This window comes from Bacillus sp. XT-2 (assembly GCF_025696525.1).
Classification (GTDB): Bacteria; Bacillota; Bacilli; order Bacillales; family Bacillaceae; genus Bacillus; species Bacillus halotolerans.
Genome location: NZ_JAHVOC010000010.1, coordinates 1 through 115,343, shown reverse-complemented (window position 1 = coordinate 115,343; position 115,343 = coordinate 1). Strand labels below are relative to the sequence as shown.

General features: G+C 40.9%; 110 protein-coding genes, 9 tRNA genes, 15 pseudogenes and 1 riboswitch. Of the genes and pseudogenes, 100 read left to right on the top strand and 34 right to left on the bottom strand.

Annotated elements, in window-relative coordinates; genetic code table 11:
- Positions 1-75: 75 nt before the first annotated feature.
- The 5 genes from KXD37_RS21475 (at position 76) to KXD37_RS21455 (ending at position 6,651) form a co-directional block, all read left to right on the top strand.
- Entirely contained in the window at positions 76-1,161 is a 1,086-nt protein-coding gene (locus KXD37_RS21475) for a D-alanine--D-alanine ligase (RefSeq protein ID WP_095714122.1), read from the top strand.
- Positions 1,162-1,235: 74 nt separating this feature from the next.
- Positions 1,236-2,609 (top strand): UDP-N-acetylmuramoyl-tripeptide--D-alanyl-D-alanine ligase, encoded by a 1,374-nt coding sequence (locus KXD37_RS21470; protein WP_106020954.1) that lies wholly within the window; start codon positions 1,236-1,238, stop codon positions 2,607-2,609.
- A gap of 423 nt (positions 2,610-3,032) precedes the next feature.
- The gene (gene cshA, locus KXD37_RS21465) at positions 3,033-4,517 is read left to right on the top strand and encodes a degradosome RNA helicase CshA (RefSeq protein ID WP_044161742.1); all 1,485 of its coding nucleotides are present in this window, start codon (positions 3,033-3,035) and stop codon (positions 4,515-4,517) included.
- Between the two features lie 183 nt (positions 4,518-4,700).
- On the top strand, positions 4,701-5,180 hold the full coding sequence (locus tag KXD37_RS21460; RefSeq protein ID WP_106020952.1) for a PH domain-containing protein: 480 nt from the start codon (positions 4,701-4,703) through the stop codon (positions 5,178-5,180).
- Positions 5,170-6,651: a PH domain-containing protein gene (locus KXD37_RS21455; protein ID WP_263463730.1), complete on the top strand. Its 1,482-nt coding sequence runs from the start codon at positions 5,170-5,172 to the stop codon at positions 6,649-6,651. The genes KXD37_RS21460 and KXD37_RS21455 overlap by 11 nt, the downstream gene beginning before the upstream one ends.
- On the opposite strand, the gene KXD37_RS21450 is transcribed toward KXD37_RS21455, so the two are convergent.
- Entirely contained in the window at positions 6,648-7,247 is a 600-nt protein-coding gene (locus KXD37_RS21450; RefSeq protein ID WP_024120294.1) for a rhomboid family intramembrane serine protease, read from the bottom strand. The two genes, KXD37_RS21455 and KXD37_RS21450, sit on opposite strands and share 4 nt — an antisense overlap.
- Before the next feature lie 94 nt (positions 7,248-7,341).
- Between KXD37_RS21450 and acpS the strand changes: the two genes are divergently transcribed.
- From acpS to KXD37_RS21365, 17 genes and pseudogenes are all read left to right on the top strand, one after another.
- Positions 7,342-7,707 (top strand): holo-ACP synthase, encoded by a 366-nt coding sequence (acpS, locus tag KXD37_RS21445; protein WP_106020948.1) that lies wholly within the window; start codon positions 7,342-7,344, stop codon positions 7,705-7,707.
- Between the two features lie 165 nt (positions 7,708-7,872).
- Positions 7,873-8,889 carry a LolA family protein gene (locus KXD37_RS21440; RefSeq protein WP_081638241.1) on the top strand — a complete coding sequence of 339 codons (1,017 nt, stop codon included), beginning with the start codon at positions 7,873-7,875 and terminating at the stop codon, positions 8,887-8,889.
- Between the two features lie 116 nt (positions 8,890-9,005).
- Complete coding sequence (gene alr, locus KXD37_RS21435; RefSeq protein WP_024120297.1) at positions 9,006-10,175, top strand: alanine racemase; 1,170 nt, start codon at positions 9,006-9,008, stop codon at positions 10,173-10,175.
- Between the two features lie 117 nt (positions 10,176-10,292).
- Positions 10,293-10,574 carry a type II toxin-antitoxin system antitoxin EndoAI gene (gene endB, locus KXD37_RS21430; protein WP_003225183.1) on the top strand — a complete coding sequence of 94 codons (282 nt, stop codon included), beginning with the start codon at positions 10,293-10,295 and terminating at the stop codon, positions 10,572-10,574.
- A 4-nt stretch (positions 10,575-10,578) separates the two neighbouring features.
- Positions 10,579-10,929: a type II toxin-antitoxin system endoribonuclease NdoA gene (ndoA, locus tag KXD37_RS21425; protein WP_003156187.1), complete on the top strand. Its 351-nt coding sequence runs from the start codon at positions 10,579-10,581 to the stop codon at positions 10,927-10,929.
- A gap of 115 nt (positions 10,930-11,044) precedes the next feature.
- Positions 11,045-11,869 (top strand): RsbT co-antagonist protein RsbRA, encoded by an 825-nt coding sequence (gene rsbRA, locus KXD37_RS21420; protein ID WP_081638235.1) that lies wholly within the window; start codon positions 11,045-11,047, stop codon positions 11,867-11,869.
- A gap of 4 nt (positions 11,870-11,873) precedes the next feature.
- Positions 11,874-12,239, top strand: a complete 366-nt coding sequence (gene rsbS / locus KXD37_RS21415) for an RsbT antagonist protein RsbS (RefSeq protein WP_003225190.1) — start codon at positions 11,874-11,876, stop codon at positions 12,237-12,239.
- 2 nt (positions 12,240-12,241) lie between these two features.
- Positions 12,242-12,643, top strand: a complete 402-nt coding sequence (gene rsbT / locus KXD37_RS21410) for a serine/threonine-protein kinase RsbT (RefSeq protein WP_106020946.1) — start codon at positions 12,242-12,244, stop codon at positions 12,641-12,643.
- A gap of 11 nt (positions 12,644-12,654) precedes the next feature.
- On the top strand, positions 12,655-13,662 hold the full coding sequence (rsbU, locus tag KXD37_RS21405; RefSeq protein WP_024120300.1) for a phosphoserine phosphatase RsbU: 1,008 nt from the start codon (positions 12,655-12,657) through the stop codon (positions 13,660-13,662).
- Positions 13,663-13,722: 60 nt separating this feature from the next.
- Positions 13,723-14,052 (top strand): anti-sigma factor antagonist RsbV, encoded by a 330-nt coding sequence (gene rsbV, locus KXD37_RS21400; RefSeq protein ID WP_024120301.1) that lies wholly within the window; start codon positions 13,723-13,725, stop codon positions 14,050-14,052.
- Positions 14,049-14,531: an anti-sigma B factor RsbW gene (gene rsbW, locus KXD37_RS21395; RefSeq protein WP_024120302.1), complete on the top strand. Its 483-nt coding sequence runs from the start codon at positions 14,049-14,051 to the stop codon at positions 14,529-14,531. The genes rsbV and rsbW overlap by 4 nt, the downstream gene beginning before the upstream one ends.
- A complete protein-coding gene (gene sigB, locus KXD37_RS21390) occupies positions 14,497-15,285 on the top strand; it encodes an RNA polymerase sigma factor SigB (RefSeq protein WP_024120303.1) in 789 nt (262 codons plus the stop codon). Before rsbW ends, sigB begins: the two co-directional genes overlap by 35 nt.
- Positions 15,285-15,884 (top strand): phosphoserine phosphatase RsbX, encoded by a 600-nt coding sequence (rsbX, locus tag KXD37_RS21385; RefSeq protein WP_024120304.1) that lies wholly within the window; start codon positions 15,285-15,287, stop codon positions 15,882-15,884. The genes sigB and rsbX overlap by 1 nt, the downstream gene beginning before the upstream one ends.
- Positions 15,885-15,994: 110 nt before the next feature.
- On the top strand, positions 15,995-16,420 hold the full coding sequence (locus tag KXD37_RS21380) for a hypothetical protein (RefSeq protein WP_038954149.1): 426 nt from the start codon (positions 15,995-15,997) through the stop codon (positions 16,418-16,420).
- Positions 16,417-16,856, top strand: a pseudogene (locus tag KXD37_RS21375) (EVE domain-containing protein). The gene KXD37_RS21380 and the pseudogene KXD37_RS21375 overlap by 4 nt, the downstream one beginning before the upstream one ends.
- A complete protein-coding gene (locus tag KXD37_RS21370; RefSeq protein WP_087992953.1) occupies positions 16,840-17,283 on the top strand; it encodes a MarR family winged helix-turn-helix transcriptional regulator in 444 nt (147 codons plus the stop codon). Before KXD37_RS21375 ends, KXD37_RS21370 begins: the two are co-directional and overlap by 17 nt.
- A gap of 93 nt (positions 17,284-17,376) precedes the next feature.
- Entirely contained in the window at positions 17,377-19,536 is a 2,160-nt protein-coding gene (locus tag KXD37_RS21365) for a Tex family protein (RefSeq protein WP_127695935.1), read from the top strand.
- Positions 19,537-19,545: 9 nt separating this feature from the next.
- Here KXD37_RS21365 and cmpA read toward each other — a convergent pair whose 3' ends face one another.
- Positions 19,546-19,659, bottom strand: coding sequence for a cortex morphogenetic protein CmpA (gene cmpA / locus KXD37_RS21360; protein WP_003225207.1), 114 nt, complete (start codon positions 19,657-19,659; stop codon positions 19,546-19,548).
- A 103-nt stretch (positions 19,660-19,762) separates the two neighbouring features.
- Here cmpA and KXD37_RS21355 point away from each other — a divergent pair, with 103 nt between their 5' ends.
- The 8 genes from KXD37_RS21355 to KXD37_RS21320 all read left to right on the top strand — a co-directional run bounded on the left by KXD37_RS21355 (position 19,763) and on the right by KXD37_RS21320 (position 21,058).
- Positions 19,763-20,215: a SprT family protein gene (locus KXD37_RS21355; protein ID WP_024120307.1), complete on the top strand. Its 453-nt coding sequence runs from the start codon at positions 19,763-19,765 to the stop codon at positions 20,213-20,215.
- Positions 20,216-20,338: 123 nt separating this feature from the next.
- Positions 20,339-20,413, top strand: a tRNA-Asn gene (locus tag KXD37_RS21350).
- Positions 20,414-20,418: 5 nt separating this feature from the next.
- Positions 20,419-20,509, top strand: a tRNA-Ser gene (locus tag KXD37_RS21345).
- Positions 20,510-20,538: 29 nt separating this feature from the next.
- A tRNA-Glu gene (locus tag KXD37_RS21340) sits at positions 20,539-20,610 on the top strand.
- Positions 20,611-20,622: 12 nt separating this feature from the next.
- Positions 20,623-20,697 (top strand) — tRNA-Gln (locus KXD37_RS21335).
- Positions 20,698-20,724: 27 nt separating this feature from the next.
- Positions 20,725-20,800: transfer RNA gene (locus tag KXD37_RS21330), tRNA-Lys, on the top strand.
- Between the two features lie 11 nt (positions 20,801-20,811).
- Positions 20,812-20,893 (top strand) — tRNA-Leu (locus tag KXD37_RS21325).
- Positions 20,894-20,974: 81 nt separating this feature from the next.
- Positions 20,975-21,058, top strand: a tRNA-Leu gene (locus KXD37_RS21320).
- 85 nt (positions 21,059-21,143) lie between these two features.
- On the opposite strand, the pseudogene KXD37_RS21315 reads toward KXD37_RS21320, so the two are convergent.
- Together KXD37_RS21315 and KXD37_RS21310 are read right to left on the bottom strand one after the other, a co-directional pair.
- Positions 21,144-21,236: pseudogene (locus KXD37_RS21315) on the bottom strand (hypothetical protein); the annotation flags it as partial.
- Positions 21,237-21,423: 187 nt separating this feature from the next.
- Positions 21,424-21,987 (bottom strand): GNAT family N-acetyltransferase, encoded by a 564-nt coding sequence (locus KXD37_RS21310; RefSeq protein ID WP_106020940.1) that lies wholly within the window; start codon positions 21,985-21,987, stop codon positions 21,424-21,426.
- A gap of 131 nt (positions 21,988-22,118) precedes the next feature.
- On the opposite strand from KXD37_RS21310, the pseudogene KXD37_RS21305 reads away from it, so the two are divergent.
- The 4 genes and pseudogenes from KXD37_RS21305 to KXD37_RS24185 form a co-directional block, all read left to right on the top strand.
- Positions 22,119-22,256 (top strand): annotated as a pseudogene (locus KXD37_RS21305) (lipoprotein); the annotation flags it as partial.
- 354 nt (positions 22,257-22,610) lie between these two features.
- On the top strand, positions 22,611-23,075 hold the full coding sequence (locus KXD37_RS21300; RefSeq protein ID WP_188323559.1) for a DUF441 domain-containing protein: 465 nt from the start codon (positions 22,611-22,613) through the stop codon (positions 23,073-23,075).
- A 92-nt stretch (positions 23,076-23,167) separates the two neighbouring features.
- Positions 23,168-23,257, top strand: a pseudogene (locus KXD37_RS21295) (hypothetical protein); the annotation flags it as partial.
- Positions 23,258-23,292: 35 nt separating this feature from the next.
- Positions 23,293-23,640 (top strand): annotated as a pseudogene (locus KXD37_RS24185) (cystatin-like fold lipoprotein).
- Between the two features lie 37 nt (positions 23,641-23,677).
- Here KXD37_RS24185 and KXD37_RS21285 read toward each other — a convergent pair.
- On the bottom strand, positions 23,678-24,556 hold the full coding sequence (locus KXD37_RS21285; protein ID WP_151174765.1) for a DMT family transporter: 879 nt from the start codon (positions 24,554-24,556) through the stop codon (positions 23,678-23,680).
- Positions 24,557-24,909: 353 nt separating this feature from the next.
- Here KXD37_RS21285 and KXD37_RS21280 point away from each other — a divergent pair.
- Both KXD37_RS21280 and phrI read left to right on the top strand, forming a co-directional pair.
- Positions 24,910-25,659 (top strand): annotated as a pseudogene (locus KXD37_RS21280) (hypothetical protein).
- On the top strand, positions 25,616-25,735 hold the full coding sequence (gene phrI / locus KXD37_RS21275) for a phosphatase RapI inhibitor PhrI (protein WP_151174766.1): 120 nt from the start codon (positions 25,616-25,618) through the stop codon (positions 25,733-25,735). Before KXD37_RS21280 ends, phrI begins: the two are co-directional and overlap by 44 nt.
- A 183-nt stretch (positions 25,736-25,918) precedes the next feature.
- Here the strand turns inward: phrI and KXD37_RS21270 are convergent, their stop codons facing one another.
- On the bottom strand, positions 25,919-26,233 hold the full coding sequence (locus tag KXD37_RS21270; protein ID WP_151174767.1) for a YfzA family protein: 315 nt from the start codon (positions 26,231-26,233) through the stop codon (positions 25,919-25,921).
- 479 nt (positions 26,234-26,712) lie between these two features.
- Positions 26,713-27,023, bottom strand: a pseudogene (locus KXD37_RS21265) (SMI1/KNR4 family protein); the annotation flags it as partial.
- A 190-nt stretch (positions 27,024-27,213) separates the two neighbouring features.
- Here KXD37_RS21265 and KXD37_RS21260 point away from each other — a divergent pair.
- Together KXD37_RS21260 and KXD37_RS21255 are read left to right on the top strand one after the other, a co-directional pair.
- Positions 27,214-27,447: a helix-turn-helix transcriptional regulator gene (locus KXD37_RS21260; RefSeq protein ID WP_003240464.1), complete on the top strand. Its 234-nt coding sequence runs from the start codon at positions 27,214-27,216 to the stop codon at positions 27,445-27,447.
- A complete protein-coding gene (locus KXD37_RS21255; protein ID WP_024120326.1) occupies positions 27,444-27,797 on the top strand; it encodes a hypothetical protein in 354 nt (117 codons plus the stop codon). Before KXD37_RS21260 ends, KXD37_RS21255 begins: the two co-directional genes overlap by 4 nt.
- 444 nt (positions 27,798-28,241) lie before the next feature.
- Here KXD37_RS21255 and KXD37_RS21250 read toward each other — a convergent pair whose 3' ends face one another.
- Positions 28,242-29,270, bottom strand: a complete 1,029-nt coding sequence (locus tag KXD37_RS21250) for a fatty acid desaturase (RefSeq protein ID WP_188323561.1) — start codon at positions 29,268-29,270, stop codon at positions 28,242-28,244.
- Between the two features lie 935 nt (positions 29,271-30,205).
- Between KXD37_RS21250 and cspC (KXD37_RS21245) the strand changes: the two genes are divergently transcribed.
- Positions 30,206-30,409 carry a cold shock protein CspC gene (cspC, locus tag KXD37_RS21245; RefSeq protein WP_010333136.1) on the top strand — a complete coding sequence of 68 codons (204 nt, stop codon included), beginning with the start codon at positions 30,206-30,208 and terminating at the stop codon, positions 30,407-30,409.
- Positions 30,410-31,305: 896 nt separating this feature from the next.
- Positions 31,306-31,509, top strand: coding sequence for a cold shock protein CspC (gene cspC / locus KXD37_RS21240; protein WP_010333137.1), 204 nt, complete (start codon positions 31,306-31,308; stop codon positions 31,507-31,509).
- Positions 31,510-32,382: 873 nt separating this feature from the next.
- Here the strand turns inward: cspC (KXD37_RS21240) and KXD37_RS21235 are convergent.
- The 3 genes from KXD37_RS21235 to KXD37_RS21225 form a co-directional block, all read right to left on the bottom strand.
- On the bottom strand, positions 32,383-32,844 hold the full coding sequence (locus KXD37_RS21235; RefSeq protein ID WP_101864051.1) for a CarD family transcriptional regulator: 462 nt from the start codon (positions 32,842-32,844) through the stop codon (positions 32,383-32,385).
- A 229-nt stretch (positions 32,845-33,073) separates the two neighbouring features.
- On the bottom strand, positions 33,074-33,412 hold the full coding sequence (locus KXD37_RS21230; protein ID WP_024120329.1) for an MmcQ/YjbR family DNA-binding protein: 339 nt from the start codon (positions 33,410-33,412) through the stop codon (positions 33,074-33,076).
- 130 nt (positions 33,413-33,542) lie between these two features.
- A complete protein-coding gene (locus tag KXD37_RS21225; protein ID WP_024120330.1) occupies positions 33,543-33,926 on the bottom strand; it encodes a VOC family protein in 384 nt (127 codons plus the stop codon).
- 89 nt (positions 33,927-34,015) lie between these two features.
- Here KXD37_RS21225 and KXD37_RS21220 point away from each other — a divergent pair.
- Both KXD37_RS21220 and KXD37_RS21215 read left to right on the top strand, forming a co-directional pair.
- Positions 34,016-34,212: pseudogene (locus KXD37_RS21220) on the top strand (tetratricopeptide repeat protein); the annotation flags it as partial.
- A gap of 216 nt (positions 34,213-34,428) precedes the next feature.
- Complete coding sequence (locus tag KXD37_RS21215; RefSeq protein ID WP_106020935.1) at positions 34,429-34,806, top strand: hypothetical protein; 378 nt, start codon at positions 34,429-34,431, stop codon at positions 34,804-34,806.
- Between the two features lie 56 nt (positions 34,807-34,862).
- Here KXD37_RS21215 and KXD37_RS21210 read toward each other — a convergent pair.
- Positions 34,863-35,045 (bottom strand): annotated as a pseudogene (locus KXD37_RS21210) (T7SS effector LXG polymorphic toxin); the annotation flags it as partial.
- 109 nt (positions 35,046-35,154) lie between these two features.
- On the opposite strand from KXD37_RS21210, the gene KXD37_RS21205 reads away from it, so the two are divergent.
- On the top strand, positions 35,155-35,628 hold the full coding sequence (locus KXD37_RS21205; RefSeq protein WP_106020933.1) for a hypothetical protein: 474 nt from the start codon (positions 35,155-35,157) through the stop codon (positions 35,626-35,628).
- A 517-nt stretch (positions 35,629-36,145) separates the two neighbouring features.
- Complete coding sequence (locus KXD37_RS21200) at positions 36,146-36,739, top strand: YdeI/OmpD-associated family protein (protein WP_106020931.1); 594 nt, start codon at positions 36,146-36,148, stop codon at positions 36,737-36,739.
- Positions 36,740-36,950: 211 nt separating this feature from the next.
- Here the strand turns inward: KXD37_RS21200 and KXD37_RS21195 are convergent, their stop codons facing one another.
- The 3 genes and pseudogenes from KXD37_RS21195 to KXD37_RS21190 all read right to left on the bottom strand — a co-directional run bounded on the left by KXD37_RS21195 (position 36,951) and on the right by KXD37_RS21190 (position 38,626).
- Positions 36,951-37,652, bottom strand: a complete 702-nt coding sequence (locus tag KXD37_RS21195; protein WP_254518056.1) for a hypothetical protein — start codon at positions 37,650-37,652, stop codon at positions 36,951-36,953.
- 19 nt (positions 37,653-37,671) lie between these two features.
- Positions 37,672-37,770, bottom strand: a pseudogene (locus KXD37_RS24180) (hypothetical protein); the annotation flags it as partial.
- A 211-nt stretch (positions 37,771-37,981) separates the two neighbouring features.
- On the bottom strand, positions 37,982-38,626 hold the full coding sequence (locus KXD37_RS21190; protein ID WP_106020928.1) for a YczE/YyaS/YitT family protein: 645 nt from the start codon (positions 38,624-38,626) through the stop codon (positions 37,982-37,984).
- A 114-nt stretch (positions 38,627-38,740) separates the two neighbouring features.
- Here KXD37_RS21190 and KXD37_RS21185 point away from each other — a divergent pair, with 114 nt between their 5' ends.
- From KXD37_RS21185 to KXD37_RS21170, 4 genes are all read left to right on the top strand, one after another.
- The gene (locus KXD37_RS21185; protein WP_106020926.1) at positions 38,741-39,193 is read left to right on the top strand and encodes a MarR family winged helix-turn-helix transcriptional regulator; all 453 of its coding nucleotides are present in this window, start codon (positions 38,741-38,743) and stop codon (positions 39,191-39,193) included.
- A 23-nt stretch (positions 39,194-39,216) separates the two neighbouring features.
- On the top strand, positions 39,217-39,735 hold the full coding sequence (locus KXD37_RS21180; RefSeq protein ID WP_105955134.1) for a GNAT family N-acetyltransferase: 519 nt from the start codon (positions 39,217-39,219) through the stop codon (positions 39,733-39,735).
- A 23-nt stretch (positions 39,736-39,758) separates the two neighbouring features.
- Complete coding sequence (locus KXD37_RS21175; protein ID WP_106020924.1) at positions 39,759-40,376, top strand: FMN-binding negative transcriptional regulator; 618 nt, start codon at positions 39,759-39,761, stop codon at positions 40,374-40,376.
- A gap of 432 nt (positions 40,377-40,808) precedes the next feature.
- On the top strand, positions 40,809-41,225 hold the full coding sequence (locus KXD37_RS21170; RefSeq protein ID WP_106022335.1) for an NUDIX hydrolase: 417 nt from the start codon (positions 40,809-40,811) through the stop codon (positions 41,223-41,225).
- A 92-nt stretch (positions 41,226-41,317) separates the two neighbouring features.
- On the opposite strand, the gene KXD37_RS21165 is transcribed toward KXD37_RS21170, so the two are convergent.
- A complete protein-coding gene (locus KXD37_RS21165) occupies positions 41,318-42,208 on the bottom strand; it encodes a DMT family transporter (protein WP_254518057.1) in 891 nt (296 codons plus the stop codon).
- 538 nt (positions 42,209-42,746) lie between these two features.
- On the opposite strand from KXD37_RS21165, the gene KXD37_RS21160 reads away from it, so the two are divergent.
- The 3 genes from KXD37_RS21160 to KXD37_RS21150 all read left to right on the top strand — a co-directional run bounded on the left by KXD37_RS21160 (position 42,747) and on the right by KXD37_RS21150 (position 45,738).
- Entirely contained in the window at positions 42,747-43,379 is a 633-nt protein-coding gene (locus KXD37_RS21160; RefSeq protein WP_151174776.1) for a type 1 glutamine amidotransferase family protein, read from the top strand.
- 365 nt (positions 43,380-43,744) lie between these two features.
- Positions 43,745-44,590: a MerR family transcriptional regulator gene (locus KXD37_RS21155; protein ID WP_254518058.1), complete on the top strand. Its 846-nt coding sequence runs from the start codon at positions 43,745-43,747 to the stop codon at positions 44,588-44,590.
- A 578-nt stretch (positions 44,591-45,168) separates the two neighbouring features.
- The gene (locus tag KXD37_RS21150; protein WP_024120341.1) at positions 45,169-45,738 is read left to right on the top strand and encodes a flavin reductase family protein; all 570 of its coding nucleotides are present in this window, start codon (positions 45,169-45,171) and stop codon (positions 45,736-45,738) included.
- A 448-nt stretch (positions 45,739-46,186) separates the two neighbouring features.
- Here KXD37_RS21150 and KXD37_RS21145 read toward each other — a convergent pair whose 3' ends face one another.
- Positions 46,187-47,050 carry a DMT family transporter gene (locus tag KXD37_RS21145; protein ID WP_254518059.1) on the bottom strand — a complete coding sequence of 288 codons (864 nt, stop codon included), beginning with the start codon at positions 47,048-47,050 and terminating at the stop codon, positions 46,187-46,189.
- A gap of 155 nt (positions 47,051-47,205) precedes the next feature.
- Here KXD37_RS21145 and KXD37_RS21140 point away from each other — a divergent pair, with 155 nt between their 5' ends.
- From KXD37_RS21140 to KXD37_RS21110, 7 genes are all read left to right on the top strand, one after another.
- Positions 47,206-48,597, top strand: coding sequence for a PLP-dependent aminotransferase family protein (locus tag KXD37_RS21140; RefSeq protein ID WP_106020916.1), 1,392 nt, complete (start codon positions 47,206-47,208; stop codon positions 48,595-48,597).
- 212 nt (positions 48,598-48,809) lie between these two features.
- Entirely contained in the window at positions 48,810-49,127 is a 318-nt protein-coding gene (locus KXD37_RS21135; RefSeq protein WP_106021107.1) for an ArsR/SmtB family transcription factor, read from the top strand.
- A 54-nt stretch (positions 49,128-49,181) separates the two neighbouring features.
- Entirely contained in the window at positions 49,182-49,595 is a 414-nt protein-coding gene (locus KXD37_RS21130; protein ID WP_106022338.1) for an ArsI/CadI family heavy metal resistance metalloenzyme, read from the top strand.
- A 438-nt stretch (positions 49,596-50,033) separates the two neighbouring features.
- On the top strand, positions 50,034-54,734 hold the full coding sequence (locus tag KXD37_RS21125) for an isopeptide-forming domain-containing fimbrial protein (protein WP_263463729.1): 4,701 nt from the start codon (positions 50,034-50,036) through the stop codon (positions 54,732-54,734).
- A 9-nt stretch (positions 54,735-54,743) separates the two neighbouring features.
- Complete coding sequence (locus tag KXD37_RS21120; RefSeq protein WP_106021106.1) at positions 54,744-55,319, top strand: class D sortase; 576 nt, start codon at positions 54,744-54,746, stop codon at positions 55,317-55,319.
- Positions 55,320-55,629: 310 nt separating this feature from the next.
- A complete protein-coding gene (locus tag KXD37_RS21115) occupies positions 55,630-56,502 on the top strand; it encodes a YitT family protein (RefSeq protein ID WP_101864953.1) in 873 nt (290 codons plus the stop codon).
- 201 nt (positions 56,503-56,703) lie between these two features.
- Positions 56,704-57,618, top strand: coding sequence for a Virginiamycin B lyase (locus KXD37_RS21110; RefSeq protein WP_254518061.1), 915 nt, complete (start codon positions 56,704-56,706; stop codon positions 57,616-57,618).
- A gap of 102 nt (positions 57,619-57,720) precedes the next feature.
- Here the strand turns inward: KXD37_RS21110 and KXD37_RS21105 are convergent, their stop codons facing one another.
- Entirely contained in the window at positions 57,721-58,179 is a 459-nt protein-coding gene (locus KXD37_RS21105; RefSeq protein ID WP_106020907.1) for a GNAT family N-acetyltransferase, read from the bottom strand.
- Positions 58,180-58,302: 123 nt separating this feature from the next.
- Positions 58,303-59,124 carry a MerR family transcriptional regulator gene (locus KXD37_RS21100; RefSeq protein ID WP_106020905.1) on the bottom strand — a complete coding sequence of 274 codons (822 nt, stop codon included), beginning with the start codon at positions 59,122-59,124 and terminating at the stop codon, positions 58,303-58,305.
- Between the two features lie 142 nt (positions 59,125-59,266).
- On the opposite strand from KXD37_RS21100, the gene KXD37_RS21095 reads away from it, so the two are divergent.
- The 6 genes from KXD37_RS21095 to KXD37_RS21070 all read left to right on the top strand — a co-directional run bounded on the left by KXD37_RS21095 (position 59,267) and on the right by KXD37_RS21070 (position 66,766).
- A complete protein-coding gene (locus KXD37_RS21095; RefSeq protein ID WP_317988170.1) occupies positions 59,267-60,055 on the top strand; it encodes an SDR family oxidoreductase in 789 nt (262 codons plus the stop codon).
- A gap of 141 nt (positions 60,056-60,196) precedes the next feature.
- Complete coding sequence (locus KXD37_RS21090; protein ID WP_106020902.1) at positions 60,197-60,544, top strand: DMT family transporter; 348 nt, start codon at positions 60,197-60,199, stop codon at positions 60,542-60,544.
- A gap of 264 nt (positions 60,545-60,808) precedes the next feature.
- Entirely contained in the window at positions 60,809-62,761 is a 1,953-nt protein-coding gene (locus tag KXD37_RS21085) for a BglG family transcription antiterminator (protein ID WP_254518062.1), read from the top strand.
- A gap of 148 nt (positions 62,762-62,909) precedes the next feature.
- Complete coding sequence (locus tag KXD37_RS21080) at positions 62,910-64,850, top strand: PTS fructose transporter subunit IIABC (protein ID WP_127695893.1); 1,941 nt, start codon at positions 62,910-62,912, stop codon at positions 64,848-64,850.
- Between the two features lie 16 nt (positions 64,851-64,866).
- Positions 64,867-65,814, top strand: a complete 948-nt coding sequence (manA, locus tag KXD37_RS21075) for a mannose-6-phosphate isomerase, class I (protein ID WP_106020896.1) — start codon at positions 64,867-64,869, stop codon at positions 65,812-65,814.
- Positions 65,815-66,340: 526 nt separating this feature from the next.
- Positions 66,341-66,766: a MaoC family dehydratase gene (locus KXD37_RS21070; RefSeq protein ID WP_044161648.1), complete on the top strand. Its 426-nt coding sequence runs from the start codon at positions 66,341-66,343 to the stop codon at positions 66,764-66,766.
- 204 nt (positions 66,767-66,970) lie between these two features.
- Here the strand turns inward: KXD37_RS21070 and KXD37_RS21065 are convergent, their stop codons facing one another.
- The gene (locus tag KXD37_RS21065; RefSeq protein ID WP_254518063.1) at positions 66,971-67,870 is read right to left on the bottom strand and encodes a DMT family transporter; all 900 of its coding nucleotides are present in this window, start codon (positions 67,868-67,870) and stop codon (positions 66,971-66,973) included.
- Positions 67,871-68,003: 133 nt separating this feature from the next.
- Here KXD37_RS21065 and KXD37_RS21060 point away from each other — a divergent pair, with 133 nt between their 5' ends.
- Positions 68,004-69,452 (top strand): PLP-dependent aminotransferase family protein, encoded by a 1,449-nt coding sequence (locus KXD37_RS21060; RefSeq protein ID WP_254518064.1) that lies wholly within the window; start codon positions 68,004-68,006, stop codon positions 69,450-69,452.
- 83 nt (positions 69,453-69,535) lie between these two features.
- Here KXD37_RS21060 and KXD37_RS21055 read toward each other — a convergent pair whose 3' ends face one another.
- Positions 69,536-70,417, bottom strand: coding sequence for an alpha/beta fold hydrolase (locus KXD37_RS21055; protein ID WP_106020890.1), 882 nt, complete (start codon positions 70,415-70,417; stop codon positions 69,536-69,538).
- 368 nt (positions 70,418-70,785) lie between these two features.
- Between KXD37_RS21055 and KXD37_RS21050 the strand changes: the two genes are divergently transcribed.
- On the top strand, positions 70,786-71,559 hold the full coding sequence (locus KXD37_RS21050; protein ID WP_188323568.1) for a GNAT family N-acetyltransferase: 774 nt from the start codon (positions 70,786-70,788) through the stop codon (positions 71,557-71,559).
- Positions 71,560-71,645: 86 nt separating this feature from the next.
- On the opposite strand, the pseudogene KXD37_RS21045 reads toward KXD37_RS21050, so the two are convergent.
- A pseudogene (locus KXD37_RS21045) lies at positions 71,646-71,762 on the bottom strand (MBL fold metallo-hydrolase); the annotation flags it as partial.
- Between KXD37_RS21045 and KXD37_RS21040 the strand changes: the two are divergent.
- The 8 genes and pseudogenes from KXD37_RS21040 to KXD37_RS21005 form a co-directional block, all read left to right on the top strand.
- A pseudogene (locus KXD37_RS21040) lies at positions 71,758-71,942 on the top strand (PLP-dependent aminotransferase family protein); the annotation flags it as partial. The pseudogenes KXD37_RS21045 and KXD37_RS21040 sit on opposite strands and share 5 nt — an antisense overlap.
- Positions 71,943-72,246: 304 nt before the next feature.
- On the top strand, positions 72,247-72,867 hold the full coding sequence (locus KXD37_RS21035; RefSeq protein WP_106020886.1) for a nitroreductase family protein: 621 nt from the start codon (positions 72,247-72,249) through the stop codon (positions 72,865-72,867).
- 26 nt (positions 72,868-72,893) lie between these two features.
- Positions 72,894-73,838, top strand: a complete 945-nt coding sequence (locus KXD37_RS21030) for a ring-cleaving dioxygenase (RefSeq protein WP_106020884.1) — start codon at positions 72,894-72,896, stop codon at positions 73,836-73,838.
- A 126-nt stretch (positions 73,839-73,964) separates the two neighbouring features.
- Positions 73,965-74,354, top strand: coding sequence for a DoxX family protein (locus KXD37_RS21025; protein WP_106020882.1), 390 nt, complete (start codon positions 73,965-73,967; stop codon positions 74,352-74,354).
- Positions 74,355-74,538: 184 nt separating this feature from the next.
- Positions 74,539-74,874 carry a thioredoxin family protein gene (locus KXD37_RS21020; RefSeq protein WP_106020880.1) on the top strand — a complete coding sequence of 112 codons (336 nt, stop codon included), beginning with the start codon at positions 74,539-74,541 and terminating at the stop codon, positions 74,872-74,874.
- Between the two features lie 159 nt (positions 74,875-75,033).
- Positions 75,034-75,633, top strand: coding sequence for a TetR/AcrR family transcriptional regulator (locus KXD37_RS21015; RefSeq protein WP_106020879.1), 600 nt, complete (start codon positions 75,034-75,036; stop codon positions 75,631-75,633).
- On the top strand, positions 75,630-75,974 hold the full coding sequence (locus KXD37_RS21010; RefSeq protein ID WP_106020877.1) for a DoxX family protein: 345 nt from the start codon (positions 75,630-75,632) through the stop codon (positions 75,972-75,974). The genes KXD37_RS21015 and KXD37_RS21010 overlap by 4 nt, the downstream gene beginning before the upstream one ends.
- A gap of 128 nt (positions 75,975-76,102) precedes the next feature.
- Positions 76,103-76,576: a GNAT family N-acetyltransferase gene (locus KXD37_RS21005; protein ID WP_101864964.1), complete on the top strand. Its 474-nt coding sequence runs from the start codon at positions 76,103-76,105 to the stop codon at positions 76,574-76,576.
- A gap of 10 nt (positions 76,577-76,586) precedes the next feature.
- On the opposite strand, the pseudogene KXD37_RS24175 reads toward KXD37_RS21005, so the two are convergent.
- Positions 76,587-76,903, bottom strand: a pseudogene (locus KXD37_RS24175) (HIT domain-containing protein).
- A gap of 350 nt (positions 76,904-77,253) precedes the next feature.
- Between KXD37_RS24175 and KXD37_RS20995 the strand changes: the two are divergent.
- The 4 genes from KXD37_RS20995 to KXD37_RS20980 all read left to right on the top strand — a co-directional run bounded on the left by KXD37_RS20995 (position 77,254) and on the right by KXD37_RS20980 (position 81,639).
- Entirely contained in the window at positions 77,254-78,279 is a 1,026-nt protein-coding gene (locus KXD37_RS20995) for a Gfo/Idh/MocA family oxidoreductase (protein ID WP_254518065.1), read from the top strand.
- Between the two features lie 92 nt (positions 78,280-78,371).
- Complete coding sequence (locus KXD37_RS20990) at positions 78,372-79,376, top strand: LacI family DNA-binding transcriptional regulator (protein ID WP_103671992.1); 1,005 nt, start codon at positions 78,372-78,374, stop codon at positions 79,374-79,376.
- 82 nt (positions 79,377-79,458) lie between these two features.
- A complete protein-coding gene (locus KXD37_RS20985) occupies positions 79,459-80,802 on the top strand; it encodes a sugar porter family MFS transporter (RefSeq protein WP_216394951.1) in 1,344 nt (447 codons plus the stop codon).
- A gap of 15 nt (positions 80,803-80,817) precedes the next feature.
- Entirely contained in the window at positions 80,818-81,639 is an 822-nt protein-coding gene (locus KXD37_RS20980) for a sugar phosphate isomerase/epimerase family protein (RefSeq protein WP_263463728.1), read from the top strand.
- Between the two features lie 53 nt (positions 81,640-81,692).
- Here KXD37_RS20980 and abc-f read toward each other — a convergent pair whose 3' ends face one another.
- From abc-f to KXD37_RS20965, 3 genes are all read right to left on the bottom strand, one after another.
- Positions 81,693-83,342 carry a ribosomal protection-like ABC-F family protein gene (abc-f, locus tag KXD37_RS20975; protein ID WP_127695881.1) on the bottom strand — a complete coding sequence of 550 codons (1,650 nt, stop codon included), beginning with the start codon at positions 83,340-83,342 and terminating at the stop codon, positions 81,693-81,695.
- 318 nt (positions 83,343-83,660) lie between these two features.
- Entirely contained in the window at positions 83,661-85,040 is a 1,380-nt protein-coding gene (locus KXD37_RS20970; RefSeq protein ID WP_188323570.1) for an amino acid permease, read from the bottom strand.
- Between the two features lie 178 nt (positions 85,041-85,218).
- On the bottom strand, positions 85,219-85,728 hold the full coding sequence (locus tag KXD37_RS20965) for a DinB family protein (RefSeq protein ID WP_105955105.1): 510 nt from the start codon (positions 85,726-85,728) through the stop codon (positions 85,219-85,221).
- Positions 85,729-85,895: 167 nt separating this feature from the next.
- Between KXD37_RS20965 and KXD37_RS20960 the strand changes: the two genes are divergently transcribed.
- From KXD37_RS20960 to KXD37_RS20950, 3 genes and pseudogenes are all read left to right on the top strand, one after another.
- The gene (locus KXD37_RS20960; RefSeq protein ID WP_024120373.1) at positions 85,896-86,354 is read left to right on the top strand and encodes a MarR family transcriptional regulator; all 459 of its coding nucleotides are present in this window, start codon (positions 85,896-85,898) and stop codon (positions 86,352-86,354) included.
- Positions 86,351-89,008, top strand: a complete 2,658-nt coding sequence (locus tag KXD37_RS20955; protein WP_263463727.1) for an MMPL family transporter — start codon at positions 86,351-86,353, stop codon at positions 89,006-89,008. Before KXD37_RS20960 ends, KXD37_RS20955 begins: the two co-directional genes overlap by 4 nt.
- Positions 89,009-89,045: 37 nt before the next feature.
- A pseudogene (locus KXD37_RS20950) lies at positions 89,046-89,340 on the top strand (SDR family oxidoreductase); the annotation flags it as partial.
- A gap of 40 nt (positions 89,341-89,380) precedes the next feature.
- Here the strand turns inward: KXD37_RS20950 and KXD37_RS20945 are convergent.
- The 3 genes and pseudogenes from KXD37_RS20945 to KXD37_RS20935 all read right to left on the bottom strand — a co-directional run bounded on the left by KXD37_RS20945 (position 89,381) and on the right by KXD37_RS20935 (position 91,159).
- Positions 89,381-90,010 (bottom strand): nitroreductase family protein, encoded by a 630-nt coding sequence (locus KXD37_RS20945; protein ID WP_254518070.1) that lies wholly within the window; start codon positions 90,008-90,010, stop codon positions 89,381-89,383.
- A 15-nt stretch (positions 90,011-90,025) separates the two neighbouring features.
- Positions 90,026-90,519 (bottom strand): annotated as a pseudogene (locus KXD37_RS20940) (MarR family transcriptional regulator).
- Positions 90,520-90,601: 82 nt separating this feature from the next.
- The gene (locus KXD37_RS20935; RefSeq protein WP_044161601.1) at positions 90,602-91,159 is read right to left on the bottom strand and encodes a helix-turn-helix domain-containing protein; all 558 of its coding nucleotides are present in this window, start codon (positions 91,157-91,159) and stop codon (positions 90,602-90,604) included.
- Between the two features lie 118 nt (positions 91,160-91,277).
- On the opposite strand from KXD37_RS20935, the gene KXD37_RS20930 reads away from it, so the two are divergent.
- The 3 genes from KXD37_RS20930 (at position 91,278) to KXD37_RS20920 (ending at position 93,727) form a co-directional block, all read left to right on the top strand.
- On the top strand, positions 91,278-92,003 hold the full coding sequence (locus KXD37_RS20930; RefSeq protein ID WP_188323572.1) for an AzlC family ABC transporter permease: 726 nt from the start codon (positions 91,278-91,280) through the stop codon (positions 92,001-92,003).
- On the top strand, positions 92,000-92,323 hold the full coding sequence (locus tag KXD37_RS20925; RefSeq protein WP_024120379.1) for an AzlD domain-containing protein: 324 nt from the start codon (positions 92,000-92,002) through the stop codon (positions 92,321-92,323). Before KXD37_RS20930 ends, KXD37_RS20925 begins: the two co-directional genes overlap by 4 nt.
- Positions 92,324-92,521: 198 nt before the next feature.
- Positions 92,522-93,727 carry a Bcr/CflA family efflux MFS transporter gene (locus KXD37_RS20920; RefSeq protein ID WP_106020857.1) on the top strand — a complete coding sequence of 402 codons (1,206 nt, stop codon included), beginning with the start codon at positions 92,522-92,524 and terminating at the stop codon, positions 93,725-93,727.
- A gap of 40 nt (positions 93,728-93,767) precedes the next feature.
- On the opposite strand, the gene KXD37_RS20915 is transcribed toward KXD37_RS20920, so the two are convergent.
- Positions 93,768-94,505 carry a sulfite exporter TauE/SafE family protein gene (locus KXD37_RS20915; protein WP_106020855.1) on the bottom strand — a complete coding sequence of 246 codons (738 nt, stop codon included), beginning with the start codon at positions 94,503-94,505 and terminating at the stop codon, positions 93,768-93,770.
- Between the two features lie 252 nt (positions 94,506-94,757).
- Here KXD37_RS20915 and KXD37_RS20910 point away from each other — a divergent pair, with 252 nt between their 5' ends.
- From KXD37_RS20910 to KXD37_RS20895, 4 genes are all read left to right on the top strand, one after another.
- Positions 94,758-95,432 carry a GntR family transcriptional regulator gene (locus KXD37_RS20910; RefSeq protein ID WP_024120383.1) on the top strand — a complete coding sequence of 225 codons (675 nt, stop codon included), beginning with the start codon at positions 94,758-94,760 and terminating at the stop codon, positions 95,430-95,432.
- A gap of 138 nt (positions 95,433-95,570) precedes the next feature.
- Positions 95,571-96,833, top strand: coding sequence for a glycoside hydrolase family 18 protein (locus KXD37_RS20905; protein WP_255004780.1), 1,263 nt, complete (start codon positions 95,571-95,573; stop codon positions 96,831-96,833).
- A gap of 474 nt (positions 96,834-97,307) precedes the next feature.
- Entirely contained in the window at positions 97,308-98,492 is a 1,185-nt protein-coding gene (locus KXD37_RS20900; protein ID WP_188323575.1) for a macrolide family glycosyltransferase, read from the top strand.
- Between the two features lie 388 nt (positions 98,493-98,880).
- Entirely contained in the window at positions 98,881-100,281 is a 1,401-nt protein-coding gene (locus KXD37_RS20895) for a BclA C-terminal domain-containing protein (RefSeq protein ID WP_263463726.1), read from the top strand.
- Between the two features lie 517 nt (positions 100,282-100,798).
- On the opposite strand, the gene KXD37_RS20890 is transcribed toward KXD37_RS20895, so the two are convergent.
- On the bottom strand, positions 100,799-101,506 hold the full coding sequence (locus KXD37_RS20890) for a membrane lipoprotein lipid attachment site-containing protein (protein ID WP_127695867.1): 708 nt from the start codon (positions 101,504-101,506) through the stop codon (positions 100,799-100,801).
- 64 nt (positions 101,507-101,570) lie between these two features.
- On the bottom strand, positions 101,571-102,959 hold the full coding sequence (gene phoB, locus KXD37_RS20885) for an alkaline phosphatase PhoB (protein ID WP_127695865.1): 1,389 nt from the start codon (positions 102,957-102,959) through the stop codon (positions 101,571-101,573).
- Positions 102,960-103,281: 322 nt separating this feature from the next.
- On the opposite strand from phoB, the gene KXD37_RS20880 reads away from it, so the two are divergent.
- On the top strand, positions 103,282-104,259 hold the full coding sequence (locus KXD37_RS20880) for an HD domain-containing protein (protein ID WP_127695863.1): 978 nt from the start codon (positions 103,282-103,284) through the stop codon (positions 104,257-104,259).
- Between the two features lie 220 nt (positions 104,260-104,479).
- Positions 104,480-105,046, top strand: coding sequence for a YdhK family protein (locus tag KXD37_RS20875; protein WP_127695861.1), 567 nt, complete (start codon positions 104,480-104,482; stop codon positions 105,044-105,046).
- 15 nt (positions 105,047-105,061) lie between these two features.
- On the opposite strand, the gene pbuE is transcribed toward KXD37_RS20875, so the two are convergent.
- Positions 105,062-106,228 (bottom strand): purine transporter PbuE, encoded by a 1,167-nt coding sequence (pbuE, locus tag KXD37_RS20870; protein WP_106020843.1) that lies wholly within the window; start codon positions 106,226-106,228, stop codon positions 105,062-105,064.
- A 54-nt stretch (positions 106,229-106,282) separates the two neighbouring features.
- A riboswitch (purine riboswitch) is annotated at positions 106,283-106,382 on the bottom strand.
- Positions 106,383-106,561: 179 nt separating this feature from the next.
- Here pbuE and KXD37_RS20865 point away from each other — a divergent pair.
- The 8 genes from KXD37_RS20865 (at position 106,562) to KXD37_RS20830 (ending at position 113,814) form a co-directional block, all read left to right on the top strand.
- A complete protein-coding gene (locus KXD37_RS20865; protein ID WP_024120394.1) occupies positions 106,562-106,873 on the top strand; it encodes a PTS sugar transporter subunit IIB in 312 nt (103 codons plus the stop codon).
- The gene (locus KXD37_RS20860; RefSeq protein ID WP_024120395.1) at positions 106,873-107,205 is read left to right on the top strand and encodes a PTS lactose/cellobiose transporter subunit IIA; all 333 of its coding nucleotides are present in this window, start codon (positions 106,873-106,875) and stop codon (positions 107,203-107,205) included. The genes KXD37_RS20865 and KXD37_RS20860 overlap by 1 nt, the downstream gene beginning before the upstream one ends.
- 17 nt (positions 107,206-107,222) lie before the next feature.
- Entirely contained in the window at positions 107,223-108,548 is a 1,326-nt protein-coding gene (gene celB, locus KXD37_RS20855) for a PTS cellobiose transporter subunit IIC (protein WP_106020841.1), read from the top strand.
- Between the two features lie 18 nt (positions 108,549-108,566).
- Positions 108,567-109,964 (top strand): glycoside hydrolase family 1 protein, encoded by a 1,398-nt coding sequence (locus KXD37_RS20850; protein ID WP_106020839.1) that lies wholly within the window; start codon positions 108,567-108,569, stop codon positions 109,962-109,964.
- A 156-nt stretch (positions 109,965-110,120) separates the two neighbouring features.
- Positions 110,121-110,834, top strand: a complete 714-nt coding sequence (gene gmuR / locus KXD37_RS20845) for a transcriptional regulator GmuR (protein ID WP_127695859.1) — start codon at positions 110,121-110,123, stop codon at positions 110,832-110,834.
- A 28-nt stretch (positions 110,835-110,862) separates the two neighbouring features.
- Positions 110,863-111,762 carry an ROK family protein gene (locus KXD37_RS20840; RefSeq protein WP_151174785.1) on the top strand — a complete coding sequence of 300 codons (900 nt, stop codon included), beginning with the start codon at positions 110,863-110,865 and terminating at the stop codon, positions 111,760-111,762.
- The gene (manA, locus tag KXD37_RS20835; RefSeq protein ID WP_127695855.1) at positions 111,759-112,706 is read left to right on the top strand and encodes a mannose-6-phosphate isomerase, class I; all 948 of its coding nucleotides are present in this window, start codon (positions 111,759-111,761) and stop codon (positions 112,704-112,706) included. Before KXD37_RS20840 ends, manA (KXD37_RS20835) begins: the two co-directional genes overlap by 4 nt.
- Before the next feature lie 19 nt (positions 112,707-112,725).
- Positions 112,726-113,814 (top strand): glycoside hydrolase family 26 protein, encoded by a 1,089-nt coding sequence (locus KXD37_RS20830; RefSeq protein WP_151174786.1) that lies wholly within the window; start codon positions 112,726-112,728, stop codon positions 113,812-113,814.
- A gap of 57 nt (positions 113,815-113,871) precedes the next feature.
- Here KXD37_RS20830 and KXD37_RS20825 read toward each other — a convergent pair whose 3' ends face one another.
- On the bottom strand, positions 113,872-114,726 hold the full coding sequence (locus tag KXD37_RS20825; RefSeq protein ID WP_101861411.1) for a manganese catalase family protein: 855 nt from the start codon (positions 114,724-114,726) through the stop codon (positions 113,872-113,874).
- Positions 114,727-115,061: 335 nt separating this feature from the next.
- On the opposite strand from KXD37_RS20825, the gene KXD37_RS20820 reads away from it, so the two are divergent.
- Together KXD37_RS20820 and KXD37_RS20815 are read left to right on the top strand one after the other, a co-directional pair.
- Positions 115,062-115,138 (top strand) — tRNA-Arg (locus KXD37_RS20820).
- 13 nt (positions 115,139-115,151) lie between these two features.
- Positions 115,152-115,225: transfer RNA gene (locus KXD37_RS20815), tRNA-Gly, on the top strand.
- Positions 115,226-115,343 lie beyond the last annotated feature (118 nt).

Below are 115,343 nucleotides of genomic sequence, written 5' to 3'. Positions count from 1 at the left end.
CCCAAAAATAATTAGATCATTTTCTTGTGAAAGTGATAAGATAGTAAAGATGAATTGTAGTGGGGGGAGTATCCATTGAAAACAAGTCTAGGATTAGTGTACGGCGGTAAGTCAGCCGAACATAATGTTTCGCTTCAGACAGCTCTGGCTGTAACAAAAGCGCTAAATACTGAGAAGTTTGATATACATCCAATTTATATAACTGAAAAAGGCGAATGGATAAGAGGCGCACGTTTAACAGAGCCTGTTTCCAACGTAAAAATGCTTCAGCTTGAGCAGGGCGGAACTGCTTTTTCTCCATCTGCTCTCAACCAGGAGATGTTTCCGCAGGAAGTGTCACAACAAAATGAAGCAATTGATGTCGTCTTCCCGCTCCTGCACGGCCCGAACGGAGAGGACGGAACGATTCAGGGAATGCTTGAACTTTTAAATATTCCTTATGTCGGCAACGGTGTGCTCGCTTCCTCAGCTGGTATGGATAAAGTTGTCATGAAGCATTTGTTTGCGCAAGCCGGCCTTGCACAGGCGAAATACACAGCCTTCCTTAAAAAAGACTGGACTCGTTCTCCAGAAGAAAGCTGCGAGCAAGTAGAACAAGAATTGGGCTACCCTTGCTTCGTGAAGCCGGCCAACCTTGGCTCAAGCGTCGGAATCAGCAAATGCCGAAACCGTGAAGAACTGCAAAAAGCGTTTGAGCTGGCGTTCCAATATGACCGGAAAGTCGTAGTCGAAGAAGGCATCAACGGCCGCGAAATTGAAATCGGCGTTCTCGGAAATGATGATCCTAAATGCTCTGCAGTTGGAGAAATCGCACCTAAGACAGATTTCTACGATTACAAAGCGAAATACGAGGATGGAGACACTGACCTGATTATTCCTGCGGCTGTAACAGATGAGGAATACGCGAAAATCAGTGACATGGCGATCAGAGCGTTTAAATCAATTGACGGTTCAGGACTTGTCAGAGCCGACTTTTTCCTGACAGCTGACGGCGAAGTGCTGATCAATGAAGTAAACACGATGCCAGGTTTTACACCGTTCAGCATGTTCCCGCTTCTCTGGAAAGAAGCCGGAGTTGAATATGCTGACCTCATTGAACAGCTTGTAGAGCTGGCTAAAGAACGCCACGCTGAAAAACAATTGATTAAACATACATTCTAAATGAAGACGGACACTGCCGGTAAAAGGGCAGTGTCTTTTCCCGTATATCACCAAAAGAAAGAGAGGGACCTTACTTGATTAAGCGAACCGTAAAAAAAATTGCCGAAATGGTCAAAGGCACACTGACAAACCCGCAATATGAAAATACAGTCATTCATGGAGTTGCTACAGATACAAGAAAGCTGGAAAGCAATCAGCTTTTCATCCCGCTGAAAGGGGAACATTTTAACGGCCACACTTTTGTGCCGCAGGCTTTTGAAGCTGGTGTGTCTGCCGTTCTGTGGAACCGCTCGGAACCAAATCCGCCCGAGAATCAAGCTGTGATTCTGGTGGAAGATACATTGTCTGCACTCCAGCAGCTTGCAAAAGCTTATTTACAGGAGCTGGGCACACGTGTCATCGGGGTAACAGGAAGCAACGGCAAAACGACGACCAAAGACATGATTCACACTGTCCTGCAAACGCGGTACCGCGTCCATAAAACAGGAGGAAACTTCAACAACCATATCGGGCTGCCGCTTACAGTGTTAGCGATGCCTGAAGATACAGAAATTGCCGTACTGGAAATGGGAATGAGCGCAAAAGGAGAAATTGACCTCCTGAGCCGCCTGGCAAATCCGGATGCGGCTGTGATAACGAATATCGGCGAATCCCACATGCAGGATCTTGGTTCAAGAGAAGGCATTGCGGAAGCGAAACTGGAAATTATCAACGGCCTGAAAGAAGACGGTGTGCTGATTTATATCGGAGACGAACCGCTCTTGCAAAAGGACTACAGCTGCCAAACGAAAACGTATGGTACTGGGGCGCAAAACGATTATCAGCTGCAGGATGTCAGCCAGAGTGAAGCGGGAACCCATTTTACGATCAAAGGCATAGAAAAAACGTTTTTTATCCCTATACTGGGCAAACATAATGTGATGAACGCCATGGCGGCAATCGCTGCAGGGGCTTATTTCGGCATCACACCTGAGGATGCGGCAAAAGGATTAAGCGGCCTGAAGGTCACCGGCATGAGACTTGAATTGATGAAAACAGACAGCGGCATTTCTATTATTAATGACGCTTATAACGCGAGCCCGACGTCGATGAAGGCTGCAATCCAACTGACAGAAAGCCTTGAAGGATACGGGAAGAAAATGGTCGTGCTCGGAGACATGCTTGAACTCGGCGATCTTGAAGAAACGTTCCATAAAGAATGCGGCGCTGTGATCAGCCCGGACAAAATTGACCACGTCTTTACGTATGGAAAACTTGGGGCATTTATCGCGGAAGGTGCGATGGAACATTTTAGCGAAGAACGCATCAGCCACTTCAGCGACAAAAAAGATCTCACTCAGGCCCTGAAGAATAAAGCGGCAAAGGGAGATTTGATTTTATTCAAGGCGTCAAGAGGTATGAAGCTTGAAGAAATCGTTAAAGATTTAATGGAGAGCCCGTTTTCTTAAAAAATCCTGCGGAAAAAAGCAGATTGCAATCATAAAATAAAAATGATGTGCAGACACTAATGTATGCCGGCCCGAAATAATTTATGTATGACCGGCTGAGGCTATGGTACAATAATGACAGGTTTATTTCGCGATACGAAAATATGTGTACGGACCGCCACCCGCTGACCTTAGGTTTTCCGCGGACACAAGGAGCGGGATTGGGCATCGTCCGGCATATTTGGTTAGCAGGTCAGCGAGCGCATTCAAAATGCTGATCTGCTTACCGCGTTATTGAAAAACAAGTAGTGTAATGGTAAGATAAAACTTAAAGTAATTCGGGCTTTGTATACGTAAGGATCCTGTCCTTTTTCCATGGAGGGCAGTTTTTAAGTGGTAAATCACGACATTACTGAAACAGCAATTAGAAGGAGTTTGAATAATTTGACTATAACGTTTCAAGATTTTCAATTAAGTTCTGATCTCATGAAGGCAATTAACCGTATGGGATTTGAAGAAGCAACGCCGATTCAGGCACAAACGATTCCGCTCGGACTTTCAAATAAAGATGTCATTGGACAAGCGCAAACAGGTACAGGTAAAACAGCTGCGTTTGGTATACCCCTTGTTGAGAAAATTAACCCCGAGTCTCCTAATATTCAAGCAATCGTAATCGCACCAACCCGTGAACTAGCCATTCAAGTATCTGAAGAATTATATAAAATCGGACAAGATAAACGTGCGAAAGTTCTTCCTATTTACGGTGGGCAGGATATTGGACGACAAATCCGGGCGTTAAAGAAAAATCCGCATATCATTGTCGGAACACCGGGACGTCTTCTTGACCACATTAACCGCCGCACGATTCGTTTAAACAATGTAAATACTGTTGTAATGGATGAAGCGGATGAAATGCTGAATATGGGGTTCATCGACGACATCGAATCTATTCTTTCAAATGTGCCGAGCGAGCATCAGACGCTTCTGTTCTCAGCTACAATGCCAGCGCCGATCAAACGCATTGCAGAGCGTTTCATGACTGAGCCTGAACACGTAAAAGTAAAAGCAAAAGAAATGACTGTTTCTAACATTCAGCAGTTCTATTTGGAAGTACAGGAACGTAAAAAGTTCGACACACTGACTCGTCTTCTTGACATTCAGTCTCCTGAGCTTGCGATTGTATTCGGACGTACAAAACGCCGTGTTGATGAACTGGCAGAAGCCCTGAACCTTCGCGGATATGCAGCTGAAGGAATTCATGGTGATTTAACGCAGGCGAAACGTATGGTTGCGCTTCGCAAATTTAAAGAAGGTGCAATCGAAGTACTTGTTGCAACTGATGTTGCAGCTCGCGGACTCGATATCTCAGGTGTTACACACGTGTACAACTTCGACGTGCCTCAAGATCCTGAAAGCTATGTTCACCGTATCGGAAGAACAGGCCGCGCAGGTAAAACAGGTATGGCGATGACGTTTATCACACCGCGTGAGAAAAGCATGCTTCGCGCAATTGAACAAACAACGAAACGCAAAATGGACCGCATGAAAGAGCCGACACTTGATGAAGCGTTAGAAGGCCAGCAGCAGGTTACAGTTGATCGTCTTCGTACGACAATCAGCGAAAACAACTTGAACTTCTACATGACAGCGGCAGCTGAGCTGCTTGAAGATCATGATGCAGTGACAGTGGTTGCAGCGGCTATCAAAATGGCTACAAAAGAGCCGGATAGCACGCCTGTTCGCTTAACGGACGAAGCGCCGATGATCGGCAAACGCTACAAAAACCAACGCACTTCTAAACGCAGAGACGGACAAGGCGGCGGTTACCGGGGCGGTAAAGGGAAAAGCAACAACCGTTCTTCCTATGATAAAAAGCGTTCAAACGATCGCCGTTCTTCAGGTGACAGACGCCAGAAAAAATCATACTAATTCTGTAAAGAATATAAGAGCCTAAAACATGAGTTGTTTTGGGCTTTTTTTATGTTCAAAAATTCATGGACATTAAGCAAACTTTCAGCTGACGGCACCGTTTTTTCTATGTATGCTTAAAGATGAAACTTTTTCTGCATAAGTGCGTATAAGTAACGATGATAAAAACGGGAGGTAGGTATTTTGAGAAAGCAGCCAAAAAACCAAATCAGTCCAGACGGATTAAAGGTTTGGCGACTTCAAGAGATAATCATATCCGCTGTCTGCTTGCTTATTGTCATAGCAGTTGCAGTGTTCAGTTATTTTTTTCATTGGCCGTACTGGATCAGCGGCGTGCTCGGCGCAGTTTGGCTGCTGGGTTCGGTTGTGACGATTTATCTGATTCCAAAGATCCGGCACAAAGTGTGGCGTTATGAAGTTCATGAAAACGAAATAGATATTCAATCAGGTATCTTTGTTGTGACACGCGTGATCGTGCCGATGGTCAGGGTTCAGCACGTAGACACATCGCAAGGGCCGTTATTAAGAAAATACAATCTGGCAACAGTGAAAATCTCCACGGCAGCAACTGTGCATTCAATTCCTGCTTTAGAGATGGAGGAAGCGGATCAGCTGAGAGACTCCATTTCGCGCCTGGCAAGGGTGACTGACGATGATGTCTGAACCGAAACGCCTTCACCCGGCGGCAGTCATTTTGAATTTATCCCATACCATTATTCAAACGATAAAAAATATTATTCTGCCATTCTTTTTTGTGTATATCGTCAACTCTAATCATACTGTCCGTTTTTACGGAGCCATCGCGCTCGGCGTTTTGTTCATCTGGCTCGTGGCAGCAAGCATCATCAAATGGAGAAAGTTTTCCTATCGAATCGAAGATGATGAATTCAGAATCGAAGAAGGCTTGTTTGTGACGAAAAAGAGGTATATATCGATTGACCGGATTCAAACGATGAATACGAGTGCGGGTGTGGTCCAGCAAATTTTCAAGCTTGTCAAACTGCAAATTGAAACGGCTGGCGGCGGCAAAGAGGCGGAAGCGGTATTGTCGGCTATATCAGTTGAAGAAGCTGAAAGAATCAAAGAAGCCGTATTCAAGAAAAAAGCAGAAAGAAATTCAATCGATACCGATGAAGGCCTGTCAGGAGATAAAGAGGCGCTCCCGGATGCAGAGCCGCAGGTGAACTACAGCATGAATGCAAAAGAATTACTTATGGCCGCTTCAACTTCCGGAGGAATCGGCGTGATTATCTCTGCTGTATTTGCGCTCATTTCTCAGCTGGATGAGGTGCTGCCGATGGATTGGCTCTTTAAGAAATTCTCCTTTCTGCAGCACGCCAATATAGGCATATACGCCGTACTTATATTTATTGGTTTATTTATCACCTGGATTCTCAGCATAGCCGGCATGATGTTCAAATATGCTAACTTTCAAATCATGAAAAAAGAGCAGGAATTGGTGATTTCAAGGGGTATTATTGAAAAACACCAAGTCACCATACCGCTTCGCAAAATACAAGCCATCAAAATAAAAGAAAACATCATCCGCCAGCTTTTCGGTTTTGCGACGGTGTCAATCGTCAGCGCGGGCGGCGGAGGAGACCCGGAAAAAGCAGAGGGCGCTTCGACCATTCTGTTTCCGATGATCCACAAAAAAAAGCTTCCCGGCATGCTGCGTACTTTTACGCCGGAATACACGCTGGAAGAAAATCGCCGCCATCTGCCGCGGCGCGCATTGAAGCGGTACTTATTCCGCTCAACCATTTTCTCCATCTTTTTCATCATTCCGCTGTGTATTTTCTTTCAGCCATGGGGTTATCTCTCGATTGTCCTGCTGCCGATTGAATTGTTTTTCGGGTATCTTGCTTATAAAGATGCGGCCTGGGTGATCAGCGGAGACCGTCTCCAGCTGACATCGAGATTTATCGGCAGAACGACTGCAATTGTGTTGAGAAAGCGAATGCAGGTATGCAAAACGAGCCAATCTTATTTTCAAAAGAAGGGGAAGCTGTATACTATTTCCACCTCGGTAAAATCGTCAAGCCATATGGAAGAATTAACGGTGAGAGATGTGGGAGAAGAGGATGCAGATTTCATTTTAAATTGGTACTCATATGAAAAAGCGGACGGTTAATACCGCCGCTCTTTTTTTTGCACACATAAAAAAGACAGGAGAAACCCGCCGCAAAGTCCAAACAGGTGGGCCATCATGTTAATATTGGAGTTGATAAACGACATGAGAACGGCAAAGGCAAGCAATGTGATAATCATTTTGGAGTTGTCCTGCCCGATCAGCTCTTTACGATAAAGAACCATAAACAGATAAACGCCGAACAGCCCGAAAATCGCGCCGGAAGCCCCGACATGCACATAATCCAGCGGTTCTGTAAAATACGTGCCGATGTTTCCGATCATTCCGGAGCCTGCATACACAAGAAGGAAGCGCGCTTTTCCAAGCATTCGTTCCAGAGCCGGCGCAAATAAAAAGATGGACATTGAATTAAACAGCAAATGGGTAAACCCTGCGTGAAGAAAAATCGGCGTGACCAGCCGCCACCATTCACCGTTAGCGACGCCAAGGTTATAGCCTGTGACAGCGTCTCTCCACAACACGACTGAAGGAACAGGAAGTGAAAAGAAAAGCCAGAGAACGGCCTGAGCAGCCAATATAAAGGTGACAACGGGATAAAGCCTGATAAAGGTTTGAAAGTTTTCAGTCCGTATAAACATGCCGAGCCCCATTTCATCATTTTGGTATTTCTATAGTAACACGTTTATGAGACAAACCATTCAAATAGTACAAGCGCAAAGGAGGGTGTAAAACATGATTTACGGTATAGGATTAGACATCGTTGAGCTTAAGCGGATCGCTTCAATGGCCGATCGCCAGAAACGATTTGCCGAGCGTATTTTAACAGGCGGCGAACTTGCTCAGTATCATGAGCTTTCTGAGAAAAGAAAAATTGAATTTCTCGCAGGAAGATTTGCGGCAAAAGAAGCTTTTTCGAAAGCATACGGCACAGGAATAGGCAAGAAATTAAGTTTTCAAGATATTGAAGTGACAAAAAATTCGAATGGCAAGCCTTTTATTGTTTGCGCAAAGCTGAGCCAAGCCGCTGTTCATGTGTCAATCACTCATACGAAGGAATATGCGGCTGCACAGGTTGTTATTGAAAGGTTGTCAAGCTAGTCTGCATATTAGGGACACCCCTCTCATATATTTGATAATGCATTAAGGGAGACGAGTTGTTTGAGGCTTTTATGGTACGCCTCTGTTCTGTTTAACCGTGTACCGAGCGTACCGTTAAAGTCAAACAAGCGATTTCTTCCTTTTACATCAATTGAGAAAAAGGGGTTGAAAAAGGTGAGAAAAAGCTTTGTTTTGCTTTTAACGGGACTGCTGGCTGTCCTTATTCTTTCTGCCTGCGGACAAAAATCACAGGAAGATGTCGTTACCGGGCTGGACGAGAAGGCGAAAGAATATACCTCGTACAAAGCAAAAGCAAAAATGACCATTGAGACAGGGAGTGACCCGCAAGTATACAATGTGGAAATCTGGCACAAAAAACCGTCTCTGTACCGGGTCTATTTGGAAAATCCGAAAAAGGACCAAAACCAAGTCATTTTACGAAATGAAAACGGAGTATTTGTTCTCACACCGTCTTTAAATAAGAGCTTCAGGTTTCAAAGCGACTGGCCAAACAACAGCAGCCAAGTCTATTTGTTTGAATCGCTTGTAAAGGATGTTCAAAATGATTCGGATGCAGTCTTCACTTCAAAAGAATCAGAATACGTATTTGAAACAAAAACGAACTATCAGCATAACAAAATGCTTCCGACACAAGAAATCACATTTAACAAGAAGGACATGAGCCCGCTATCTGTCAAAGTCATGGATACCGACCGTAAAGTGATGGTGAAAGTAGAGTTCAGCAGCTTCCAATTCAATAAGCAATTTGACAAAGAGTCCTTTGATGAAAAGAAAAATATGACCCTTTCTCAAATGGATGTCGCCACTAGCGCGAAGCCTTCCGACTCTTTTGCCGTCAAAACGCCGCTTGAACTGCCGCTAGGCGTAAAACTGCTTGAAGAAAAAGATATTTCAACGGAAGATGGCAAGCGCGTCATCATGACTTACGGCGGAGAAAAATCGTTTACCTTAATTCAGGAAAAAGCCCAGGTTGCGAAAGCGTCCTCCTCAGTCACGCTGAACGCGGAACCGGTGAATCTCGGCTACACAATCGGCGCTTTGTCAGATGCTTCGCTAACATGGACTTACGAAGGCGTGGATTATCTTCTGTCATCAAAAGATCTTTCACAAGAGGAGATGGTGACAGTCGCCAAAAGCATGAAGGGACAATCATCCAAATAATCTCCTAAAGGCCGAATCAAATTTGGCCTTTTTTTCGTCAGGCAGAATTTCACTTTGCCCTATAATTTTAGTATGATATGTAAATGATATTGAATAAACGCTAGGAAGTGTCATAAATGAGCACAAAACCTTTTTACAGAGACACGTGGGCGGAAATTGATCTGTCCGCGATTAAAGAAAATGTCAGTAATATGAAAAAACACATCGGTGAACATGTCCACCTGATGGCGGTTGTGAAAGCAAATGCCTACGGACATGGGGATGCCGAAGTAGCGAAGGCGGCTCTTGAGTCAGGTGCTTCATGCTTAGCCGTGGCGATCTTGGATGAAGCGATTTCTCTTCGCCAGCGGGGCCTGAAAGCGCCTATATTGGTGCTCGGCGCGGTTCCTCCGGAGTATGTGAAAATCGCGGCGGAATACGATGTGACGTTAACGGGTTATTCTGTTGAATGGCTTCAGGAAGCTGCGCGCCACCTCAAGAAAGCTTCCCTTCATTTTCATCTGAAAGTCGATACGGGAATGAACAGGCTCGGCGTAAAAACAGAAGAAGAGATTCATCACGTGATGAAAATTCTGGAGCGCAACCCAGGCTTAAAATGCAAAGGGGTCTTCACTCATTTTGCGACTGCTGATGAAAAACAAAGAGACTACTTTCTGATGCAGTTTGAACGCTTTAAAGAATTGATTGCTCCTCTGCCTTTAAAGAAAATGATGGTTCACTGCGCCAACAGCGCCGCCGGCCTGCGTCTGAAAAAAGGCTTTTTTAACGCGGTCAGATTTGGCATCGGCATGTACGGCCTGCGTCCGTCAGCGGAAATTACCGATGAAATCCCGTTTAAACTGCGTCCCGCATTCACCCTGCATTCGACCCTGTCGCATGTCAAAAAGGTACATAAAGGGGAAAGTGTCAGCTACGGGGCGGAATACACGGCGGAAAAAGACACATGGATCGGAACGGTACCCGTTGGCTATGCGGACGGCTGGCTCCGCCAATTAAAGGGAACAGAGATACTCGTGAAAGGAAAACGGCTGAAAATCGCCGGCCGAATCTGCATGGACCAATTTATGGTGGAGCTGGATCAGGAATATCCGCCGGGCTCAAAAGTCACATTGATCGGCTGCCAGGGGGATGAATATATTTCCATGGATGAGGTCGCAGGCAGGCTCGAAACCATTAACTACGAGGTGGCTTGTACAATAAGTTCCCGCGTTCCCCGTATGTTTTTGGAAAATGGGAGTATAATGGAAGTAAGAAACCCTTTATTGCAGGGGAATGCAAGCGAATAGCTCATATCACGATAGAGAATTTTTAAAACAGCTTTGCTTGAAGAGTGAATAATGGTATCATTATCACTGGATGGATAAAAGAGTCGTATCCGTAAGTTTGGTGGAGGTGTATGTTTTTTGTCTGAATCCAGCGCAAGAACCGAAATGAAAATCAGCTTGCCCGAAAACCTAGTAGCTGAATTGGATGGTGTAGCGATGCGGGAGAAACGAAGCAGAAACGAACTGATATCACAAGCAGTGAGAGCCTATGTCAGCGAACGAACAACTCGTCACAACCGTGATTTGATGAGACGCGGCTATATGGAAATGGCGAAAATCAACCTGAACATTTCTTCCGAGGCTCACTTTGCGGAGTGCGAGGCTGAAACGACAGTTGAGCGCTTAGTCAGCGGAGGATAATCATTTGATTGTGAAACGCGGCGATGTTTATTTTGCTGATTTATCTCCTGTTGTTGGCTCAGAGCAAGGCGGGGTGCGCCCGGTTTTAGTGATCCAAAATGACATCGGAAATCGCTTCAGCCCAACTGCTATTGTTGCAGCCATAACAGCCCAAATACAGAAAGCGAAATTACCAACCCACGTCGAAATTGATGCAAAACGCTACGGTTTTGAAAGAGATTCCGTTATTTTGCTGGAGCAAATTCGGACGATTGACAAGCAAAGGTTAACGGATAAGATTACTCATCTGGATGATGAAATGATGGATAAGGTTGATGAAGCCTTACAGATCAGTTTGGCACTCATTGATTTTTAGTAATATTTACCTGGTTGCTCAAATAGAGCAACTTTTTTTGTTTTCAAAAAACATTAACGATATAATAGTGGAATAACGAAAAAATATGTTGTTTTTTATCGGGAGGTAAGCGAATTTGATGTCGAATCAGACTGTCTATCAGTTCATAGCCGAGAATCAAAATGAACTGCTTCAATTGTGGACTGACACACTAAAAGAATTAAGTGAACAAGAATCATATCAGCTGACTGACCAAGTTTATGAAAATATATCTAAAGAATATATCGACATTCTGCTTTCATCTGTTAATGATGAGAGCGCTGCTGAAAGCCAAATCAGCGAACTGGCGCTGAGAGCCGTTCAAATCGGACTTTCTTTGAAGTTTCTGGCTACGGCGCTTGCTGAATTCTGGAAGCGTCTCTACACGAAGATGAACGATAAGAGATTGCCAGATCAAGAGAGTACAGAATTAATCTGGCAGATTGACCGCTTCTTCAGTCCGATTAATACAGAAATTTTTAATCAGTACTCCATCTCATGGGAAAAAACAGTATCCCTGCAAAAAATCGCACTGCAGGAGCTTTCTGCGCCGCTGATCCCGGTTTTTGAAAATATAACGGTCATGCCGCTGGTCGGAACGATTGATACGGAACGCGCAAAACGAATTATGGAGAATCTGCTTAACGGCGTTGTCAAACACCGTTCCCAAGTCGTGCTGATCGATATTACCGGTGTGCCTGTCGTCGATACGATGGTTGCCCATCATATTATTCAGGCGTCTGAAGCGGTAAGGCTTGTCGGAGCGAAATGCCTGCTTGCCGGAATCCGTCCGGAAATCGCCCAGACGATCGTTAACCTTGGCATTGATTTATCCCAAGTTATTACTAAGAATACCCTGCAAAAAGGAATTCAAACAGCATTGGAAATGACGGATCGAAAAATCGTTTCATTGGGGGAATAATATTGTGAGACATCCGAAAATCCCGATCTTGAAACTGTATAATTGCTTATTAGTATCTATTCAATGGGAACTAGATGATCAAACCGCATTAACCTTTCAAGAAGACTTATTAAATAAAATATACGAAACAGGTGCAAACGGGGTCGTCATTGACCTGACATCTGTGGATATGATTGATTCATTTATCGCCAAAGTGCTGGGTGATGTCATCACAATGTCTAAGTTAATGGGCGCAAAAGTTGTCTTAACCGGCATTCAGCCCGCCGTTGCGGTGACGCTGATTGAACTTGGAATCGCGCTTGAGGAAATCGAAACGGCGCTCGACTTAGAGCAAGGGCTTGAGACATTGAAGCGGGAATTGGGGGAATAGCTATGAACGACCAATCCTGTGTAAAGATCATGACAGAATGGGATATCGTGGCAGCCAGACAGCTAGGGCGAAACGTTGCAAAAGAGCTGGGGTTCGGCACAGTAGACCAGGCAAGAATCACAACGGCTATATCAGAATTAGCCAGAAATATTTATTTATATGCCGGCAAGGGCCAGATTGGAATTGAACAGGTTGCAGACAGAGGAAAAATGGGCCTGAAAATTATAGCGGAAGACAAAGGGCCGGGAATTCCTGATATCCGAAAAGTCATGGAAGACGGGTTTTCAACGTCAGGCGGACTGGGAGCGGGACTTCCCGGCGTGAAAAGGCTGATGGATGAATTTAGCTTAAATTCCGTAACGGGGGAAGGAACAGAGATACAAGCCATAAAATGGCTTCGGTAGGAGGTTAGAAAGTGGATTTTAGGGAGGTTATTGAGCAGCGGTACCATCAGCTGCTTAACCGATATATAGCCGAATTAACAGAAACATCTTTATATCAAGCCCAAAAATTCAGCCGAAAAACAATCGAGCATCAAATTCCTCCGGAAGAAATCATCAGTATTCACCGAAAAGTGCTGAAGGAACTGTATCCGAGTCTCCCGGAAGATGTTTTTCATTCGCTGGATTTTTTAATAGAAGTCATGATTGGATATGGAATGGCTTATCAGGAGCATCAAACCCTCAGAGGGATACAGCAGGAAATTAAATCAGAAATTGAAATCGCAGCTAATGTACAGCAGACGCTTCTGGGAACAAAAATTCCGGAGGAAGAAGCGCTGGACATCGGCGCGATCAGTGTGCCCGCCAAACAGATGAGCGGTGATTATTACCATTTTGTTAAAGACAAAGAGTCCATTAATATTGCCATTGCTGACGTCATCGGCAAAGGAATTCCGGCAGCTTTATGTATGTCTATGATTAAATACGCGATGGATTCTTTGCCGGAAACGGGCATTCACCCTTCACAGGTGCTGAAAAACTTGAATCGTGTTGTTGAACAAAACGTTGATGCCAGTATGTTTATTACGATGTTTTATGCCAATTACAATACGGACAGTCATCGATTTACATATGCTTCAGCGGGACATGAACCGGGATTCTACTATTCTCAAAAAGACAATGCATTTTACGATTTAGAAGCTAAAGGGCTGGTTCTCGGGATCTCGCAGGATTATGACTACCGGCAATTTGACCAGTATCTCGAAAAGGGAGATATGATTGTTTTATTTTCTGACGGCGTTACAGAATGCAGGACAGAAAACGGTTTCTTGGAGCGTCTTGATATACAGAAGCTCATTGAGGAACATATGTGTTGCTCTGCGCAGGAAATGGTCAAAAACATATATGACAGCCTCCTCAAATTGCAGGATTTTCAGCTTCACGATGATTTTACGTTAATTGTTTTAAGAAGAAAGGTTTAGCGTTTGCCAGCCGAGGGTATACAACAACTATGATTTAAAGGATACTTTGAGGTGATATGAATGAATATAAATGTTGATGTGCGACAGAATGTGAATGATATACAAGTAAACATTGCAGGAGAAATTGATGTGTATTCAGCTCCGGTTCTCAGAGAAAAACTCGTTCCTCTGGCAGAACAAGGCGCTGACTTAAGGATTTGCCTGAAGGATGTCAGCTACATGGACAGTACCGGGCTTGGCGTCTTTGTAGGTGTATTTAAAACAGTGAAAAAACAAGGCGGTTCGCTCAAGCTTGAAAATCTGTCTGACCGCCTGATCCGTCTGTTTGAAATTACAGGTCTAAAGGACATCATTGATATTTCTGCAAAGTCAGAAGGTGGAGTGCAATGAAGAACAAAGCTGATTACATCGAAATGAAAGTGCCGGCCCAGCCTGAATACGTAGGGATTATACGGCTGACTCTGTCAGGCGTCGCTAGCAGAATGGGCTATACGTACGATGAGATTGAAGATTTGAAAATCGCAGTGAGTGAAGCGTGTACAAATGCGGTTCAGCACGCATATAAAGAAGACAAAAACGGGGAAGTGTCAATCCGATTCGGTGTGTTCGAGGATCGTTTAGAGGTCATTGTGGCGGATGAAGGCGACAGCTTTGATTTTGATGAAAAGCAGCAGGATCTTGGACCGTACACACCTTCACACACAGTCGATCAATTATCAGAAGGAGGGCTCGGTCTATATTTAATGGAAACGCTCATGGATGAAGTCAGAGTGCAAAACAACTCCGGCGTCACCGTAGCGATGACAAAGTATTTAAATGGGGAGCGAGTTGATCATGACACAACCATCAAAAACTACGAAACTAACTAAGGATGAAGTCGATCGGCTCATAAGCGATTACCAAACAAAACAAGATGAACAGGCACAGGAAACGCTTGTGCAGGTGTATACAAATCTGGTTGATATGCTTGCGAAGAAATACTCAAAAGGCAAAAGCTTCCACGAAGATCTCCGCCAGGTCGGCATGATCGGGCTTCTCGGCGCAATAAAACGCTACGATCCCGTGGTGGGCAAATCGTTTGAAGCTTTTGCGATTCCGACAATTATCGGGGAGATTAAACGTTTCCTTAGAGATAAGACGTGGAGCGTTCATGTTCCGAGACGAATCAAAGAACTGGGGCCGAGAATCAAAATGGCGGTCGATCAGCTGACGACAGAAACACAAAGGTCGCCGAAAGTGGAAGAGATTGCTGAATTCCTCGATGTATCAGAGGAAGAGGTTCTTGAAACCATGGAGATGGGGAAAAGCTATCAAGCCTTATCTGTAGATCACAGCATTGAAGCAGATGCGGACGGAAGCACAGTTACCATTCTCGATATCGTCGGATCACAGGAGGATGGATATGAACGGGTGAACCAGCAAATGATGCTGCAAAGCGTGCTTCATGTCCTTTCAGACCGTGAAAAACAAATCATAGACCTAACGTACATTCAAAACAAAAGCCAAAAAGAAACTGGGGACATTCTCGGTATATCTCAAATGCACGTCTCGCGTCTGCAGCGCAAAGCTGTGAAGAAGCTTAGAGAGGCCTTGATTGAAGATCCCTCCATGGAGTTAATGTAATGATCCAGGTTGAAGAAAACCAGCATATTCAAACCCTTGTATACCAACTGAATAAAGAAGGAAAATCCATTTGCGGCGACAGCTTTTTTATGAAAGCTGATGATAAAGAATTGATTTGTGCGGTAGCTGACGGTCTTGGAAGCGGATCGCTTGCCAACGAATCTTCTTCAGCAATCAAAGACTTAGTGGAAAACTATGCGAACGAAGACGTACAAAGCATTATCGAACGCTGTAATCAGGCGATGAGAAACAAAAGAGGGGCGACAGCTTCTATCTTAAAAATCAACTTTGAACAAAGGCAGTTTACGTACTGCTCCGTCGGAAATGTACGTTTTATCCTGCATTCCCCGTCTGGTGAAAGCTTTTATCCTCTGCCGATTTCAGGCTATTTATCAGGCAAGCCGCAAAAATACAAAACGCACACCGCTACCTATGAAAAGGGTTCTAAGTTCATTATACATACAGATGGACTCAACGTACCCGATATCCGCTCCCATTTGAAAAAAGGCCAATCGGTAGAAGACATATCGAATTCACTGAAAATGTACACGACATCAAGAAAAGACGATCTGACATATATTCTTGGGCAGCTGTCCTAGAAGAGTAGAAAAAAGAAGCTGGGAAAGCCGGCTTCTTTTTTTGTGATTGACTATTAGTAAGTGCACTTATTATAATTAATAAGTGTACTTATTATTTAGGGGGATTACAAATGTGGAAATATGAATACACTGCAATATCAGATGCGGCACCAGAAGAAATCTGGAAATATTATCAGCACCCAGAATCCTGGAAACAGTGGGATGCGGGCATCACATCAGCTTCTCTGAAAGGGCCGTTTCAAAATGAAACGGAAGGAGCATTGCTTTTGCGAGGAAATACAGTTCCATTTTGGCTTGAACATGTGGAGAAGCATCAATCATTTTCTGTCATATCCCACCTTCCGAATACAAATGTAAAAATGGAATTTTATCATGTACTGCAAAAGCGACAAGAGGGTCTAAACATCACGCATGGGGTTGTATTGGAAGGCGCAGAAGCAAAAAAATGGGGAGAAAAAATCGGGCAGGAACTGTCTAAAGACATCCCAGAGTCAGTCAACTGCCTTGTCCGTCTTTGCAAAGGAATGCTAAAATGAACACAAAATATTGGGTTGGCGTCGTGTCAGAGCAGCATGTTTTAAAAGGGACCGCCGGCGGATTTGCCCAAGTATGCCACGGTAAAAAAGCGCCTCTTGCCAGGATGAAAGAGAATGATTGGCTTATTTATTATTCTCCGCGAGATGCATATCCGGACGGCAGGCTGCTGCGATGTTTTACCGCTATCGGAAAAGTGAAGAGCGGAAACGTCTATCAATATCAAATGGCTCCGGACTTTATCCCATACCGGTTAGACATTGATTACTTTCCGTGTGAAAAAATAGGTTTTTACGATATTAAATCTCAGTTGGAATTTGTTCAGGAAACAAATCATCTCGGGCTTTTATTTCGAAGAGGGCACTTTGAAATCAGCAAAAATGATTTTTTGACAATATCACAAGCGATGGGAGTAATATAAGTGAAATGGCACTCTGAATTTAGCGGACCGAACACAAGTCCAGGTTTTTTATTATGGCAGGTCACACAAAGCTGGCAGCGGAAAATAGGGAAAGCATTGGCTGAGCATGACCTTACCCACGTTCAATTTGTTCTCCTGACCTCATGCAAGTATATGATTGCTCATGGAGAAACCGTCACGCAAAAAAAACTCGCAGGCTTCAGCCAGACCAATATCATGATGGTATCAGAGGTTGTGCGGACGCTTGAGAAAAAGGGATTTATCCAAAGAAGCAAAAATCCTCAGGATAAAAGGGAAGTTCTTCTGTCATTAACAGAAACAGGAGAGGAAAGAGTAACCTCTGCTCTGCCGATTGTCGAGCGGATTGACCAATCTTTTTTTGAAGCAGCCATGATAAAAGAGAACTTTCTAAGCGGCTTACAGGAACTCTTGAAAAATGAATAAAAATACGGGCAGCGGCAGCTGTCTTTTTTTATGTGTTTTTTTCTGTTTTTGATACACTAGAGTAAGAACGACAAAATTGGAGGCTATGGTTACATGGAAACGTCAGCCCTTTTGAAACAGCAAATTGCGAAAGAAATAGGTTTATCACAAAAACATGTTGAAAGCGTCATCCGCCTGCTTGAGGACGGCAACACAGTTCCGTTCATCGCCAGATATCGAAAAGAGCAGACGGGTTCAATGGACGAGGTTCAGATTCAGACCATTTCTGAACGATGGCAATACATACAAAACCTGAATCAGCGAAAAGAAGAAGTAATCAGGCTAATCGCCGAGCAGGATAAACTAACAGTTGAATTAAAACGCAAAATTGACCAATCCGTAAAACTTCAGGAAGTAGAAGACCTCTACCGTCCGTATAAACAAAAGCGCAAAACGAAAGCGACAGTCGCCAAAAGCAAAGGCCTTGAGCCGCTTGCCGACTATATTATGACCCTTCCGCAAGATGACCGCCTTGCAGAAACAGCAGACCAATATATCAGTGAAGAAAAAGAAGTGTTCACCAGAGAAGAAGCCATTGAAGGCGCCAAACACATTATTGCGGAACAAATCTCAGACGAACCGAATTTCAGAAAATGGATTCGCCAGGAAACCTTTAAAAAAGGAACGATCAAGTCAGCTGCCGGAAAATCAGCAGACACAGATGAAAAAAACGTGTACGAAATGTACTACGAGTATGAAGAGCCAATCGCAAAGGTCGTTCCGCACAGAGTGCTTGCCATGAACCGCGGCGAAAAAGAAGACATTTTAAAGGTGTCTATCGAACCGCCAGCAGATCACATTAAGGCTTACTTGGAAAAGCAAATCATCAAAAACCGTTCAACGTCTGTAAAAGAAATCTTGCAGGAAACGATTGAAGACAGCTACAAAAGACTGATTCAGCCTGCTATTGAACGTGAAATCAGAAAAGAGCTGTCGGAAAAAGCGGATGAACAGGCGATTCATATTTTCTCTGAGAACCTCAGAAAGCTTCTCCTTCAGCCGCCGATGAAAGGCAAGACGGTTCTCGGTGTAGATCCGGCTTTCCGAACAGGCTGTAAGCTGGCAGTGTCAGATGAAACCGGGAAAGTCTTAAAAATTGATGTGATTTACCCGCATGCACCTGTCAAAAAAACGAAGGAAGCTCATGAGAAAGTGAAAGCGATTCTTGAAGAGTATCAAGTGGAAATGGTGGCGATTGGAAACGGCACGGCCTCCAGGGAGACAGAGCAATTCATTGTGGATGTGCTGAAGGACACGCCGCGTGATATTTATTATGTGATTGTCAATGAAGCGGGGGCAAGCGTATACTCGGCATCTGAGCTTGCCAGAGAAGAATTTCCTGAGCTTCAGGTCGAGGAACGCAGTGCAGTATCCATCGCACGGAGACTTCAAGATCCGCTTGCGGAACTCGTCAAAATTGACCCGAAATCTGTAGGAGTGGGGCAGTATCAGCATGACGTCAGCCAAAAACGCTTAAATGAATCCCTGCGCTTTGTCGTTGAAACAGTCGTAAACCAGGTAGGAGTAAATGTCAACACAGCTTCCGCGGCGCTGCTTCAGTATGTAGCGGGATTATCAAAGTCCGTAGCGGGCAACATTGTCAAAAAGCGGGAAGAGCTCGGTAAATTTTCGAATCGAAAAGAACTGAAAGATATTCCAAGGCTCGGCGCGAAAACCTATGAACAATGTATCGGCTTTTTAAGAGTGCAGGAAGGGACAGAGCCTCTGGACAGAACAGGAATCCACCCGGAAAGCTATAAAGAAACAAAAACGCTTTTGAAAAAGTTCGGTCTTTCAACAGAGCAGATCGGTACGGCGGAATTGAAGGATAAAATCAACAAACTTGAGCTTTCTGAAACAGCAAAGGAACTGGGAATCGGTGAAATTACGCTGAAAGACATTTGTGAACAGCTGACAAGACCTGAACGTGATCCGCGTGATGAGGTGCCTAAGCCTCTGCTGAAAACAGACGTTCTTCAGCTGGAGGATCTGAAAGAAGGGATGGAGCTGCAGGGCACCGTGCGCAATGTAGTGGACTTCGGAGCGTTTGTTGATATCGGAGTCAAACAGGACGGGCTTGTGCACATTTCAAAACTCAGCAATCAATTCGTCAAGCATCCGCTTGATGTTGTATCCGTCGGTGACATCGTGACGGTTTGGGTTGACGGTGTCGATGTACAAAAAGGCAGAGTATCACTGTCTATGGTAAAATAAAAGCACTGCTTACGAGCAGTGTTTTTTCCTATAGAAATACCAGCATTGATTCAGCAGTTTAATTTGGTAATTATCTTTTTCAAGGAACGCTTTTTGCATCTGCTTTTTCAGCCAATTTGGCATAGGCTCATTCCTCCTCAGCTTTTATCATAAGAGGGGCGGTGATTACCATATTGTATGCGAACAGTGAATTGTCCCGTTCAATGTTTTTTTAGTGAGGTGCACCATGGATAACAAAGAGCTGCAAAAGCTTACAGAGGATATTTCTAACACATATTTCAAAAAGCCGTTTCGCCATCAGGCTGTTTTCAACGACAGACTTAAAACGACCGGCGGAAGATACCTGTTAACCTCTCATAACATTGAATTGAACAGAAAATATTTGATTGAACATGGGAGGGAGGAACTGATTGGCATTATTAAGCACGAGCTCTGCCATTATCATCTTCACCTTGAAGGAAAAGGATACAAGCACAGGGACAAAGATTTCAGAGCGCTTCTCCAGCAAGTCAATGCGCCCCGCTTCTGTACGCCTCTAAAGAAAAAAACAGAAAGCAACAAAACATATAGGTATATATGTACGGCTTGCGGCCAACAGTATATAAAGAGACGCGCCATGAATCCTGACAGATACAGATGCGGAAAATGCCGCGGGAAAATAAAAAGAATTTTTTCGTAAAAAAGGTTGACGAAACTAGCAAGCCTATGTTACATTATAAAAGTCGTCACGAGAGATAAATAAAAAATATTTACCTCTTGACTCTGAATGACAAGCCTGATATAATGAATATTGTCTCATTATTCCACAGTAGCTCAGTGGTAGAGCTATCGGCTGTTAACCGATCGGTCGCAGGTTCGAATCCTGCCTGTGGAGCCATATTTGGAGAAGTACTCAAGTGGCTGAAGAGGCGCCCCTGCTAAGGGTGTAGGTCGCGTAAGCGGCGCGAGGGTTCAAATCCCTCCTTCTCCGCCATAAGATTGCGATATAAGTTCTCAACCATCGGCCCGTTGGTCAAGCGGTTAAGACACCGCCCTTTCACGGCGGTAACACGGGTTCGAATCCCGTACGGGTCATTCCATTTTCGTTGGGCTATAGCCAAGCGGTAAGGCAACGGACTTTGACTCCGTCATGCGTTGGTTCGAATCCAGCTAGCCCAGCCATTTTTATTTTATGAAATTAAATAGTAAGAGCCATTAGCTCAGTTGGTAGAGCATCTGACTTTTAATCAGAGGGTCGAAGGTTCGAGTCCTTCATGGCTCACCATTTGTCTTTTTGCGGGTGTGGCGGAATTGGCAGACGCGCTAGACTTAGGATCTAGTGTCTTACGACGTGGGGGTTCGAGTCCCTTCACCCGCACTTTAATTACAAAGTGCACGCAAATAGGTTTTGCTAGGTTAAGAGCCTAATAAACCAGCACAAACACAATTTAATGATCACGCGGTCGTGGCGGAATGGCAGACGCGCTAGGTTGAGGGCCTAGTGGGTGAATAACCCGTGGAGGTTCAAGTCCTCTCGGCCGCATCAATGATACCAAGGGTTTTGACGACCTTGGTATTTTTTTGTGTTTATTTTTAAACGATCTACTGCCCACTAACTGCCCACTTACCTAAAGTAAGTCATCTAATTTATCAGCCATTTCCTTTTGTTTGTTTGGATATAGGTGTTCGTAAACGTCAATTGTCGTTTTTACAGAACCATGCTATGGATTCTCTTCTCGTTCAGATTAAAGGCACACAGTCAGCGTGCAAAAAAATTTTAGAGGAGTAGACTAACTTATCAAGACCAGAATAAAAAAGATAAATTTAAGAACATAACATATTAGTTATATAAAATATGTTATGTTCTTTCTTGTTGACTCGTTACTTTAAGTGTAAATATTCACCTTGTTACTTTATTAAAGAATAAAAACAAGTGTCAGTCAGCTTGCTGCCATCTGCGGATAAATCATCATTTTTTAAAGTGCCTTCAAATGAAAATCCAAGTTTTTCTGGGATAGCACGACTTTTAAGGTTTGTTGATTCACACCTTATTTCAATTCTTCTAAATTTGATATTATTTAATCCGAAGTTAGCTAATTTTTTTACTGCCTCTGTCATATATCCATTCCCGCTAAATTTAGTATTTACCCAGTACCCAATTTCACATTTAGGAATGGCCCAGTCAATCCTCTGAAGGCTAGTTATTCCAATTAAGTTATTGCTATCTTTATCAAAAATAAGAAAACGAAAACTTTCTCTCTTTAAAAAATTTATATGAGCATTTCTTAAGTTTATCTCTGTTTCTTCAACAGTAGGAAGTTCTTGAGCAAATGGCAACCACGCTTTTAATTCATTAAAAGAATCTCTAATTGCTTGGTTTACAATTTTTCCGTCTCCTGTTTGGTGTGGTGCTCGAAGAATTAGTCTTTCTGTTTCTAATTGTAAAGGAACATCTAACAACAAAGGATTCATTTGATTTCCCCTCTCGGTATTTTATATTAAAGAAGCAAAGCAAATGCAAAAAAACTTTATGACGGGACAAATATATTCAATTTGCATTTAATCTTCCAAGATTCTTTTTCTTAACTAACATCATATAAATCTATTATGAGAAAGTCGGCGATAAGTATCAAGAGATGGCTGGTATGCCAATGAACGGCGAAAATGATCGTCTGGGCTTATCGAAGAAAACACCAGACTATGAAGAAGTAAAAGATGAAGAGACAAAGTTAGAGGAGTAAACCATGTGTTTGCTCCTCTTTTTTTATCTTTAAAAGGACTGACGTGAGGTTGAGTTAAGTCTCAAAAGTAACGCAGTAATCTCAAAAAACGTGAAGGAGGAGAAATACAAATAGCAGCCATTCTAAGTCGACCGTCGACCTGATATATGGTAATATTATTCTGCATTTTAAAAAAAGTAAGGAGATGATAAAGGGTTCAAAATGGGATTGAAAACAGAAAAACATCTCATATACTTATTGAAATTAAAGATACAAACACTACATTTTACATTATTATATTTAATTGATTTTGTACTAGAATCTAGTATTTTTCTGCACTTATATCTTTTTTGTTAGTTTATTGGAGGGAGAATCTTGTTAAATACTTCATCATTGTTCTTAGTAATTATTTTTATCTTAGGAATCATAGGTAAGAACCAATCCATTACAATTGCTGCATACGTGCTGCTTGGCATTAAGGTTCTGCAGTTGGATGATAAAGTATTTCCTTTTCTAGCTTTCAAAGGATTGAGTATTGGGATTACCGTCCTCACCATTGCAGTACTTGTCCCTATTGCAAGTGGGGAGATCGGTTTCAATGAACTATATGCAAGCGTGAAATCTTATTATGCATGGGTAGCGTTAGTTGCAGGTATCCTGGTAGCAGTGATGGGTAAATATGGTGTTAATTTGATGTCATCAGACCCGCAGGTGACAGTAGCGCTTGTCGTTGGTACAATCCTTGCTGTTGTACTGTTAAATGGTGTAGCAGTAGGGCCGTTGATTGGAGCTGGTATTGCTTATATGGTATTTCAGATTATCGGCCTATTTACCAAATGAGTGTCACCTATTTATAAAAAATTAAAATTAAGTTTCCTATTTCATTTTTCGCGAATGGACAGCAAACGTATAAGATTGAAAAATTAAAGGATACGAAGCAAGTGTTAATTGTTCAAACGACTATGAAAAAAGAAAAAGATGGTTGGTTAGTTGATAATGTGCAGGTCAAGGGAAATAGATAAAAGGTGGAAAAGACAAAAATGAGGTAATGTTTATTTTGAAAAACCTTTTTATTTTCCTTTGTTTGGCAACAAGTATGATGATCGATTGATGAAGTAATTAGCCAATATAAAGAATAAAGAGAAGTAAATAATCCAAATTACGAAATAACAAGATATAATGCCTTGGTTAGAGTTTTTGATGGTGGTACATATATTCAAGTTGCTTTCTATACGCCTAAAGATTCTAAAGATGAATTATCTTCGTTTTCTTACTATGAAAAGCAAGGTGATGAATATACAAGGCTAGAAGGCATGTCAAGAACTGCGAAAATGATCGTCTTGATTTATCAAAGAAAACACCAGACTATGAAGAATCAAGAGGTAAAGAAACTAAAGTTAATTGAAAAGCAAACTATATAAAATAGTTTGCTTTTCTTTTTGTTATGACTTTACTTCTTTCTCTTTAATAACTAATAACACACCGCTAAGAATTAAAAACGAGCCTATCCAAAATGTCCCGCCTATTTGTTCTCCCAGCAGAAGCCATCCAAGTAAAGTTCCAACTAGAGGTTGGAAAAAGAAAAAGAGCCCTCCACTTGAAGCATTTAATAATTGTAATCCACGGTTCCACAATAAAAAGGCACAGGCTGTTGAAACAATTCCTAAATATAAAAGACCACCTAGAATTTTAGTGTCAAGTAGTTGTGACGTGAAAATCGTGCTAGGTTTTATAAAAGGAGTTAGTGCCACAATGGCAACAAAAGTTGAATATGTTGTAACAAGTATAGGTGAATAACGATTTGGAACACGTTTGATAAGCACGGACATAAGTGCCCATGTAAGTGCTGCAACAAGTAGAGAAATACCGCCAATTTGATTAGATGTATCAATATGCCCGTTTCCAACAATAAACAATACGCCTATTGTGGCTAAAATAATTGAAGCTCCTTTTTTTATATTAAGGGGCTCCTTGAGTAATAATCGGGCAAAAATAACCATAAACGCTGGTGTGGCAGACGTAATAATTGCTCCCATTTGTGCTGAAGACAACATCGTTCCATATTCTTGTGTAACAATCGAAATGGTGTTGCCAACAATTCCAATGACAACAATTAATAAAAGGTCGCGTTTATATACTTTCCAGGATTGTCTCTTTATTATTCCAACAATAAGAAGTGCAAGGATGGCGATTACGTACCTAATCCAAACCAATTCAAAAGGCGGAATTACTGCGACAACAACCTTAACCACAACATACATGCCGCCCCAGATACTAGCGGCTAATGCTAAATATATAGAACCTAACAGGGTATTTTTCATTTTTTGTTCCCTCCGTGTTTAAAATTAGGTCAATAAATGCCCTAACGGAGAGAAGTAGTAGTCACTTTACTCCATTAAGGGCGGAGAAGTGCTACTGGAACATCATTTTCAAATAGTGGAGCTAAATACATATATTTTCACCTCAATTTCATCATTGTCTCTCATTATACAATGGTTGTTTTCAAGCCGTAAACACCCCTATGTTTAATATTGGGTTTTAATTTCAAGGCGCAAAAGTATTGGTATAACCGCAAAAAAACCGCAAAGGAGTAGATATCATGTACCTTTTTCAATTCATCTTTGTGAAATAAAGGGTGTTCTGACATAATGCAATTAATGTAAATATTCCCCCAATTTATGTAAGGAGGGGGGTCTCGCGGGGTGTTTTCTTAGTTAAAGATAAAATTACGTACGACATAGTCACAAAAAGTTAAATGATTGGTATACATCAATAAAAAATGATCAAGTTGAGCAAGCAGAGATTATAAAAATAGAAGTAGAGAAGGAATTGCTAAACAAGGAAGAAAACCAAGATGCCCTTTTATATTATCAGCTATTAGAATTTAGACATGAGATAATGCTCAGTTATATAAAATCTAAGGAAATAGAAAATCTCCAAAATGCTTATGAGACTATAAAAGGAATTGAAAAACAAGGGCAATTAACTGGCATATTGGAATACTATTATTACTTCTTTAAGGGAATGTACGAGTTTCAGGCGTAAAGAATTAACTACGGCGATGAGTGCCTATCGAATAGCTGAATCAAAGTTGTCGGAAGTTGAGGATGAAATAGAAAAAGCAGAGTTTTTTTCAAAGTGTCTTATGTATTTTATTATATGAAACAAACATATTTCTCCATGAATTATGTCAATCGCGCACTCAAAATACTTAGAGAGTATGAAGAGTATGCGGTCCAAACTGTGCGTTGTCAATTTATTGTAGCAGGAAACCTGATCGATTCTTTATTTTCATGAACAAGGAAATTTAATGCTCTCTAATGAATATTATCGTATGAGCATTGAAGCAAGACGAAAAATTAAAAAAGGGGAGATTATTAATGAAAATCAGCCGGATTCTATTGGCAGTAGTGATTTTAAGTAGTGTATTTTCAATAACTTATTTGCAAAGTGATCATAATACTGAGATCAAAGTAGCTGCAGATAGGGTAGGGGGATAGTTTCTAAAAAGGTTTTGTTAAAGTTTAGTGTGTATTAGCATTAAATTCGTCACCAGATTTGTAATCCTTTTTGCAATAACTTGCCCCTTTAGACTCAATAAAAAATGCGATACTCTTTATTGAAGTATCGCACCCAATACTCTAAGTAAAACTCTTCTCAAACCATATTTATTTTAATCACGGTTATTTAGAGCTATTACTATAGTGTCTAGGCGAAAATGCATTTTTTAATGCACTTATTATTCCAGGCACAAGAAAGAAGACGCCAAAAAAGACAGTAAGTAAATTTAATTGTGGTGTTTCATAAAAAGTAAACCAATTTATAAAAATTGACGATTCCGTAATTCTCCCAAATAGTGTTCCATCAATCTCTCTATAATTAGGTAACCATCCTGTTGTTTCAAATGTAATAAAAATGATCTGTGACAATAAAAATACACCAATTTGAGAAACCCAATACTTTTTCAAAAATGGAACACTTTTTTGCTTTTCAGCCAACTAATATCCCTCCCTGCATTAGATACCATTTTATATTCATATACGGAAAATTAAAGAATAAGTTTCAAAATCTAATGTTGAATGGATTCTAACACTTGAAACCAAGCTAGATAATTGTTCAGATATTAAAGTAAGTTGATGCGGAGACATACCTGTATACACAGCAAGAATGGGAGCAATATCAAAGAGAATTAGAATTATTTTATTACGACAGGGCAATGAGTGACATATCACTTGATGAGATGTAGAGTTCCGTTGGTCTCTAATAGGTGCCCAATTTGTGCCCAGAATTCATAAAAAATGATGAGGTGTAAATAAAATAAACAGATGCTTTGATTAAAAGCTTTTGTAACCTATTATACGTTTTTACTAGGTTGAGGGTCTATCTTAGAAACCATACCAAAACATCTTGGTACGGTTTTTTTATGTTGTAATCATTCAATTTCGAGGAAAATCTTTATTTTGAGGGAGTGTAAAGATTAATCTTCCCAATCCTCATCTTCATTTAAATCCTCTTTACCCTTTTCTAGTCGCTGAAGAAGAAATTCTAGAAAATTACTTGCAGCTGTATATCCATATCCTTATGTTTATCCCAAAGAATAACTAGACACTCTCCATCTACCATTCTGTTTGTATCAAGACAATAAGAAAATTTATCTATATACTCAATAACAACAAGACCTGGTATAAGATTGTAGAACGCTCTGTATTCTTTGGTTTGCTCTACAACTTCAGCGCCTTCAGAGTCATAACCAATAATCATTGTTCCGTATGCGACACCAAAACCGTGAACTTATAAAACATAAATTACACCAGATCGAACCTAACAAAATCATGAATTTTATCAGGTTCTTTATGCGATCAGGTTCATGTTAAATCAAAGTAATTTAGGTAAACATAAAGGTATTTTATATTTTTGTATAAGTTTACTTTACTTTTGTATAAGGTCAGTTTATAATTTGGCTCAAGAGGTGATGGTCATGAAGAAAGATTTTGGTGATTCGATCTCAAATAAGGTTTATGAATATCGTGTACTTGCCAGATTGTCTCAGCAAGAATTAGCAAAGAAAGTCGGGGTTTCCAAACAAACCATCTTTGTAATGGAAAAAGGAAATTATGTTCCGACTCTTCTGTTAGCTTTTCGAATTGCCGAATTTTTTAATGTGGATGTAAACGAGATTTTTACTTATGAGAAAGGAAATGATCAAAAATGAAAATGAATTCGATCTCAGATACGATCACTAACGCAATTTTTTCCCCTTTAAAGTCTTGGGCTGAACATTCTCAAGGAAATTGGAGTATTCTCATTGGCAGCGGATTTGTATTGCTTGTAGTCGGATTGATTCTGACAATCGTATTTCATAAAAAAATGGGTAAGACTGACGAGAGAACAAACCAAATCGCTTTAAAAGGTTGCCTCTGTATGTTATATGCACTAATTTTGTGCGACTTGATTTTCCCAAAAGAATATATGTGGCAAGTTTTCTTCTTATTTAAGTATTCTATTGCATTCTTCGCTTCAGCAATCTATCTAGCCGTTCGATATAAAAAAGATTTTTTGTAAATTCAATTACCGAGAAAGATAGTGGCTCTGTAGTTTTAATTGTTTTAGGAGAGGGAACGAATATGAAATCAATTTATAATGAGATTTGGAGAAGTGGGGAAGTATAGGGTGTTTTTTTTGCTCACCAATTATTAACCATATTTATATAAACTTATAGAAATGATGTAAAGTGGAGTTAGAAAGTGTAATGAAAACAAGCTTTCATAACCAATGATATGGATTTATTATGTTGAGGGCCTAGTGGGTGAATAACCCGTGGAGGTTCAAGTCCTCTCGGCCGCATCCCAATAATACCAAGGGTTTAATCACCTTTGGTATTATTTTTTTGTTGCAAGTGTATCCTGGCATTAAAAAAGTGCTGACCCCTGCACAAAACCTTTGCGCGAGTCTGCACTTTTATTTTGCAAGATACACTGCCCCTTATCTCGATTAAGGGGAGTTTATTTAATCCGTTTTTAGCCGCACTGATACTTGGCTTTTAGGAGCTTTTTTTAAATGGCTAAAACCTACAAATTTTTTGCCTTCTTCATCCCATAGGCGGAACTTTAACGACTTCAGACTTGTTGCCAGTGTAATGGTCGGAACGTTTTGCAATGGTTCAGTGCTGTTATGTACTTCTTCAAGCTTATAGTTTGGGACTCTCGGGCTTAAATGATGAACATGATGGAAACCGATATTGCCTGTTAGCCATTGCATGATTTTTGGCAGCTTATAAAAAGAGCTTCCTTCCACTGCTGCTTTTACATATTCCCAATGCTTATCTTCTTCAAAATAAGAATCCTCAAACGTATGCTGGATATAAAACATCCAAATTCCGAGGGATCCCGATACCATAAAAATTGGTGCTTGAACCAGCAGGAAGTTTTGCCAGCCGATTGCCCAACATAAAAGTGCTGCGAGAACGACGATCCCCAGGTTCGTTACATACGTATTCATCCGTTCTTTGCGTTTTGCCCCTTTACGGTTAAAACGATTGGTCACCCCGAAGACGTAAATCGGCCCAATAAAAAACATGACAAACGGATTTCTGTACAAACGGTACATTATTTTTGTCTTGGTTGAGGCTTCCTTATACTCCTCAACGGTCAGTACCCAAATATCGCCTGTACCGCGTTTGTCCAGGTTGCTGCTTGTCGCATGATGGACAGAGTGATCGTGTGCCCAATGATCAAAAGGATGCAGAGTCAGAATTCCTGTTATTGTTCCAAGGATTCGATTCGCCCTTCTGTTCTTAAAAAAGGAATAGTGGCAGCAATCATGAAAGATGATGAAGGTTCTCACTAAAAACCCTGCCGCAACGACAGAAATTGCTAATGTAAGAAAATAAGAAATCGACAAGCTCTTATATGCCAAAAACCATAACAGGAAAAATGGTCCCAATGTGTTAATGATTTGACAAATACTTTTTTGTAAATCGGACTTTTCGTAAGGGGTAACCAGTTTTCTCAAAGTCCTTAGGTTTTCTTTATTCATTTATTAAAGTTTCCCCTTCCTAATGTTCTTAAGCTCAGTATAGAAAACGTTTTATTCCCTTTGAAGTCCCAGCTGTCATACTCCATATATGATACGTATCATGGTTTTGTTATAACTCGCCAGCCAGCTAAGGATCCTTTTCAAAAGCTGTTAAATGAATCGGTTTTCCAATCCCTCTGTAAAATGATTGGAAATGTGAAACTGATTTCCAGCTTAATTAAATCTTTATTAGCAGAGGCAGCCAGGAAACAAAAGTCGTATAAAGATTATACCCATCTCTTTATCGGACCAAACTCTCTCCTGTTCCCCCATGGGAATCGATCTATTTAGACCGTGAACCTTGATTGAGGAACAAACTTTACAAGTGTAGAATATGGATTGATTTTTGAGAGTCAAAATAAAGTAAGCTGGAAGACCTTGAATTTTCTAGTTGCTTAATTCAAAAGGCTTTGGAAAGTGGTAATGAAGAAAAGGAAGATGATTTGAGATCAAGTTTTATTTTTTTATGAGCATATTGGCAAATGGGGGTAGACAATGAGTAACGTTTGCAAACATCTGCAGAAATAAAGCTTTACCAGTGAACAGCCCTGTTTGTAGCACTTAAACAAGAATCAGCTGAGCTTTGTAAAGAAATCTTTAACAATCAATAATGAAGTACGATTAAGCAAAGAAAAAGGGCTGAAGGCACTCGTGATTCATTTTCACGTGTTTTCAAACCATCGTTAATGAAGGCCTCTTATTCTGCATGTTTAACAAATAATTCCATAAATAAAACAATAATATTAATTTGCATTTATTTCCGTTTCGTGTTAAGATGAAGAAGAATTATTTTTGTTCGTGTAAAGGATAGTATGAATATTGACTTTTCGTCTTGATGATACTTTGGGCAGGGATAGTAATTAAAATGTGTGGTAACGCACTAGGAGGCAACAAAAATGGAACAAGGTACAGTTAAATGGTTTAATGCAGAAAAAGGTTTTGGATTTATCGAACGTGAAAATGGAGACGACGTATTCGTACACTTCTCTGCAATCCAAGGTGACGGATTCAAATCGTTAGACGAAGGTCAAAAAGTAACGTTTGACGTTGAGCAAGGTGCTCGTGGAGCTCAAGCTGCTAATGTTCAAAAAGCTGCTTAATCTTAAATGTTTATAGAAAAACAGGCTCTTAATATAGGGCCTGTTTTTTTGCGTTCTCTGTATAATACTCAAACTCAATAAAAAACCCTACTCAACGTTCGAGTAGGGAGATGTTACAAGGTAATAGCAAAAGATTTAACGCTTCAAAGGTTTGTTTATAGTATAACATACTGGATTGACAATATGCGGAATGTATATAAATTATTTATTTTTCTTTTCGAATACAATTACATACTATTCATTCTTTTTTCACTAACCTGTGGGAATCGGTTTATTTCGACCGTGAACCTTGATTGAGGAGCAAAACATTACAAGTAAGGAAATACTACCGTAAATACGGATTGAATGTTGTGTGTCAAAATGATTAAAAGGCTTTGGAAAGTGGTAATGAAGAAAAGGAAGATGATTTGTGGTTCAAGTATTCTTGGCAAACGGGACTAAACAATGAGTGACAGTTTGGAGACGTCTGTAGAGATAAGCTTTACTAGTGAACAGCCATGCTTTTAAAAGAATATCTTGCACTTGAACAAGAAACAGCTGAGCTTTTTAAGAAATTTTTAAACAATCAATAATGAAGTACACACTCGTGATTCATTTTCACGGGGGATCAAACCGTAGATATTAATAAGCCCTCTTAGATCATGTTATAAATTCAATACGGGATTATTGACATTTTTTATTTCGCTTACCGCTTCTGCACAGTATCCACACCTTTATCAAATATGCCATGATTTAAACGATAATATAATTGCCATTATTTCCGTTTCGTGCTATGATAAAGAAAGATTATTTTTGTTCGTGTAAAGGATAGTATGAATATTGACTTTTCGTCTTGATGATACTTTGGGCAGGGATAGTAATTAAAATGTGTGGTAACACACTAGGAGGCAACAAAAATGGAACAAGGTACAGTTAAATGGTTTAATGCAGAAAAAGGTTTTGGATTTATCGAACGTGAAAATGGAGACGACGTATTCGTACACTTCTCTGCAATCCAAGGTGACGGATTCAAATCGTTAGACGAAGGTCAAAAAGTAACGTTTGACGTTGAGCAAGGTGCTCGTGGAGCTCAAGCTGCTAACGTTCAAAAAGCTTCTTAATCTAACTCGTTGATAAAAACAGGCTCTTAATATAGGGGCCTGTTTTTTTGCGTTCTCTGTATAAAACTCAATAAAAAACCCTACTCAACGTTCGAGTAGGGAGATGGTACAGGTAATAGAAAAAGATTTAACGCTTCAAAGGTTTCTTTACAAGTATAACATACTGGATTGACAATATGCGGTAATGTATATAAGTTATTTATTTCTTTTCAAACACACCTACATCTTATTAGGAAGCAAACTTTCACGAAATTTTAAAAATAATAGCCAACTCTAAATGTGTCGTGTACCAACCGCCGCTAAACGGGAGTCAACCATGATCATTCCGACACTCTTCTTTTTTTAATTCATGACCAGCAGTAAACAAAAAGGATCATTCCTTTTCGTAAAGAATCATCCTTTTCTTCGTTCATTCAACAATCTTTATGTATTGTTGATTAATCTACAAAAATTCCACCAACTTCAATTTTTTCATAAAACTGATCCTTATTAGAAGTAGGTTTCTTTAACTCGTGACTGTCGCAGTGGATATAGAAATTCTTAAAGATAAGAGGGGAGATTGATTGATTTTTTTTCTAGAAATAATCAATTAGATATACCTAACACAATGAAAGCCCTACCTCTCTTCCATCCTTACGGCTCCTTGTCCGTGCCAGTGTGAATCAGGTACAAAAATCAAGCGATTATTTTTCGAATTATTTGATAAAACTTCAAATGTTCGTAGAAGAAATGTAAATCATAAAAATGGATTAGATTGTAGGTATAACAAAAGAGGTTAATGTTCTAAACTAAGTTGAACGTCTTTGAAATGATTTACTTTTAATCATGATATTCCCGAAAAATTCAGAGTGTTTTTGGAATGTAATATCAACCTTAACAGAAGCTTTTTATTTGATTTTCAGTGATTCCTTTAATTACTTCCAGTTCACTGATCAAAAATTCATATGCATTATCCAACATTTTTTTTTCGCTTGAATTAAGTGCTTTTTCTTTCTTCATACGCATTAAATCACGTACAACTTCAGCACCTTCTTGTATTTCACCCGTTTTTATTTTGTTCGTGTTTACTTGATACCTTTGTTTCCACGGCAGTAACCTATCTGATTCTCCATGCTGAAAAATGTGTATAATGCGTTTTAATGCAAGTATATCAGTAACTGGTCGTATACTTGAACTCAATATTTTACGTGTTGGAATCATAACTGTCATATTACTGATTGACATTTTTATGACATAATACTGTTGTTTTTCATCTAAAAATTCTTTTTCTTCTATGGCTTCAATTATACCTGCTCCGTGCATTGGATAAACAATGTTATCGCCAATTTGAAACATATTATCCACCTCCATGTATGGTAACCTTCTTAAGCTTACCATACATGGAGGTGGATAATCAAAATATTTAATAATAACATGATAATATTTTTGTTGTCAATAACTTTTTTCAATAAATCAGATCAAGCAAAAACAATACGGAACGTGTATGATTTCCAATAAAGGAAAGGTCAATTGGTCCGTGTATATCCTGAAACTTCGACTCATTAACATAGATCAGTTTTTCGTTTTAGCTATGAGACTTCTTCGGCTTTGTCAATTCGAAACTATGTTGCACCATATCACCTAGAGTTTCTTTCGAGAGGGCACCATCTAAAATAATGGTATTCCAGTGGTCTTTATTCATATGATAACCGGGTTTCACTTCCTTATAGATGCTGCGCAGAAAATTGGCGCGCTCAGGTTCGCATTTAAGATTGATGCATAGATGACCATCTAGATTAAAGATAAGCGCAAACAACTTTTTATTACCTTTGTGACGCATCACAGTCCATCCTTCACCAAAAGGGTAGTCTTTATAGGTGTCTGGATAAGACAGGCAGTAATCAATTATTTCATTCAGAGTCATAATAAGCCACCGCCATTATAATTTATGAGTATAGATAAATGAGCCAATGATTCCAAGATCATTATATATCAAAGTAAAATCTGTTTTAATCGTTTTGACTATTAGGTGTTAATATAAGAACGTCATGAAGTTACTTCTGTATGATCTGAATAAGGTTGCCGCATGTATCGTCGAAGACAGCTATTGTGACTTCTCCCATTATGGTCGGCTCCATAGTGAACTTCACGCCTTTTTCCATTAATCGTGTGTACTCTTTTCGTATATCTGTAACGCCAAACATTGTTGCTGGGAAGCCCTCGGCGAATATCTTCTTTTGATACTCCTTAGCGGCAGGATGTTCATTTGGTTCGAGTAAAAGTTCGGTTCCATCTTGATCATCTTGAGAAACAAGTGTTATCCACCTGAATTTCCCCATAGGAACGTCTTCCTTTTTTACAAACCCCAGCTTTTCTGTATAAAACTCCAGTGCCTTGTCTTGGTCTTGTACGAATATACTGGTAACAATGATTTTCATACTGTTTTTGCCTCCTTTGATATTTATGACGCATGATACTGGCTGCAAGCAAAACAACCCACACATTTGTCAAAAGTCCTGTTCCGGCTTTTTTCAAAGTGTCTTATGTATATTATATGAAACAAACGTATTTCTCCAAAAATTATGCAAATCGTGCACTCAATATTTTTGGAGTGTAAGAAACTGTCCAAATTATACGTTGCCAATTTATTGTCGCAGGAAACCTGATCGATTCTTTAGAAAATATGAAAGAGCTTAGGAACAATTTTTAAATTCTTTGAAGCTGCAAGGAAAAACGTAAAGCATTGCAATGTCACATATGAATATAATGTGGTTATTTACTATTATGTAAATTTATGTCTAAATAGTAAGTGGTGATAAATATTATTGATAGCTGCGTTTTGACTGCATATTTTTTCATTAAATATATAAAATGGTTATGAAAATGAAAAAAGGCAGGATACCCGTTTATAGTCACTTTTATAAAAAAGGAGTCATAACGATGTTAAAAAGATTTTTTCTGGTTTTACTCACACTGATGATGTCTATAGTTGTTATACTAGTGGCTGCTAAAGATTCCCCTGGAGATAATGTCATTTCATTTGATGAGCCTATGATCTTAATGATATCCATTGGGATCGTTGTATTTTTATTCATCCCTCCATTAACCATGTCCTTTTTTGGCAACATGGTTGTAAGAATAATATCTGGAGTATATCAATGTTTTATCGTTTTCACTTTTCTGGGGATGATTCCAATTGGATTTCTTATTCCCAATGGCTTTTTGACCATTCTTGTTTCTGTTTTAGGAACGTTAGTCAGCATAATTAGTGTTGTAGTAACCTTATTAATTGATAGGAATAAAGAAGTTAAATCTTAATAGAATAGTTGCTTTTATTGAAAAGCTTTATCCCTAATGTCGAGGAAAGAGGCCTTCCATTGATCACCAACATGATCGTGATAAAATGCTGTTCCTTTGCCAGAGAACTCATTGTCATGCAAACCAGCAACAGTCTCCAATGCTTTTCTTAGCTTTATCATTTGATTTTTCAAATCTTTATAATCTTTTGCTCGATTTTAAGCTTCAGATAACAAAGAATCTGCTTCAAATCCTTTCATTGGTCCAATCTTTTCTATGAGTTTATATCCTAATGTTACTATTAATTATTTATATTAGAATATAATAAGTTTACATCCTATTTATTACATAGAAAGATTGGAGTTAAAAATGAAAAAAAGTAAGTTTTTTTTAGCAATTATTTGTTCTGCTGCACTGCTAGTTTTTTTAGCATGGTTTATTTATGCTGGCACCCACCAACCTCCTATATTGAAGGGTAATTCAAAAGATGGAAAATGGAGTGTTATCTATTCTCCTGAAAAAGACATAGATCTTGCAAGGCAAGACTTATGGGCGGTTCATATTACATGGAAAAGGGATTCTGGGTTTTCAGTAAAAGAGGTTGTGTTTAAAGAAAATGGTGTTGTTGAGGCATCAGGTGACGCAACAGATGAACCTAAGAATGCAAAAGAAATAGCAGTAGCGATAATGGGAGATCCACCAAATACGAATAATGATTATACAGTAGAAGTTACTTGGGAAGAGAATGGGAAAACACAAAAAGACATTATACAAGTAAATAAAGAAATCAAACGGTCATTTGTTATTCCTAATGTAATAAAAAGAATTTTAAGTTTAGGATAAAGCTAAAATACTCTCATAGGAATAGAAAAATATTATTAAATCAAGTAAAAGCGTTTGCTTTTTTCTTGTTTCATCTTAATTTATCACCTTAACTGATGGTTGTTTCTAAGTAAATATCATTGATACCAAGGGTTTTGACTGCCTTGGTCTTTTTTTGTGCTTGTTTTGCAATTGTCTACTGCCGGACTTACCTAACCTGTAAGTCATTTAAACGGTCAGCAGTTTCTCTTTGTTTGTTGGGGAAACATAAACATCTATTGTCGTTGTTATAATAGCTTGTCCGAGTCTTTTTTTATTGTTGCATAAACTTCGTCTTAAGCTTAATCTATGAATACATAATAAAGACGGAACCTATATCATTGCTGATAGGAGAATAAAACAAATACCGTGATGTCAAAAATACCAATTAAGGGGAAGGGGATGAAGAAAAATCAAGAGCGTGATGGGCGAAAAGCCGATTAAACCGGTGAATCTAACGTAATGAAAAAGCAAACTGTTTGGAAAAGAGGGGGTCCTGATGACAAATAGTAGTATGAATCCTAACGTTGATGAATTTGTAAGTAAAGCTGAAAAGTGGAAGGAAGAATATGAGCGGTTAAGAAATATCGTTCTTGAATGTGAGCTGACTGAAGAATTTAAGTGGATGCATCCTTGTTATACGTTTCATAAAAAAAACGTCGTTTTAATACATGGATTTAGAGAATATTGTGCGCTTCTGTTTCACAAAGGCGCCTTGTTACAGGATCCTCATGGGATTCTCATCCAACAAACGGAGAATGTACAGGCGGCTCGCCAGATTCGGTTCACCAATGTTCAAGAAATAGCTGAAATGGAAACCATCTTGAAAGCCTATATTAATGAAGCCATTGAAGTTGAAAAAGCCGGTTTGGAAGTGAATGTTAAAAAGAATACAGAATACATCATTCCAGAGGAACTTCAACATAAATTCGATGAAATTCCTGCCTTGAAAACGGCTTTTGAAGCATTGACCCCGGGACGGCAAAGAGCTTACATTCTTTATTTTTCTCAAGCCAAACAATCCAAAACTCGAGAGTCAAGGGTTGAAAAATATATGAAGAAAATTCTCGATGGAAAGGGATTAAAGGATTAGTATATTCGTCAGGAAGGCATTTTGCTAAGTGAGATTTCTATGAATCTGTCATGCAAGAAGCATTTGAAGGATGAAGGCAACCGTGATACCAAGAGTTTTGAGTCCCTTGGTATTTCTTGTGTCAGAATAAAATACAGAGGGGCGGTTCAATGTATGAAAGAACCGTCCCTTATTTTATTTGGCATTTTCGTTTGAATAAAACGATTACTGATTAATGAATAGCCATTATGTCAATAAGGCGCTTGATTTTTTCACTGTCTCCTGTATCAACGTACACTGTTTTTGCATTTTTTATTATATCCTCAGTCACTTCCCGCATTACGCCTTTACTTACATCATCAGAGGAATCCCAGCGTAAAGGAACATTGTATACTTTAATCGTACCATCTCCATTACCGCTATAAGTTACAGATCCATCCACTAAACGAGAGCCTGCTAACTGGATAACATCTTCAGGATAGCCAGCACTGGTGTCATCATTCGGATTGATTGGTTCGCCAGCCGAAATATGTCGAACATTCAGTTCATCTATCTCTTGATTTGCTCCAAGCTGCAACCAAACTCTGGCATATTCGATTTTCTCAGAGGGATATTCCGCTAATACATTGTCTTTTTCACTGTTCGCCTCGTTTTTTAATCCTTCTGAAGAGGTTTCTTTTGATTCATCCGTTGAGGATTCCTTTAAAGCATTTTCATTTGAATTCTTTGTTACGGATTCTTCTGATCCTGTTGTGGCCTCTGATTCGTCCTTAGCTATTTGGTTGCTATCTTCAGTCTCATTATTATTTTCTTCAGATTGTAATGCAGAATCATTATTTGATTTTTCTTCCTTACCGCCCATACATCCAACGAGCAATAAGACGAGCAGCATCATGACAACATTAGAATAAAAAATATTTCTCAGTTTCTTCATTATTTCATCCCTCACCATCAACAGCCTTACATGCTTTTCTTAGCTTAATCAGTTTTTTATAATCTTTTTTTCGGTTTTCAGCTTCAGATAACAAAGACTTAGCTTCAAATCCCATCATTGTCCAATCCTTTCAGTTAGTTATATCTAAATATTACCATGGAATAGATATGAAAGTTCGAAAAAATTGTTCAAGGAGAGGTAACGAATGTTAGCTCAATCGAATAAATCTAGACAGCTTTTTGAAATGATGGCCACACTGTATACGGGTGGATTTCATGAGGAATCACCTATCATATTTGTGTCAACACTGTCCCTTTACATGAAGCAGACTATATTGAATGCTTTTTATTTTTGTCATCATGTGGTGATGTACTAGAGTGTGTGAATATGCGGTCTAATATTTGTTCTGTAAATGGCATAAAGGCATTAAGGATTATTCCTCCTAAACAAACGGTTAACAAAGTCCCGATGCCAATTGGCCCATTTAAAATAATTGCAGCTATCAAGAAGAAGAGGTAAATGAATGTTCTCGAAAAAAAGATATTTGTTTTGGTTAATTCTTTTATGATTAATGTTAATCGGTCAACTGGAATCGGTGCAAAATTTGTATGCAAATAGGTTGCAGTTCCTAACCCTATAACAACTAAGCCGATTCCAAAACAAATCACTTTGCTGAACCATAGGTCAGGTGTTAGCAAATTGTGCAATAAAAAAAGCCACATATCAATCCCAATCCCCGTTATAAATGCTGTTAACATCCCCAAAACTTCCGGTCTTTGTCTATTTAAAATTGAATTACAGCATATCAATATGAACGCTATTATGATTTCCCAGCTTCCCACTGTAAGCCCCACATTTTTAGACAGTCCTACCACAACTGCATCAAAGGGTGAAGTTCCAAGGTCTGATTGGATAGTGAAGGAAATACCAAGAGTTAAAATGAAAATTCCTAATACATAAAAAGTATATTTCACTTTACTCGACCTCTTTTTCGTTATTTTTATTGCAAATACAACAAAGTTAAGATATATTCAATATAAGTCATTTTTGTTGTATATGCAACAAAAGTATGCGCTAAGGAGGTCATGATGAAGGAAATTCTTCGCGAAATCGGAATGATTGCCAGGGCATTAGATTCGATAAGCAATATAGAATTTAAAGAATATAACCTCACAAAAGGGCAGTATTTGTACCTTGTCCGAATATGTGAAAACCCAGGAATCATTCAAGAAAAGTTAGCTGAAATGATTAAAGTAGACCGAACAACCGCAGCTCGTGCGATAAAAAAACTCGAAATAAACGGTTTTATTGAAAAGATGGATGATGAGCATAACAAAAAGATAAAAAAACTCTTTCCAACAGAAAAAGGGAAAGATGTGTTTCCCGTTATAAAAAGAGAAAATGATCATTCGAATAATGTCGCATTAGCGGGGTTTTCTGAAAAAGAAGCAGAAACCATTTTTCACCTTCTTCAAAGAATGAGAAAAAATGTAGAAGTTGACTGGGAATATGTAAAAAAAGGGAATAAGAGAGATTATTAATTTTAAAAGGAGCATATATGAGTATGAGTGTAAAACTAAAAAAGTGCAGCCATGAAGATTTAAAAATACTCCAAGAAATAAGTATTGAAACATTCAATGATACATTCAAAGACCAGAATTCACCTGAAAATATGAAAGCTTATTTGGAAAGTGCGTTTCATTCTAAACAGCTGGAAAAGGAATTATCTAATATCTCTTCACAATTCTTTTTTGTTTATTTTAATCATGAAGTCGCTGGATATTTAAAGGTCAATACCAATGAGGCTCAGTCTGAAGAAATGGGTGATGAATCACTAGAAATCGAGAGGATTTATATCAAGAACAAATTTCAAAAACATGGCCTTGGTAAATATCTGTTCAATAAAGCTGTGGAAATTGCGCTGGAATCTAATAAAAAGAAAATCTGGCTAGGCGTATGGGAAAAAAATGAAAATGCTATTGCTTTTTATGAGAAAATGGGGTTTGTTCAAACTGGAGCCCACTCTTTTTATATGGGTGATGAGGAACAAATAGACTTTATCATGATCAAAACACTCGTATAACTTTTTATGAAAGGCGGGTTTATATGTATATTCCAAAATACTATAAGGTTACAAATGCCGATGACATTTGGGACTTTGTTCAAAACAACTCATTTGGCACAATTGTCACAACAGCACAAGGGAAGCCAATTGCAACTCATTTGCCATTGCAGTTAATGAAAGAGGGGGATACTTACTATATAACGGGGCATATTGCTTATGGGAATCCTCAGTGGAGAACATTTGAAACCTGTGAAGATGTGCTTGTTATGTTTCAGGGACCGCACGCTTATATCTCTTCCTCTTGGTATGAAAAGGAAAACGTCCCAACATGGAACTATCAAGCCGTACATGTATACGGTACAGCCAGCATTTTGAACGAAGAAGAGTTAAAACATGACCTGACAATGTTGCTGCAAAAATACGAAAAGCACCGCAAGAATCCAGTTTTATGGGATAAGCTTTCTCCTCAGCTCTTAGAAAGTCAGCTGAAAGGTATTGTCGGATTTAAGATGAAGGTGGGAGAAATTCAGGCTTCATATAAATTAAGTCAGAACCGAAATGAAAAGGATTATATGAATATCATTGATCAATTACGAAATGAAGGAAATCCAAATTCAAAGCAAATGGCAGAACTGATGGAAAAGAGATTAAAAGATTAAATATAAGTCCACTTTTATTAGTGAACTTTGGAATGCGTGGTACTGCTCAAATTTTTGATTCTGCAGAGCCTTCAACTCGTGTGAAAGTTCAAGGAACACTTGCTGTTTTTAGCAGAGGCTTCTGGCGTGGCTCTTTCGGTTTTCTAATCACAATTCATAAAAACTTATAGAAATGACGGAAAATGAATATACGGAGTGTAATGAAAATAAGCTTTCAGAATGAGGGCTTGTTAGTGAATAACCCGTGAAGGTTCAAGTCATCTCGGCCGCATCCTAATGATACCAAGGGTTTAACTTCCTTTGGTATTATTTTTTTATGCAGAAAAGCTATGAGAGATTTCTTACCAAAACTAACCAGTTATCATTTATAGTAATATATAGAAAATCAACAAATCAACCGAGGATGAATTTTGTTCTATAAAGGAGATTCCCATGGAAGAAGTAAAAGTTGTGTATGCGTTGATTAAAAGTAAGTGTAATCAGATATTAATGGTGGATAATCATGAAGGACACTGGTCACTTCCAGGTGGAAGAGTTGAACCTGATGAGACGTTAATAGAAGCTGCTATACGTGAAGTGCATGAAGAAACAGGTTTTGAAGTAGAAATAGGGAATTTAATTGCTGTTAACGAAGCGAAATATGTAAAGAGGAATCATCACGCTATCCTTTTTACATTTGAAGCGCGAATTGTTGGAGGAACAGAAGTGATTAAAAAGCCAAACGAGATATTGCAAATTGAATGGGTTGACATTGAACAGGCAAATGAACGAATGCCGTATTACTCAGAAGGACTTAATAAAATGCTGACAGGATATGCCCTATATAATAATCAAGGAACAATAGGGTAATGGCAGTAATCGTCAGGTTAGTTTAGGTCAAGTTGCAAACAAAAGAAACAAAACAGTGGGGAACAAATGCTCCCCGCTGTTTTGTACGTTACTTAGCTGATATTTTCTTTAATCGTTTTGGAAAATGTGATTGATTTATTCTCGCTAACAAATGTTGAGCCTAAAAGGAGTGCACCACCTAGCATTTGAACAATGGTCATTTGTTCTTGCAGGATAATGGCAGAAATTAATATAGCTACAAATGGGTCTACATAGCTTAACATAGCAATACTCTGTCCTTTTAATTTTTGCATACCCGAGAAAAATAACCAAAATCCAATCCCAGTGTTTACAATCCCTAAAATGATGATAAAAGGAACGGATGATCCAGATACTCCAAAGATACCGAATCCTTCTGTGAAAAACACATATGGCAAGAGCAGCAATGCTGTTAATCCAAGTTGGATGATTGTAATCTCCAGCCTGCCCATGCGGTGTATAAATTTATTTAGTAACATCAATGCAGCGTAAAATGCAGCCGCAACTAATCCAAAAAAGATCCCAAGCAGATCGTCTTTTCCAGATGCACTTATGCCATTTCCAACAATCAATAACATGCCTATGATCGCTACACCAATACAAACCATTTTTTTGACAGATAATTGTTCCTTAAGGACAAATGGTGAGAGAATCATGACAAACACAGGTGCAAAGTAATACCCTAGTGTTGCATTAGTAAGTGTTGTATGATCGTACGATTGATAAAGAAAGATCCAATTCCCTCCTAATGCAATACCAGAAAGAAATAAGATGTAAGCATTTGCTTTGACTAATTTCCATGGAATGGTTTTCTTCATTATCATAAACACGACTATTAAAAATAGACATCCAATTGAACTGCTTAGTAAAGCTGTTTCACTCGAAGATAAATCAATGTATCTTACAACTAAACCCATTGTGCCGAAAATGATCATTGATAATATAAACTGAATCTTAGATTTCATTGTCTACTCCTTCGAATCTGCGAAACAGCTTATATTATATTTCGCAGATTCTTAATCTGTTTTAAATATAAGCTTATTCACTGCTGATTCAACAGCTGGAGTAAACGGCGGTGGCGGTGAAGTAGAAAATGGCTTCCAAGTGTATAGATTTGTATTTGAGAGTAGCATGTTAATCCCCCTATTTATATTAAATTTTTTAAAAGTTTTGATATTGCGAAAAAGTTGGTTCTAGATAGATTATACATGAAACCTTATGGGTTTTGTAATTAATTGTGACTTCCTGGTAATTCATAAAATAACAGATTTAGAGGTAATATCTCTACTCGCACCACACCAAAGGAACTCTCATCGCAGAATGATTCTGCTAAGGCCTTTTACCTTATTTACTTTTACTTATACGGTAAATCTATTTTTAGCGAATAAGCCTTAAAGAAAAGACTTATTGATGTTCTGTCAGAATTAATGTCATCAAGTACGATAACTTCTGTCAGGGAAGTTATATAATAGGCTATATCAATTGTGATTGGAGTGTGATTGGATGCAAACGAAAAAAGTTTATCTATATGTATGTAATACAATGTCAGATTGGGAATATGGATATTTAATCGCTGAACTAAACTCAGGAAGATATTTCAAAAAAGATGCAGCACCTTTTAAAGTAGTAACAGTAGGAGTTAGTCAAGAAATGATTACTACAATGGGAGGTCTGAGTATAAAACCAGATATTTCCGTTGGTGAGTGCACTCTTGAGAGTAAAGATCTTATCATATTACCTGGAGCGAATACTTGGGGAGAAGATATTCATCAGCCTATCTTGAAAAAAGTTCGCGAAGCTTTAGAGCTGGGCACTATTGTTGCTGCAATTTGCGGTGCAACGGAGGGCCTTGCGAATATGGGATACCTAGATTCCAGAAAGCATACAAGCAATGACTTAGAGTATCTTAAAATGGTCTGTCCTCATTATAAAGGAGAAACATTTTATGAGGTGGGGCCTGCGGTATCTGGTGAGAATTTGATTACTGCGTCAGGAGTAGCTCCTCTGGAATTTGCGATGGAAGTATTGAAAAAATTAGATATATTTGCGCCAGATACATTACATTCATGGTATAACCTCAATAAGACACATCAGCCAGAATACTTCTACGAATTAATGAATTCAATCGAGAGATGAGCGAAATCATTCAACTGAGTTTTATATACTTTTGACGATAAAAAACATGTTTTAACAATACTCAGAAGTGATGTTGTAATGAAAACAAGCTTTCATAAAACAAAGCAATGTTGAGGGCTTAGTTTAAGTATAGTAAAGGGAAAAAGCTTAATCTTTTTGGGAGATTAAGCTTTTTTTCTAAAGTCTAATATTGGCTTTAGGATATACATGTATTCATTCATAACAGTTTGGTATAAAACTCGTCTTCAGCAGATTTTAGGGATTTCTATTTTCTCGAGTTAGTTCGTTTAGGATTTAGCCCGTATTTGTGAATAGGTAAATGAAAGATTTTCTGAAGAGCTAACAGATAGAAAGGATGATAATGGATGAAGGAATATTTTACAATTGGAGAAACAGCCCGTCTCAATAACATCTCAATTCAAACATTGCGCTATTATGATAGGATCGGAGTTTTCAAGCCTTATTATACAGATCAGGATAATGGCTATCGATATTACCATGTGAAACAGTTCTTTTATTTAGATATTATCAAGTATCTAAAATATATTAGAACACCTCTGGAAGAAATCAAGCGTTTCAGCTCAAATACTTGTACCCCTGAACATATGCAACACTTTCTTGAGGAGCAAGAAAACATGATTGTGCAAGAAATGGAAAAACTTGAACGTGCCCGGCAATTACTTCATAGAAGAAGGAATCAGCTTAATGAACAAGTAGACATATGCAATAAAAAAGATGAAGGTTTCGTTTATTTTCGTTATATAGATGAACAAACAATAATAAAAGTAGAGACGCCTCGAGTTAATCCTCATCATCAATCAGATTTGTATTACAGAAAGCTGGCTGATGTTGTAGAAAAAATAGGAGATGTAGTAGATAACTATTATGGATTCATTTATGCTTTCAAGCCCTATAAGGATTCTCGTGAAATTTATTGCAACAGTATTTATACGACTGTTCGCAATGGAAAAGAGATAGACATAGGAGAAAAAAACATAACGCTAGACACGATCCCGTCCGGTGAATATGTATGTATCGCATTTGATTGGTCTGCAAAAAATTATGATGAATATTATCGTAAGCTTTATCAATATATTGAATCTCATGGCATCCAAACAGATGGAAAAGTATATCAAGTTTCTCTTCCAATCGACTTTCACTCATTAAGAGAAGAAAACTTCCTTACAGAATTAAGAGTGCTAAAAAAATAACTAATTCTTGACCCTATAGTTGCTATAGGGTTTATGATTTGTGCATCTTCTTATGAATATTTGAAAGGGAGGATGTATAAGATGACAAGATGCTTCGGTTACTCGTGACGCAATGGCAAGGCGGAAACCAACCGTCATGTACTGAGAGCCCATTTATTAACTGGCTTGCACCTTAAAACGAAAGGTCCATTTGAAGAAGTGCCTGTCGATTTTGGTGCGAGCCTTGAAAAAGAGCAGGGGATTGTTGGTAGGAGTGTTTTATTAAAGCGAGCTTGATCTGCCAAAAGCTTAATTCATAAGCACAGGCCTGATCGTATTATTATCGTTCTTGGCGGCGAGGTGCAGAACTTGCTCCTTTTGCATCCTTAAACGAAACATACGATGGAGATACTGCTTTGTTATGGGTTGATTCACACCCTGACGTTATCGCTACGGCTGTAGTGAAGGAAGATAGATTCATCATAACAATGCAGTGAATCATATTAGAGCTGTGCATGCTGCTTTAGCTTTACGTTGAAACACGTTTTATCGTATCTCAAATCCTAATAAAAAATGAATCTAAAAAAGGAGCGATGAATATGAGAGCACCGATAGATGAACCAATTTGGTACGCCTACCCTGGAATGGTAGCTGTAGTTACGGCTCAATATGAAGGCGAAAAAAACGCAATGGCTTCCGGGTGGCATACGTATATCGGATCTTCTCCAGGAATGTATGGGATATCAGTAAACAAAGAGACATATACGTACAAAATGATTGAGAAAAGTGGTGTTTTCGGTGTGAATTTTCTTCCAGGGAGATGTTCGGAATTAATTCAAGCTTTAGGCACCCATAGTGGCAGAGATATCAATAAGTTTGAAGAATTTAATATTCAATCCGAAGAAGGATTAAAAGCTGAGATACCGATTTTAAATGATGCATATTTTGCTTATGAGTGTAAAGTGCACAGTATGTCCACTTTGGGCGATCAAGAGTGGATTGTGGGAGAAGTTTTACAGAGATATCGAGATAAAGAGCTTTTCTTAAGAAATGGAATGCCAAATTTAGAAAAGTTGGATATTCCGCTTCATATTGGAAAGTCCAGCTACCGAATATTAAATAGTAAAGCAGAGGAACGTCAGCACGCATTTGATTCCAAAACTGATTGAAACATTCAGGTTCCCCCACCTTCATTGTTACGTTGCATACATGCTCATGCGCGGTTTGCGATAGAAATTGACCCTCAATATATGCTTTTAGATGAGGTGATGAAGCAATAAATGACGTAACAGTAAACGTATTTTACTGATTAAATACCCGTTACCGACTCCATTTTTTAAATCGCATTTCATATAAACATATAGAAATGATGGGAAAGTGAATATACGGAGTGTAAAGAAAATAAGCTTTGATTTAGGGGCCTAGTAGGTGAATAATCTATGAAGGTTCAAGTCTCTCGGCCGCATCAAAGATACCAAGGGTTGTAGACACCCCTGGTATTTTTTAATGTTCTCTTTAGCTTTTGCAGTTTTTTTCCTTTTTGTTTCACTCGTTACAACATTCAGTTAAAGTGAAATGGAATAAACAAAGGTTTTCCCCGTTTTTGAAGAGTCTATCTTACTTTGCGAATCGCCGAGCAGCTGCCACGCACAATATAACGGCGATATTCACTGCTACGAGTGCCCAGCCCACTTTCTCGTGCAGAATCACTGAGGCGAGCAGCAGTCCAAAGAAGGGCTGGAGAAGCTGCAGCTGTCCAACCGCCGCAATACCGCCTTGTGCGAGACCACGATACCAGAACACGAAGCCAATCAGCATGCTGAATAAGGATACATACGCAAGACTGAGCAGTGCAGGAACGCCGACGCCCGACCATGAGCCTGGCGTAAAATAGAATGACAATGGCAGCATAAGAGGAAGCGACAGAACGAGAGCCCAAGAGATCACCTGCCAGTTTCCCAGGCGCCGTGAGAGCCGGGCCCCTTCTGCATAACCGAGCCCGCATACGACGATAGAAGCCAGCATGTACGCGTCGCCGATCGGGGAAGATTCTCCGCCTTGGATGAGGGCGAATCCTGCTACTAGTAAGCTGCCTGCAGCGGAGAAAATCCAGAAAGCTGGCCGGGGGCGTTCCCCTCCGCGCAGTACGCCGAAGGTCGCTGTCGCGAGCGGAAGAAGCCCAATGAAAACAATGGCATGGGCGGATGTGACATACTGAAGCGCCAAGGCTGTCAGCAATGGGAAACCGACCACCACGCCGAACGCTACCACCAATAGCGCAGTTATGTCATCTTTGGCAGGTCGCTGCTGCCGGAAGATGAGAAGGAGCGCTCCGGCCAATACACCAGCTATCGCAGCGCGGCATACGGTGAGGAACAACGGATCGAAGTCCGCCACAGCCAAGCGGGTCGCGGGCAGCGATCCGCTGAAAATGAGCACCCCCAGAAAACCATTCATCCAGCCATTTGTTGCTTTGTTCATTTCAATCACTCCATAATATGTTTCTTCTCCTAAGATCATTTTTTCTCTTATCAAAACCTGTATGTAAGGATTACAATGACTATAAACTGTAATTGACCTTTTAAAAACAGCCAGTTTTCATAAAAAAATGCATACCAGTTAGGGGAAACGCGCAAATGGATATCACGCCTTTTTTAAATAGAAATCTGGATATTCCGCTTTATCAGCAGCTTTATCAGTATTTCAAAGAAAACATGCATCAGGGGCGTATTCAAAAAGGAATGAAACTGCCATCAAAGAGGCTTCTGGCGAATCAGCTTTCCATCAGTCAAACGACTGTAGAACGTGCCTATGAACAGCTTGCTGCCGAAGGCTATATTGTGAGCAAGCCAAGAAGCGGATGGTTTGCTGATTATAATGATGCTGATTTTGTCCATAGTAAAATGCTTAGCACATTACCAGCGAGAAAAAAAGCGCAAGAAAATGAACAATGGATTGATTTTCACTATGGAAATGTAGATTCTTCTCACTTCCCTTTTTCCGCTTGGCGAAAAAGTATGGTCAATAGTTTAGATCAATATGGCCACGAGCTTTATCGGCCTGGAAATGCTTTAGGGGAGCTGGAGCTGAGAACACTTATTGCAGAGTACCTGTATCAATCCCGCGGGGTTCATTGTGTCCCTGAACAAGTGATCATAGGTGCCGGGAACCCTTTTCTTCTGCAAATCTTGTGCCAGGTTTTTGAACCGGATATTTTCATAGGATATGAGGATCCGGGTTATCCACGAGCTCGGCAGATTTTTGAAGCCAATCGTATGAATATCGTTCCTATACCGGTCGACGATGAAGGGATTTGTATACAGAAGATCAAAGAACAGCAGCCACACCTTGTATATGTCACGCCTTCCCATCAATTTACGCTGGGAACAATCATGACGATTAACAGAAGAATGCAGCTTCTCAAATGGGCGGCAGAAAATCAATCATTCATCATAGAGGACGATTATGACGGGGAATTTAGATACACAGGACAGCCGGTCCCATCCTTACAAGGGCTTGACCAGCATAACCGTGTCATTTATATGGGCACCTTTTCCAAATCTCTTCTTCCTTCACTGCGCATCAGCTATATGATTCTCCCTTCGCCTCTTTTAAAAAAAGGCCATGACATCACTTCTTTATATAAGCAAACAGTGTCCTGCCACAGTCAGCTGACGTTGGCTCAATTTATAAAAAATGGAGAGTGGCAAAAACACATCAACAGAATGAGAAAGCTATATCGAAAAAAAAGACAAGTTTTATTAGAGACTGTGCAAAAGGAATTAGGAAAACACGTCAGGATTCGCGGGGAAAATTCTGGACTTCGTATCTTACTAGACGTTTTCTTGCCATTCAGTGAAAAAGAGTTAATTGAGAAGGCAAAGGAATATGGAGTGAAAATTTATCCGGTTTCTCTTTCTTATAAAAAACATCCTCCTACAAAAACTGTCTCACTGGGATTTGCAGGGGTTTCTGAATTCGACATACGAGAAGGCATAAAAAAGCTGAAAGCTGCTTGGGAGCTATAAGGGAGCTTTCAGTTTTGTATTTGATATTCACCATTCATATTGGATAAAGGAGCAAGTACGGCGATTAACAATGTTGGTGGAAGAAACATACAAAACGGCTTTTGTATGTTTTTCGCCTTTAATCAAATAAAATTGATTCATTTTATTGAATTTAGTGAAAATTTATGATTATAATGAATACATCAAAAAAATTGATTAAAGAGGGTGATATGATGAATGATACGAAATTAGAACTGCTTCAGAATTATGAAAAAAAATTTAAAGCTCTTGCAGATCAAAAACGGTTAGAGATCATGTATGAACTTTGTCAAAGAGGAAAAACCTGTGTTTGTGATTTGACTGAGATTTTTAACATGACACAATCAAAGCTTTCATATCATCTGAAAATATTGCTGGGCGCGAACTTAATTACTAAAGAAGTTAAGGGTACATGGAGCTATTATGATGTAAATAATCCTGAGTTAAATCAATTGTTGTCAGAAGAGCTTTGTTGTGTATTTAGAAAGAGCGGGGAAGGAAGCTGCAGTTAAATTTTAACCATTAAATCAAAATTTCTTGATGAATATCAATAAGGGGGAATCATTATGAAGTATGTTCATGTAGGGGTTAATGTAACCAATTTAGGGGAATCGATCAAATTCTATGAAAAAGTTTTTGGAGTGAAACCTGTAAAAGTAAAAACAGACTATGCAAAATTCCTGTTAGATAAACCGGGGTTGAATTTTACGTTGAATGTTCGTGATCAGGTACAGGGGAACCAAGTGAATCATTTTGGATTCCAAGTCGATACTTTAGATGAAGTTTTGAGACATAAGGAGCGGCTAGAAAAAGAAGGATTTTTTGCACGTAAGGAAATGAATACTACATGTTGTTACGCAGTCCAAGATAAATTTTGGGTTACAGATCCCGATGGAAATGAATGGGAGTTTTTCTATACCAAATCGAATAGTGATGACCAAAAACAAGATACTCTCTCTTGTTGTGTAACACCCGTGTGAAATTTAATTAAAAATTGTTAATGTACGGAGTTGTCAATTATAGATGTTCTATAGTTGGCAACTTTTTTTATGTAATCAAATAAGTCCGTCATAGTAGCCCAACGAATATGTCAGCAGTGAATCATCGCTTTACACTCATTGCTCTAGTAATCCATATTAGTATAAAAAAGGACAAAATTCCCTTGACAAATTACGACAAATACATTTGTTTTTTGAATTGTTACCTTATTTTATGCCAGATATATGAATATTTTGTCACATTGTAAGATATTCATATATTTTGTTATATTAACCAAGAGAGAAGGGAGGTCATATTAAGAACAGAGTTCGGAATATTGTGATTTTTCAAGTCGTGTGAAAAATAAATTATGGAGTGTGAAAGCTGTGCGAAAGGGCTTTATCCCTAGAACTTACATACTGAATATTAGGAAAACCCTCATGATATTTGCAGTCTTGTTATTGGTTACTGGAAATATGTTGACGGTTCTGCCAAATCATATTCACGCTGAAGATAAAACAGAGGTAACTCAAAATGCAGTTAATACTTGCCTGGCTCCGGTTGCACTGATTAACGGAAGCTTTGAGCAAGGTGCTGCCAGAGGAACTGCATATAATAATTCGGGTCTCTTTTATCTCGAATCCGAGGTACCTGGCTGGAAAACGACTGATGATTCCTCTGGTCAGAAGGCAATTGAAATATGGAATTATGAAAAGAACATTCCTGCAACAGTAAAAGGCTGGCCTTCTCCTCCTGATGGCAATCGGTGGGCGGAATTAAACGCTTTTGAGAATGGCATGCTGTATCAAGACGTGAAAACAACGCCCGGACAAACGATTTATTGGCGCTTATCCCATATGGGGCGGCAAGGTGTTGACACCATGCAGGTTCGCATCGGGGCAGCAACTAATAATCCATACAATACGGTGGTTCAAAAACAATTTTCTGATGGAAAAACGGCATGGGGAACTCATTCAGGCTCTTACACTGTTCCAGCAGGTCAAACGACAACGCGTTTCGGTTTTGAGGCGGTGAGTTCAGCCGGCGGAAGCTTAGGAGCCGGCAACTTTTTGGATGATATTTTCCTTGGCACAGAACCATGTGTAACTGCAAATAAGTCAGTCTCTCCACAGGGCGAGGTGCAACCCGGTGATGAATTAACATATGCGGTTCAAATCAAAAACCAAGGCGGAGATATTGCTTCTGATGCAAGCTTTTCCGATGCAATTCCAGAGGGAACTGAATATGTTCCGGGATCATTAAAATTAATTAATGGTTCGACAACAAAAAATTTAACTGATGCATCCGATAGTGATGAAGGTAATTTCGATGGTAATAAAGTAAATATTACATTAGGAGATTTACCTAATACGAACAACTTGCCTAATGGAATGACTGTACAGTTTAAAGTGAAAGCCAAGACAGGTTATGTCGGTAAGGAAATTTCTAACAAAGCGCAAATAGACTATGACAGTTTATTAACGAATACGAAAAAACAAACCGAATCAAACGAAGTAACAACTCCGGTTGTTTTTAAAAATCCTGTACTTGAATCAAAGAAAACGTCTGCAATTAAGGCAAAAGCGGATGGAAACCAAGATACGGATCATCCGGAAGTGGGAGATACGCTCCTTTACACGATACAAACACGGAATACTGCTGAAGACAGTCAGGTGAAAAACCTTTCAATTTCAGATGCAGTGCCAGAAGGCTTAGAATATGTTCCGGGCACTTTAAAAGTAGATGGTACATCGGTCAGTGATGCTCAAGATGATGATAAAGGCCAATATACAGACAGCAAAGTGTCAGGCAAAATTGGCGATGTGACGGATACTGAATGGCATAACGTTACCTTCGAAGCAAAAGTTAAGCCTGGTCAAGCAGGAAAGGATATTATCAATACGGCAAGCATTTCAGGAGACAATATAAATACTCCGGATAAGCCGAATAATGAAGTCAAAGTGTATCCTAGGAATCCTGACTTAGAGTCAAAGAAAACGTCAGCAATTAAGGAAAAAGTGGAAGGAAACAAATATCCTGATCACCCAGAAGTAGGCGACACGCTTCTTTACACAATACAAACACGAAATACTGAAGAAGACAGTGAGGTAAAAGCCCTTACAATCTCAGATGCCATACCAGAAGGACTGGAATACGTTCCAGGCACTCTGAAAGTAGACGGTACAGCAGTCAGCGATGCTCAAGACGATGACAAAGGTGATGTAACAGATGGCAAAGTGTCAGGCCAAATTGGTGATGTGACGGATACGGAATGGCATACTGTTACATTTGAAGCGAAAGTGAAAGCTGGCCAAGCTGGTGAAACGATTCAAAATACGGCTAGCGTTACTGGCAGCAACATCGACACACCAGATAAGCCGAGCAATGATACCGAGATTTATCCAAGAAAGCCGGATGTAGAATCGAAGAAAACCGCAAGCCTTCAAGCAAAAGCGGATGGCAATAAAGATGCGAAACATCCAGAAGTAGGAGATACCCTTCTTTATACAATCGAAACGAGAAACACGATTGAAGACAGTCTGCTGAAAGATCTCGTCATTTCAGATGAACTTCCGGAGGGATTAGAATACGTTTCAGGCTCACTAAAAGTAGACAATAAAGAAGTCAGTGACGCCAAAGACGACGATAAAGGTGATGTGACAAATGGCAAAGTGTCAGGTCAAATTGGTGATGTGACTGATACCGAATGGCATACTGTTACATTCGAAGCGAAAGTGAAAGCTGGTCAAGCCGGAGAAACGATTAAAAATACGGCTAGCATTACCGGCAGTAACGTAGACACTCCGGATAAACCGAATAATGAAGTAGAAGTTTATCCTAGAAACCCTGTCTTAGAGTCAAAGAAAACATCAAGTATTCAAGCAAAAGCAGATGGAAATAAGGACAAGAAAAAGCCGCAAGTCGGAGATACACTTCTTTATACAATCCAGACGAAAAACACAGTTGAGGACAGTCTGGTGAAAAATCTAGTCATCTCAGATGAACTTCCAGAAGGGTTAGAATATGTTTCTGGGACACTAAAAGTAGACAATCAAGCAGTCAGTGATGCTCAAGATGATGATAAAGGCGATATGACAGAAGGCAAAGTGTCAGGTGAAATTGGTAATGTGACTGACACTCAATGGCATACTGTTACCTTTGAAGCAAAAGTGAAAGCTGGCCAAGCAGATAAAGATATTGTTAATACTGCCAACGTTACTGGTGACAATATTGATAAACCAGATAAACCAAGCCATGAGGTCAAAGTTTCTCCAAGAAATCCAGTCTTAGAGTCAGAAAAGACAGCAAAGAATCTGGATGAAGAGAAAGAAAAGTATGAAGCAGGAGATACGGTTGTTTACACGATCAAAACAAGAAATACAGTTAAGGACAGTAAAGTAACTGATCTTGTCATCGCAGATAAACTGCCGGCAGGCTTAGAATATGTTCCTGGCACACTAAAAGTAGACAATAAAGAAGTCAGTGATGCCCGCGATGATGATAAAGGCGATGTGACAGAAGGCAAAGTATCAGGCCAATTTGGTGATGTGACTGATATGGAATGGCATACTGTTACATTTGAAGCGAAAGTAAAAGCTGGTCAAGCAGGTAAAAATATTGTCAATACGGCTAGCATTAGCGGTGACAATACTGATAAACCGGATAAACCAAGCCATGAGGTCAAAGTTACTCCGAAAGATCCAGTTTTGAATTCAGAAAAGACAGTAAAAAATCTGGATTCAGATAAAGAGAAATATGAAGCAGGAGATACAGTTGTTTACACCATCAAAACAAGAAATACAGTAGCGGATAGTAAAGTAACTGATCTCGTCATCTCAGACGAACTTCCAGATGGTCTGAAGTACATTGAAGGCAGTTTGAAAGTAAGCCATGATGGCAAAGGAAATGTTAAAAACGGTAAGGTATCTGCTGACTTTGGAGACGTCACAGACACAGAATGGCGGACTGTGACATTCCAAGCGAAAATTGAGTCCGGATATGCGGAGAAAACGATTAAAAACGTGGCTACCGTTGACGGCGGCAATATCGACACACCGGATAAACCGGGAACAGACATCACAGTGGATCCGAAAGATCCAAAATTAGAATCAAAGAAAACAGCCTCCATTAAGGAAAAAGCTGAGGGAAATAAAGATGCGGACCATCCAGAATCGGGCGACACGCTTCTTTACACAATCCAAACCCGAAACACGATGGAAGACAGTCTTGTCAAAAATCTTGTCATCTCGGATTCTCTTCCGGAAGGATTAGAATATGTTGCAGGAACATTGAAAGTGGATGGCACAGCAGTAAGTGATGATCAAGACGATGATCATGGATATTATGCCGAGGGTAAGACGTCAGGTGAGTTTGGCAATGTGACCGATACGAAGTGGCACTCTGTGACATTCGAAGTAAAAGTGAATTCTGGTCAAGCAGGAAAGGATATCGTGAACACTGCAAACATCAGCAGCGACAATATCAAGACTCCTGACAAACCAAGCCATGAATTGAAGGTATATCCGCGAAATCCTGTTTTAGAATCTGAAAAAACAGTGAAGAACTTGGATTCAGATAAGGAAAAGTATGAAGCAGGGGACACGGTAGTCTACACCATTAAAACCCGAAACACAGTATCCGACGGTAAAGTAGAAAATCTGGTTATTTCAGATAAGCTTCCAGCCGGATTGAAGTATGTCGAAGGCAGCTTGAAAGCGAGCAACGGCGGAGAAGCAACAATCAAGGACGGCAAGATTACTGCTAACTTTGGCGATGTTACTGACACTGAATGGCGGACTGTGACGTTCCAAGCGAAAATTGAGCCGGGATATGCAGGCAAAACGATTACAAACGTGGCAACTGTAGAAAGCAGCAGTATTGATAAGCCAGATAAGCCTGAAGCAGAGATGAAAGTTGTATCGAAAGGCTCTGAAAAACCAAGCGATCCTGCTAAACCAAGCAACTCTGATCCTTCTGGTGAGCCAAGTAAATCAACACCAGAAAAAACAGGTGAAAAGACAAATACCGGAAATGAGCTTCCGGATACGGCGACAAACAATTATAATATTCTTCTTGTTGGTTTTGGATTATTGTTAATTGGATCAGTCCTCTGGTATTTTAGAAGGAAAAGAAATGCCTAAATGCAAATTATAAAAAAAGCGTTTCCTTTGTTCATCATAAGTGCCGGACTCATTTTCATAGGCTATGGAGTCTGGAAAGTGGTGGATACCAATCAAAAGACAGCAGAAGCTTTAGAAGAAGCTAAGCTGGCAGCGGGACATCCTGAAACTAGCAAGGAGCGAGAAGCAGAAAAAGCATCTTTTAAACCTAAGGTCGGGGAAGCTGTCGGTGTTCTTGAAATCCCAAAAATAAATGCAGAGCTTCCGATTGTAGAAGGGACTGACGCAGATGACTTGGAAAAGGGCGTCGGTCACTACAAAGAAAGTTATTATCCAAATGAAAACGGACAAATTGTGTTATCGGGACATCGGGATACCGTTTTTCGCCGGACGGGAGAACTAAAAAAAGGTGATCAATTAAAGATTACGCTGCCATATGGGAGTTTTCAGTATAAGATTGAGAATATGAAAATTGTCGATAAAAATGATACTTCCATTATTACGTTGCAGCATAAAAAAGAGGAGCTCATTCTAACTACGTGTTATCCGTTTTCATATATCGGCAATGCTCCAAAACGATATATTATTTATGGAAAACGGATTTAAAACAATTAAGAATCCCAAAGATTTAGGCTGGCGAGATATTCTCGCCAGCTTTTTTTAATGAGTAGTTGAGGGAAGTAACAAGAGAACACGCTTGTTTTTCGTATTTCGCTTTTTCAAATGTTTCACCCCAAGGGAAGAAATCCGCCGGGTTATGAACATGGAGAAGCAAGTTCTGGAACTTATCAGAGGAATTCATTTATTGGTTTACTGTTGGGGAACATATATATACCTTCTGTATATGGTCTTTAGAATAAATAAACCTATTATGGTATATTTAAATTAAGACTAAATATTCGAAATGAGGAATGAGATGAATACAAACAAAAAACATAAGCATTTAAAAATAAAAAGAGTACTGCAAGTCATAATGGTTATTATCGGAGGAATTATAGCGGCATATGGACTGGAAACCGTATTGATTCCAAACAGTGTATCTGATGGAGGGGTGACAGGACTTAGTATCGTTGGTTCACAGCTATTTGATTTGCCGCTAGGGGTTCTTATTGCAGCATTAAACATCCCGTTTGTCTGGTTAGGATATAAGCAAATCGGGAAAGACTTTGCATTATTATCCATTATCGGAATCGTATCACTTGCCGCTGGCACAATGTTTTTCCACCACACTCCAGCCATCATAGAGGGGGATACCCTGTTAATAACCGTTGTTGGCGGGATTATCCTTGGATTGGGAATGGGGTTAGCGTTACGTAACGGCGGCGCATTGGATGGAATTGATATGCTCGCTGTGCTGCTATCTCGAAAATTGCCATTTGGAACGAGCGATCTCATTTTATTCTTAAACCTTTTTGTGTTTATTTTTGTATCCATTGTATTTGGCTTACAAGGGGCATTACTGTCAGTCATTGCTTACTACATTGCGTCCAAAGTCATACATATCGTTGAGGAAGGCTTAAGTGGTTCTAAAACCTTTCAAATTATTTCAACCCAGCCTGAATTAATGGTAGAGACAATACGTGATCAGTTAGGCCGAAGTGCTACCTATAAAGAAGCTTATGGCGGTTTTTCCCACGAGAAATTTAAAGAAATCACATGTGTCATCAACCGCCTTGAAGAAACAAAACTAAAGGAAATTATTAATGAAATTGATAAAAATGCCTTTGTTACCGTATATGACGTAGCTGAAGTGAAGGGCAGTAATTTTAGAAGACATACGAGTCATTAGAGAAAAACAGAACTTCTAACCCAAAAGTGAGATACCTCAGAAATTTTATATTAAATTGTTTTTGTCTTCACGCTCAGAAAAAAAGGTAACCAGCTAGTCAGTATGTTAAAGTCTGTACTGGAATTCCATTGCCTCCTGTCTCGTATAATGAGAATAGGGGGCTTTTTTTGTATAAGGTTATGCTTAAATGGAGGGATTTATTTGAATATTGAACTGCAAGAAATAGATATATTACAAGCGGATTCTGGTCCTTATGGGATAGCGGTCTCTCGTGAAGGAAATGTATGGTTTACTCAACATAAAGCAAATAAAATCAGTTGTCTTCATCAAAATGGAACAATCAAAGAATGTATTGTTCCAACTCCTGATGCACGAGTGCTGTGTTTGACCATATCTTCAATAGGTGATATTTGGTTTACTGAAAATGGGACTGATAAAATTGGAAGGCTTTCAGAAAAGGGCATATTTACAGAGTACCCATTACCCCATCCAAATTCAGCGCCATATGGAATTACTGAAGGTCTTCACGGTGATATTTGGTTTACTGAAATGAATGGAAATCGCATAGGGAGATTGACAGCAGAAGGGGTGATTCATGAATACGAACTGCCGAATAAAGAATCATATCCTTCTTTTATTACGTTGGGGCCCGATGACTCACTTTGGTTCACTGAAAACCAAAACAATGCGATCGGCAAGATAACCCAATCAGGAGAAATAACGGCATACCCAATCCCAACACCGGGAGCAGCGCCAGTAGGTCTTGCAAACGGAAATGATGGTGCCCTTTGGTTTACAGAAATAATGGGAAATAAAATAGGAAGGATCACGATGTCCGGCGAAATAACGGAATATGATATTCCTACACCAAATGCCCGGCCTCATGCTATTGCTGCGGGAGTCGAATCGGATTTATGGTTCACTGAATGGGGAGCAAATAAAATAGGAAGATTGACGAAAGAGAGAACCTTTGAAGAATATACAATCAAAACCTCTAATGGCGAGCCTCACGGAATTGGCTGTGACAAAGAAGGCAGTGTATGGTTCGCGTTAGAATGCAATAAAATCGGAAAGCTGCGTTTACTGAAATCAAGAGAAAGTGCTGAAAGAATTTAAAAAGCATACCAAGAACATAGTATGCTTTTTCATTTGCGTGAAACGCCATAATGTTACATGAATTGAAGTCTCGTCAATGTAGCTTTTCAACAGCTTAAGTACTTATAGCTCTTTTACCATGACCTTCTCGCCGTTAAAATCGAGCTCACCGTTAAATGTAAAGCCGAATTTTTGATACAGGCGCAAAGCATGAATGTTGCTCTCAAAAATGCTTAAATAAATTCTGTTACATGTATATAGCTCAGCAAGGTGATGAATAAGAGCTTCAAGCATAATGCTCCCTAATCCTTGACCTTGAAAACGCTCGTCAATGAAAAATCGGTCAAGCCACACTCTGCCGTTTTTATTTTCTTCATCAATCTCAGGAAACCATCCATACATAGCAAAACCGACTAACTCCCCTTTGTAATAAAGTCCAGCAGGTTTATAATACTGACATTCTGTTGCATCCTCTAGACATTGCTTGGTTGATTCTATATATGATATTTGGCTCTTGTGAACATGAAGAGACAGAATAGATTCACGATTCTCTTCAGTTACCGCCTTTATCTCAATACTCATAGCCATTCTCCTTTTTTCTCTTTTTCTGAAAAGGACAGAAGATTTTCAGATCAATAACGTTGTTACGCTTTCATCCACATCATGTAGTTTTACGAGGAACAATGAGTTCTGCAGTTAATCCCCTTACTTTACAATTTGCACAAAAACCTTAATTAAATACTTTTCATAGCCTTTAACTGATAGCTCATCTAACATCACTTCTTCGTAGAAAAAGCCTTGTAATTTTATATCTTTGCCGCGAGAAAAAGTTAACAATCTATCGTAAGTTTCTTTAATACGTGAATAACCGTCTCCGTGATACGCGGTTAAATATGTGCCTTTGTTTTGTACATAATGATAATGATTTAATGTTTTGTTCACTCTCGTATAAAGATAATCATAACTAAAGGGTTTACCGCTTATGATTTTCTTCGTATCCATCATCCAGCCTGGTGAATGATGGGCATCTAAATTGTGAGTGTTTACATACTTATTGTGATTGATCATGGAATTGTAAATGCTTTTATCTCCTGTAAAAGGCTCTGCTTCAGTTAATACTAATGCTTCTTCTTGCCTTTCTTCAAATAGAATAGCTGAACGATCTATTTCAGCTGCCTTCTTCGTAATTCTCGATTTCTCCGAGATTATTTTTTTCATTTTTTGAAGCTGTATAATCTTAGTGTCAAGTATTGATTCTTTACTTTCGAGAAGATAAATAAGTTCATCGGGGGATCTTTTGTTCAGATACTCCTTTATTTCCTTTAGTGGCATTTCTAATTCTTTTAGGGTTGAAATCACATGAAAAACATCGATTTGATTGATTGAATAATACCTGTAACCATTAGGAGCTTTCACTTCCGGAGAAAAAATTCCAATTCGATCATAGTGAAACAGTGTGTCTTTGCTTATCCCCATTAATTTGGCAAATTGCCCAGTCGTTAAATGAGTATGTAAATGTAAATCCATTAAAAATCTCTCCTTGACTATGGTGTTACACCACCCTTTATTATAACCAAGAAGGGCAGAGATGAGTACGATTTCGGAGTGGCTGCAGTCAAAATAGATTTCATTGATGATTCCGATCATTGTATAGCCTTGTTTGTTAAAAATGAAAATGTTGGAGGGAATAAACATGACAATCTTAGTTACAGGAGCTACGGGAACAGTAGGCGGGCACATTGTTGAGCTTTTAAATGGAAAAGGAGTTAAAGTGAAGGCGTTAACAAGGGCCATAAACAAAACAAATCTGCCTGCTGAAGTTCAGCTTGTCTCTGGAGATCTTGATCATCCTGAAACTTTACAGTCACATCTTTATAAAGTTGACGGTTTATTTTTAATGACACAAAGTGATCAATCAGACACTAAATTCTTGGCCAATCAAAGAATTGTGCAAATGGCTGAAAAAGCTGGCGTTAAAAAAATTGTGGCATTGGTGGATTATGAAGGAAACCCTATTGAAGAAGTAATTAAAAATAGCGGGATGGAGTGGACAATATTAAGGCCCGTAGAATTTATGAAAAATGTACTAAATGATTGGGCAGAATCTATTCAAAAAGAAGGATTTATCCGTACTGCATTCCCTGATAGTCTAAGCGCCAGAATCCATGAAGCTGATATTGCGGCTGTTGCAGTAAAATCTCTCACGGAGGAAGGCCATCATAAACAAACATATGATTTAACTGGGCCAGAAGCATTAAACCCGAGAAATATGTTTAAACAAATTTCAGAGGTGATTCAAAAACCTATTGAGCTGATTGAAATGACAGTAGATGAAGTGAAACAGAATGGAAGAGCAAAGGATATGACGAGCAGTTTATTGATTATTTCATCATTGAAATGGGAAAAAACCCGCCTGAACAAGTGTATACAGTTTTGCCGACAGTTGAACGGGTTTTAGGAGAGCCTGCCAGAACATTTGCCCCATGGGTAGAGGAGAATAGGCATCACTTTGAGTAGTCATTATACGGGGGCGTTTGAGAACATTGCAGGGGAGAAAGGTATCTATATTAAATAAATGATAAACAAAGGGTGACGAATCATGAGTTATGTATATCTGATCATTGCGGTGTTAGGCGAACTTACAGGAACGTCTATGCTGAAAGCTTCAGAGAGTTTTACTAAGATTGGGCCTGTTATTGGGGTTTTTGTGAGTTTTTTTATATCCTTTTTCTGTATTTCACTAGCTCTAAAAACGATTCCATTAAATGCAGCTTATGCCATATGGGCTGGACTGGGGGCAGTGGGAACCACACTGATTTCCATTCTCGTCTGGAAAGAGAAAATTAATTTTGCAAGCGGCATAGGAATTCTCCTCATTGTTGTGGGAGTAGTCGTATTAAATGCTTTCGGGCCAGGACATGGTGAAGCAGTCAGTACAGGTAAGTAAGTGTTGTGGTGAGCAGCTGAGGAGCTGCTCTTTTTTTATAAGACTTTCTTGCAATCACTAGGTGCTCATTCATGGTGAGTATCTTCTTTTTGATGAATGAACAGTAGATTTTCTGCGCATAAATCCAATTTTTCCGGAAGTTTCGGTAAAAAACGAAACTTTTAGCACTTTTATTTTACTTTATAATGTAAGCGGTTTCTTATGTAGTATACTTATACTATTAGTACATCATTTGAGTGAAACACAGGAAGGATAGAAAAACAGATGAGATACATGAATACTAGACAAAAAGACATTTTGTATCTGTTGTTATCTGAACCTGATGACTATTTAGTCGTGCAAGATTTCGCCGACAGGGTAAAGTGTTCTGAAAAAACGATCAGGAATGATCTGAAAACGATCGAAGGTTATCTGCATGAACATTCTCCTGCTCAGCTCATTCGCAAACCAGGATTAGGTGTCTATTTAAATATAGAAGAACATGAAAGGGCCCGGTTAACTCAACAATTAGGTACTGAACATTTTGGCTCAAAGCACCAGTCCGATGAAGAAAGAATTCTGCAAATCGCTTATCAATTATTAATGAACCCAAAACATGTGTCAGCAAAAGAAATTGCCGCTCAGCATTTTTTGAATAAGTCTTCCATCAAAAGGGATTTACATGAAATTGAAGAGTGGCTGAAGCGATTTGATCTCAAATTGGTGTCAAAGCAGCGGCTCGGTTTAAAGATCGAGGGAAATGAAAGAAATAAAAGAAAAGCCTTAGCCAGAATCTCTGATTTGATTGATAATCCAGAGTTTACAAGTCAATTTATCAAAAGCAAGTTCTTAAGTCATGAAGTGAAATTTGTGTCGAATGAATTCAAAACATTGCAAAAGCACCGTTCTATCTATTTCACAGATGAAACGTTCGAGAATTTATTATTGCATACATTGCTGATGATACGCCGAATCAAAAAGAAGCAGCCCATCTCGATTTCGCCAACAGAAATGGCAGCAGTAGAAAAGAAGATAGAATATAAATGGGCAATTGCATGTTTAAAACGGCTGGAAGCGGTTTTTGCCATCCGCTTCCCTAGAGAAGAAGCCGTGTATTTAACGCTCCATATACTCGGCGGAAAAGTTCGTTTTCGATCTCGGGGAGAAGAAAAAAAGGTTCTGGAAAATCCCTTGCTTCCCATGGTTGTGCGGCATTTAATCGATCGTGTATCAGAGCTAAAAATGCTTGATTTTCATAGTGATCAGGATTTGATCAACGGATTGAACATCCATCTCAATACAGTGCTAAACCGGCTGAATTATGATCTTTCTGTATCAAATCCAATGCTAAATGACATAAAAAAAATGTACCCTTATCTGTTTCATATGATCATTGACGTTCTGGAAGACATCAATCAAACGTTTGCTCTTTCTATTCCTGAGGAAGAGGCCGCTTATCTGACATTGCATTTTCAAGCTGCGGTCGAACGTTTGCACCACAGCAGCGAGAAGCGTAAAAAGGCAATCATCGTCTGCCACATGGGCATTGGAATGTCACAATTGCTGCGGACAAAAATTGAACGGAAATTTCATCAAATCGCTGTAAAGGCCTGTATTGCAAAAGCTGATTTAGCAGATTACACAACAAAACATGGGGACATAGATCTTGTCATTTCCACGATAGCGCTGGAACATGTGCCGATTCCTCATATTGTTGTATCACCGCTGTTGGAGCCTTCTGATGAGAAGAAACTAAGTGCATTTATGGATCAGGTTGACGAATCGCGACGCCAAACACAAAAAACGTTTAAGATGCTGAACAATACGACTCCTTTCTTAGTTTTTTTGCAGCAAGAGTCAGTTCATCGCTATAAGCTGATTGAACAAATGGCAATGGTTTTATACGAGAAAGGCTATGTGGAAAAGGAGTATGCCATTCATGCTGTGATGAGAGAAAAAATGTCGGCGACAAACATTGGGGCTGGCATTGCAATTCCTCATGCAAACTCTAAATTTATTAAACAATCAGCCATTGCGATTGCCACATTAAAAGAGCCGCTTGATTGGGGGGCTGAAAAAGTGTCGCTCGTCTTTATGCTGGCTGTCAAACACGAGGATCAAAACATGACAAAGCAATTGTTCCATGAACTGTCATATCTGAGTGAGCAGCCGGCATTCATTCATAAGCTGAGGAAAGAAACAAATGTTATGAGATTTTTATCTTATTTGAATTATTAAAAGCGGGGCTTTGATGCCCTGCTTTTTTTGCATATGGATAAATGCTGGTTTTTCCGGAATTAACGGTAAAAAACAGCGCTTTTACAAGCATGATTTTGATATACAGTTGTTACAGGCCTTATGATTCATACTTTAAAGGAGGACTCGTATGAAACTGTTAGCGATTACATCATGTCCGAATGGAATTGCCCATACATATATGGCGGCTGAAAATCTGCAAAAAGCTGCCGACAGATTAGGCGTCCAAATGAAAGTCGAGACCCAAGGCGGAATCGGAGTGGAAAATGAGCTGACCGGAGAGGAGATTCGTGAAGCAGACGCGATCATTATCGCGGCAGACCGCTCGGTAAACAAAGACCGGTTTGCAGGAAAAAAACTGTTGTCTGTCGGGGTTCAGGATGGTATCCGCAAACCGGAAGAATTAATTCAAAAAGCACTTAGCGGCGATGTGCCGGTCTACCGTTCAGCTTCAAATTCGGAAGCCGGCAATCAACAGGAGAAAAAACAAAATCCGATTTATCGTCATTTAATGAACGGTGTTTCTTTTATGGTTCCATTTATCGTCGTCGGCGGGTTATTGATAGCGGTTGCATTGACGCTTGGAGGTGAGAAAACACCGAAAGGCTTAGTCATTCCGGATGAATCTTTTTGGAAAACGATTGAACAGATCGGAAGTGCCTCATTCTCATTCATGATCCCGATTTTGGCCGGATATATCGCGTACAGCATCGCTGATAAGCCCGGGCTTGTACCAGGAATGATCGGCGGATATATTGCAGCGACGGGAAGCTTTTACGGCAGTGCAAGCGGCGCCGGTTTTCTCGGCGGCATCATCGCCGGATTTTTGGCGGGGTATGCTGCCCTTTGGATCAAAAAATTAAAGGTTCCAAAAGCGATTCAGCCGATTATGCCGATTATTATTATTCCAGTGTTCGCTTCACTAATTGTAGGTTTGGCGTTTGTGTTTTTGATCGGTGCACCTGTAGCGCAAATTTTCGAATCTTTAACGGTATGGCTGGCGGGCATGAAAGGTTCGAGCTCCATCCTGCTGGCATTGATTTTAGGCGCAATGATTTCATTTGATATGGGAGGCCCCGTAAACAAGGTGGCATTCCTGTTTGGATCGGCCATGATCGGAGAAGGAAACTATGAAATTATGGGACCGATTGCCGTTGCCATTTGTATACCGCCTATCGGCCTTGGGATTGCAACGTTTTTTGGAAAAAGAAAATTTCAGGAGTCGGAAAGAGAAATGGGAAAAGCATCATTTACCATGGGTCTCTTCGGCATCACTGAAGGAGCCATTCCATTCGCGGCACAAGATCCGCTTCGCGTCATTCCGGGGATTATGGCAGGTTCTATGATTGGTTCTGTGATCGCTATGATCGGCAATGTCGGAGACAGAGTAGCGCACGGCGGGCCTATAGTGGCAGTACTAGGCGCCGTTGATCATGTATTGATGTTTTTTATTGCAGTGATTGCCGGATCTCTTACCACCGCTCTTTTAGTTAATGTACTAAAAAAAGATATTCCGGTTTCTTCACCCGCCGGGCTGAATGAAGCTGCAGCATCGAATGACGTTCCGCAACAGCACAATGAAGCGGAAAGCAGACAGATGGAGAAGGCGGATATTAACAAGCTGACAGACATTATGAGTATAGATCTTATTGAACCAACATTATCAGGCGAAACCAGAGATGACATTATTGATGAAATGATTCAAAAATTGTCCCGCACAGGTATGCTGCATTCAGAGAGCGGTTTTAAACAAGCGATCATGAATCGCGAACAAGAGGGGACAACGGCGATTGGAATGAATATCGCGATCCCGCACGGGAAGTCTGATGCCGTCAAGAAGCCGAGTGTAGTGTTTGGAATCAAACGATCAGGCATTGACTGGAACAGTCTTGATGGATCAGAAGCAAAGTTAATCTTTATGATCGCTGTACCGAAAGATAGCGGAGGGAACCAGCATCTGAAACTGCTGCAAATGCTATCTCGAAAACTGATGGATGACAGCTATAGGGAAAGGCTGCTCTCTGTCCAGACAAAAGACGAAGCATACAAACTCCTGGATGAAATCATATAAAGCGGGGGAATTTTTCATGATGACTGAACCGTTATTTTTCAAGCCTGTTTTCAAAGAAAAGATTTGGGGCGGCACCGCTTTGGCTGCTTTCGGCTATGACATCCCATCAGAACGAACGGCGGAATGCTGGGCTTTTGCAGCACATCAAAATGGACAAAGTATTGTTCAAAACGGGTTATACAAGGGGCTTACGCTCAGTGAATTATGGGATCATCATCGGCATTTATTCGGACATCTGAAGGGGGACCGCTTCCCTCTTCTCACGAAAATTTTGGATGCCAATCAAGACTTATCCGTTCAGGTGCATCCGAAAGATGAGTATGCAAAAACGCGTGAAAAAGGAGAGCTCGGAAAAACAGAATGCTGGTATATCATAGACTGCCAAGAAGATGCAGAAATCGTTTATGGCCACAACGCAAAAACAAAGGAAGAACTGATCTCGATGATAGAAGGTGGAAAATGGGACAAGCTCCTGCGCCGCGTAAAGGTAAAACCGGGGGATTTCTTCTATGTGCCAAGCGGCACCGTTCATGCGATTGGGACAGGCATTCTCATTTTAGAGACGCAGCAGAATTCCGATACAACCTACAGATTATATGATTATGGCAGGAAAGATACAGAAGGCAATTTGCGCGAGCTCCATTTGGAAAAGAGCATAGAAGTGATAGACGTACCATTTGCGCCAGAGCAGCAAACGGTTCAATATAAACAAACAGATGATTTGCACATAGCCGTATTGATTGAGTGCCCTTATTTTTCAGTGGAAAAGTGGGAGTTAACAGGATCGGCAAGTTTAAAACAGCAAAAATCATTCCTTCTTGTCAGCGTCCTCGAAGGAGAAGGCCGGATAATCTCCGGCGAGCGTACATATGACTTTAAAAAAGGAGATCATATGTTGCTGCCTTACGGGTTTGGGGAATTCAAACTCACAGGGGATTCGGAGTGTATCGTATCTCATCTGTAAAATAAAACTTTATACCAGTTTCATTTTTTAAGATTGATATAAAGAACGAACCAAAGTGATCTCATTTTGAGCTAATTGAATGTTTCAATATAAAAACATACCAGCTGGTATCTTTTTTCATATTCACTCACTATGGACACCAATTCGATAGCTTCTTTTATCTTATCTGCAATTGGGAGTATGATGTCAGCAGATTAACTGCAGACAACAATCACGTTGCTAAAGACAACCTATAAAAGCTGCTTCAATTTTATATGGATAAAAAGAGAAGAAAACGAAATGTGTTTCTGAATGATTTGTTTGTAAAAAACAAGTTATCCTATTATAAACGCAGTTTTTTTTATTTCGTGGGCAAAATCATCTTTGAGCTGTCACGTTCGCTATTTCAAATGTTTCTTTCCCCAAACTGAACATTTGATCTGACAAGTTTTATAGGTAAGAATGTAAAGGATGATCTACATGAAATATGATAAAGTATTTTTTGTGTGATAGTTGATGAAGGAATATTTTGATAAGAGGTGTATTTATGAAGTTGGATGAATTTGCGATTGGACAAGTATTTCATACAAAGTCTTTTAGGGTAACAAAAGAAAATGTAATGAGGTTTGCGGAAGAATTTGACCCTCAATATATGCATGTAGACGAGGAAAAAGCGAATAAAGGCAGATTTAATGGAATCATCGCTTCTGGCATACAAACGTTAGCCATTTCTTTTAAGCTTTGGATTGAAGAGGGGTTCTATGGCGACGATATTATCGCTGGAACAGAGATGAATCATATTAAATTCATAAAACCCGTGTATCCAGACGATGAATTGCATTCAGTTGTTGAGGTGGTAGATAAGAAACCAAAGAAAAGTGGAACGGGAATACTTACTGTATTGATATTTACTTATAATCATAAAGAAGAAAAAGTATTCGAAGGTGAGTTATCAGTATTGATTAAGCAATAAATAATGTAATAGTAAAGGTTTTTGATCACCAATTGATCAAACGATGAGAGTATAATTAAGATATGCTTTTTTTGGACTTACAATGTTAAGAGCTCATCTTAGAAAAAAACATACCAAATACGATTGGTATGTTTTTTTATTCATTCATGTCATGACATGAAGCAGGGTACCGACCGATACCGTACATCAAGACAGAAAAGGAAATTAGAACTTTTTCATCTCCTTTAACATCTTTATTTTGCTTCCTTTTATGTAGGTGAAACATACCCCGCTGACAGTCACCATTCCGCCTAGCAGTGAAATAAGTGAAGGCATTTCCCCTATCCACATCCAGGAAATCACCATCGTCAAAGCAGGTGTTACATAAAGTGAAATCGTTGCTTCAGAAGCACCGACGATTGAAGTTACATATGCAAGCGCAAAGTATGGGATGACCGTCGGGAATAAACCTAAGTAAACGATAGACAATGTGGAGTTCATTGAGGCGTTTAAAAACTCCCCACATAGGCCTGGAAGAAAAACAAGCATTGGTAAGGCTGCACCCCAAATCGTGAACGTTACAAATGGAATAAAACCATACTTTTTTATATAACGGGCTTGAAAAACAAAATAAATACTCTCTGCAAAAGCTGCCAGCAGAATGAACAGAATTCCTTTCATTGAAAGCGCATGGTCTCCTGTTCCTAATGAAATAAATGACACACCCAATAAACTAATGATAGAGCCAATCCATTTAGAAAAACCAAAATGTTCACCAAAAAACAGGCGAGACAACACCGCAGAAAAGATTGGTGCTGTGGTTACGAGTAAGCTTGCAATCCCGGCACTAACTGTTTTTTCACCGATATTAAGCAAAATGTGATAGAGTGCAAAACCTAAAAACCCTAATAATAAGATGACAGGGATATCTTTCATGTCAGGTAAGCGAATTTTAGTCAGCACAGCAAAAAGCAACAATGCCATAGATCCGATTAACAAACGAAATAAAGCAAGGTGTTCGGGTGTGTAATATTCCAGACCTACACGAATTCCCGGAAAAGCTGATGCCCACAAACCGATCATAAGACTGTAAGATATGATGAGTTGCACAGTTTTCTTTTTCATGATCTTCACTCCTTCTTTACAAAAACCAACCAGTTATTTAGTGTGTTTTATACTAATAGAGATTTGATAAAATGGCTTCAACCAGTTACACAATTTTTGACCCAACCACTTTAGTTGAAGGAGACTGCTTTTGATGAGCGTTACAGAAGAAAAAACGGTTAGAAAGCTTTCTAAGTACTTACAAATCATTGATTATATAAAAGAGAAAATAGGAAATGGAGAGTGGCCGATTGGAAGTAAGATTCCAAGCCAGCGAACGCTTGCAAAAGACTTTCATGTAAATCGAAGCACGGTTATCACAGCATTAGAGGAATTGATGGCAGATGGGTTGATTGAAGGCAGAATGGGCAAAGGGACAGTTGTCATCAACAATACTTGGACACTGTTGGCTAAGAATTCTGCACCCAATTGGGAGAAATATGTAACTTCGGGAATCCAGCAGCCAAGCCGAAGAATTGTTCAAGAGATCAATAAATCAGAATCAAATTCTGATCTTATACAGCTAAGCAAAGGAGAACTTTCAAATGAGATTTTTCCTTTGTCTGCTATGAAAGAGATTATGGGCAAGGTATCTCAAAACATAGAGGCGTTCGGATATGAGGAACCAAAAGGATACTTGCCTTTAAGAGAGGCATTGAGTGATTATTTAAAAACAATAGGGATTCAGGCTTCACCTTCATCCATTCTTATAGTTTCAGGAGCACTGCAAGCCTTACAGCTTATATCAATGGGACTTTTGCAAAGAGGTTCAACGGTTTTTCTTGATCAGCCATCTTATCTTTATTCATTACATGTATTTCAATCAGCCGGAATGAATCTGACCGGACTTCCTATGGATAAAGAGGGGCTTTTGCCAAACCATATTCATATGACAAAGGGGGAACGGGGAAGAGCCATATTATATACAAACCCTTGTTTTCAAAATCCGACTGGTATCTTAATGTCAGAAGAGCGGCGGAAAGAAATCCTTGCCGCAAGCGAAAAAACGCAGCTTCCCATTATTGAAGATGACATATATCGTGAGCTGTGGATAGATGACATTCCGCCATATCCTATTAAAACAATAGATAAAAACGGCCATGTGCTATATGTAGGAAGTTTATCGAAAACGCTAAGCCCGGGCTTAAGGATTGGATGGATAGTCGGGCCAGAGCCAGTGATTGAACGTTTATCTGACATTAAAATGCAGACAGATTACGGATCGAGTTCGTTGTCTCAAAGAGTAGCGGCGGAATGGTTTACATCTGGCCAATATCAGCGGCATTTAGAACGGGTGAGACATCAATTAAAGATAAGAAGGCAATTTGTTACGAGCGCTTTAGAAACCAATATGAAGAATGCAGCTGTTTGGACTATTCCAAAAGGGGGATTCTTTATCTGGTTAAAGATATTGCCCTCGATATCTATGAAATTACTTTATAAAAAAGCCTTAACAAAAGGGATTCTTCTCAATCTTGGCAGTATTTATGCACAGGAAAAAGGCAATTATATTCGCTTGTCATACGCTTATGCATCCCTTGAAGATCTCCAAAAGGGAATTTATGAATTAAGTTTGATCATTAAGGAACTGGCAAGTAAATAAAAATGCATTCAATGTTGATAGATAGGTTCTTAGAAATTATAAGATGAATATGTAGAGTGGTGGGTGTCTCCTCATCTTACTGGCTATTCTAAAAAGCTCAGAACTCGTTCATTTATTGTTTCAGACTGTTCCAATGATAAAACATGGCCCGCATTTTTGATGATTTCTGCTTCAATTCCAGGCACTAATAAAGATGCGCGCTGTAAGGCTGAATGCGGATCATAAATGACTTCATGTTCACCTAGTAATAATAGAATCGGGACTTTTACTGATTTTAATTCTTCGTCGGTGAAAACATACGGAAATCCGTCGGCTTTAGGGGTTTGCTGTCTTGCTCCATCCTGCCACATAACTCCTGCATGAAACTGCTTCACAAAAAGTGGATGTAACACATTGCGATCTATCATCATCCACTTTAAGAAACTCTCAACTCCATTTGGTTCTGTGAGACTAAGCGCATATTTATAAAAATCGTGATGAAATGGTAAAAATGTTTCCGCTGGGCTAAGAAGAGTTGCACTTTTTACTCTCTCTGGTGCACGTAAAATAAAATTCATAGTATGAAGTCCGCCAAGTGAGAGTCCGATCATGTGAGGCTTTTCGACCCCTAGATAATCAAACACATCAAGAAGCCAATCGGCGTAACCCGTTCTTGTACCACATAAATCTGCAGGAATACTTTTATTCTTATCACCTATGATATCGATTGCATAAGTTCGGTATTTGCTACTCCAATCCGCAATGTTGGGATACCACATCGTGGAGCTAAATAGTGCCCCGTGAAGCAATACGAGTGGCGGCGCATTCTCTGGTCCGCTTGCAATCACATGCGTTTGACCGAAACGAGTGGATACATAATATGCTTTGTAGGGAACTGGCCAAAGACCAAGGCTTTCATCATAAGTTTGAAAATAGTGAATGCCATTGTCACTTAATTGGGGAAAAATTGGTGAATGGTTTGACATGCAAATTTCCTCCCGTCCTTTTTAAAAGAATGTATTGTTACGTGCAGAAAAGTAAAGTAATTGATTATAACAGAGATATTTACAATATAATACAGTTTTCGTTTTGCATCAAATACTAAATGAAATTGGGGATAAATAATTTGATACAGAAGCCTAAGAATACATATAACAGAAATCAATCGTTTCCGAGAAAGTCGCAGTGCTTTAACAAACATGCAACAAATACCTTTAGAAACGTTAAGAACAAACCTTATCAGGCTGAAGTATCATACTGAATCATGGTGAGAGCTCTTTACAGAAGTGTCGTTAAAAGAGGGGAATTCTTTTACGGATAGAATAAAAGAGGGAAAGTGATAGGAGGGTACAGTTTGCAGGAGATAAAAAAAGAACAATATAGTAAAGTCAAAACATTGATACATCATAAAGAAACATGTTGCCCGACATTTGTTTATTCAATATTAGAACAAACAATTCCGGGAGTTGTTTATGCAGATGATCAATCGTTTCTGATAGGAACCAGCTCAGGAATTTATTATGTTGCAGGGGATGAAAGGAATCAAAATGTTAATGAATTTATCGTTGAATTATACAAAAAGAGAGCCAAATCCCAAAAAAGATTTACTCTGTTTTCTCCCAATCGCTCATGGGACAGCGTAATAAAAACTGTACTGCATGATGAGTTGAATCAAATGATGCGATATGCGTTTTTTCAACAAATTTCTGCCAAAAAGGCTTTTCAGCTTCCAAAGGGGGTTACATTAAAAAGAATAAATGAGGATATCATTTCAAGCAGCACTGAATTTCAAAAAGCTTATTATGAGGAATATTGGGGTTCAGTCTCGAATTTTTTAAAAAACGGATTTGGATTTGCTGTTTTGTATGACAATTATGTTGTCAGTGAGTGCACTTCTATATTTCTAGGTGGCGATCGTGCAGAAATGGATATCTATACTCACGAAGAATATAGAGGGATGGGGTTCGCTTATATTGCTGGGAGTAAGTTTATAAATGATTGTCTCGAAAACGGCGTCAGCCCTAGCTGGGATTGTGATGTCAGCAACAAATCATCTATTCATTTAGCAAAAAAACTAGGATTTAAGATATCAACCAAATACTCCATCTTTTTTAAAAAATCAGGTTAAAAAAGACCCTTCCAAGGAAGGGCCTTTTCTTGAGCACCAAGCTGACGGAGAATATCATGCTTATTCACATGAACTCTTTTCGCCATTTAAAATGAATATGATTCGCCATCATCCGGCACTAGTACATGAGATGACATGCCTTTTTCATGAATAAAGCCTTTTAATTCTTCTCTGGATAATGCCCAATGGTTGACAGTCTCCATATCAATGAAATCCCTTTATATAAAAGCTTTATCAAAAGGGATTCTTCTCAATCTCGGCAGTATCTATGCTCAGGAAAAAGGGAATTATGTTCGCTTATCATATGCTTATGCATCGTTTGAAGACTTCAAAAGGGGATTTATGAATTGGGTTTGATGATTAAAGAATTGGCAAGTAAGTAAGGTGAAAGAAAAAAAGTTGGAGCCGGGCTAAAAGATCACACACCAAACATATAGGTTCTTATGAAACAAGCGGTGATGGCACAACTATTAACATCTGCTTCAGTGGAAAATTCCATTATTTTTTAAAAACTGTTGACATTAGAACATCCATATTTTATTATTATCTCATATTCAAGATATTTTAATTCGAGATAAATAGCCATGACCAAGCGTAAACCTGCTTGTATATAGAATCTCAATCCTTCTAATGTGATTTTTTTAAAAAATAATATCTCGAATTCGAGATAAAAGAGGAGTGGCGTAAATGGCTGAATTTTCACAGCTAGTCAAAGAAAGAAGATCTGCAAGCAACTTCCTGTCAGATCATCCAATCACGAAAGAAGAACTTAATGAGATGTTTGAATGGGTTGCATTGGCTCCATCGGCTTTTAATTTACAGCATACAAAATATGTGACGGTTCTAGACCCGGATGTAAAAGAAAAGCTGAAACAGGCCGCAAACGGACAATATAAAGTGTTTAGCTCATCTGCGGTTCTTTTGGTATTAGGAGATAAGCAGGCATATCAGCAAGCGGCTGACATCTATGAAGGATTAAAGGTGTTGGGGGTGCTAAATAAGCAAGAGTATGACCACATGGTTCAAGACACCGTTTCATTTTATGAAAGCAAGGGAGAACAATTTAAGAGGGATGAGGCGATAAGGAATGCTTCACTTTCTGCGATGATGTTTATGCTGAGTGCTAAGGAAAAGGGCTGGGACACCTGCCCTATGATCGGCTTTGATGCTGAAGCCGTGAAACGGATTTTGAATATAGATGATCAATTTGAGGTTGTCATGATGATTACAATTGGGAAAGAAAAAATAGAGAGCAGAAGGCCGCGCGGTTACCGGAAACCTGTGAATGAGTTTGTTGAGTATATCTAAATGAACATGTGAAGGAGCGGGTAAAAATGGCTAAAAAAATGATGGGAATACATCATATTACAGCAATTGTCGGTCACCCTCAAGAAAACGCAGATTTTTACGCAGGAGTCCTGGGACTTCGATTGGTCAAACAAACTGTCAATTTTGATGATCCAGGTACGTATCATCTTTATTTTGGAAATGAAGGCGGGAAGCCGGGAACAATCATCACCTTCTTTCCGTGGGCAGGAGCCCGCCAAGGCATCATTGGGGACGGTCAAGTTGGCGTGACTTCTTATGTCGTGCCGAAGGGAGCTATGGCTTTTTGGGAAAAGAGACTTGAAAAGTTCAACGTTCCATACACCAAAATCGAGCGTTTTGGAGAACAATATGTAGAATTTGATGATCCGCACGGTCTACACTTAGAAATCGTGGAAAGAGAAGAAGGAGAAGCCAATACGTGGACGTTTGGAGATATAACACCTGATGTTGCCATTAAAGGCTTTGGCGGTGCAACCCTGTTATCAGCACAGCCTGATAAAACCGCTGAGCTATTAGAAAATATCATGGGACTGGAACAAGTCGGCAAGGAAGGAGACTTCGTTCGTTTTCGTTCTGCCGGTGATATCGGAAATGTGATTGACCTTAAATTAACGCCTATTGGCCGCGGACAAATGGGAGTCGGCACGGTGCATCACATCGCTTGGCGTGCTAGCGATGACGAAGATCAATTAGATTGGCAAAGATATATTGCTTCTCACGGATACGGTGTGACTCCTGTTCAGGATAGAAATTATTTTAATGCGGTTTACTTCAGAGAACATGGGGAAATCCTGTTTGAAATTGCAACTGATCCGCCGGGCTTTGCTCATGATGAATCACCAGAAACAATGGGTGGAAGGTTGATGCTGCCTGTGCAGTATGAACCGCATCGAACACAAATTGAACAAGGGCTGCTGCCGTTTGAAGTGAGAGAGTTAGACGGATTGTAATAACGCATGAAGAGAAATAAAGAGACATATATTCAACAGATGACCGCTGGAAGTTACTGGAGGTAAATAACAAGACGTGCTCCCTTTCAGCACATCATGTTACATCAAAAATAAGGAGAGATAAAAATGGAAGATGCAGGACTATTGCTTATTCGTATTATGATTGGTGTGGTGTTTCTGTTTTATGGATCACAAAAAGTATTTGGCTGGTTTGGCGGTTACGGGATTAAAGGAACCGGACAATGGTTCGAGTCAATTGGGGTTAAACCAGGTAACGTCGCGGCCGCTATATCAGGTCTTGGGGAATTAGTAAGCGGAATTTTATTTATTTTAGGTGTATTCCTCCCGCTTGGAGCTGCTATCATAACGATCATTATGTTAGGTGCTATCGTAAAAGTCCATGGAGCGAAAGGATTTGCGAATGGCGCCGGCGGTTTTGAATATAACGTGGTGCTGATTGCAGTCTCCATCGGGGTTGCACTCATCGGTTCAGGGGCTTACGCTTTGCATTTTTAATACGAAAGTATGTAAGAACAGTTACTGGCAAGCGGTAACTGTTCTTTTGTTTTGCCATTCTCATGCAAACTTGCAGGTACCCTGCAAAGCAAAAAAGCGGATATCATAAATATAAATGTGTATAGTGAATGATACGTATCGATGCTTGGTCATGAAAAACAGACCAATTTGAAGGAGTAAATGGATGAAAGAGATGACAGAATTACATTCATTAGATGCTATAGAGCATTTTATTAAGCAGCATCAATTCAGTTTTATCTATATATCAAGACCCGGCTGTACAGTATGTCATGCTGTTCTGCCGCAGCTTAGAATATTATTGGATCAGTTTCCAAACATCACATTGGGGCATATCAATGCTGACGATGTAGAAGAGGTTGCCGGCAGATTTTCGGTCTTCACCGTCCCCGTTCTTCTTTTATTTATTGAGGGTACTGAATTTCTGAGAGAAGCGCGTTTCGTGCATTTTGAACAGCTGGAGCAGAAATTAAAAAGAGTTTATCAATTATATGAGGAATAAAATGTGCAGCTAAACGAACATGGCTTCAAGTCATGTTCGTTATGTTTTTATGAAGGAAGCAGATGGATATGAAATTCATTGACATAAAATCCAAATGCATGAAATAATACTCATAAGTAATGTTACTGAAAAATATCTTTTTGTGGAGGCTGATCCGATGTGAAAAGCAGAAAAGGACGTAAAGGGGAGGAGAGCCGGAAACGATTGCTCAAAGCTGCTGCACATGAATTTTCGATTCGGGGATTTCATGAAACGAAGGTAAGTGCCATTGTGAAAAGAGCTGGACTGACGCAGCCTTCCTTTTATCTGTACTTTCAAAGTAAAGAAGCCATCTTTGAGGAGTTAATCAACGATTTCCACTCTCGCTTAAGAAAGCTGACAGAATCACTTCTCCTGGAAACCGGATTACATGCGAACGATGTAACAAACGGAGTGCTCTCTGCTGTGGAAGCTGTTTTTCAGTTTCTGGCGGAGGACAAGGATTTAACAAGGATCGGTTTTTTTCTCAACCCAGAAGCGAAACAATTGAAACAAGATGTCGCGATGGTTTTGAAAGACAACTTAGAAGCAGAACAGCGCCTTGGCTATTTTCGTTCCGAATTGGAAATGGAAACCGTGGTGGAATGCTTGATCGGCATGATTGAACATTTGACCGATTCATATTTGTTAACCGGAATCAAAGATCCGGCAAGTCTCGCAGCGCAGGTTGTCAATCTCTTAATATACGGGATGCTTCCAAAAGGGAGTGACGCAAGATGATATCTATGATCATGAAAGTCGGTTTGGCAGCTTTTATGCTCGTGGGAGGCATCATAAAGGTGTTCCGCGTGCCCTTTCAAGTGGAGCATTGGCGGCATTATCAATATCCGTTATGGTTTCTGACTGTTACTGGTATTCTTGAAATAGCGGGGGCATTTGCTATGACAGCGGGAATTTGGAATCGGTATGCAGCATTTGGGGCAGGCGTCCTGTTTGTCGTTCTCATGGCGGGAGCGGTTCATGCGCACATTGTTCGAGCGCGCCAATCAGTACTCATGACGATCCCTGCAATGATCTGTTTGATTGTTTCTATCATTATAATCATTTGGGAGTCCACGTAAGCTATTCACTTAACAAACCAATTTGCAGGAGACCTCCTTCTCTTATCGAATAATAGAAAATAGATCTTCATTTGTACGTTATTCGTCCGGCACCAGCTGGACTTTTTTTCATAAAGGAGGAATACAGGATGGCGTTAACTTTGGAAGACATGACTGTGGAGGAGTTCGAAGCATTTCGAGGGATGTCCGTGCAAAATTATGCGAAACAAAACATACAATCGGGAACTTGGACGGAAAAAGAGGCGTTTGAGAAATCGGAACAGGCATATGAGAAAATGATTCCGAATGGACGAAACAGCAGCAATCATTTCTTTTGGAACATCACAAATGAAGAAGGGGAAAGGATGGGCTGGCTCTGGCTGTATGCTGATCCGCTTCATCCGCAAAAGGAAGCGTTTATCTATTCCTTTGGATTGTATGAAGCCTTTCGCGGTAAAGGGCTGGCTCAATTGGCGCTTCAAAGTCTGGATGAAAGAGCAAGAGAGCTTGGGGCGGAAAGACTTGCTCTCCATGTGTTTGCACATAACGAGACAGCCGTCTATCTTTATCAGAAGATGGGATATGCCATGACCAATATACGTATGCGGAAACAGCTGTGCTGATAATAGCTGCTTACTTAAGCGGTTTCCCAAACACAATATGCCAATGCAGATGTTTAGAGTCCTGGTAAGCTCCTAAGTTAGTGATCACACGGCATGCACCTTTTTCTTCCGTCACTATGGAAGCGACCTTTTGAATGACACCCATTCACATCATGGTCGTTCTCTTCCAGGGTGATCATGAGGAGATATGTTTCTTCGGGACAGCCACAATATGGACTGGATAAAAAGGGTTTGTATGATAGTAAGCCAATACGTTATCTGCCTCTAATACCTTATTTGCTTCGTTTTGCCGCTAAATACGTCATCACAGTAAAAGTCTTCAGTCATATGATCCATCCTCACTTTATTTCATTTTCTCTTCTGCTTTTCTTCATTACCTCTCTTCTATATATGAGAAGTTTCCATCTGAACGATCAGGGGCCGCACACCCTTGGTATTTTTTTGCCCCTGAACCCTTAGTCATTGCAGGCTTAATCGACGGCTAAAGGAGAGGTCTGCTTTACACACAGCAAAAAAAGATTGACCTCAAAAATGTAAGGGGTTACAATTGAAACCAGTTAGGAAAGACTTTCCCTATATTAAACGTATTTAGAAATATTTTTAGGGGTTATTTTTTATTCTATAATGATATTAAAGAGAAAGACTTTCCTTATTTTCGCAGAATGGGAGTGGTACTGATGGGGAATGTACAGGTTGGGCTATTAGGTGCGGGACGGATGGGAGCTTTTCACGGAGAAAGTATTGCGTTCCGTGTGAAAGGAGCAGATTTGTATGCGGTTGCAGATCCGGTTCCGGGGAATGCAGAAGCATTTGCAAAAAAGCTCGGCTCAAATATTAAAGCGTTTACGGATCCGTTAGACATGCTGGAGCATCCGGCTATTGATGCGGTCATCATTGCGTCGCCAGCAAGGACGCATGCCGCAAACATTATTGCAGCGGCAAAGAAGGGGAAAGCTGTATTTTGCGAGAAACCGATGGCTGTTACGCTGGAAGAAGCGGATGAGGTCATCAGAGCAGTAAATGAAGAATCTGTTCCGCTCCAGGTCGGTTTTAACAGACGTTTCGCTAAAGGCTTTCGCAGTGCATATGAAGAAATCCGTGCAGGAAAAATCGGCACACCACAGTTAATGCGTTCCATCACAAGAGATCCGGCACTCGGCGATCCGACTTCAATTCCTCAATGGACGATTTTTTTAGAAACGCTGATTCATGATTTTGATACCTTACTCTTTCTCAATCCAAATGCAAAGCCAATTGAAGTCTATGCCGCGGCCGATGCTCTTGTCAGACCTGATTTTAAAGACAAAGGATTGTTGGATACTGCAGTTGTCACGATCAAATTTGATAACGGAGCGATTGCAACGGCGGAAGCGAACTTCCAAGCCGTTTATGGATATGATGTCCGCGGAGAAGTGTTCGGATCTGAAGGCATGCTGACCATCGGAGATATCCGCCATACAAACATGACAAGGTATAATAAAGACGGAGTCAGCTACAACACGATTCGCTACGATCAGGACTTATTATTTGATGCTTATGTTGATGAGTTACAATCATTTGTGGATGCCGTTCGAAATCATAAGCCAACCTTAGTTACAGGCGAAGATGCGCGTGCGGCACTTGCCATTGCCGCAGCTTGTATAGAATCTTGCAAAACGAAGCGGCCTGTTACACTAAAAAACGGAGTGCCGCAAACGGTTTGAGTTTTTGATAGAAGAAGCTCCTTTTTAAAAAGAAATTCTGGTAAGCATTCGTTTATACTAGAGAGGATCTATTTTATAAAGGTGGCCTTCTTATGAAAACAACCATTTATGATGTTGCTAAGGAAGCAAACGTTTCAATCTCTACGGTTTCAAAGGTTCTTAATAACACCGGCAATATAAGTGAAAAAACGAAAAATAGAATTTGGAAAGTGATTGAGGAGCTTCAATATCAGCCAAGTGTTGTGACTTCAGCCAGAAAAATGATGAAGACCATCGGGCTGCTCATTCCTGACATCGCCAATCCGTTTATGGCCGAACTGGCCAGAGCCGTGGAGGACAGCGGCCGTAAAAAGGACTTCAGTGTCATCATATGCAGTACGGACAATCATTCGCTGAGAGAAGAAGAATATATCACCATGCTGAAGCAAAAGCATGTAGACGGCATTATTGTGGCGACGGGTCTCAAGAACAGTCAGGCGATACGCGAGCTGATTGAAAGCGACATGCCGGTTGTCATGCTGTCGAGAGATATACCGCATCTGCCTGTAGACACTGTAGTGGCGGATGATTTTAAAGGGGGATACGAGGCAGCTGTCCATTTAGCCCATTTAGGGCATGCAAATATAGCTGTCATAGCAGAAAAGATTAACAATACATCAATCAAAAATCGTGTCATCGGCTTTAAAGAAGGACTGCAGGTTTCAGGAATCCAAATCGATGAATCAGCCATTCTGGACTGTCCATATGACTTGTCAGCCAGTAAAGACATCAGTTTAAAGCTGCTTAATCAAAAACATAGGCCGACGGCTGTCTTTGTGACGACTGAGCTGCTTGCTTTAGGCGTTTTACAGGCTGCTAGGCAGCTTCACATTTCTATTCCTTCATCTCTTTCTCTAGTTGGGTTTGACAACAGCATCCTTGCAAAGATCAGTGATCCCCAATTGACGACTATCGCACAGCCGACTGAAGAAATGGGAGAAAAGGCAATCGAACTGCTGATGGACGGCATGGCCGATTCAAAACAAAAGAAAGTGATACAGCGTGTGATGCTGTCTCCTTCATTAATCGTGCGGAATTCAACGGCGTCACTGTTATGACCCTGTATTTTGGGGGATCTTTCTCTTAAACGAAGGGATATCCCCTCTTAAACGTTAAATACAATCAGTCGGAGGTGTCTTAATGACATCCAAAAAGGCCTATATCAGTCTTATTTATTTTTTCGGGGCATTAGGAGGTTTGCTGTTCGGGTACGATACGGGTATAATATCCGGCGCGCTGCTGTTTATTAGAGAAGACATGGAGCTGACTCCATTTTTAGAAGGATTGGTTGTCAGCGGAGTACTGATTGGCGCTTTAGCCGGGGCAGCCTTTTGCGGAAGATTTTCCGACCGCTATGGCAGGAAAAAAACAATCATCTGGCTAGGTGTGCTTTTTACAATTGGAGCCATTGGAACAGGCTTAGCTCATAATATCGGAATATTATTACTATTCAGAATGGAATTAGGTGTAGCAGTTGGAGGAGCTTCGGCAATTGTTCCTTTGTATCTGTCAGAAATGGCGCCTGCCGCGATCAGAGGCAGAATCGCTTCATTGAATACATTGATGAATTCTTTCGGAATTCTCATGGCGTATATTGTAAACTTTGTTTTTTCATCTTCGGGCAGGTGGGATCTGATGCTTCTATTAGCAGTGATTCCCTCCTTCATTCTCATGGCTGGCATGTTTTTTATGCCTGAAAGCCCGCGATGGGTGCTGCAGAAAAGAAGTGAGGATGAAGCACGCCATATTTTGCTTCTGACGAGAGATCCGAAAACAATCGATGCTGAGATCCGCAGTATGAAGGAGATTAAGACGAAGGAACGTGTTTCCATATCAACATTATTATCCCCGGCAATCAGGCCGATCTTATTTTTAGGTATTGGGGTCGCCATCTTTCAGCAAGTAATAGGCACGAATACGATTATTTATTATACACCGACCATCTTAGAAAATGCGGGGTTCGGCGCTTCCAGTGCCATTGCAGGAACCATTGGCATCGGCATTATCAATGTCTTATTTACGATCATCGGCTTGCTGCTGATTGATATGATAGGGCGAAGAAAGCTCATGCTGATCGGCAATGTCGGAATGTCTTTGGCACTTGGTATTTTGGGCATCAGTACGCTGTTCTTTCATGCACCCGATTGGCTGCTGTTATCCTGCTTATGCTTGTTTATGGTAGCGTATTCAGCGAGCTGGGGAATGGTCGTTTGGGTTGTGCTGGCTGAAATTTTTCCGTTGCAGGTCAGGGGAACGGCGCTGGGAATTGCTAGTACCTGTCTGTGGCTGGCAAATATTGCAGTGTCGCTGTCCTTCCCGCTGCTTTTAGATCTGATAGGTACAGGTGCTTTATTTCTCATGTACGGCGCCATTGGTGTACTTGCCTTTCTCTTTGTTTATCAATATGTGCCAGAGACAAAAGGCAAATCATTGGAACAGATTGAAGGAGAAATCATGTCAAAGAATACAGCTTCATCTTTCTAAAAGGAGGATTTCAATATGGGAAGAGAATATGGGTTATGCTTATGGACTTTCGGCAGCATTCCATTTGAACAAAAATGCCGGCTGGCTGCAGAAATCGGAGTAGATGGGGTTGAGGTCGAAGGGGATATTTCGCTGAATCCGAAAGACATTGCCGACACATTGGCTGCTCATCAAGTAAAGGTTTTATCGGTAACGCCAAGGAATGTGGATATTTCAAGTGCGAATGAAGAAGTTCGTTCAAAGGCTGTGCAGTATTTCTTAGATTTACTGGATTGGGCTGTGGATTTAGGGGCTCCCCGTATCTGTCTTCACGGCGATGTCGGTAAAGTGAGAGGGAGCGGTGATGATACAAGGGATTGGAGTTTACTAGTCAAAAGCGCTAAAAGGATCATGGCTAAAGCGGAGGAATTACAGATTCAGGTGGTATTTGAAGTGCTGAACCGATACGAAAATCACCAAGTGGTCACTTGTGAAGAAGCTTTACAATTCATTCGCGATGTCAGCAGCCCCAATCTCGAAGTACTTCTCGATGCGTATCATATGAATATAGAAGAAGCTGATCCTGTAAAGGCCATTAAATTGGCAGGGCAGAAACTCGGAGTCTATCACGTGGCTGATTCAAATCGCCAGGCGATCGGAAACGGCCATGCGAATCTCAAAGAGCAAATCGAAGCGCTTAATTTTATCGGTTATAAAGGTCCGATAATTATGGAGATGGTGGCGGCTGGACCGGATCCGTTTACTCCGATGAAAGGAAATGCCTATTTGGAAGTAGCGGCAGGGTATTATAAGTCATCATTAGAGACATTAAGGTCATGGGAAGGCTTGAAAATATAAAGAAAAAAGGACAACGGCTGTTGTCCTTTTTAATGCCGCTTGAACATTCCTGCTCAGTTTTTTTTATCTTGATGATCAAGCTCTTTCATCCGTTTCGTAAGCTCATTGAAGGCCTGATCCAGCTCCTTGTACCCTTTATCATTTGGCGTCATAAAACTGAGCTTTCCCAGCACTTCTTGTCTTTCTGTCTCAAGCTTTAAACGAAGCTCCTCCCGGTCATTTCTTTCTGAAGGAACGTCATTCAATTGCTTTTCGATACCATTGTTTGAAATAACGAGTTTGCTGTTCGTTGTTTTCTCGAGAAAATAACGGTCGTGTGAAACCACAATCAGTGTGCCGCTGTATTGTGACAGTGTTTCTTCCAGCTGTTCGCGTGACGGCAGGTCGAGGTGATTGGTCGGTTCATCTAATATCAGCACGTCTTTTTCCTCTAAGATATAAGCCATCAGCTTGCACTTTACACGCTCGCCCATACTCATATGTTGAATTGGTTCTGTCCATTGAGAAGCGGTAAATCCCAATCGCGTCATGATATTCTGGACATTTCCTCTCGCCTCGAACGTGTCTTGATAAAATAACTCCTCCGGTGTTTGTTCTAAAGGCAAATCAAATACTTCCTGTGTTAAATAACCGATTTTTGCTGATGGTGATATCCACACCTTTCCCTCAGCCGTTTCCTGTCCAAGAATGACTTTCAATAAGGTTGTTTTTCCGCTGCCGTTCGGGCCTGTAATGGCAACCTTTTCTCCGTGCTGAATCGTAAAGCGGGCGTTTTGAAACAGTGTCTTTTCGCCAAATGACTTCGTCAGATGTTGAACCTCCAAAAACCGTTTTCCTGTTTTATGAGTTGTATCAATTGAAAAACGAACAGTATATTCCGGATCGACAGGCTCAGCCTTTGTTTTTTCGAGTTCTTTTTCAAGCCGCTTTTGTTTCGATTTGATCTGGGCATCTGTGCGCTTTGCTTTTACACGATGGTATTCTTTAAACCCTTCCTTTTTCGTCGATTGTGCGTGGGCTTTTTTCGACCATGAAGTGAGTTCTGTCATTTGTGCTTCAATCCGTTCAATCATTTTCTGCTGTTTTTCATATTCGCGCTGCTGTGTCAGTCTTTTTTCTTTCCGGAACTTCATGTAACCAGAGTAGTTCCCTTTGTATTCAGTCAGCGTGTGGTCCTCGATTGACCATATTTTCGTGGCAGCTTCATCTAAGAAATACCGATCGTGCGAAACGAGAATGACAGTGCCGCTAACATTTTTCAGCTGCTGAATGAGAAATTGCAGGCTTATGTCATCAAGATGGTTTGTCGGTTCATCTAGCAGGAAAAGGTCTGCATCCTCTGATAGCCCTTTTGCCAGCCGTGCTTTCAGTTTTTCTCCGCCGCTTAACTGGCTGAAATCACGGGCTGGCACGTGCCATTTCTCCAGCAGTTTCACTTCGGCAGGTGTCTGATTCTCAAAGGAATACGATTCAGTCTCCTGTTCAACCAGCACCGTTTTTAAGCCGTGCTGCATCCATTGGATTTGTCCCTGTGACGGAATTAAGTCCTTGTTGATCAGGTGAAGCAGCGTCGATTTTCCAGCCCCGTTTTTGCCGATAATCCCAATGATATCGCCTTGCTGAACGCTGACATTTACGTTTTTAAAAACGGTAAGATCCTTCACTTCATAGCTGACGTTTATAAGTTTTAATTGTTCTTTCATCTATATCCCTCGCTTTAAGGGAGAACAAAAAAATCCTCCCAAATGTTTTGGAAGGATTAGCCGTGCCTTTGCCATGATTAAATAAGCTATTCTTCAGAAATAGCGTACGTATTTAGAAAATGGGCAGACTAATCCTATTTTTTATGATTTGAAATATGCGATTTCAAACGTTAAAAATAAGATTAGTTAATCATTGTCCACCCATCATCCCTTCTCAATTTATTACAAACAATATAGCATATTTTTTAATTCGAAAGCAAAGGTCATTTTCATCAAAAAAGCTCCTGCTCTCATTTCTGAGGCAGGAGCTTAAAAGGGTTATTGCTGCTTTAATTTTCTTACTTTATAAATCACAATCAGCAAAATAAACCAAACCGGTGTAACAAATAAGGAAACCCGAGTATCCTGTGCTAATGCCAGTACAACAAGGACAAACGCCAGGAACGCCAAAATTAAGTAATTCGTAAATGGATAAAGCGGCAGCTTAAATTTGTTTGCTTTCGCCAATTCAGGTCTTGTTTTACGGTATTTCATATGGCAGATAACAGTAATTCCCCAAATATAGATAAAACATACGGTGGAAATACTTGTGATCAAGGTGAATACGCCTTCCGGCATGATGTAGTTCAATGTGACACCGATTAAAATCACGATAGCTGAAAAGAACAATGCATTTCTCGGTACCTTGCGCGGTGTCAGTTTCGCCATTGATTCTGGCGCATTCTTGTCTTTCGCCAGTGAATAGACCATGCGGCTTGTACTGAATACAGCGCTGTTGCAGGCTGAGGCAGCTGACGTTAATACAACAAAGTTGATAATGCTTGCCGCACCGACGATGCCGACTGCAACAAAGACCTGTACGAATGGGCTTTCGCTGGGATTGATGACATCCCATGGATAGATGCTCATAATCACAAGAAGCGCCCCAATATAGAAAAGCAGCACCCTTACAGGGATATTGTTGATCGCCTTAGGGATGACTTTTTCAGGGTTTTCTGTTTCACCCGCTGTAAGCCCGACGAGTTCAATGCCGACAAAGGCAAACACAACCATCTGGAACGAGAGGATAAATCCGTGTATTCCATTCGGGAACATGCCTCCGTGGTTCCAGAGATTTGAGAAACTGGAAACACCTGAACTTGTGGAAAAGCCTTTGAAAATCATAAAAAGACCGATCATAATCAGCGCCAAGATGGCAATGACTTTAATTAATGCAAACCAGAATTCCAATTCTCCAAACAGCTTGACGGTAGCCAGGTTCATAATCAGTAAAATAATAAGAGCGATTAAGCCCGGAACCCATTGCGGCACACCGGGAAGCCAATACTGTGTATATAGCCCGACCGCAGTTAAATCGGCCATCGCGATTGAAATCCAGCAGAACCAGTAGGTCCAGCCTGTGATAAATGCGGCCATATCGCCTAAATAATCCTGAACAAAATCAACAAAAGAGTGATAGTTCAGATTAGACAACAGCAGTTCTCCAAGCGATCTCATAATTAAAAAGCAAATGATCCCCGTGATCATGTAAGCAAATAAAATTGACGGTCCTGCAAAGTGTATCGATTTTCCCGAGCCGAGAAACAGGCCTGTCCCAATGGCTCCGCCGATCGCAATAAGCTGGATGTGCCTGTTTTTCAGGCCTCTCGACAGTTTCTGCTGATTTATATTAGGATCTTGCGTCTTGTCGTCTGTCACTTTGTGTGTTCCTCCATTGAAAATTGTTTAAACATGTTTTTAGATACTATTATAACACTAAAATTTCTATCTTTTTTACTATACAGGAAATATGGAAGGAAATTTTAAGGTTTATCGATTCATCACAAGATACGAAAAAAGCGGCTAAATCGTGGGAGCCGCTTTTGTTTACGCCATTTTATGATTTTTTCATATACAGATAAAGCCCATAATCAGTCGGAGCAGATGCGTACCCTATCTGACGCAGCATCGCTGTTATGTTGCCGCGGTGATATGTCCCGTGATTTACAACATGCGGCACCAGTTCAGAAGCAGTCGTTTTCATGATTCCGCCGGCGGGATTTTCAATCTGAAGGGGTTTATGGATCTGTTCCTTTTGCTTGAAAAAAGCTGTATATCGCTCGGACAACTTTAGAAACAGGGCTTCCATTTCCGCTAGCTCCTTCGCCACTGTCTGGTCTTTAAGCTGTTCAGCTAATGCCAAAGCATGGTTCATGCTTTTTCCGGAAAACACTTCCACCCAGCCGAGATCAGAAAGATAAACATGGGACAATACATGGGATATTGACGGGAACACACTTTGGATCTCCTGACGATAAACCTCCTGTGGAAGCTCTTTTAATCGATTAAACATTTGCTGATGAGCCCATACGTTATATTCATACAATTGTAATGCTAGATCAGACATGTGAATTTTCCCCTTTCGCGTTTATCATTTCTATTGTATACGAACAAACATTCTTTAGGGAATTTTCTGTAAATAAAATGTATTGACAGAACATAGTTTAGAGGGATAAACTATGTAGCATCGATCGAAAGTTTAGGGGTGTAAACTAAAATGCAGGAGGAAAGACGTTGAATGAACAGAAGCTATGCCAAGCGATAAATCTTTTCGTAGAAGTTTTACTTGAAGGTACAGAGTTTGTACATCATGAAGTCGATCAGGATGTATTCAAACACATCTCCAGAGAACAGGCCGACCTGTTAAAAATTTTAAAAGTCAAGGGCCCATCTTCTCCCGGCAGCCTGGCCATGTATCAAAACGTGCATAAGAGCGCGATTTCTAACCGATTGAAGAAGCTGCTGGAAAAGGGATTGGTTGAGTGGGATGACTGTCCGGTAAAAAGTGATAAACGCACGAAACGAATCAAAATTTCAGAAAACGGTGAAAGCATTATCGAAGAATTGGATTCAGCTATCTTTAACGCGCTCAAAGAGCTGATGCACGATATAGATGAGGAGCACTTACAATCATTCATTGACATATTTACCATTCTAAAAAGCAAATTTAAAGGAGGGGATCTTCCGGAATGAAATCGATTGTCAAATTCAAATGGGCCATTGCGGCGGTTATCTTAGCGCTGACTGTTATATTGAATTTATTTTCTCCCAACTTAACGGAGCTGGCCAATCAAAAGGGGCAGGCACAGCTGCCGGCTGATTCCGTTTCAGAAAAAGCAAATGCTATTCTGAAAAAAGCCGGAGAAAACAATAATTCGATAAGCATTGTCTTTCCATTAGATCGTGCGCTAAATAAAGATACAGAGGGTCAGCTCCGCAGCATGATCGATAACATCAAAAAGATTGATGGTGTTGAAGAGGTAACATCTCCGCTGACAGGTGAAAAAGAAATCAAAGATCAATTGATTTCAAAGGATAAGAAAACCATTCTTATTCCCGTAACGATCACCGGATCTGATAAGAAAGCGGAAAATATTGCCGATGATATTTATCAAATCGTTCCCGATGATTTGACGGCATATATTACGGGAGCGTCTCTTATCAATCAGGATTTTGCGCACAGCTCAGAGGATGGGCTTAAGAAAACGGAAGTGATCACAGTCTGTTTGATTATCGGCTTGCTGCTGATCGTGTTCCGCTCTGTTGTGACGCCTTTAATCCCGATTGTGATTGTCGGTTTCTCGTATGTAATCAGTCAATCTATACTGGGCATTTTAGTTTATAATGTTGATTTTCCTATTTCGACATTTACCCAAACCTTTTTAGTTGCCATCCTGTTTGGGATTGGAACAGATTACTGTATTCTTCTTCTGACTCGTTTCCGTGAAGAACTGGCAAACGGGCATGACAAAAAAGAGGCAACCCTTATTGCTTACCGTACAGGCGGAAAAACATTGTTTATCAGCGGGTTTGCGGTATTGATCGGGTTTTCTGCCCTTGGTTTTGCAAAGTTTGCCATTTTCCAATCAGCTGTGGGAGTTGCTGTCGGGGTTGGCATTTTAATGATCATCCTCTTCACTCTGCTGCCTTTATTTATGGTGACGCTCGGTGAAAAGCTCTTCTGGCCGTCTAAGAAAGTGCTGTCGCACAATGACAATAAATTGTGGGCGTTTCTCGGCAGACATTCTGTTGCCCGTCCGTTTCTGTTTCTCGTTATAACAGTCATCATCACGCTTCCGTTCATTTTGACCTATGATGACCAGATTTCATTTGATTCAACGGCGGAAATCAGCAGCGATTACAAATCCATCAAAGGTCTTGAAGCCATTAAGGATGGGTTTGGTGAAGGAAAAGCATTTCCGGTGAATGTGGTGATAAAAGGAGACAAGGATCTCACTACCGCTGAGACGATCCCTTATCTCGGAAATATCAGCAAAGCCATTGAGAAAGTCGAACATGTTGATTCCGTCATGACCATTACCCAGCCGACGGGTGAAAAAATCAAAGATTTATATATTGATAAACAGCTAGGCTCTGTGTCAGACGGACTGGATAAGACAGTAAAGGGAATTGCTGATGTCCAAAGCGGGTTAACGGATATTGAAGATGGGCTGAATCAAATGTCCGGGCAAACCGGAACGGCCGCGAATGGCAGCTCCGGAGGCTCACTGTCAGATGCAGCTGACGGTTTGGGAAAAATCAATCAGCAGCTGCAGCTTGTCAGCAAACAGCTTTCTCAAACCGGCAATACCGCACAGGCGGTGCCTCAGCTCACAGCAATCAGCGGACAGCTTGGACAAATTCAAACCGGACTTGAGCAAGCAAACGAGCAGCTTTCAGGCCAGCAGAAACAGGCCGGAACGCTGACAGAAAGCCTGAATCAGCTTGCCGAAGGTGTGAAGAGTGCAAATAATGGACTGACAAAAATCACCGACGGGATTACGGCATCCAGTGATATGTTAGAGGACATGAGCAAAAGCTCAACCGTTCGGGATACGGGGATTTTTATTCCTGATCAAGTCATGAAAGATAAGGATTTTAAGAAATCAATTGATCGGTATTCCTTTGCAGACGGCAAGGGAGTGCAATTAAGCGTCGCCTTGGAGTCAAACCCGTATTCAGAACAAGCGATTACGACCATAAACCAGATCAAAAAAGCGGTAGCCGGCGAAGTCGGCGGCACGCCTCTGGAGGACACTCAAATAGTTTACGGCGGGGTAACGAGCGTCAATGCCGATTTAAAAGAGCTGTCTACAACGGATTTCTCCAGAACGATGGTCATCATGATTCTCGGGCTGTTTATCGTCTTGACAATCTTGTTCCGTTCAATGGTGATGCCGATTTATATGATCGCTTCACTGCTGCTTACGTATTACACTTCAATATCAATGACGGAATTGATTTTTGTGAATATCTTGGGCAATGATGGAGTCAGCTGGGCGGTACCGTTCTTCAGTTTTGTCATATTGATCGCGTTAGGGGTAGATTACTCGATCTTCTTGCTTGACCGCTTTAAAGAAGAGGTTCAGCTTGGCATTCATCAAGGTGTCATCAGGTCAATGAGCAAAATGGGCTCTGTCATCATCACCGCGGCTATTATTTTGGCCGGTACATTCGCGGCGATGATGCCATCAGGCGTCAATACGCTGATGCAGGTGGCAAGTGTCATCATTATCGGGCTGCTGCTTTACGGCCTTGTCATTCTTCCGCTCTTGATGCCGGCAATCATTGTGACATTTGGAGAAGGAAACTGGTGGCCGTTTGGCAGAAAGAAAAATATAGAATAGAAAAAAAGAGTGGTGACAATTCATTTGTTCATCACTCTTTTTTGTAGATGGAAGAGGCACGTTTTTCACCTGTCAGCAAGCAATGGAGGAACAGGGGAGAATCATCAACTTTTCTACATCTGTTGTCGGTCAAATGTTTCCGACATACAGCATATGCGGGAACAAAAGGCGCTTGGGCAATTCACCCGTCAGCTCGCCAAAGAATTAGCCGTGAAACAAATCACCATTAATGCGGTACCGGAAGATATCGCAAATGTGATTGAATTTTTAACGAGCGAACAATCCAATGGATCACAGACCAAACGATCCGTGTGAATGGCGGATTTATTTAAAATGAAAAAGCTCCCAAGAGTCATTCTTGGGAGCTTTGTTTTATTTCCATTCTGCAATAGTATCAATCGGCAGACGGTAGGAAGCGTATCCTTCGTCCGCAGCTTTTCCGATGGAAAGAAGCATAACAGGCACATAACGCTCTTTGTCTAATCCGAAGGCTTCCGCGATGTTTTCTTTATCGTAGCCGCCGATCGGGTTTGTGTCATAGCCGTGCGCGCGTGCAGTCAGCATAAGCTGCATAGAAACAAGGCCGCCGTCAATCAGGATCGTTTCACGGTTCACCTGAGCCGGAAGCTTTTCAAAATGAGCAGTCAGGGCAGCGATTTGTCTGTCTTTGACCTCCTGCGGCATGTAACCGAGCTCCACGGCTTTTGAATAAATGTCTTCTAAGTAGTCTGCATTGTTCATGTCTGCAAAAACAGCGATGACGGCAGATGAAGTTGTGACCTGTGTTTGGTTAAAGCTTGCCAGCGGCGCGAGCTTCTCTTTTCCTTCCGGGCTGTCGATGACGAGAAAACGCCATGGCTGCGCGTTGACAGAGGATGGCGCAGTTGTAGCTTCCTCTAGGATTTCTGTCATCTCTTCTTTGCTGATTCTCACTGTCGGATCATAATTGCGAATGGAACGGCGTCCTTTCATAATGTCCATAAAATCGTTTGTTTTGATCATGTTGATACACTCCTTTTAAGCTTCGATATTATCTATGTTGTTTCGCATGCGCCCAAGCACATCAATAAGCAAGCTGCGCTCTTCAGCACTTACATTTGCGAGCATTTCCTTCATGAAACGCTCCTTTTCTTTCTTAGAAGACTCGATTCGTTTTCTTCCTTGATCTGTTAACCGCACAAGGGTAATCCGGTTGTCTTCGGGCTTGCGCCGTCTTGATACCATGCCTTTGGCTTCAAGCTGTTTTAGGTGTCTTGTGACGGCCGCGCTGTCGATATTGACTTTCTTTTGAAGGTCGCTTTGACTGATCTCATCCGCATGATAAAGCAATGTCAGCAATTCCAAACGAGATTGGCTGATGCCCGTGCATGCCTCGAACTTCACGCCAATCACTTTGTTCACGCCTTGCAGCTGATATAAAATCTCGGCTTCCTCAGAACAAAATGATGCCAAAACCCATCCCTTCTTTCTTGTCAAAAAAATAATTGATATATCAATGATTGACACGTCAATTAATATACAACGATTGATTTCAATTTGCAAGCCATTTGCACATTTGAAAAACCTCCCAACATATAAGTTGGGAGGTTCTTGTTATCCTTGCGGCTCAGGATAAAACATCAGCAGAAAAAAGCTGGCCGTTTTCTGTGATGAATTGATGTAGCTGTGCGGCGTGGATCCCGTAAACTGCATGGCGTCTCCTGGTACCAGCGAATGCTCCTGATCCTGCAGATTGACGGTTAACTCGCCTTCTTTGATTAAAATGTATTCTTCTCCTAAATGTGTTTTTGCTTCATGTATGCATCCCGGTTTCAGATCGACAACATAAATTTCAAACTTTGTTTCAGGATTGTACGGAAAAAAGGGGTAAACAATGTAGTTTTCTTCATTATCTGTAACAGGTTCAATATCTTTAAGATTAATTTTTCTTACTTTCGGCTTGTCTTCTTTCAGAAAAACAGAAAAAGATACCTGCAGCCCATTTGCGATCTTCCAGAGAGTGGTGACAGTCGGGGTCGATTTTTCTTTCTCAATTTGTCCGAGCATCGCTTTGCTGACGCCCGTTAACTCAGAAACTTGATCAAGAGTCAGGTTTCTGCTTTTTCTGAGTTTGACAAGATTCTTTGCGATAATGGCTTGGATATCATCCATACATGTATCTCCTTACGTCATATTCGCTTTATTATAACATATTAAAATCAGCTATTACATACAGTTGTAAGCTATAACATATATGTGTATAATATGTTAGACGAGGAGGAGAAACAGAATGATATCAGAGAAAGAAACCACTCATGCCCAAACTTGCGAGCCATCGTTCTTACAAGGGTTTAAAGATTGTGTCCCGACGCTGATCGGCTACATCAGTATAGGTTTGGCTGCCGGAATCGTGGGGATTGCCTCGCATTTAAGCGTCCTTGAGATTACGCTGTTGTCAGGTTTGGTTTTTGCCGGCGGCTCCCAGTTCGTTATCTGTGCTTTGTTAGCAGCGAACAGTCCGATGTCCGCTATTATCCTGACAACGTTTATCGTAAATTTACGCAATTTTCTATTAAGTGCCGCGCTTGCTCCTCATTTTTCAAAGTATACGCTAGTGAAAAATGTGGGGATCGGCATGATGGTGACAGATGAGTCATTCGGTGTTGCTTCAAATAAGATTGTAAAAAAAGAACCAATTAGTGATCGATGGATGTTCGGATTAAATCTCACTGCATATGCGTGCTGGGTGCTCTCTTGTGTGGCAGGGGCAGTCTTTGGTAAATGGATTACCGATCCGGAAACGTTCGGACTCGATTTTGCGGTGACGGCTATGTTTTTAGCACTGCTGATTTTGCAGATGGAACATGTTGTGCCTGCAAAGATTAAACACTATGTATCTCTCATTATTTATATGGTGATTGCGATGATTGTTTTCTCTTTCTTTATGCCGTCACATCTCGCTGTGATTATTTCAACGATCATCGTAGCGACAATCGGGGTGGTGACAGATAAATGAGCGTAAATACATACATCCTGATGGTGATTATCGGCTGCGCGCTGGTCACAATGATTCCCCGCGTGATTCCATTTTTAGTTGTACGGAATATTTCCTTGCCGGAGCCTGTGCTGAAATGGCTCTCCTATGTGCCGGTTTGTATATTGACGGCACTTGTTGTGAAGGATTGCATGATTCAATCCAATGATTCTCTGAAATTGAATTGGCAGGCAGCAGTTGTATTGATTCCTACTCTATTGATTGCACTGAAAACAAAAAGTTTATCTATGACAGTCATCAGCGGTGTTGTTCTTATGGCCGGCTTGCGCTTATGGGTATAAAACAGCTGCTTACATCAAAACTCACGATATCAGGGGGAAGCAAACCCTGGTATTTTTTGTGTCTCTGATTCAATCTTTAAGCGGCTTTCACTGGCTGAAAGTTATGGTACAATATACAAATGTTTTACAGCTTCAATCAATTGTTGGAGTGACATCTGTTTCAGATAAATAATAGATTGAAGGGAAGGTTTTGATAGAATGCTGCAAAATCCAACTGGAAAAGAGCGTTTGGCATTGGCATTTCTGCTCGGCATGCTTGCTATATTGGGCCCGCTTAATATAGATATGTATTTGCCTAGTTTTCCTGATATTGCCGATGATTTATCGGCCAGTGCCTCGCTTGTACAGTTAAGTTTAACAGCCTGTCTGATCGGGCTTACCATCGGCCAGGTGATTGTCGGGCCGGTCAGTGATGTGCAGGGGAGACGGAAACCGCTATTAATCTGTATTTTCTTATTTGCGTTATCTTCTCTGTTCTGTGCGCTTTCACCAAACATTACAACACTAGTGGCAGCCCGTTTTTTACAGGGGATTACGGCCTCTGCAGGACTTGTGCTGTCTCGGGCAATCGTGCGGGATGTGTTCACAGGGAGAGAGCTTTCTAAATTTTTCTCACTGTTAATGGTGATTACCGCAGTAGCGCCAATGATTGCGCCAATGACAGGCGGTGCTCTTTTATTGCTGCCGTTTGCAACGTGGCATACGATTTTTCACTTTTTAACGATCATCGGATTTGTGCTTGTACTGGTTATTGCGCTGAGGCTAAAAGAAACATTGCCGCCCGAAAAGCGGATTCCAAGCTCAATTGGAACATCTGTCAGAACAATGGGGAGCCTGCTGAAGGATCGTTCTTTTATGGGCTACGCGTTAACTGTCGGATTTGTTCACGGGGGAAGCTTTGCTTATGTATCCGGTACGCCTTTTGTGTACCAGGATATTTACGGGGTGTCGCCGCAGGTATTTAGTATTTTATTCGGCATTAACGGCCTGGCGATTATTACGGGAAGCTTTATTATCGGGCGCTTTGGCGGAATCATTCATGAAAAAAGCCTGCTCCGCATGGCGGTCATTACAGCTATGATTGCGACTGCCGTGCTTTTAACGATGACGATGATTCACGGTCCTCTCGCTGCATTGGTCATCTCTATTTTTGTCTATATGATTACGATCGGCATGGTTCTGACGAGCACATTTACGCTGGCCATGGAAAAACAGGGGCACCGCGCCGGAAGTGCAAGTGCGCTGCTGGGAATGCTCCCGCTGCTCCTTGGCTCCATCGTTTCGCCGCTTGTGGGCATTGATGAGACGACAGCTGTTCCGATGGGAGCGATCATGTTTGTTACAGCAGTTATCGGTTCGCTCGCCTTTTTTAGATTAACTAAAGAGAGCGTGAAGCAGAATTAATCAAAAAAACCTGACGGCATGTCAGGTTTTTTTGATTTTATTAAAATAGCAAAAGCAGTCCGGCGATGGCCGGAGTCAAAAAGATTGCTGATTTCAAGACGGCCTTTGGCATGAGATTGGTGAATTTCGCGCCAACATACGCACCGCACATGGTTCCGATCAAGACTTTGATCAGCAACACATAATCAACAAATCCTTCCGTGATATACCCTATACCTCCGCCTGCAGCAAGAGGGATAATGACAAGCATCGTTGTTCCGACAGAATGACGGATGGAAAGGTTCAGCATAATCATTAAACCGATCTGGATAAAAGGAGCAGAACCGATGCCGAATGTGCCGGAAAGTATGCCTGATACGATTCCTAAAATCACGGCTTTTGTGTACATTGAAACATTGCTTTGATTCCCTTGAGGTTTTTCTTTTAAAATAAATAATCTGATTAAAATGAGAATCGCTGATAAAAATAACATTCCTGCTGTCAAATAATGAAGCAAATCGGCGGGAATAAAAGATGTCAGCTTTGCCCCGAAAAATGACCCGACGGCAGCAAAGCATCCGACCGTTAAACCGATTTTTAATTGGATGTTGCCTTCCCGGTAATGGCTGTAGGCCCCTGATAAGCTGGTGAAAGCCATACCGGCGAGGGAAGTGCCTAAAGCTGTATGAATCGGAATATGGAAAACAAGAGTTAAAAGAGCAATAACAAAGCCGGCTCCCCCGGCACCAATAAAGCCTAAAATGATTCCGAGAAGAAACATAACAAGAATAATGAGCATACTTTTTCCTCCATTGTATTCTGAGCTGTAAATGTAATGAATCTGAGTGATTGTAGCTGAGGCGAAGTGTCCGGCAGCCGATGAGAGGATCATCTCACTGGTTTACAGTAGTCTGTCGACCGTCGTTTAGCAAAAATATCGTACCGCAAATTTTGGAATTTGACAAGGGAGTTTGTTGCTTCCCTTTATCATCTGTTATATGATTTTGATGAAGAACAGCCCCTGAATCTATTCAAAAGAGGTATTATTTATATGGATGATTTTAAATTAGACAAGCCGACTCCTTATTACCTGCAATTTTATTTCCAGCTGAAAAAAATGATTTTTAACGGGACATTTAAGCCGGGGGAACGGATCAATGAAACACAGCTGGCTAAAAGTTTCGGTGTCAGCCGCTCTCCGATACGGGAAGCTATGCGGCTGCTTGAGAAAGACGGCTTGTTAAGAGCAGATGACCGGAATGGATTTTCAATCGCTTCTTTAACGGCTAAAGATGTAGATGAAATTTATAAAATCAGAATTCCTCTCGAGCTGCTTGCTGTCGAATTGGTCATAGACGAAGCGAATGACGAAGAGCTTCAAACGCTTGAAAAACAGCTTGAAGAAACAGAAAACGCGATTCGTAACGGAGCGGAAGAAACTGAAATGATCAGCTTAAACCAAAAGTTTCACCAGCTGCTTGTCGATTTTAGCCATAACAGACATTTAAAAAACTTGCTTGAGCATGTAAACGATCTGATTCACTTTTGCAGAATCCTTAATTATAAAGGGGACAACCGCCCTGAAACGATCCTGCGTGAACACCGCAGCATATTTGAAGAAGTAAAAAAGAGAAACAAAGAAGCAGCCAAAGAATATATGATGGCTCATTTCAATCATGATTCAGAACATTTGAAGCGTGTGCTTGAAGAAGGAAAAGAAAATTAAATGACATGTACAGATACCGAGGATGAGTCCTTGGTATTTTTTATTGCTATCATTACTTTAATAAATTGAAAATCATATATAAGGAAGCCCATTAATAAGATTCTATGATGATTGACTAACGAATAATGGGGGTTAGACATGTTTATCCATATCGTCCGGCCGGGTGATTCTTTGTTTTCCATAGGCAGAAGATACGGTGCTTCTGTTGATCAAATACGTGGTGTGAATGGCTTAGAAGAAACGAATATCGTGCCGGGGCAGGCTCTGCTCATCCCTCTTTATGTATATACAGTACAGCCGGGAGACACGCTCGGAGCTATTGCAGCAAAAGCGTTTGTTCCGACAGAACGGCTAAGAGCCGCAAATCCCGCTATAAATCCAAATGCCTTGCAAGCAGGAATGAGACTGACGATTCCTAATATCTCAAACTATATTGCGGGAACGTTAAGCTTTTACGTGCTCCGCAATCCGGATCTAGATCGCGATTTAATCAATGATTACGCCCCGTATTCGTCTTCGATTTCCATTTTCGAATACCATATTGCGCCTAATGGCGACATTGCAAACCAATTGAATGACGCAGCCGCTATTGAAACCACATGGAGAAGACGGGTGACGCCGCTTGCAACAATAACAAATCTAACCTCAGCAGGCTTCAGCACGGAACTCGTACACCAAGTGTTAAACAATCCAACTGCGAGAACCAATCTGGTTAACAATATTTATAACTTGGTATCCACAAGGGGATATGGCGGCGTGATGATCGATTTTGAAAAAGTGAGCGCCGCAGATCGGGATCTGTTCACAGGATTTTTGCGTCAGCTCAGAGATCGTCTGCAGCCGGGTGGCTATGTGCTAACCATAGCTGTTCCGGCAAAAACAAGCGATGATATTCCGTGGCTGAGGGGCTATGATTACGGAGGGATTGGAGCGGTCGTCAATTATATGTTTATCATGGCGTATGACTGGCATCATGCGGGAAGCGAGCCGGGGCCTGTTGCGCCGATTACTGAAATAAGAAGAACAATTGAATTTGCGATTGCCCAGGTGCCGCGGAGAAAAATCATCATCGGTGTCCCGCTCTACGGCTACAATTGGATCATCCCTTATCAGCCGGGAACAGTGGCTTCAGCTATTTCAAATCAAAAATCAATTGAAACAGCGATGAGGTACCAAGCACCCATTCAATATTCAAACGAATATCAATCGCCATTTTTTCGCTACAGAGATGAGCAGGGACGGACGCATGAAGTATGGTTTGAAGATGTCAGGAGCATGAGCCAAAAGATGCTGATCGTCCGCGAATATGGATTACAAGCAATAGGCGCCTGGCAGTTAACACTCGGATTCACACCAGCTCCATGGCTTCTGCGGAAATTTTTTACGATCAGAAAGGTTTAAGGGCACCGGGCACGGTGTCTTTTTAGTGATGTTTTAAGCGTCTGCTGAATGCTTTTACCGTCTCAGCCTTCCTTGCGTTGTTACTTCCATCGGGCATTATCTCTAAGCTGCTTTGTTAAAATCAGATGATAATCGTTCACGGTGTTGAAATATAAGAAGCAGATAAATGCCATTCTCACACAAAGGAGGACATAGGCGTATTTTTTGACTGCGGTGCCTCGAGCAGCCCTGAGTTCCCGACATATTGTCATTTCACTGGCTGGCAGCGCTGGCGATATCCTTTATCGTAACGGATTGATAGCCGTAAAATCGCATCAGCCTAAAGCGGCAGAATAATTCGATCATTTGTCACTTGCATGGCGTCAGTCTCCCCCATTATGATCGATAGTGAGAACTATCATCAGTCTAATCAGGCACAAATTGCATATCATCTTATGAACGCTTACGGAATATGAGTGAGAGGAAGTTGTCAGAATGAAAAAAGTATTGATCCTGAATTTCCCAGCTGAAGGCCATGTAAATCCTACATTAGGCATTACGAAAGCCTTTGCCGATCGAGGATATGATGTCCACTATATATCCACTGAAAAATATAAAGAAAGATTAGAAGCGGTGGGAGCGACTGTCCACCTTCATCAGGATTTGCTGAGAACAACACCTATTCATGTCGCTTCGCCAAATGGCATTCTTGATTTCCTGAAAATACATATCAAAACCTCACTGGACATTTTACATGTCGTAAAGGAGTTGTCAAAAAGCATCCAATTTGACTTTGTTTATTATGATAAATTCGGTGCGGGAGAGCTGGTCAGAGATTATCTCGACATCCCGGGCATCTCTTCATCTGCTTCTTTCTTATTCGATGAAGAGCATTTAAAGGTATTGCCTCTGCATCCGGATTCAGAAGTGCCTTTACAATTGGATAAAGAGTGTGAAGATCTATTATTAGAGATGAAACAAAATTATGGTGTATCACCTGAAAATATGGTTCAATTCATGAATAATAAAGGTGAATTAAATGTAGTGTACACAAGCCGATATTTTCAGCCGGAAAGCCATCGTTTCGGCAATGAATTTCTGTTTATCGGTCCAAGCTTTCCAAAGAGAGCGGAAAAAACTGATTTCCCAATTGAGAAATTGAAAGATGAGAAAGTCATCTATATTTCAATGGGGACTGTATTAGACGAAACTGAAGAGTTTTTCAACTTATGTATAGATGCTTTTTCTGATGTCGAGGGCAAGGTCGTGATAGCTGCGGGAGAAAAAGCTGACTTGACAAAATTAAAGCAAGCGCCGGAAAACTTTATCATTGCTTCATATGTGCCTCAATTGGAAGTGCTGGAACAATCAGATGTTTTCATCACTCATGGGGGAATGAACAGTGTAAATGAAGGCATTCACTTTAACGTTCCTTTAGTTGTAATGCCGCACGATAAGGACCAGCCAATGGTGGCCCAGCGGCTGACTGAATTACAATCAGGTTATACAGTATCTAAAGATCATGTAACCGCGCAGTCTTTAAAACATGCAGTGGAAGAAGTGTTGAATAACAACCGGTATAAGGAAGGGATTCAAAAAATCAATCAAAGCTTTCAGGATTGCATGAATATGGAAGAGGTAATGGAGCGGATTGATCAATTTATAGATCAGAGAAAATAAACAGCAAAAAATACATTTGGATGATATAAGAAAAAAGAGTGAGATGAAAATGGTCTCACTCTTTTTTACTGATAGGGTCTTACAGGCATTGTGACAATAACCGGATTCATTTTGCGGGATCAGAGATTTTAGCAAAAGGATTATAAATTTGTATGGGCTCATTTTCTGGGAACGGCAGGGCAGCAGGAGGAATACTTTCGCATTCATTCACACTCAAAATCATTTTTCATATTATGAATAAGTGTATGGAAAATTATGTATCGAAAGGATGTGGATATAAATTATGTCTCGAAAGCCGTCACATAGGTGCCCTTACTGTGGATCTAACTCTTCAAGCCCCAGTTGTAGAGTAGGCCCTAAAAAAAATCCTGAGCCTAAACATTCATGTATGTGCTGCTGCTGCGTAAGGGGAGTAAGAGGGCCGCAGGGACCACGCGGATTACGCGGTATTCCAGGCAGTCTTGGAGCCACAGGACCACAAGGACCACCGGGGCTGCCAGGGCTGCCCGGAGCAACAGGGGCCACAGGACCACCAGGTCTGGCCGGGGCTACGGGAGCCACAGGACCACCAGGGCCGGCCGGAGCAACAGGAGTCACGGGAGCCACCGGAGCAATAGGAGTCACGGGAGCCACAGGAGACGCCGGACCAGCCGGAGCCACCGGAGCGACGGGAGCTACAGGGGACGCCGGACCAGCCGGAGCCACGGGAGCAACGGGAGCTACAGGAGACGCCGGACCAGCTGGAGCAACGGGAGCCACCGGAGCAACGGGAGCCACAGGAGCAACCGGGGACGCCGGACCAGCCGGAGCCACCGGAGCCACAGGAGACGCCGGACCAGCCGGAGCCACCGGAGCCACCGGAGCGACGGGAGCCACCGGAGCAACGGGAGCCACAGGAGCAACCGGGGACGCCGGACCAGCCGGAGCCACGGGAGCCACAGGGGACACCGGACCAGCCGGAGCCACGGGAGCCACAGGAGACGCCGGACCAGCCGGAGTCACGGGAGCGACGGGAGCCACGGGAGCAACCGGGGACGCCGGACCAGCCGGAGCCACAGGGGACACCGGACCAGCCGGAGCCACGGGAGCCACAGGGGACACCGGACCAGCCGGAGCCACGGGAGCCACAGGAGACGCCGGACCAGCCGGAGCCACGGGAGCCACAGGGGACACCGGACCAGCCGGAGCCACGGGAGCCACAGGAGACGCCGGACCAGCCGGAGCAACGGGAGCGACGGGAGCCACAGGAGCAACCGGGGACGCCGGACCAGCCGGAGCCACCGGAGCCACGGGAGCCACGGGAGCCACGGGAGCCACAGGAGACGCCGGAGCCACAGGAGCCACGGGAGCCACGGGAGCCACAGAAACAGGAGCAGCTGGGTTATCCGAATACGGGTATATTTATAACTTAAGCGCTCAAACGGTAGCTATAGAGGCTGATGTCATTTTTGATTCAACAGGGATAACCACCCCTGGAATTACACATGCCCCCGGAACTTCTCAAATTGCTATTACCACTCCGGGAGACTATGAGGTCACTTTTTCTGTTTCGGGAGTAGAGCCTAACCAATTCACACTATTTTTAAATGGTGCGCCGATTACGAATACAGTCTACGGTTCAGGTGCAGGTACTCAGCAAAACAACGGTCAGGCTATTATAGCCATAGCAGCCGGCGATGTTCTAACTCTTCGAAATCATACGTCTGTTGCCGCAGTGACTCTCCAGACTTTGGCAGGAGGCACACAACCTAACGTAAACGCTTCAATTGTAATTAAAAAATTAGATTAACAATCAGCACTGTGTCATGAGCAAACAAAAAGTACTCTATTGATCTTACTAGTACTTAATATTTCAGCAGTGCTTTTTTTTGACCTGATTTATGTTGAACATACAAACGCTCCAAGTTCTTTTTATCTCAGATATTTATTTTGTATGGGATAACTGGGATAGGGTGTGTAAAACAAAAAAACGATATCGTACAAATGAGCAGACATACCTTATTTTATCGGTTAAACGATTCTTCGGAGGGTTGCAGCATCTAAAGAATTAACGAAGAAACGATTACAAACAGCTCGTTATTTAATGGTGTATATTCGGTGGCAACTAAAGGTTTTGGGTATGCCATCACCAAGGTGGGCTAGTGATATTAACAATTTATCATCGGTAAAACCAGCTCAACAGTTAGGGTTTGACGACAGATAAAGTATTCTGTTTTCGCAAAAAATAAGATCATATCAAATTGGCATACAAGGTGACTGTTTAACTTCTCCGATATACAAAAACCTTCCGTGTTGGAAGGCAATTATTAAAATGCAATTTTGATCTTTTGAGAATCACTGATCTTCTTATGGTTTTGGTCAAAAACGTCACTTGTTGTGATTTCAATCCATTTGATCTCTTTTTTCTTCTTCTCAGCTGATGGTTCATCATGAGCATGTCCGCTTGCTGCGTTTACAATAAAGCCGAGATTGCCGGATTTTTCGGCGCCGCCTTCTAATTCACCATTCAACTCTTCGAGGTACATATCTTTATTCCAATCAAAGGTTTCACCTGTATTTGTTTTCATCAATGCAATCGGGGCAAAATTCACTTTCTCGGAAGAAGTGTTTTTGATATCAACGAAAACTTTAACGAAATCAAACTCTTCATCGTGTGTTAATACATGAAAATAATCAATCATGCTGTAATCCGGACGTAAGTGGATCAGCTTCATTTCTTTTACCGTTAACTCTACGTTTCCAATCTTATAAGTTTGATTGACTTGTTTGATATCTTTTAAGACAGCTTCTCCTTTGTCATCAGAAAACGTTTGATTTACCTTCAGCAATGACCGGTCATCTGTTACCTGTGCATTAGGCTGATACTCATCTATACTGTCCTTTTGAGATGAAGTGCTTTGCGGTGTGGCTTTTGCTGTTTGCTCTCCGGCTGTATTTTGTTTTTCAGAATCGGCGTTTGATGAACAGCCCGCAAGCATGACGATAAAAAATAAAATCGATAGAATCTTTTTCATCATGAGTCCTCCATTAAGAAAAGAGCCCGTTCCTTATACAAGCAACGGGACACCTTGTATTCTCTTACTTATCTTTAATCTTAATGTTATATTGTAAAGCGTCGAAAACATTTTTGGCGATTTCAGTATTATCGATTTGGCCGGAAAACTTCTCACTGGACGGTCCGTACGCATAGACAGGAACATCCTCGCCGGTATGTCCGCCTGTTGTCCATCCTGTGTGGGAGCGTTTATTGAAAATCTCCTCAATCGCATTATCGATATCAAGGACTTCCTTCGATTTTGCCGCTTTTTCAACAGATTGAATTTCAGATGCAGTTAAAGCTAATTTCTTTTGATCAATATACGTTTTTAATGTTTTTTCAACATCTGCGCCGCCGGCAATTTTTTCTGCCATAAAGTCAGGTGTGCGTTTTGCGGCTTTAATGGGCTCACTGAACCAGTTGTAAATGCCGTCCGCACCGATGGAGTACCCGCCGGTTGAGTGGTCAGCCGTTGCGACAACCAATGTATGCTTGTCTTTTTTAGCGAAATCGATCGCTGCCTTGTAGGCTTGTTCAAAGTCTTCCATCTCACTCATGGAGCCGACAATATCATTGTCATGCCCCGCCCAGTCAATCTGGCTTCCTTCAACCATGAGAAAGAAACCGTCTTTGTCCTTGCTTAATTTTTTGAGAGCTGTGTTTGTCATGTCTTTTAATGAAGGAATATCCTTCGTGCGGTCGATCTTTTTAGGCAGGCCGCCGTCAGCGAATAGGCCGAGAACTTGGCTGTCCTTGTTTTTCAGCATGTCCTTGCGGTTATCCACATAGCTGTATCCCGCTTTTTTGAATTCCTTTACCAAATTACGGTCCTTGCGGTCAAAATTGCTTTTTCCACCGCCTAGAAGGACATCGATTTTGTGCTTGCCGTTCACCATTTCATCAAAATAGTCGTCTGCAATAGAATTCATGTTTTTCCGGCTGTGATCATGTGAGCCGAAAGAAGCCGGAGTGGCGTGAGTAATCTCTGAAGTGGCGACAAGGCCGGTCGATTTTCCTTTTTCTTTTGCCGCTTCAAGAACTGTTTTGACCTCTGAACCGTCATTATCCACTGCAATTGCATTATTATATGTTTTAACCCCAGCTGACATAGCCGTTGCGGCAGAAGCAGAATCCGTTACATTTTGTTCAGGATCTTCAGGGTAAGTAGTCTGCTGGCCGACAAGGTATTGGTCAAAAGCTGTAGGCTCAACAACCTTTGTCTTTTTATTATCCTTTAAGTAACGATGAGCGGACGTATAAGACACACCCATCCCATCACCGATCAGGACGATGACATTCTTAATTTCGTTTTGATTCCCCTTTTTCTTTTCCTGGGCGCTGGCTTCAGGCACGCTGCCGCTGACTAGGCTGCTGAACGCAATAGATGATAACACCGCAATAGGCAGCAGCTTCTTCGGGAATTTTTTCAACTGAATAACCTCCTAAAAATATGATCCTCAATGACAAACCCATTATATTTTTAAAGTGTTAAGCTAGTATTAATCGATTTTAAAGATTGAATTTACAAGATTACAAGGAAATGAAAAGGCAGTGCCGAAAGTAAATATGATGTGCAAATCTGACCGGCTAGTGATTATGTATGTGACTAGAAGATGTCAATCAATCCCTTGATATAGAACTCAAAAAGAAATCGAGTTTGCTAGAGGTAATATTTCTTACTGAGGGGATATTAAAGGAAAACATGTGACCGGCAATGCACCCGAAGAAGAGAATAGATGTTGAGGTGACAGTATGGAAATAAACGATGTGCTATACGGCAGGCATCAAATAGACGGAGTACTGGAAGAACTCATAAAAAGCTCACCCGTGCAAAGATTAAAAGGGGTTTATCAAGGCGGCGCCAGCTTTTTAGTCAATCCAAAGTGGAATGTGACCCGGTATGAGCACTCCATTGGCGTTATGCTTCTAATCAAAAGGCTGGGGGGAACCATAGAAGAGCAGATCGCGGGTCTTCTCCACGATGTGTCGCACACAGCATTTTCTCATGTAATCGATTTTGTATTTGAAAATGAAGCGGAAGATTATCATGAAAACATTTTTCAACAAGTCATTGACCAGTCCGAGATCCCTGGAATTCTAAAAAAACACGGTTATGATGCCGGCGATCTTTTATTAAATGATACAAGATGGACACTGCTCGAACAGCCCGCACCGGAGCTGTGTGCTGATCGCATAGACTACACGCTGCGTGACATGTATCAATATGGACAGATCACGCTCCGCGAAGCAGAAATCTTTTTAGATCGCCTCATTGTGAGAAACGGAAGGGTGTTTCCAGATAGTATCGGAACAGCCGAATGGTTCGTGCGAGTGTATTACAAGGAAGTAATCGATTTCTTTATGCACCCAGTGAATGTATATGGATATGAATACTTAACGCGAACGCTGAAGGCTGCGCTGCAGCACAATGTCATCGCTGCCGAAGATTTGCTGAAAACAGACCAAGTGGTGTTAGACATCCTGCATTCATCAGAAAATGAAGAAGTACGGAGACTGCTTGAAAAAATACATCCTCACATACAAGTAAAAGAGGATGACATTCATTACGATTTTCATCGAAAAAAGAAAATGCGTCTCATCGACCCTTCTGTTTTCCATCATAATGAATGGATCACATCCTCATCAGTATCTCAAAACATCAGAAAAATGGGAGAGACCGCTTATCAGAAAGCAAAAAAAGGCGTGTATGTCAAAGTAATCGAAAACTAACCGAAGCCGCGCAACCGCGGCTTTTATCCACCGCGTTTTATTCTGCGGATCACGGGGAATAGGACAAACAGCAGCATATTTTATGAGAATATCAGCGCATTTACATACCATCCGGGGGTATAGTATTCTTGAAAAGATCATGTTTGACAGGCAGATGTGAAGGCCATTCTGTTTCCGCGGATTACATTCACACCAAAAAATGAAGCAAAGGAGAATGAACATGAAGATTTCGAAAAAGGCACTTGGAATTTTATTGATGTCACTTATTTTTGTTTTATCAGCATGCGGCAATAACGATAGCAAAAAAGAAAGCACTCATGAAAGTCATTCGGACTCCGGCTCACACGAAGAAATGGATCATTCCGGATCTGCTGAAGTTCCAGAGGGATTAACGGAATCGAAACATCCTAAATATAAGATAGGCAGCCAGGTCATCATCAATGCTTCTCATATGAAAGGTATGAAGGGCGCCGAAGCAACAGTTACAGGCGCATACGATACTACGGCATATGTTGTTTCTTATACACCGACAACCGGAGGACAGCGAGTTGATCATCACAAATGGGTGATCCAAGAAGAGATAAAAGATGCAGGAGATAAACCCCTCTACCCCGGAGATCAGGCGATCTTAGAGGCCTCTCACATGAAAGGCATGAAGGGAGCAACTGCTGAAATCGACTCTGCAGAAAAAACAACGGTATACATGGTGGACTATACATCGAAAACAAGCGGAGAAAAAGTGAAAAACCACAAATGGGTCACCGAAGATGAGCTTTCAGCTAAATAATAAAAAATCCTCCTTTTACAAGGAGGATTTTTTTGCTGTCTGAACAGGTCTTGTTAAAGAAATTAGAGCAAACAGGACAGCGATGATCACAATCGACCCGCCGCACCATGCTGTTGACACCACAGTACCCGTCTGATCCAAAACAACACCGCCAATGGCTGAGCCAAGGGCAATTCCGACTTGGAGGGCCGACGTGTTAAAGCTTTGCTGAATGTCAGACGAATCAGGTGCAATTTCAATTAAATAGCTTTGCTGAGCCGGGGCGAGGCTCCAGCTCAGAAGACCCCAAATCACCATAACAGGCAAAAAGAAAATCATAGACGATGTAGACAGCGGCAGTAAGAACATAATGATGGCAAAGGAACCGGTCACCAGCAAAATGCTCTTAAAGGAACCAAGCCGGTCAGATAGCGCTCCTCCGAAAGGACCTCCGCATACAGCAGATATCCCGAAAAGGAAATAACAAATGCTGACCCAGAAAGAGCTCAGGTGAAGAGTCTCTTCTAAAAACGGCGCAAAGTAAGCGTAAAGCGTGTAATGGCCAGCTAATGTAAACATCGTGACGAGGTGTGAACTCGCGATTTTCAGATTACCGACTGTCTTGAGTTGTTCCCGGAAAGGAATCATTTTCTCCGCTGGTATTCTTTCAAAGAAGATTGAAATAATCAGCATGGAGATCAGCGCCAACAGGCCGATGCCAAGGAACAAAATGCGCCATCCGAAGGAATCGCTGATCAATATGCCAAGCGGCACACCTAATGCGATGGCAGAACTGAATCCCATAAAAATGATGCCGATTGCGCGGGCTCTGTATTCAGGCGCCACAATTTTCGGCGCAATTGTCAAGGAAAGCACAACAATCAGCCCTGTACTCATCGCAGCCAATACCCTTGACACCATCAGTGTTGCAAAATTAGGGCTGAAGTAGGCCACAAGATTGCTAAGGAAGAAAACAAATAAGGCAATTAAATATAAACGCTTCCGCTCAATCTTCGCAGTCAAGGCCAAAAGCAGCGGCCCTGACACCGCATATCCCAGTGCAAATACACTGATCAGCTGCCCGGCTGAGACAATAGAAATGTCTAAATCATTTGCGATTTGAGGAAGAATTCCTCCCACAATTAACTCAACCAATCCGACTGCAATCGTAGAAGCTGCAAGCAGAAAAACTTTAAAATTCATAACAAACTCCTTCACTTTAATTTTTTTACAAATAAAAAAATCCTGATTACAAAAAAAGTGATACACAATTTTTGTAATCAGGATTTTACGGTTCCTGGTAGACACCCTCAATCCATATTATTGAGGTTATACAAGTAAAAATAGCTATTTAATTGATTTAGTTTCCGAGGATGAGTTTAACATATTGTGAGCGAATCTTCCATAGAAAATTTTGATAAATAGTTGAACTGAAAAAATATGAGTATATTTATTTTTACAAAAGTATAGACAATTAAAATTAAATGACTATAATAAATTTTGTAAGCGTTTTAAATAAAAGAGGGGGGTCATCCATTGAAGAAAATTTTACTGGCGTGCAGTTCGGGAATGTCCACCAGTTTGTTGGTGACAAAAATGAAAGAATACGCGCAATCCATCGGAGAGGAAGCGGAGATCTGGGCAGTCGGCCAGGATAAAGCGAAAGAAGATATGCAAAAGGCAGATGCGGTTTTAATCGGCCCGCAAATGAGCTTTCTGAAAAGCGAACTGCAAAAAGAAGCCGACCAATACAACATTCGGGTTGAGGTCATTGACATGATGGCTTACGGAATGGCTGATGGCAAAAAAGCTTATGAACAGGCTTTGTCATTAATGGGGCAACAATGATGGAGCAGATAAAAATCACCGATTTAACAGACGAACAAATCAGCTTTCAGCTTATTCTCCACAGCGGCAATGCCCGCAGCTGCATCATTCAATCACTGCGTGCCTACAAGGAAGGAAACAGGGGGGAGGCAGATGCCCTTATTGCCCAGGCTGAGGATGCTCTATCTGCAGCCCATGACATTCACTTTCAAATGATACAGAAAGAATCAAGCGGCGAGGCAGCCAATTTCTCATTGCTGCTTATGCACGCGGAAGATCATCTGATGTCAACATTGACCATGAAAGAATTGGTAAAAGAGCTGCTTGGCATCTTTAAAACAAAGAATATATAAAAATCGGGGTGGATAGGGTGTTCGAGAAAATCAGCCAATTCCTTGTTCCAATTGCAGGGAGGTTAAATAATAACCGTTATTTGCAGGTGTTGCGCGATGCGTTTATGCTGGCCTTCCCGCTTACGATATTCGGGTCCATTTTTGTGGTGTTAACGAACCTGCCGTTTTTAAATAAAATCATGAATGCTTCAATGCTCACATCGTTTCAGTCCAATTTTGGCATTGCGTCTACGGCGACCATGGGGATTATGTCTGTCTTCGTCGTGTTTGGTATAGGCTATTATCTCTCAAAAAGCTATCAGGTTGAAGCTGTGTTTGGCGGTGCGATCGCTTTGGTTTCCTTTTTGCTGCTGACGCCTTTTATCGTTCAGCCGGAAACAGGAGATGCCATAACCGGAGTCATTCCGGTAGACCGCCTCGGTGCCAAAGGAATGTTTCTGGGTATGATCACGGCATTTCTTTCTGGTGAAATCTACAGAAGAATCGTTCAAAAAAATCTGACGATCAAAATGCCTGCCGGGGTTCCGCCAGCTGTAGCAAAATCATTTGCCGCACTTATTCCGGCTTTTATCACACTGACTGTGTTTTTGCTGATTAACGTTCTGGTCACCCAGCTTTTCAAAACCAACATGCATGATGTCATTTATCATGCGATTCAGGCTCCGCTTGTCGGACTTGGAAGCGGTATCATTCCGACGCTGATTGCTGTATTTTTCATTCAAATTCTATGGTTTTTCGGATTGCATGGGCAAATCATTATCAACTCTGTGATGGACCCGATTTGGAATACACTTCAGGTGGAAAACCTGGCAGCCTACACAGCGGGGAAAGAAGTGCCGCACATCATCTCAAAACCGTTTATGGAGATTTATACAGTGGGGATGGGCGGAACCGGGATGACGCTGGCGATTGTATTTACGATTCTCATATTCATGAAAAGCAGGCAGATGAAGCAAGTATCAAAACTCGGCCTTGCTCCAGGGATTTTTAACGTAAACGAACCGATTATCTTCGGACTGCCGATTGTGATGAATCCAATCATTATCGTGCCTTGGGTGCTGGCACCGATGGTTGTTACGCTCGTCACCTATCTGGCCATGTCAGCAGGGCTCGTTCCGCCGCCGACCGGTGTGACGGTGCCGTGGACGGTTCCATTATTCATTAATGGCATTATGGCGACGAACTCAATCATGGGTGGCGTCATGCAGCTTGTTAATCTATTAATTGTCTTCGTGATATGGTTTCCGTTCCTAAAAGCAATGGATAAATTAAATCTCGCAAAAGAAAAGGAACAGGCTGTTCAGGAAACAGCAAAGCAAAATGATAACAGCATCAAAATGTGACAGAAGGAGAGAGAGAACTTGACTCAAACAGAACAGTATCGTTTTCCAAAAGATTTTTGGTGGGGATCATCCGCTTCAGCGACACAAACGGAGGGTGCCTCCGATCGAGACGGAAAAGGGAAGAATATTTGGGATTACTGGTTTGAAAAAGAGCCTCATCGCTTTTTTGATCATGTAGGGCCTGCATCCACATCGCAATTTTACGATAACTATAAAGAGGATATCAGGCTGATGAAGGAGCTTGGCCACAACTCGTTCCGTATGTCGATTTCATGGTCACGTTTAATACCGGGCGGAACAGGCGAGATCAACCCTAAAGCAGCGGACTTTTATAACAGCGTCATTGATGAGTTCATAGCTAATGGAATTGAACCCTTTGTCAATTTGTTTCATTTCGATATGCCGATGGAACTTCAAAACATCGGCGGCTGGGCAAACAGAGAAACGGTGGATGCTTATGAAAACTATGCGGGAACGTGCTTTCGTTTGTTTGGCGATCGCGTGAAAAAATGGTTCACGCATAACGAGCCGATCGTACCGGTAGAAGGCGGATATTTATATGATTTTCATTATCCGAACAAGGTAGATTTTAAAGAAGCCGTTCAAGTCGGGTTTCACACCATGTTATCGAGCGCCCGGGCCATTCGGACTTACAGAGAGATGAAGCAGGATGGAAAAATCGGCATCATCTTAAATTTAACCCCATCCTATCCGAGAAGCAGCCACCCGGCGGATGTAAAAGCGGGTGAAATAGCAGATGCGTTCTTTAACCGATCTTTTTTAGACCCTTCTGTAAAAGGCGAGTTTCCAAAAGAACTCATAGACATTTTAAAAACTGAAGGCTTTATGCCTGAATATGAGAAAGAGGATCTTGAGATCATTAAACAGCATACGGTTGACTTATTAGGTGTGAATTATTATCAGCCGAGACGTGTAAAAGCCAAAGAGCACCTGCCAAATCCGGATGCGCCGTTTTTGCCTGACAGGTATTTCGATCCTTACGTCATGCCGGGCCGCAAAATGAATCCCCACCGAGGCTGGGAGATTTACGAAAAAGGCGTTTATGATATCCTGATCAATTTAAAAGAAAATTACGGGAATATCGAGTGCTTTATTTCTGAAAACGGCATGGGGGTTGAAGGGGAAGAGCGTTTCAGAGACGAGCAGGGTATGATTCAAGATGACTATCGAATTGAATTTATCAAAGAGCACTTAAAATGGATTCACCGCGCTATACAGGAAGGTTCAAACGTAAAAGGCTATCACTTATGGACGTTTATGGACAATTGGTCATGGACAAACGCTTATAAAAACCGATACGGATTTGTTTCAGTCAATCTGAAGAAAGACGGAGAAAGAACCGTCAAAAAGAGCGGAAAATGGTTCAAAAAGCTTGCTGAGAAAAATGTTTTTTAGGTTGCTATAGCTAAAAGGTCTTCCGGCGGTCAAAATTTCTAACAGAAACAACAAATAGCCATAACGTTGATGAAACAGGGAAAAGAACTTATGATATCCGTAAAGAAGTTTATTCGATATCAAAATTTTTACTTTTACAGCTGCCGGAGGATACCAATGAATAAATACGAAATCATTGCAAATGAAATGAGAAAACGAATCAAAAATAATGTATATCCCATCGATCAGCCGATTCCCGATGAAGTATCTCTTGCAAAAGAGTTCAATTCAAGCCGCATGACGATGAAAAGAGCTCTAGATAATTTAGTTGCTGAAGGACTGTTATTCAGAAAACGCGGTCACGGAACCTTTATCATCCAATCTGCGATACAGGATGAACATGTCCATGTCGTCAGCAATGAAATCCGCGGACTGACCAATTTGTTAAAAGACAAAAAAATCAAAAGCAAGGTCATTCAGTTCGAGGTGCAATTTCCCACTGAGGAAGTGGCTGCCCATTTATCAATTGATCAGAAAACGCCGGTTTATTATGTTGTACGGCTGCGGATTGTGGAAGGCGAGCCATATGTATTGGAAAAAACATATATGCCGACACACTTAATACCCGGCATTAATGATGAGGTGCTGCACCACTCTATTTATGAACACATTACAAACGGGCTTCAGCTAAAGATTGCCGGAACGCACCGGAAAATCAGAGCCTGTAAATCTGATGAGATGGATCAGCAGCATCTGGGCTGCAAACAGGATGATCCCATTCTTGAAGTTGAGCACGTGGGCTTTTTAGATATCGGTATTCCATTTGAATATTCCTTTTCACGTCATCGGCATGACAAATTTGTCGTCACTTCGGTAAATGTAAGGCGCTGATCGCGGAGATAACAAGGAGGCCATCTGCATGCTTGGCGGTATTGAAGCAGGCGGCACAAAATTTGTATGTGCCGTCGGAACAGAAGATGGAACGATCATTGACAGAATAGAGATACCAACAGCGATGCCGGATGAAACGATAGAGAAAGTCATTCAATATTTTCGCCAATTCTCGCTACAGGCAATCGGCATCGGCTCCTTTGGTCCCGTTGATACAGATGTAAACAGTAAAACATATGGAACCATTACTGCCACGCCTAAACCAGGCTGGCGGCACTATCCATTCTTGAAAACAATAAAAGAAGAAATGAATATTCCTGTCGGATTCAGTACGGATGTAAACGCTGCGGCGCTCGGTGAATCTCTTTTCGGCGCAGCTAAAGACTTCGACAGCTGCTTATATATCACGGTCGGCACTGGCATTGGTGCAGGCGCGATTATAGAAGGGCGGCTTCTGCAAGGATTATCACATCCTGAAATGGGCCATATCTATATTCGCCGCCATCCGGATGACACGTATCAAGGAAAGTGCCCTTATCATAAGGATTGCTTCGAAGGTCTGGCTTCCGGTCCTGCTATAGAGTCACGATGGGGAAAAAAGGCCGCAGATTTATCACATGTTAATGAGGTCTGGGAACTTGAAGGATATTACATTGCGCAGGCGCTGGCACAATATATCCTCATCCTGGCACCAAAAAAAATTATTCTTGGCGGCGGCGTCATGAATCAGAGTCAGCTGCTCCCTTATATATATCAATATGTACCTAAAATAATGAACAGCTACTTTAATTTTTCTGAATTATCAGAAAGTATAAATGAGTATATTGTAGCTCCCCATTTAGGCAGAAATGCCGGAATCATCGGAACGTTTGTTTTAGCCGATCAGGCATTAAAAGCAGAAGAAGCATCCGGGGAGGTTCCATCATGAAGCATCCTTTATTTTTAGAGCCGATTTTTAAAGAAAGGATATGGGGCGGCACAGCGCTTCGTGATAGATTCGGCTACAGCATCCCTTCAGAAAAAACTGGTGAATGCTGGGCTGTCTCGGCCCATGCCAATGGATCATCGACTGTTCAAAATGGCCGGTTGGCAGGAAAAACCCTAGATCAAGTGTGGAAAGAATGCCCGGAGTTTTTCGGCTTTCCTCAAAGAAGCGTGTTTCCATTACTGGTGAAAGTACTTGATGCCAACATGGACCTTTCTGTACAAGTGCATCCTGGTGATCATTATGCCATGGTGCACGAAAACGGAGACCTCGGAAAAACAGAGTGCTGGTATATTATTGATTGCAAAGAAGGGGCAGAACTGATTTTGGGACATCACGCAAGCACGAAGGAAGAATTCAAACAGCTTATAGAAAGCGGTGACTGGAACGGACTGCTTAGGCGCATCAACATAAAGCCAGGAGATTTCTTTTATGTTCCAAGCGGCACGCTGCATGCATTGTGTGAGGGCACCCTCGTCCTTGAAATTCAGCAAAATTCTGATACCACATATCGAGTATACGATTATGATCGCTGTAATGACCATGGCCAAAAAAGGGATCTCCATATAGAAAAAGCTATGGAAGTCGTAAACATACCGCATGCGGATTCTGAACCAATACCGGCGGTGAAAGAAATGAAGGATGCCGTGATTACGTCTTATGTTCAGTCAGATTATTTCTCAGTTTACAAATGGAATGTCAGCGGCAAGCCGGTTTTTCCTACTCCTCAAACCTATTTGCTATGCAGTGTTGTCGAAGGCTCAGGGATTATAGAAAACAACGGTGTGCAGTATGAATGCAAGAAAGGCTCACACTTTATTTTGCCTGCCCATTTTGGCGAGTTTTCAATAGAAGGAACTTGCGAGCTGATCATATCTCATCCTTAATAAGAACGGAGGAATTTCTGTGTTAAAGAAACCTATCATCTGTTTGTTCATCTTATTTTTATTTGCGCCTGCCGTTTTGGCTGAGCCGATCCGAGCACATACTGTGTCACCTGTTAATCCTAAAGCACAGCAGACAACAAAAGATGTGATGAATTGGCTCGCCCACCTGCCGAATCGTTCTGAAAACAGAGTGCTTTCCGGTGCGTTTGGCGGTTACAGTCATGACACATTCTCCATGGTCGAAGCAGAAAGAATCCGAAGCTCAGCCGGACAATCACCTGCCATTTACGGCTGTGATTACGCGAGGGGATGGCTTGAAACCTCAAACATTGAAGATTCTATAGACGTAAGCTGCAACAGTGATTTAATTTCGTATTGGAAAAGCGGAGGGATTCCGCAGATCAGTCTGCATCTAGCGAATCCTGCTTATCAGTCAGGACACTATAAAACACCGATTACCAACGATCAGTATAAAAAACTGTTAGACTCTTCTACAACAGAGGGGAAGCGGCTGAACGCCATGCTCAGCAAAATTGCTGACGGACTTCAAGAGTTGGAAAAGCAAGGCGTGCCCGTTCTGTTCAGGCCGCTGCATGAGATGAACGGCGAGTGGTTTTGGTGGGGCCTTACGTCATATAATCAAAAGGATGATGAAAGAATCTACTTATATAAACAGCTCTACATCAAAATCTATCATTATATGACTGACGAAAGAGGATTGGATCATTTATTGTGGGTTTACTCTCCCGACGCTAATCGAGATTTTAAAACAGATTTTTACCCTGGAGCTTCATACGTAGATATAGTTGGGTTAGATGCATACTTTCAAGATCCATATTCGATAAGCGGATACGACCAGCTGACAGCACTTAATAAACCATTTGCCTTCACAGAAGTTGGTCCGCAAACAGCAAACGGCAGCTTTGATTACAGCCTGTTTATGAGTGCGATAAAACAAAAATACCCTAAAACCACTTATTTTCTGGCCTGGAATGATGAATGGAGCCCGGCTGTGAACAGAGGCGCTTCTGCTCTCTACAATGATAGCTGGACATTAAATAAGGGAGAAGTATGGAACGGTGATACGCTAACACCTATAGTTGAATAAAAAACGTTTTACATTAATAAAAGGTTCTCAAGGATATCCTTGAGAACCTTTTGCTCATCAGGCGTTCATATCCCCTAAGCCGGGACTATGTTCATTCGGCATGTCCGGAAGAACCGGAACAGGAAATCCAGCCGGAGGTTCAGTTACTTGCAGCTCGCCGCCATTTCTGCTTGGAGATTTCCCTTGAAAGATCTCTGCAATTCTTGTTTCATCTAATCTAAAGTTAAACTGTACATTATGGTAGCCTAATTCAACATACTTTCTGCACTCTGGATATTTATTAATGTCGTAATTCGGTACTGGAAAAAGCTTAGCCCAGTCAACACCCAAAGTCTCAAGCGCTTTAGCGAAAGCATTTTGATGAGCATTGTCACGAACAATAAGAAAAGCGAGTGTTTCCCGGAACGTCTGATTAGAGCTCATTTCATAAATTCTTGTTTTTTGGAGAACGCCAGTAGACTCAAGCAACAAGTTATCCAACAGGTCAGTGATTAAGTTTCCGTGATTATAAACCCAGGATGCGTTCCAAGGATTGCCGCCCGCATCAACCGGGAGTGAACTCTGTGCGCCAATAATGTAATGATGAGGGTTAGCATGTTTAACTGCTTCATCAAGGGGGGCGTGGTCTATACCCTGGCTGCCGACTCCAGCACCGCCTGATTCATCCAATAAAGCATTGATTGTATTTTGCACAAGCTCTACATGGGCAATTTCTTCTAAGAAGATACCGCGCAGCAAATCACGATATTGTTTCTGCTTTCCTCTGAAATTGGAGCTTTGAAAGAAATATTGCATCATTGTACGCATTTCTCCGTAATGTCCGCCTAATATTTCCTGCAGTACTTTAGCTGCGGCCGGATCTGGCTTATCGGGTTTAATGATATTGATTAGTTCTTCTTTGTAGTAAAACATAACACGCCTCTTTTCTTATTTATTTTGTTTTTTATATCATCTGTACAATCAGATAAACTATACGGACTCACCAACAGCTGAAAAGAAAATGAGAAAAATGAAACAAAAACATAGAAAAGTGTTGACCGATAAAAAAACACATGGTATATTATTAAACGTCGCTGATGAACAGCACAGAACAAAATGAAAAACAAAAAGTTTTTCGAAGGTGTTTACAAACACTTCAGAATGTGTATAATAGATAAAGTCGAATCAAAAAGATTTGAAAAAAACATTCGAAAAAACATCTTGACTTTAACATCAATTAATAGTATGATAGTTAAGTCGCTCGATAAGCGCCCGTAGCTCAATTGGATAGAGCGTTTGACTACGGATCAAAAGGTTAGGGGTTCGACTCCTCTCGGGCGCGCCAATATAATATACATGCGGGTGTAGTTTAGTGGTAAAACCTCAGCCTTCCAAGCTGATGTCGTGAGTTCGATTCTCATCACCCGCTCCATTATTTCTTGAATGATCTTTGAAAACTAAACAAGACAAAACGTACCTGTTAATTCAAGTTTTATTATAAATCGCACAGCGATGTGCGTAGTCAGTCAAACTGAGGTCTGCACGATGCA

Excerpts from the sequence above, each read along its gene's own strand:
- acpS (WP_106020948.1), top strand. The coding sequence starts at position 7,342 with ATGATTTACGGTATAGGATTAGACATCGTTGAGCTTAAGCGGATCGCT.
- sigB (WP_024120303.1), top strand. The coding sequence starts at position 14,497 with ATGACACAACCATCAAAAACTACGAAACTAACTAAGGATGAAGTCGAT.
- KXD37_RS21115 (WP_101864953.1), top strand. The coding sequence starts at position 55,630 with ATGAATACAAACAAAAAACATAAGCATTTAAAAATAAAAAGAGTACTG.
- KXD37_RS21145 (WP_254518059.1), bottom strand. The coding sequence starts at position 47,050 with ATGAACAAAGCAACAAATGGCTGGATGAATGGTTTTCTGGGGGTGCTC.
- KXD37_RS21455 (WP_263463730.1), top strand. The coding sequence starts at position 5,170 with ATGATGTCTGAACCGAAACGCCTTCACCCGGCGGCAGTCATTTTGAAT.
- manA (WP_127695855.1), top strand. The coding sequence starts at position 111,759 with ATGAAGCATCCTTTATTTTTAGAGCCGATTTTTAAAGAAAGGATATGG.
- KXD37_RS20860 (WP_024120395.1), top strand. The coding sequence starts at position 106,873 with ATGGAGCAGATAAAAATCACCGATTTAACAGACGAACAAATCAGCTTT.
- KXD37_RS21025 (WP_106020882.1), top strand. The coding sequence starts at position 73,965 with ATGGAAGATGCAGGACTATTGCTTATTCGTATTATGATTGGTGTGGTG.
- KXD37_RS20995 (WP_254518065.1), top strand. The coding sequence starts at position 77,254 with ATGGGGAATGTACAGGTTGGGCTATTAGGTGCGGGACGGATGGGAGCT.
- KXD37_RS21085 (WP_254518062.1), top strand. The coding sequence starts at position 60,809 with ATGAGATACATGAATACTAGACAAAAAGACATTTTGTATCTGTTGTTA.
- KXD37_RS21160 (WP_151174776.1), top strand. The coding sequence starts at position 42,747 with ATGCAAACGAAAAAAGTTTATCTATATGTATGTAATACAATGTCAGAT.
- KXD37_RS21060 (WP_254518064.1), top strand. The coding sequence starts at position 68,004 with ATGAGCGTTACAGAAGAAAAAACGGTTAGAAAGCTTTCTAAGTACTTA.
- KXD37_RS20930 (WP_188323572.1), top strand. The coding sequence starts at position 91,278 with ATGATATCAGAGAAAGAAACCACTCATGCCCAAACTTGCGAGCCATCG.
- KXD37_RS21130 (WP_106022338.1), top strand. The coding sequence starts at position 49,182 with ATGAAGTATGTTCATGTAGGGGTTAATGTAACCAATTTAGGGGAATCG.
- rsbT (WP_106020946.1), top strand. The coding sequence starts at position 12,242 with ATGAACGACCAATCCTGTGTAAAGATCATGACAGAATGGGATATCGTG.
- KXD37_RS21310 (WP_106020940.1), bottom strand. The coding sequence starts at position 21,987 with ATGAATCCTTTGTTGTTAGATGTTCCTTTACAATTAGAAACAGAAAGA.
- KXD37_RS20880 (WP_127695863.1), top strand. The coding sequence starts at position 103,282 with ATGGAAATAAACGATGTGCTATACGGCAGGCATCAAATAGACGGAGTA.
- KXD37_RS21185 (WP_106020926.1), top strand. The coding sequence starts at position 38,741 with ATGAAGGAAATTCTTCGCGAAATCGGAATGATTGCCAGGGCATTAGAT.
- abc-f (WP_127695881.1), bottom strand. The coding sequence starts at position 83,342 with ATGAAAGAACAATTAAAACTTATAAACGTCAGCTATGAAGTGAAGGAT.
- KXD37_RS20915 (WP_106020855.1), bottom strand. The coding sequence starts at position 94,505 with ATGCTCATTATTCTTGTTATGTTTCTTCTCGGAATCATTTTAGGCTTT.
- KXD37_RS21235 (WP_101864051.1), bottom strand. The coding sequence starts at position 32,844 with ATGTTTCAAATTGGCGATAACATTGTTTATCCAATGCACGGAGCAGGT.
- KXD37_RS21255 (WP_024120326.1), top strand. The coding sequence starts at position 27,444 with ATGAAAATGAATTCGATCTCAGATACGATCACTAACGCAATTTTTTCC.
- KXD37_RS20985 (WP_216394951.1), top strand. The coding sequence starts at position 79,459 with ATGACATCCAAAAAGGCCTATATCAGTCTTATTTATTTTTTCGGGGCA.
- KXD37_RS20955 (WP_263463727.1), top strand. The coding sequence starts at position 86,351 with ATGAAATCGATTGTCAAATTCAAATGGGCCATTGCGGCGGTTATCTTA.
- rsbV (WP_024120301.1), top strand. The coding sequence starts at position 13,723 with ATGAATATAAATGTTGATGTGCGACAGAATGTGAATGATATACAAGTA.
- KXD37_RS21205 (WP_106020933.1), top strand. The coding sequence starts at position 35,155 with ATGAAAAAAAGTAAGTTTTTTTTAGCAATTATTTGTTCTGCTGCACTG.
- KXD37_RS20825 (WP_101861411.1), bottom strand. The coding sequence starts at position 114,726 with ATGTTTTACTACAAAGAAGAACTAATCAATATCATTAAACCCGATAAG.
- KXD37_RS20905 (WP_255004780.1), top strand. The coding sequence starts at position 95,571 with ATGTTTATCCATATCGTCCGGCCGGGTGATTCTTTGTTTTCCATAGGC.
- phrI (WP_151174766.1), top strand. The coding sequence starts at position 25,616 with ATGAAAATCAGCCGGATTCTATTGGCAGTAGTGATTTTAAGTAGTGTA.
- KXD37_RS21100 (WP_106020905.1), bottom strand. The coding sequence starts at position 59,124 with ATGGATTTACATTTACATACTCATTTAACGACTGGGCAATTTGCCAAA.
- KXD37_RS21090 (WP_106020902.1), top strand. The coding sequence starts at position 60,197 with ATGAGTTATGTATATCTGATCATTGCGGTGTTAGGCGAACTTACAGGA.
- KXD37_RS21155 (WP_254518058.1), top strand. The coding sequence starts at position 43,745 with ATGAAGGAATATTTTACAATTGGAGAAACAGCCCGTCTCAATAACATC.
- KXD37_RS21225 (WP_024120330.1), bottom strand. The coding sequence starts at position 33,926 with ATGAAAATCATTGTTACCAGTATATTCGTACAAGACCAAGACAAGGCA.
- KXD37_RS21065 (WP_254518063.1), bottom strand. The coding sequence starts at position 67,870 with ATGAAAAAGAAAACTGTGCAACTCATCATATCTTACAGTCTTATGATC.
- KXD37_RS21215 (WP_106020935.1), top strand. The coding sequence starts at position 34,429 with ATGTTAAAAAGATTTTTTCTGGTTTTACTCACACTGATGATGTCTATA.
- KXD37_RS20900 (WP_188323575.1), top strand. The coding sequence starts at position 97,308 with ATGAAAAAAGTATTGATCCTGAATTTCCCAGCTGAAGGCCATGTAAAT.
- KXD37_RS20980 (WP_263463728.1), top strand. The coding sequence starts at position 80,818 with ATGGGAAGAGAATATGGGTTATGCTTATGGACTTTCGGCAGCATTCCA.
- KXD37_RS20925 (WP_024120379.1), top strand. The coding sequence starts at position 92,000 with ATGAGCGTAAATACATACATCCTGATGGTGATTATCGGCTGCGCGCTG.
- KXD37_RS21135 (WP_106021107.1), top strand. The coding sequence starts at position 48,810 with ATGAATGATACGAAATTAGAACTGCTTCAGAATTATGAAAAAAAATTT.
- pbuE (WP_106020843.1), bottom strand. The coding sequence starts at position 106,228 with ATGAATTTTAAAGTTTTTCTGCTTGCAGCTTCTACGATTGCAGTCGGA.
- KXD37_RS21200 (WP_106020931.1), top strand. The coding sequence starts at position 36,146 with ATGACAAATAGTAGTATGAATCCTAACGTTGATGAATTTGTAAGTAAA.
- KXD37_RS20935 (WP_044161601.1), bottom strand. The coding sequence starts at position 91,159 with ATGGATGATATCCAAGCCATTATCGCAAAGAATCTTGTCAAACTCAGA.
- KXD37_RS21285 (WP_151174765.1), bottom strand. The coding sequence starts at position 24,556 with ATGAAAAATACCCTGTTAGGTTCTATATATTTAGCATTAGCCGCTAGT.
- KXD37_RS21250 (WP_188323561.1), bottom strand. The coding sequence starts at position 29,270 with ATGAATAAAGAAAACCTAAGGACTTTGAGAAAACTGGTTACCCCTTAC.
- KXD37_RS21035 (WP_106020886.1), top strand. The coding sequence starts at position 72,247 with ATGGCTGAATTTTCACAGCTAGTCAAAGAAAGAAGATCTGCAAGCAAC.
- KXD37_RS21070 (WP_044161648.1), top strand. The coding sequence starts at position 66,341 with ATGAAGTTGGATGAATTTGCGATTGGACAAGTATTTCATACAAAGTCT.
- KXD37_RS21365 (WP_127695935.1), top strand. The coding sequence starts at position 17,377 with ATGGAAACGTCAGCCCTTTTGAAACAGCAAATTGCGAAAGAAATAGGT.
- KXD37_RS21005 (WP_101864964.1), top strand. The coding sequence starts at position 76,103 with ATGGCGTTAACTTTGGAAGACATGACTGTGGAGGAGTTCGAAGCATTT.
- KXD37_RS20890 (WP_127695867.1), bottom strand. The coding sequence starts at position 101,506 with ATGAAAAAGATTCTATCGATTTTATTTTTTATCGTCATGCTTGCGGGC.
- KXD37_RS21175 (WP_106020924.1), top strand. The coding sequence starts at position 39,759 with ATGTATATTCCAAAATACTATAAGGTTACAAATGCCGATGACATTTGG.
- cspC (WP_010333136.1), top strand. The coding sequence starts at position 30,206 with ATGGAACAAGGTACAGTTAAATGGTTTAATGCAGAAAAAGGTTTTGGA.
- KXD37_RS21140 (WP_106020916.1), top strand. The coding sequence starts at position 47,206 with ATGGATATCACGCCTTTTTTAAATAGAAATCTGGATATTCCGCTTTAT.
- cmpA (WP_003225207.1), bottom strand. The coding sequence starts at position 19,659 with ATGCCAAATTGGCTGAAAAAGCAGATGCAAAAAGCGTTCCTTGAAAAA.
- KXD37_RS21095 (WP_317988170.1), top strand. The coding sequence starts at position 59,267 with ATGAAAATGTTGGAGGGAATAAACATGACAATCTTAGTTACAGGAGCT.
- KXD37_RS21450 (WP_024120294.1), bottom strand. The coding sequence starts at position 7,247 with ATGTTTATACGGACTGAAAACTTTCAAACCTTTATCAGGCTTTATCCC.
- KXD37_RS21150 (WP_024120341.1), top strand. The coding sequence starts at position 45,169 with ATGAGAGCACCGATAGATGAACCAATTTGGTACGCCTACCCTGGAATG.
- manA (WP_106020896.1), top strand. The coding sequence starts at position 64,867 with ATGATGACTGAACCGTTATTTTTCAAGCCTGTTTTCAAAGAAAAGATT.
- KXD37_RS21010 (WP_106020877.1), top strand. The coding sequence starts at position 75,630 with ATGATATCTATGATCATGAAAGTCGGTTTGGCAGCTTTTATGCTCGTG.
- KXD37_RS21055 (WP_106020890.1), bottom strand. The coding sequence starts at position 70,417 with ATGTCAAACCATTCACCAATTTTTCCCCAATTAAGTGACAATGGCATT.
- KXD37_RS21170 (WP_106022335.1), top strand. The coding sequence starts at position 40,809 with ATGGAAGAAGTAAAAGTTGTGTATGCGTTGATTAAAAGTAAGTGTAAT.
- KXD37_RS20990 (WP_103671992.1), top strand. The coding sequence starts at position 78,372 with ATGAAAACAACCATTTATGATGTTGCTAAGGAAGCAAACGTTTCAATC.
- KXD37_RS21230 (WP_024120329.1), bottom strand. The coding sequence starts at position 33,412 with ATGACTCTGAATGAAATAATTGATTACTGCCTGTCTTATCCAGACACC.
- KXD37_RS21165 (WP_254518057.1), bottom strand. The coding sequence starts at position 42,208 with ATGAAATCTAAGATTCAGTTTATATTATCAATGATCATTTTCGGCACA.
- KXD37_RS20910 (WP_024120383.1), top strand. The coding sequence starts at position 94,758 with ATGGATGATTTTAAATTAGACAAGCCGACTCCTTATTACCTGCAATTT.
- KXD37_RS20895 (WP_263463726.1), top strand. The coding sequence starts at position 98,881 with ATGTGCTGCTGCTGCGTAAGGGGAGTAAGAGGGCCGCAGGGACCACGC.
- KXD37_RS21030 (WP_106020884.1), top strand. The coding sequence starts at position 72,894 with ATGGCTAAAAAAATGATGGGAATACATCATATTACAGCAATTGTCGGT.
- cspC (WP_010333137.1), top strand. The coding sequence starts at position 31,306 with ATGGAACAAGGTACAGTTAAATGGTTTAATGCAGAAAAAGGTTTTGGA.
- KXD37_RS21260 (WP_003240464.1), top strand. The coding sequence starts at position 27,214 with ATGAAGAAAGATTTTGGTGATTCGATCTCAAATAAGGTTTATGAATAT.
- KXD37_RS21355 (WP_024120307.1), top strand. The coding sequence starts at position 19,763 with ATGGATAACAAAGAGCTGCAAAAGCTTACAGAGGATATTTCTAACACA.
- KXD37_RS20875 (WP_127695861.1), top strand. The coding sequence starts at position 104,480 with ATGAAGATTTCGAAAAAGGCACTTGGAATTTTATTGATGTCACTTATT.
- KXD37_RS21125 (WP_263463729.1), top strand. The coding sequence starts at position 50,034 with ATGATATTTGCAGTCTTGTTATTGGTTACTGGAAATATGTTGACGGTT.
- KXD37_RS21105 (WP_106020907.1), bottom strand. The coding sequence starts at position 58,179 with ATGAGTATTGAGATAAAGGCGGTAACTGAAGAGAATCGTGAATCTATT.
- KXD37_RS21195 (WP_254518056.1), bottom strand. The coding sequence starts at position 37,652 with ATGAAGAAACTGAGAAATATTTTTTATTCTAATGTTGTCATGATGCTG.
- KXD37_RS21020 (WP_106020880.1), top strand. The coding sequence starts at position 74,539 with ATGAAAGAGATGACAGAATTACATTCATTAGATGCTATAGAGCATTTT.
- KXD37_RS20945 (WP_254518070.1), bottom strand. The coding sequence starts at position 90,010 with ATGATCAAAACAAACGATTTTATGGACATTATGAAAGGACGCCGTTCC.
- KXD37_RS20965 (WP_105955105.1), bottom strand. The coding sequence starts at position 85,728 with ATGTCTGATCTAGCATTACAATTGTATGAATATAACGTATGGGCTCAT.
- rsbX (WP_024120304.1), top strand. The coding sequence starts at position 15,285 with ATGATCCAGGTTGAAGAAAACCAGCATATTCAAACCCTTGTATACCAA.
- KXD37_RS21380 (WP_038954149.1), top strand. The coding sequence starts at position 15,995 with ATGTGGAAATATGAATACACTGCAATATCAGATGCGGCACCAGAAGAA.
- KXD37_RS20840 (WP_151174785.1), top strand. The coding sequence starts at position 110,863 with ATGCTTGGCGGTATTGAAGCAGGCGGCACAAAATTTGTATGTGCCGTC.
- KXD37_RS21080 (WP_127695893.1), top strand. The coding sequence starts at position 62,910 with ATGAAACTGTTAGCGATTACATCATGTCCGAATGGAATTGCCCATACA.
- gmuR (WP_127695859.1), top strand. The coding sequence starts at position 110,121 with ATGAATAAATACGAAATCATTGCAAATGAAATGAGAAAACGAATCAAA.
- rsbW (WP_024120302.1), top strand. The coding sequence starts at position 14,049 with ATGAAGAACAAAGCTGATTACATCGAAATGAAAGTGCCGGCCCAGCCT.
- KXD37_RS20920 (WP_106020857.1), top strand. The coding sequence starts at position 92,522 with ATGCTGCAAAATCCAACTGGAAAAGAGCGTTTGGCATTGGCATTTCTG.
- KXD37_RS21180 (WP_105955134.1), top strand. The coding sequence starts at position 39,217 with ATGAGTGTAAAACTAAAAAAGTGCAGCCATGAAGATTTAAAAATACTC.
- alr (WP_024120297.1), top strand. The coding sequence starts at position 9,006 with ATGAGCACAAAACCTTTTTACAGAGACACGTGGGCGGAAATTGATCTG.